Below are 105,159 nucleotides of genomic sequence, written 5' to 3'. Positions count from 1 at the left end.
GCCGCAATGAGAAGTTTGGACGGCATACAGCCTGTGGTCGCGCAAAGCGTACCGCGAAAGGCTTCGTCAATCAGCAGGGTGCGCGCGCCTTTGTCGCGCGCGCTGCGTTCTGCAGCGAGGCCGGCAGTGCCGGCCCCGATAATCGCGACATCTGTAACGTGACGGGTCAAGAGTTCGCCTCTTTATCCATCATGTAGATCGACTTGGCGTTGACGAACTCTTTCATGCCGAAACCGCCATGTTCGCGGCCGTAACCGGAGTTCTTCACTCCGCCGAAAGGCATATTCGGTATTGCGATGTTGAAACCGTTCAGCGAGATCATTCCGGTGTCGAACTCTTCTGATGCCAGCTTGCGCGCGCGGTCTTCGTCCTTGCAGAAAATGCCGCCGCCCAACCCGTACCGACTGTCATTGGCAATCCGCATGGCGTCCTTGTCATCTTCGGCTTTGATGATCGAAGCAACCGGACCAAATAGTTCATCGTCATACGCAGGCTGGCCGGGCTTTACGTCAACCAGAACGGTCGCGGGATAGTAAGCACCTTTGCGATCAGGCGTCTCGCCGCCAACCACAACCCGCGCGCCCTTTTCAACGCTTTCTTTAACCTGATCGGCCAGCTTGTCACGCAAATCATCCCGCGCCATGGGCCCTAGACCGGTTTTTTCATCCGTCGGATCACCCATTTCAATAGCGCCCATTTTCGCAGAATAACTTTCAACAAACGCGTCATAATTCTTTGCCGTAACAATGAACCGCTTGCCGTTCACGCAGGTCTGGCCGTTGTTGTAGATCCGCGCCGTGACGCATGCATTTACCGCAGCATCAATATCGGCGTCATCCAGAACGATATAGGCATCATTCGATCCCAGTTCGAGCACCGTCTTCTTGAGTTGTTCGGCCGCCTTCTTGGCCACAGTACGGCCCGCCTTATCACTGCCTGTCAGGGTTACGCCGCGGACCAGATCGTTCTCGATGATGAGGTCAGACTGGTCGTGATCAACCAACAAGACCGTAAACAGATTCTCTGGAAGTCCTGCACGCTCCATCAGATCCCGCAAAAACAGGCCCGAACCGGTGCAGTTCTCCGCATGCTTGAGAAGAACGCCGTTGCCGGCCATGAGGTTGGCAACCGCATAACGCACAACCTGGTAGCAAGGAAAATTCCATGGCTGGATGCCGTAGATCACCCCGATCGGCGCATAGTGGATGACACCCGTGCCGCCCGGAATGTCACGCTCTTCATCTGCCAGCGCATCAGGACCAGTATCTGCAGTAAATTTGCAGATTTGGGCGCACAAATCGATTTCCTGCCGACTGTCGCCAATCAGCTTGCCCACTTCGCGGGTCATAAGCTGGGCAAAGTCTTCCTTGCTGTTGGTGAGTTCCTCACCGATTGCACGAATAACCTCGGCCCGCTCTGCCGGTGAACGGCGCCGCCAGTCGAGAAACGCATCATGACAACCACGCACCGCATCCCGCGCCTCGTCATTACTCATCAGGGTATAGGTTTCCAGCTGCTCTTCTGTCGCAGGATTGATGGTGGTGATCTGACCGGTCATAAATTTCTCCAAAATTTGGTAAACTAATCTTGGAAACGCAACGTATCGCGTGATCAGAAGTTCCTTGTGTACGTCGATTTGCTTCTTGGGATTTGCGCACAACACGCGGTTATTGAATGCTCAATCGCACCCTAATGAACACTCGCAACCAAGCACGACAGTCAGGCGCAAAGTCGGTCTGTCAAGTTAAAGAAAAGCAAATTTGTCAGCCGAACAGACATATGAGCCGTGATTAAGCGGCGACACCATCTCCGGCGGTCAGCCTGTTCAAAACACCCTTGGCCCATCGGCTTGCGTCTTCACCAAAACAGTTATCAAGTGAATCTACCGCCACGACACTTCCGAGCGCCAAACGCCCTAAGAAACACAGCCCCGCTAGCGGATCGCCCTGTTTGGTCAACAAGCGACCGTCGGCGTCCGTCATCGCGCCGAGGCCTTCTGATACGGGGTGCACAAGACCCTGTGAAATCAAATCGCGCAGAAGCAGATCAACGATTTTAGATAGATCAGGGGATGGCTGGACTGAATCGATCATCACTGAAGCCGAAGCTGTTTCTCCCTCCTTCTTCAACAACCATCCAGTATCCGTCAGCCTGATTTCAGGGTCAGCAGCAAATGAAAGATCAAGAATGCCAGCGTTAATCAGTGCGAGCATCTCCCGTGCGGAAGATACTGGTGGGCCATAGGAATATCGCTTCAGCCCATCATCAAAGCCTACAATCGCTCCAGCTGTGCCCGCGTCCACCTCAGCAGGGTTGAACTTGGAACGAAACACATTTTGCCACTTTCGCCAGACCTGTCCGATCGAAAATCCAATCGTCGGAGCGCGTGACCCTTCGGCAAGCTCGATGCCTATACGCAAAGTTTCAACGGGCCCTTCCGTTTCGTAAGAATCGGGTGAGTCCCACTCTGTTTCTAACCATTGAGTAATATCTTTAGTGGCAACCGTTACCCCCAAACTTTGCATCAAACGGCCAACAACCGGTGCCAACACGGCGTTAATCAATTCGGCTGCGGTTTGCGGACCGGACTCAATCGCCTCGTCAAGGGCCTGCGAGAACGCTTCGGTCTCGCTTTGAAGCGGATCAAATAATGCGTCGATGCGCCCAGTTTCGGGTTTGGGAAACGGCGGCTTTCCAGTCAACGAAAAGGCCATGATCCGCTCGGGTTCGCGACCGGATGCGCTGTAGCCATGATCGTGGAAGCGTCCGCCTTGCGCGGTTGTAAGCGCGCGGATAACGTCGAATACCGACAAACCCAGACCACGAATAGCGACTGTATTTTCCGACCAGCCTTCTGCTTGTTCGACCAGATGTTTCGCGGGATAGGCATTCGTCAAACAGGCATCCACCCGCTCTGCATGATCCTGCCACTCGGCAAACTGTTCGTCAGGCTCGGTTTTCGGCTGCCCCAATGTCAGCAAGACCTCATGGTAAGGCCCCCGCCGGCATCCCTCTACGTCCAGTTGCCAGCCGCCAGCACAGGGCCTGATGCGGTCAACAGATCGAGAAAGGCGTTTTATACAGACAGTGTTTTGCGCAAGAACTTTTTCGTAGCGCGCTTGCAGATATCGCCCTAAATCGGCTCGGCTTGGAAAACTATCAGGGTCCGGCGAGGTGCCCAGCCAGCCGGCGAAACCATCACAGTTCGAAAATGAAGGTGCCCTGAATGCGATGTCACGGATCGGTATATTGAGCAGACACTGCGGACTTTCATCAGGGCTGAAGTTCGGCCCAGCGCCGGGAAAGGCATAAGGGTCGAACACGTCTACAGCGACAGAACACTCATAATCCTGACACTGCTCGACCAGCGCCTCAAGCGCGCCCAGTCCGCGCGGGCCCACGCCGACAACAGCTATTTTCGACAGGTTTCCGACTTCGCACATTCCTAATGCCCCGCTGTATGTTGAACCGCATATTACATAGCGGGAGTAATTTAATATAATCCGCAACCGGACGGCTGCAAGACCGGCGCGGAAGTCGCTGCAAACAGGGGTTTTTGCCGGGCGAATAATCGTCGCGCGCTCGAACCTTCGCACGCTTCCATTGTCATCAACCACCCAGGCGCCGGAACTTTTTACATGACGGTCGCGTTTGTCATCTCAGGGTTTTGGAGAAATGTATGAAAACGACGCTAACCATCAATGGGAACACCCACGCGCTCGATATTGATCCCAGGACCACGTTGCTCGATGCGCTGCGCAATCATCTTGATCTCACCGGATCCAAAAAAGGCTGCGATCATGGCCAGTGCGGTGCCTGCACCGTTATCGCCGACGGCCGGCGTATCAATTCCTGTCTGACCCTCGCTTGCATGATGGACGGGGTCGAGATTACCACAGTAGAGGGCTTGGGTAAGCCAGGGGATCTGTCACCGCTGCAGGATGCCTTCGTGCGCCACGACGGGTTTCAGTGTGGCTACTGCACCCCCGGCCAGATTTGTTCGGCGACCGCGATGCTTGAAGAGGCGCGCGCAGGCTGGCCCAGCGCCGTGACCGACAATTTGGAAGGTGAAACAGTGAGCCTCGGCAACGGGGAAATTTCCGAGCGAATGTCCGGTAATCTTTGTCGTTGTGCCGCCTACCCCAATATTGTCGATGCGATCCGCGAAGTCTCTGAGCGCAAGGAGGTTGCGGAATGACTCCATTCAACTACGAGCGCGCCAGCGACATCAGCGAGGCCGTTGGCAAACCGCAGTTCATCGCGGGCGGCACCAACTTACTCGATCTGATGAAGCTGGGGGTTGAGACACCCGACCGCATAACTGACATTACCCGGCTCGACATGAAAAACATCGAGGATCACGAGGGCGGTCTACGTATCGGTGCGCTGGTTTCCAATTCCGATCTTGCCGCCGACATGCGCGTACGGCAGACTTATCCGGTGCTATCGCGCGCCTTACTGTCTGGGGCCAGCGGCCAATTGCGGAACATGGCGACAACCGGTGGCAACCTGCTGCAGCGCACTCGATGCTATTACTTTCAGGATAAATCTTCCCCATGCAACAAGCGCGAACCCGGATCGGGGTGCAGCGCCATTGGCGGTGTTACACGGCTCCACGCGATCCTTGGCGCGAGCGAGCACTGCATCGCCACACATCCCAGCGACATGGCTGTGGCAATGCAGGCGCTGGATGCATTGGTCGAGGTTGAGGGCAAGGACGGATCTCGCCGGATCGCTCTGTCGGACTTCTACCGATTACCAGAAGACCGCCCGGATCGCGAGACGGTACTTGAATACGGCGAGTTGATCACCGCCGTTGTGCTGCCACCGGCACCTACGGGCAAGCAGACCTATCGTAAAGTTCGCGACCGCGCCTCTTATGCGTTCGCGTTGGTTTCTGTCGCGGGTATTGTATCGATGCAGGACGGCAAGATCGCCCAAGTGGCGCTGGCATTTGGCGGGGTCGCTCCTCGCCCATGGCGCGACCTCGAATTTGAAGCGGCGCTGGTGGGGCGAGCGCCCACGCGCGAGACTTTCGATGCGGCCACCGATATCCTGCTGCGCGACGCATCAGGACAGGGCGGGAACGACTTCAAAATCCCGCTGCTGCGGCGCACGCTGCGCGCAGTCTTGACTGAACTCTGCGAGGAATAACACCATGAACCTGCATCACAAAATGGACGAAGCCGACCGCCGCAACCGGCTTGACGACATGGCGCAGGGCGTATTGTCCACGCCTATGGATCGACCTGAAGGGCCGCTTAAGGTCTCTGGTACCGCGACCTATGCTCACGAGGCCCAACCCGAGGGCATGCTGCACGGAGTCTTCGTGCGCGCGCCCCGTCTTGGTCGCGTGGTTGAGAAGGACGATGCCGCCGCGCGGGAAATGGCCGGCGTCGAAGCAATTATTTCTGGCGACCGTTTGCTGCGCAATCCCGCACAGGGCACCGCGAACGAGGCCCCTATTCAGGGCGCGACGGAAGTACATTACGTCGGCCAGCCCGTGGCGCTTGTTGTGGCAGATACATTTGAAACTGCCCGCGCCGCCGCCCAGTCAATTTCCTTCGAAATCGCCGATGCTGACCGCGCACCCACCGATCCGCGCAACTATGACAGTCCCGAAGATGAACAATCCAGCATGGGCGACCTCGAAAAAGCGATGAAAGAAGCCGCAATAAGCATCGATCAGACCTACACGACGCCATCGCACAATTCCGCAGCGATGGAGCCGCATGCATCCATCGCGCATTGGGATGGGGAAAAACTCACCCTCCGCGGCAGCTACCAGATGCTGAAATACAATCGCAACGAATTGGCTGATGCACTGGGGGTCGATCCAGAAAACGTCAGGATCGTCGCGCCATATGTGGGCGGCGGCTTCGGTTCCAAGCTCGGCATCGCTCCCGAGGCCGTCGCGGCGGCGCTCGCTGCGAAAGAAACCGGTCGCCCCGTCGGCGTGGCGATGACCCGCCAGCAGGTGTTCGAGAGCACAATGCGCCGGTCCGAGACGAAGCAGCGCATTAGACTCGCCGCCGACGCCAATGGGCGTCTGAGTGGCATAGGGCACGATGCTTGGGTGTCGAACCTGCCTGACGAGGATTACTTCGAGCCGGTGACACAGGCCACGCCGTTCACCTATCGTGGCGAGAACCGTATGATCGGAACCCACGTCACCCGTGTCAGCCGCACCTGTGCCGGATCGGTTCGCGCGCCGGGCGAAGCGGTGGGCGTCACCTGTTTCGAGATCGCCATGGATGAGTTAGCGAACGCCGCAGGGATCGACCCCGTCGAGTTGCGCCGACGCAACATCGCCGAACAGGATCCCACCGGGGACCAGCCCTATTCCTCGAACAAGCTGGATGCGACGCTCACCTCGGGTGCTGCGGCATTCGGTTGGGATAACAGCTGTCCCGCGCCTTCCAGCCGCCGTGAGGGCGAATGGCTCATCGGGCAAGGCATGGCCTCGGCCGTGCGCGTAAATACCCTGATGGGATCGAAGGCGCGCGTGACGCTTGATCCTGATGGGACTGCGACGGTCGAAACCGACATGACCGACATCGGCACCGGCACCTATGCGATCCTCACGCAGCTTACCGCAGAGATGCTGGGCCTGAAACCTTCCGCCGTTGAGGTCAGGCTTGGCGATACCGATCATCCACCGGGGGCAGGATCGGGCGGGTCATGGGGCGCAGCCTCGGCCGGCTCGTCCGTATTTCTAGCCTGCCAAAGCTTGCGGGGGCACATCGCGAAGGCACTCGGAACCGACGAAAAAGACCTGACGCTCAAGGATGGACAGGCCATCGCCGACAACCGTTCGGTGCCGCTGTCAGAAATTCTGGATGCGCCCCTCGAGAGCATCGGTGAAATTGAACCCGGCGACACCGGCGACGATGTGCGTCAGGCCACTTGGGGCGCCTATTTCAGCGAAGTTGCCGTCAATGCGGTGACCGGCGAAACACGGGTGCGCCGCATGCACGGCACATTCGCCGCCGGTCGCATCCTGAACCCCAAAACCGCGCGCTCGCAATGCCTCGGAGGCATGACCTTCGGCATCGGAATGGCGCTGACAGAGGAGTTAATGCACGATCCGCGCGACGGGCGGATCGTCAACCGCGACTTTGCCGAATATCATTTACCGGTGAACGCCGATGTGCCGCAGTTGACGGTCGAGCTACTAGAAGAGCGCGACCCTTGGGCGAACCCGATGCAGGCAAAAGGGATAGGCGAGCTGGGCATCTGTGGCGCCGCTGCAGCCATTCTCAACGGTATCTACAACGCCACCGGCGTTCGGGTGCGCGATTTGCCCGCAACGCTGGACAAGGTGCTTGCAGGACTGGATGACTAATCACCGCAGTTTTTAGAAGACGCCCAAGTTAGCTGCAGTGCACGCCGCGTTTGTGAGCGCCTATCGTCGACACAATTTGATTCAAGTGCGCAGCTTTCCCCGCAGATATAAAGGATCTACGGCGACGGCTTACAGATCGTCTGAAACGCCAAAGGTGCGATCCGCAACGGAGAGTGCTATCCCCTGCCCGACGAAACCCGCATAATTAAATTTGATCCAGATCATTTCATCATCCATGGCACACCCTGATCGACACTGCCGCTGGACCCTGCGCCATGCGCTCCCTATGCTGCGTCCAAGCAGCGGAGAAACGCCATGAAACTTATCGTAGGTCTGGGCAATCCGGGCGCGAAATATGCCCGAAACCGCCACAACATCGGCTTTATGGCTGTGGAACAGATTGCCGTCGATCACGGGTTTTCACCGTGGAAAAGCAAACATCAGGGCAGCGTTGCCGAAGGGCGTTTCGGAAGCACGCGCGCGATTCTGTTGCGGCCGGAAACGTTTATGAACAAATCCGGTGACAGTGTTGCAGCCGCGATGCGGTTTCACAAAATCGAACCCGAGGATGTGATTGTACTGCACGACGAGCTGGACCTCGCCCCCGGAAAGGTAAAGTTCAAAATGGGCGGCGGGCATGCCGGGCACAATGGCCTGCGCTCCATCCACGGGCACATCGGGCCTGACTACGGGCGCGTCCGGCTGGGCATCGGCCATCCGGGCCACAAAGACCGCGTTGCGGGCTACGTTCTGCATGACTTTGCCAAGGGCGATGCGGACTGGATAGATGATGTGCTGCGCGGCATCAGCGATGGCGCCCCGTTTTTGGCCGAAGGGGATAACGCCAAATTTATGAACGCCGTCAGCCTGCGCACTACACCACAACGTCCCTCCACCGGAACCAAAGGCCCTGCCAAAACGGCTCCACAAGCGGCCCCTGCGCCAGCAGCCAAAGACGCGCCCGTATCGGACGAACGCTCGGCGTTGCAAAAACTGTTGCAGCGCTTCAAATGACGCTGGTTCAGGCATTTCGCAATCAAGCAACGTCTTGTGCCGCGCTCGACAGTCCGTTTATGGCGCAGTTGTTGAATGTACTGGCAGATCACTGGCCTGCCGACAGCGCGCTTGCCGCAAAATTTGACAGCTTCGAGGGAGATATCGGCCCCGCCGGGCACTCGCTTCCCCTGCGCGTGGCGGGCGGCTTGCATGCCTTGGTCCTTACCCGCCGTGACGAAGGGCTAATGGCAGCCTATCCGCCCAACACCCCCACGGATGCTGAATTGCGCGACGCGGTGCTGTCTGCATTGGCAATCCATGCCAAATTCTTGACCGACTGGGTGGATAGCCCACCGCAAACCAACGAAGTCCGCCGCTCTGCCGCGATGATTGCAAGCGCGCGGGTGGCGTGCAGTCATTTTGATCTACCCCTTCATCTTAGTGAGCTGGGGGCCAGCGGCGGGTTGAACCTGATGTGGGATCACTATGCGCTGGAACTGGGGGGAAAGCGGTTCGGGCCGGATATGCCTGTGCTGACGCTATCTCCTGAGTGGTCGGGGCCATTGCCACCCGCAATCACGCCGGAAATCGCATCGCGCGCAGGCGTCGACCTGAACCCGCTTGATCCCCAGCGCGGCGACCATTTGTTACGGCTTACGGCCTATCTGTGGCCGGACCAACCGCACCGGCTGGCGCTGACCCGATCTGCCGCATCGGTTATGACCGCCCAGATCGACACCGGTGATGCAATTACGTGGCTAGCCAACCGGTTACCCAACGCGCCGCAGGGGCATCTGCATCTGATCCAGCATTCTGTCGCATGGCAGTATTTTCCGCCAGCCACGCGCGCCCGTGGCACCGCGCTGATCGAGGCCGCAGGCGCACAGGCCACGCCAGACCGCCCGCTGGCATGGCTTTCGATGGAAAGTGACGGCGACACAACGGGCGGCAAAGGAGCCGCGATCACCCTGCGGCTGTGGCCCGGCGACATCACCCTCGCCCTCGGGCGCGCCGATTTTCATGGCCGCTGGATTGACTGGCACCATGCCGCACCTTGATCTTTGTCTCGGTTGCGCATCATCGTCATGTTTGAATAAAGCCGTTCTGGCAGGGAGCAATTATTAATGCGTACATTCGGTAAATGGCTGGGCCGTATTCTGCTGGTGCTGGTGCTTGCCGCAGTGGTTGTCGGCCTGTGGCAGCGTGAACAGATCACGCGCCTGCTGGCGGTTAACTCGCTGTTTTCGGCAGACAAGATCGTTCACAACTTTTCCCACATGGATGAGGCGTTTTTGCATACGCCCGTATCACGGGGCAACGGCCCGACAGCCGAGCTGCCCTACGGCGAAGATGCGGCCCTCCCGCCGGAGGTTTTTCCATGGATCGAAGAACGTGATGTGACAGCGTTGGTTGTGCTGAAAGACGGCGCGATCGTGCATGAAAGCTATCACAAAGGCACCGCGCCTGACGATTTGCGGATTTCATGGTCGGTCGCAAAAAGTTATCTGTCTGCATTGTTCGGTGTGCTGCTGGACGAAGGCGCAATCGCCTCGATTGATGATCCGGTGACCAAATACGCACCCGCACTGAAGGGCGGTGCCTATGACGGTGCAACCATCCGAAATGTACTGAACATGGCCAGCGGCGTCGTGTTTGACGAAGACTATCTGGACAAGAATTCAGACATCAACCGAATGGGCCGTGTGTTGGCTTTGGGGGGCAGCATGGATGATTTTGCCGCCCAGCTGAGCGAGACATTCATTGATGCAGGAACTGAATGGAAATATGTCTCCATCGACACGCACGTGCTTTCGATGGTTGTGCGGGGCGCCACCGGACGCCCGATCGCCGACCTGCTGAGCGAGAAGATCATTGCGCCAATGGGGCTGGAATACGCGCCCTATTATCTGACAGACGGTTTCGGCACCGCGTTTGTATTGGGCGGGCTGAACCTGACCACCCGTGATTATGCGCGGATGGGGCAGATGTTTTTGCAAAACGGCGCCTACAATGGAAAACAGATCGTGCCGTCATCATGGGTTGCAGAATCCACGGCACCGTCTGCCCCGACTGCACCGGATGCAATCCGTTATGGCTATCAGTGGTGGATCCCCCAAGGCGGCACGGATGATGATTTCATGGCGCGCGGCATTTACGGGCAATATGTTTATATAAACCGCACCCGCGGCGTGGTGATCGCCACAAACGCAGCTGACAAAAAATTCCGCGAGGCCGGTGTCGCTGACCAGAATGTCGCTATCTTTCGCAGTATCGCAAACAAAATTTAGGGAGACATCCATGGAACCCGATGACAGCATCAACGTAACGGGCGGCGCGCTTGCGCTGTGTGGCAGCGATCCGGTGACCGGATTTTTCCGCGACGGCCACTGCAACACCTGCGCCGCCGACCAAGGCAGCCACACCGTTTGCGCCATTATGACTGCGGAGTTTCTCGCATTTTCGAAATACGTCGGCAATGATCTGTCCACACCAAACCCCGCGTTCGGTTTTGCAGGGCTAAAGGCCGGTGATCCGTGGTGCCTGTGTGCGGGGCGTTTCCTGCAAGCTGCCGAAGAGGGTTGCGGCCCAAAGGTGCATCTGGCCGCCACCCATATCCGCGCGCTGGATATCGTACCGCTGGACGTACTGCGCGCCCATGCGCTGGATGCCGAGGCATGACCCGTTTTCTGGCAGCAGCAATCTTCGCGCTTGTCGCCAATGCTGCGGCAGCGCAAGAGATGAGACCACAAGAGCAGGCAAGGCTGGACAGGTACGAACGCACCGCTGGACGTGCGCTGCTGGAAGCCATGGCAAGCGGCGCGCCCGATGATATCGCTGCGCTTAGCGTGGCCTTGTCCGGCACCCCGCAAGTGGCATTCGATCCGTCCTTACAGGGCGAGTGGCGCTGCCGCACGATCAAACTGGGCGGACAGCCACAACTGGTTGTCTACACCAATTTCAAATGCCGGATGAGTCTGGACAACACAGGCGTCACTTTTGAAAAGCTGTCAGGCTCGCAACGCACATCCGGCCGGATCGAGATGCGCGGCGGGCAAGCAGTCTATCTGGGGGTGGGCTATGTTTCGTCCGAAACGCCGCAATCCTACGCAGATTTAGAACCGGATTTCGAAGGCAACGGCACCATTACGCCCGATGTCGCGGTGTTCGAGCGGGTTTCAGACACCCGCGCGCGGCTGCTGTTCCCCGCGCCGGTGAATGAAAGTGATTTTGATATTCTGGAACTGACCCGTTAGGGCCAGTTCTGTGGTATCAGGCGAAATCGCCCATCTCGAACCCCAGCGCGCGCGCCACGGTAAAGATATCCTTGTCACCACGGCCACACATGTTCATGCAGATGATGTGATCTTTCGGCAGATCGGGCGCAATCTTCATTACATGGGCCAGCGCGTGTGAAGGCTCAAGCGCGGGGATGATCCCTTCCAGTTGGCAACTCTTCTGGAATGCTGCCAAGGCTTCGACATCGGTGATCGACACATATTGCGCGCGGCCGATGTCATGCAGCCAGGCGTGTTCCGGCCCGATGCCGGGATAGTCAAGACCCGCAGAAATAGAGAACCCCTCAAGGATTTGGCCATCGTCATCCTGCAACAGATATGTGCGGTTTCCGTGCAGCACACCGGGGCGACCGCCAGTCAGAGATGCGCAATGCTCCATTTTGGCATTCACACCTTTGCCCCCTGCCTCCACGCCGATAATATTGACCTCTTTGTCGTCAAGAAATGGATAGAACAGGCCCATTGCATTGGACCCACCGCCAATGGCGGCGATCAGCGTATCAGGCAAACGCCCCTCGGCGCGATCCATCTGGGTGCGTACCTCTTTGCCGATGATGCTTTGGAAATCGCGGACCATGGCGGGGTACGGATGCGGACCCGCCACTGTGCCGATGCAATAAAAGGTGTCGCGCACGTTGGTCACCCAGTCCCGCAACGCATCGTTCATCGCGTCTTTCAAAGTGCCACGACCTGAAGTAACCGGAATAACCTCTGCCCCCAGCAGACGCATACGGAACACGTTGGGCGACTGCCGCTCGACATCATGCGCGCCCATGTAGACCACACATTGCAGACCAAACTTGGCGCAGACAGTTGCCGTCGCCACTCCATGCTGTCCTGCGCCTGTCTCTGCGATAATACGTTTTTTGCCCATGCGGCGGGCAAGGATAATCTGGCCCAGCACATTGTTGATCTTATGGGCGCCGGTGTGGTTCAACTCATCCCGCTTCATGTAAATCTTGGCACCACCAAGCTCTTCGGTAAGGCGTTCCGCAAAATAGAGCGGGCTGGGGCGGCCGACGTAATGCTCCCAAAGATCGTCCATCTCGGCCCAGAATGTATCGTCTGTTTTGGCCTTGTCGTATTCCGCCTGCAACTCAAGAATCAGAGGCATCAGCGTTTCAGAGACAAACCGCCCGCCGAATTCACCAAAACGGCCATTTTCATCAGGACCGGTCATAAAGCTGTTGAAAAGATCGTTTGCCATAGCGCATCTGCCTTTCGGAATATCTGTTGCGCACAGCAGTATCGCCCGCGCGTCAAATGGTAAAGAAGCCATCAGGTCACAGCGTCGGGAATGATACGCATTCAGGCGTTCACAGCTGCCTGCACCAACGCGCGGATCAGTTCCGCGTCCTTGACACCAGCCGAACGTTCAACACCGGAGGCAACATCGACTTGCAGCGCACCTGTGCGCCGGATCGCTTCGGCGACATTGTCAGGCGTCAAGCCGCCCGCCAGCATCCACGGCCCGCGCCAGACACGATTTGCCAACAACTGCCAATCAAACGCCAACCCATTCCCGCCGGGCAATACCGAATCCTTCGGCGGTTTGGCATCGATAAGAAGCTGGTCAGCCACGCCGGTGTAGATATCAATCTGCGCAAGATCGGATTGATCGGCAACGCCCAAGGCTTTCATCACGGGCAATCCGTATCGTGTCTTAACCTCGGCCACCCGTTCGGGGCTTTCGCTGCCGTGCAGTTGAAGCATGTCCAGAGGAACCGAATCCATCAACGCATCCAGCAACGCATCGTCAGCGTTTACAGTAAGCGCGACTTTGCAAATCCCCATGGGGACCAACGCCGCAAGACTGGAAGCTTCGGAAAAATCAACAAACCTCGGCGACTTCGGAAAGAAATTGAACCCGACATAGCGCGCGCCCGCCGCTTCGACTGCGCGCACATCTTCGGGCGTGCGCAGACCGCAAATCTTGACAGAAATATCCGCTGGCATGTCGGATTATCCGGTCTTGTCCAGCAGCGCGATCACTTCGTCTTTGCCCTGATGCTTTTCGGCCTTCAGCTTGTCCAGCTCCCGCTGGAGGCGGCGCATCTCACGTGCCTGCTTGGCCGCTTCTGCACGTTCGCCATACTCGCGTATCCACTCCCAGACAAAGCCGATCAAAAGCCCTGCCAACACACTGCCCAGAATGACAATGAACAGCGGCAGTTGCAGCGAAGGGTTCATCGCGAACAGGCCGGAAACCTCTGTCGGCAAAACCTGAAGCGAAACAAGCTCGCGGTTTGCCAAAGCAACAGAAATCAGAGCCACCGCAAAGATGGCGATACACAGATAGCGAACATAGCGCATTAGCTTTTCCCGTTTAACCGATCACGGAGGAGCTTCCCCGTTTTGAAGAACGGTACATGTTTTTCTTCCACATGAACAGTCTCACCGGTACGCGGATTGCGCCCTACACGCGCATCCCGTTTTTTGACAGAAAATGCGCCAAATCCGCGCAGCTCCACGCGATCTCCCTTGGCCATCGCACCGGTTATCTCGTCAAATATGGTGTTTACGATCCGCTCCACGTCCCGTTGATAAAGATGTGGATTATCGTCTGCGATCTTCTGGATCAATTCTGACCGGATCATTTATGTCTCCCCCTGCGCAATTTTTGCGTCTCTATGTCGTTAATATAGAAATATTTCCGCTCTCCCGATAGTGACGGAACCGACATTTTGGCACGATTTATGCTGAAAAACATGCCGGCAAGCGCAACTTTACACAACTAAAAGTTGATCACCAAGCAAAAACGATGATGCTTAACTAGCTAACAATATTGATGAAAACGGAATTCAGTCCCGATTCGCATGCAAATGGCCCCGCGCATTTCTGCACGGGGCCATCAATTTTAACGCAGCCGTGAGGCTGATAATCAGTCGTCGCTGGTTTTCAGCGCCGCACCGAGAATGTCACCAAGCGATGCACCGGAGTCGGAGGAACCGTACTGTTCCACGGCCTCTTTCTCTTCCGCGATTTCACGCGCTTTGATGGACACGCCGAGGCGGTGTGCCTTGGTATCGACGTTGGTAATGCGGACATCAACCTTGTCACCAACCGAGAAACGCTCGGGGCGCTGCTCTGCACGGTCACGTGACAGGTCGGAGCGGCGGATAAAGGCTTTCATGCCCTCGTATTCCACTTCGATGCCACCGTCTTCGATGGAGGTCACTGTCACAGTAACAACAGAACCGCGCTTAACGCCGCCCACTGCTTCTGCAAACTTGTCTCCGCCGACGCCTTTGATGGAGAGCGAAATGCGCTCTTTCTCAACGTCAACTTCGGACACGACGGCCTGAACCATGTCACCCTTCCGGTAGTCCTGAATGGCTTCCTCGCCACGCTGGTCCCATGACAGGTCCGACAGGTGAACCATGCCGTCAATGTCGCCCGGCAGGCCAACAAACAGACCGAATTCGGTGATGTTCTTGACTTCGCCTTCAACTTCGGTGCCCTCGGGGTGTGTTTCAGCGAACACTTCCCATGGGTTGCGCATAGTCTGCTTGAGGCCGAGGGACACGCGGCGCTTGGCACCGTCGATTTCCAGAACCATGACTTCGACTTCCTGAGAGGTCGACACGATCTTGCCGGGGTGTACGTTCTTCTTGGTCCAAGACATTTCGGAGACGTGAACCAGACCTTCAACACCTGGCTCCAGCTCAACAAAGGCGCCGTAATCGGTGATGTTGGTCACGCGGCCTGTGTGTGTGGACTCAAGCGGGTATTTCGCGGCAACCAGATCCCATGGATCTTCTTGCAACTGCTTCATACCAAGCGAGATACGGTGTGTCTCTTTGTTGATCTTGATGACTTGTACCTTGATCGTTTCGCCGATGGCGAGGATCTCGGACGGGTGGTTCACGCGGCGCCATGCCATGTCGGTCACGTGCAGCAGGCCGTCTACGCCGCCAAGGTCTACAAACGCACCGTATTCGGTGATGTTCTTGACCACGCCGTCAACTTCCTGACCTTCGGTCAGGTTGCCGATAACTTCGGCACGCTGTTCGGCACGTGATTCTTCAAGGATCGCACGACGCGACACAACGATGTTGCCACGACGACGGTCCATCTTGAGAACCTGAAACGGCTGCTTCAGACCCATCAGCGGGCCTGCATCGCGTACGGGGCGCACGTCAACCTGAGAGCCTGGCAGGAACGCAACAGCGCCACCAAGATCCACAGTAAAGCCACCTTTGACGCGGCCAAAGATTGCGCCTTCGACGCGCTCTTCTGCTGCGTAGGCTTTCTCCAGACGGTCCCATGCTTCTTCACGGCGCGCCATCTCGCGCGAGATAACAGCCTCGCCGCGTGAGTTCTCTACCTGACGCAGGAACACTTCGACTTCGTCGCCGACAGCAATTTTGGGAGATTCGCCGGGATCAGCAAATTCTTTAAGCTCGACGCGGCCTTCCATTTTGTAGCCTACGTCGATAATGGCCTGGCCCGCTTCAATCGCGATAACCTTGCCTTTGACAACAGAACCCTCTTCGGGCGTGTCCATTTCGAAGCTTTCGTTCAAGAGTGCTTCAAACTCGTCCATCATATTCGCCATGTAGCGTATCGTATCCTTTTGAGTGTGTATTCTGGCCGCGCGGTTGTCTCCGCCGGTCTTTACGTTGATGCCCACCTTTGGTGTGACGATGAATATATGCCGTCGGGTTGGAGGGCTGGCCGAGATAAAGAAAGAGGGCCGGAAGAATCCGACCCTGCCTGAGATATCGCGTCCGGTGCGTGTTTCCGCCCCTTAGACAATCGCGCGTATAGGGGAAATGCCGGCACGGTGCAAGTGCGGTAATGCCCTCACGGCCGGTGTCCGCCGCTGCCTTGTCACTATCACTTCGTGTATGGAATTTTGTGAAAAAAGTCAGATCAGTCCGACAGGATACGGCACAATTGCGCTAACAACCCACGACATGACCAAAATCAGCTTCCAAAATTGGACTAATTTTTCGCAAACAATTATCGAAAACCCAACGTGTTACCCTGCAATTGGTACACAAGCAGTTATAAACTGTAACAGAAAAATGGCCAATATCGGCTATTACTCTGTGAAAAAACGCCCAAGGCACTGCAGTCAGGTCGATGAAATCACAAAAAACGGTACTACCACGGCAAATGTGACCGTTGCCAAAGCTGCACAGTTTGGCAGTTTTGATACCCTTTAAATCGGAACCCCAGAAACGGCAATTTCGGCTCTGTTTTTATGACCAAACTCGCCGGTATCTCTGCTGCGGTGAATCCCGTAATGGATTTGGTCACTTCTGATCGCTGAGTTACCAACGCCCGAACCATCCTGCCCGGCGATAGTGGATGGATGAACACACTCCACAAACGCACTTTTGCAACTTCATAGCACGCATCAAACGCCGTGTCGAAATTCGCCTGCATCATGCGCCGCAAATCTTGCGCACCCAGCCCCTCCGCGCTTGCGATAGGTACCATCGCTCGCATCCCGTCAGCGGCAGCATATCCGCCACATTCATGATCGCAATTCCGTCAATCGTGAATTGAAGGGTAGGCCCCAGCGCGACGACATCCGGATCGAGCGCGCGCACAACGCCGGCCAGCGACTCCAGCGCCACCGCGCCCTGCTCTGTTGAGGCAATAGACGCATTGGGCAGCTGCCGCGCAGGCAAACCCAAAGGCCAGATCAACAATGCGAGAGAAAGAACACGGATCACCACGATAAACTCGTTGTGATCGCAATCATCCTAACAAAGGATCGCCAAAACGTAATTCACCCTTTGGTGGACAACAGTTTCAGCCGCTACCCCGCACAGCATCAACAGCCGCTATCGCAGCGCCAACAGCCTGATCAACCGTCAAATCCGAGGTGTCGATCACCGTTGCGTCAGCTGCAGGGCGAAGCGGCGCCTCCACCCGTTCCATATCACGTGCATCGCGCGCCCGAACATCCGCAAGAACCGCCTCGAAACTGCTGGCGATCCCCCTGCCGGACAACTCCGCAAACCGCCGTTTTGCACGCTCTTCGGCGCTAGCGGTCACAAACAGCTTCACCTGCGCCTGCGGACAGATCACAGTCCCGATGTCACGCCCGTCCAGCACAGCCCCCCCAGCGCGCGCTGCAAAACTGCGCTGGAAATCCAGCAATGCCGCACGCACCTGCGCGATGATGGCAACCTTGCTTGCCGCTTGTGCAACTTCGGGTGTGCGCAGGCTATCATCATCCAGATCATCGGGCACCAGCGTCTGTGCAGCGACAGCTGCATCCATCCCCAGCAATACCTTAGCACCAACAGCGCGGTACAATAGCCCCGTATCAAGATGCGCAAAACCGAAATGTGCGGCCACAGCCTTGGACACCGTCCCCTTGCCTGCTGCCGCCGGTCCGTCAATCGCCACTGTGAATCCGTTGCTCATACACCCTCCAGAGGCCGCGCCTCAACTGCGGCTCAGCTTTGCGCCCAATCCCGCCATCAACGGCTCGAAAATCGGGAACGAGGTCGCAATCGGCCCCCCGTCATCCACCCGTACCGGCGCGTTGGATGCCATGCCGAGTATCAGAAAAGACATCGCAATCCGGTGATCGAGGCGACTTTCGCACAGGCCGCCGCCGGCAACATTCCCGTGCCCCACGCCCTTGACTGCCCACCAATCCTCGCCCTCGTCTACGTCAATTCCGTTGGCGCGCAGGCCCTTTGCCATCGCATCAATCCGGTCACTTTCCTTCACGCGCAACTCGCGCACGCCACGCATTACAGTCTGACCTGTCGCAAATGCCGCAACAACGCTGAGAACCGGATATTCATCAATCATGCTTGCAGCCCGGGCTGGCGGGACATCAATGCCGCGCAAATCGGGCGAGAACCGCGCCCGCAGATCGGCAACAGGTTCCCCCCCCTCAATCCGCTCATTCTCATAAACCAGATCAGCGCCCATTTCGCGCAAGGTTGTAAACAGCCCCGCCCGCGTCGGGTTCAACCCGATCCCCGGCACCAATACATCAGACCCCGGTACAATCAGCGCTGCACACACAGGAAACGCCGCCGAACTCGGATCACGCGGCACTTCAATGTGCTGGGCGCGCAGCTCCGGCTGGCCCGTCAGCGTGATTTCACGCCCCTCATCAGTCTCTCTTACCGATATCTCGGCCCCGAACCCCTCCAGCATCCGCTCGGTATGATCCCGCGTTGCTTCACGTTCAATCACAACGGTCTGGCCAGGTGCGTTCAGTCCGGCAAACAATACTGCCGACTTCACTTGCGCAGAAGGAACAGGAACCACGTACCGAACAGGCACTGGCGCGCGCGCACCAACCAATGTCATCGGCAAACGTCCACCGGTGCGGCCAACAGCCTGACACCCGAACAATGCCAGCGGGTCTGTAACGCGTGCCATCGGCCGGCCGTTCAGGCTCGCATCACCGGTGAACGTAGCAGTAACCGGCTGCGTTGCCATAACCCCCATGATCAACCGGACGCCAGTACCGGAATTACCACAATCAATCACGCCTTCTGGCTCAGCAAATCCGCCCACGCCTACACCACGCAAAGACCACCGCCCACCGCCCTGATCTGTCACGTCAGCCCCGAACGCCCGCATGGCTGCTGCCGTATCGAGCACATCCTGCCCCTCCAGCAATCCCGCGATCGTCGTCTCTCCCACACACAACGCCCCGAGAATGAGCGCGCGATGCGAAATCGACTTGTCCCCTGGAACCTCGGCAGTGCCCCTTAACGGACCACAAGCCACCGACGTCATTGGAATTGGATCACCATGGCCCGACATTTCAGCGCCCCCTCAGTTGTGTTAAATGGTTCTAGCAAGCTGGCAAAACGCCGTCCATGGCGCGTTTATTTCTTTTGGCCGGAAATATCCTGGCGAGTTTGAGGGGCTAGCCCCTCTATCTGCAACCTGATCCAGTTACGGCACGGCAGTTACACTACTCGGCATCAGATGCGCCGGAACGTCAGATAATGCGGCACCCGCCCCTCGCGCAGGGCCTTTTGCTCATAACGGGTGGACAGCCAGTCATCCCATGACTCGCGCCAGTCCGAGGGACGTTCAGCCAACCACTCAAAACCGTAGCGCGGAACTTCCTCCAGCGTCTGGCGTACATAATCCTCGATGTCAGTCGCCACACGAAAAATCGCACCGGGTTTTAGAACGCGGTGCAGCGGCTCCAGATGTTCTTGGGTGACAAAGCGGCGGCGATGGTGGCGTGTTTTCGGCCACGGATCAGGATAAAGCAGAAAGGCCCGCGAAATACTCTGCGCGGGCAGCACGTCAAACATGTCACGCACATCACCGGGATGCACTTTGATATTCTCGACACCTGCGCGGCGGATTTTACCCAACAGCATGGCCACACCGTTGATATACGGCTCACAACCAATGATCCCTGTGTCAGGGTTGTTCGCAGCCTGATGCACCATATGCTCGCCGCCACCAAACCCGACCTCCAGCCAGACGGGTTTGTCACCGAACATTTCCACAGTGTCCAGCATTTCGCGGCGCGGATTGGCTTCCCAATCCACAGCGCCGGGGGACAGCGCGGCAAGGTCCTGATCAAGGTAATCCTTCTGGGACTGCTTGAGATTGTGGCCTTTGAGGCGTCCGTAAAAGTTGCGGCGGGGTCTGACAGGTGTGCTCATGCCCGCGCATGTAGCGGGGTTGGCGCGCCGCTGCAATGCTTATGCAGTTATACATCGTTAAGACATACAGGCCTACAGTGACCATATACTCAAAGCTAGAAGGCACCGTATGCACCATTACAGCCGGATCACCCCCTCCGCACCGCACCAAGCCGCAGTGGTGCCCGAGTTCGCAAGTATACTGGTTGTTGACGACCAGCGATTTGATCGCACTCGCCTCGGCAGACTCTGTAATGCTTTCGGCTTCACAACCCATGTCGTCGAAGCTGATTCACTTGCCGCGATGCGCGACAAGCTGAAGAAAGACCGCTTTGATCTGATCCTGCTCGATTACCATTTGCCCGATGGCACCGGTCTGGACGGGGTTGATGCCATCCGCGCGGACGGGGTGAACAAGGATGCCGCGATTGTCATGATCACGGGCACAGAGCAGACCGACATCGCGGTAAAGGCGCTAAAACTCGGGTTCAGCGATTACCTTACCAAAGACGAACTCTCGCAAGAGACGCTGACCCGCGCCGCAATCACGGCCTTGCAAAAATCCCGACTGGTATCAGGTTTTGCGAGTAAAGGCACACAACACAATTTCGTTCACGACACGCTGCAAAGTTTCTCACGTGAATGCGCCCATGATATCAAGCCGATTGTCACTCGAATGATGCGACAGATGCGTGAACTGCGCGAGATCGACACCCTGCCCCCGCAGGAGGCGCGCCAGCGGGTGGAACGTGTGGAAGGATCGCTGCGCAGATTATGGGCATTTCTGGATGATCTTGACAGGCTCAGCGCATCGCAGACAGACGACGGCCCGACTGTGCCTTCAAGACGCGCAGACCCCAGTGTCAGACGCTCCGGCATCAATATACGCGTTCCGTCAGAGCGGCCGGCGAGGCCAATCGCTAAAAAGCCGCCCTCGATTTTTCGCCGTCGCCCTGACTAGGCAGCGTGACACCCGCACCCTACAGGGCGGATTTCAACGCATCGCACAGATCGGTCCGTTCCCAGCTAAAGCCCCCGTCCGCGTCAGGGGCACGGCCGAAGTGACCGTAAGCCGCTGTTCGCTGGTAAATCGGCCTATTAAGTTGCAAATGGCTGCGGATGCCGCGCGGGGTCAGGTCCATTACCTGTCCGATCGCCTTTTCAATTGCTTCCGGATCGACCTCACCAGTGCCGAAAGTATCGCAATAGATCGACAGCGGCTTGCTGACGCCAATCGCATAGCTCAACTGAATTGTGCATTTTGACGCCAATCCGGCAGCTACGACATTTTTTGCCAGATACCGCGCGGCATAAGCCGCCGAGCGGTCAACTTTTGTCGGATCCTTGCCCGAAAACGCGCCGCCACCGTGTGGCGCTGCACCGCCGTAGGTGTCCACGATTATTTTGCGCCCAGTCAGGCCGGCATCCCCGTCAGGACCGCCAATGACAAAAGTTCCCGTCGGATTGACCCACCATTCGGTGTCCGCCGTAATCCAGCCATCAGGCAGCACTTCGCGAATATAGGGTTCTACGATATCGCGGATATCTGCGCTGGTCTGGCTTTCATGCGCATGCTGGGTACTCAGCACAATCGAAGTCACGCCAACCGGTTTCCCGTCCTCATAACGGATCGACAACTGGGATTTGGCGTCGGGGCGCAGGGTCGGTTCGGTGCCGTCTTTGCGCACCTCCGCCAGACGGCGCAATACGGCGTGCGCATAGTGGATCGGCGCGGGCATTAACTCGGCGGTTTCATCTGTGGCATAGCCAAACATGATCCCTTGATCACCTGCGCCTTCATCCTTGTCGGCGGCCGAGTCCACGCCCTTGGCGATATGGGCGGACTGTTCATGCAGCAGGTTGGTAATCTGCACGGTCTCGTGGTGGAACTTATCCTGTTCGTAGCCGATATCCTTGATACAGGCGCGGGCGATGTCTTCGATGCTGCCCATGTACTCTTTCAGCTTGCTCTGGTCCGAAAGCCCGACTTCGCCACCGATCAGAACACGGTTTGTGGTTGCAAATGTTTCGGCCGCAACCCGCGCCTCCGGCTCTTCGGCAAGAAAGGCGTCCAGTACGGCATCACTGATGCGGTCGCAGACTTTATCAGGGTGGCCCTCGGAAACGGATTCCGAAGTGAAAACATAGGATTTGCGGGACATGTTCGTGCTCCAGTATAATTCAAGCATCACGTCAGGAAGCCGTTGTGATGCGTTCGAACCCGATTAAGCTGCCCCGCCCATCGGGTCAATCGCTATTACGGCTTCCTGCGCTGTCTCGCCACGGTGCGCAGCGCGCCCAGCGCAACAAGAACCGCCATAATCACCGCCCAAGGCAGATCACCTGTACGGCTGTAAAGTGTGGGGGCGTGCGGTTGCGGCAGTGGCGCATCGATAAAATCCGCCTGCCCCAATCCGATCCTGTCCAGAACGCGCCCCCGTGGATCAATCATCGCCGTGATGCCGGTATTTGCAGCGCGCGCCACAGGCAGGCCCTGTTCGATTGCGCGCATACGGGTCTGGGCCAAATGCTGTTGCGGGCCGGCATAGGTGCCAAACCATGCATCGTTTGTGGCGTGGATTATAAATTCGGGCCGTTCGGGCGCGGCGTTTACATCATGGGCAAAAACCGCTTCGTAACAGATCAGCGGCAGCGCGCGGCCCAATGCGCCCAGATCCAGCAGCTGCGCACCAGCGCCACGGCTAAAGCCGGCGCCATGTTGCGGCGCCAAGCCGTAAAACCCGAAGCGCGCGGCAAAATCACCCAGCGGTACATATTCACCGAAGGGCACCAGATGGTGTTTGTCGTATCGCTGAACCACCTGCCCCTGGGCGCCGATCACCGCCAGCGTGTTATAGTGTCGCCCGTCCTCGGTACGCTGTGCCCCGATGATAACAGGGGTTCCGTCCGCTACAGCGCTGATTTCCTCAACAATCACCTGACTGCGGTTCAGGGCCCACGGGATCGCAGTTTCCGGCCAGACAACCAGTGCAGGGCGCTGTGTACCATGCGTCGGAGCCGCACCCGTAAACGATAATTGACGTTCGTAGAAGACGGGGATCATCAGGGGATCCCACTTTTGATGTTGCGGCGCATTGGGCTGCACAAGCCGGATAACATGGCCCGTCAACGCCGCCTGTGGCGCAATTACGGGAACCCACAGCGGCACTGTCAGGCCCAAAGCGATCACAGCCCCACCCGAGCGCCAGCGCAAAACCGAGTGCGCCATCGCAACAGCAATCGCCATCAGCGTGATGTTCACGCCATGCGGCCCCACCAGCGCCAGCGCCTGACCCAAAAGCGTATCAACAGTGCTTTGCGCGGGGGTGGCCCATGGAAAACCGGTAAATATATAGGCGCGCAGCATTTCCACGGCTGGTAAAGTCAGGATCAGCCAATAGGGCCGCGGGCCCAACCGTCGCCCGCCCCAGAATGCAAGCATCCAGAACACCGCACCACCAGCGGCCATAAGAACAACGGCAAAAGGTGCCATCCAGCCATGGCGCGCAGCGTCCACCAGGAAGGGCGAAACGATCCAGTGCAGCGACACCAGAAAGTAACCAAATCCAAAGGCAAAGCCGATACCAGCCGCCTGCCTCGGCGATGGGTTGCGTCGAAACACAAGAAGAAAAATCGCCGCGAAGCCTGCCAGCAACAGCGCAGGTACATCGACCGGCGCTTGCCCCAATGCAGCAACCGCACCCGCAACCACGGGAACCGCGTACCGCTTGAAACGGGGCATCATCCCGCGGGCGCGCCGTTCATCCGCACCCGCAACCGTTTGATCCGGCGGGGGTCGGCGTCCATAATCTCGAATTCGGGGCCGTTGGGATGTACCACAACTTCGCCCCGCGCCGGTACACGGCCCGACAGCATAAACACCAAGCCGCCCAGCGTGTCGATTTCTTCTTCGTCAACATCGTCATGGTCGGTCAGTGAAAGGCCGACTTCCTCTTCGAAATCGGACAGCGGGGTTTTGGCCAGCGCAAGGTACTGGCCCGGCTTTTCCTCGGACCAGTAGACGCCTTCGTCAACATCGTGTTCATCCTCAATCTGGCCGATGACCTGTTCGATCAGGTCTTCAATGGTGACCAGCCCGTCAACGCCGCCATATTCATCGATCACCAGCGCCATATGCCGCCGCTCGGCCTGCATCTTGCTCAGCAGGACACCGATCGTCATGGAAGGGGGCACAAACACCAGCGGCCTGACCATATCGGTTAGATCGAAATTCTTCGGCTTGCCGTTGAAACCGAACTGCAGCGCCAGATCCTTGAGATGCGCAAGCCCGACAGGCGTATCCAGAGTGCCGTCATAGACAGGCAAGCGCGTCATCCCGCTTTCCTTGAACACCGAGACAAGCTCGTCCATGGTGGCGGTCACGCTCACCGCGACGATATCGGCCTTGGGGATCATCACGTCATCGACCCGCATGCGTCGCAGATTGCCCATGCCGGTTGTCCCGCGCTCACCGCTCAGCGCCGTTGGCATCTTGTCCTCTTCGTTTTCCGAAGGGCTAAGCGCGCCTATGACGCGGCTGAAAAAGCCGCTTTTTCCCGTCTCGCCATCACTTTGGTGGCTGTTATCATCAGAGGGTATTTGATCCTGCGCGCTCTGCGCAGCGATAGAAGGTCCGTCAGTATCGCCCATTTAGTCCTGTCTTTGGAAGCAACGCCCACATCAGGCGTCTAAATCGTGTCGTTATGGATATATGGATTATCCAGCCCGAGATTACCAAGAATTTCAACCTCGATCCCCTCCATAAGCGCGGCATCGCCGTCGGTGAGGTGATCGTACCCCAATAAATGCAACACACCATGCACAATCAGGTGCGTCAGATGGTCCTCTACCGGCTTGCCTGATTCGGCGGCTTCGCGGGTGCATGTCTCATGGCCCAGTGCGATATCGCCCAACTCGATCATGCCGTCATAGCCGATTTGGGGAGGCGGTGGTGCCTGCCCCTCGGCAGGTGGGGCAAGCGGCTGGGCGGGCCAGCTGAGCACGTTTGTGGCAGCATCCTTGCCGCGAAATCCGGCGTTCAGGGCCGCGATGCGCACATCATCACAGGCCAGCACCGCGACCTCGCAGACATCAGGGTCCAGCGCCATGTGGCGCAGGGTTGCCACAACAGCCCGCTTCGCCAGTGGCGTCAGCAGCGCTTCGTCCCAGACGGGCGCTTCGATAAGGATATCAAGCGTGTCCACCGGCGTCAGACGTCCCGCCGCGCAGTGCGCCCTGCCTCGGCCTCATAGGCTTCGATGATGGCGGCGACCAGCGGATGGCGCACGACGTCCTTCGAGGTAAAGTAGTTAAAGCTGATCTTGGGAATGGATTTCAGCAGGCGTTCTGCATCTGCCAGCCCCGAGGCCGTGCCGCGCGGCAGGTCGATCTGGGTGCGGTCGCCCGTGATCACCATCCGCGAGCCTTCGCCAAGGCGCGTCAGGAACATCTTCATCTGCATCGCTGTGGCGTTCTGCGCCTCGTCAAGCACAACAAACGCATTCGACAATGTCCGCCCCCGCATGAATGCAAGCGGCGCGATCTCGATCGTCTTTTCCTCGCGCAGTTTGGCAAGCTGCTTACCCGGCAGAAAATCGTTCAGCGCATCGTAAAGCGGCTGCATGTAAGGGTCTACTTTTTCATCTTGCGTGCCGGGCAAAAATCCCAGCTTTTCACCGGCTTCAACCGCCGGGCGGCTGAGGATGATCTTGTCAACTTTTCCCGACAAAAACATGGATACACCAACAGCAACAGCCAGATAGGTCTTGCCCGTACCGGCAGGGCCGATCCCAAACGCCAGTTCGTTGTCAAACAGGGACTGGACGTATGCTTTCTGCGCCTTGGTACGCGGCTCCACCCGCTTTTTGCGGGTCTGGATTTCGATACTGTGTTTCATCGGCATTTCGATCTGGTCCCCCTCCAGCACGCCGGTTCCCGCCGCAGCGTTTCCCATACGCAGAACCATATCCACGTCGGCGGGGGTTACCGTACGCCCCCCCTCCAGACGCGCATACAGCGCATGCAGCGCGTGCGCAGCTGCTTCTGTCGCCAGCGGCTCCCCCAGCAGGGTCAGAAAATTACCACGGCGCACAATCTGGATGTCGAACGCTTTTTCGATGGCGGCCAGGTTCTGATCATACGGGCCACACAGATCAATCAGCAGTCGATTGTCTGGAAAATCCAGCACCGGACCGGGGGGGCCGGTTTCGGGTACAAGCGTTTCGGATGGAGACAAGGGCGGTTCCTTTCAATCGTCAGACTTGTTCAGATAGGGCCGCATGGCCCGCAATGCCAGTAGCGCTACAGAAAAAGGGCCGCAGTACGGAAGTACCACGGCCCGTTTGATATCTTCCCGGTGCAACAAAATCAGATCGGATCGCCGATGATACCTGTTGCGCCCTGTTTGAAGTCACCCACAGTCTGGGTCGGTGGTGCCACACCGGAGCAGACGGGCTTGCCGTATTTGTCCAGACGCGCGGAAAGGTATCCTTCGACGCCATCGTCGATGATCCAGTGGTCACAACCGTTCGGGTCAACCCAGATGCCCGCTTTCAACTGGCTCAGGTGCTTTTTGTCGATACCACGGTCAATGGACTTGTCCGGTCCCTGCTCGGTTATCTGGAAATCTTCACAGGCGGAGACAAGCGCCGCCAAACCAACAAGCGCGGTGATTTTAAAAATGTTCATGTGCTTGTGTCCTTAGCGAATACAAATAATTTCGACGCGGCGGTTCTTTGCCATGCCTGATGATGTGCGGTTGGAAGCAGCGGGCTGGCGTTCGCCGTACCCGCGGACATCGGCAATACGCGCACCGGTTGACTGCGCAACTTTTGCAACAGAATTCGCGCGATTCAGCGACAGGCGCATATTATACCCGTCAGAAGCACGGCTGTCTGTGTGCCCTGTAATGATATAGCTGGTTGCGTTCGTACTTCTGAAGAAATCCCGCAGGCGAGCCTGACCGTGCTTGGAAATGCGCGCACTGTCTGTGGCAAAGAACTGGTCGCTCTGCATAACGCCGCAGACATTACCCCGGCGGCAGACCGGAATACCCTGACGGTTGGTGTGCGGCGACATATAACCTTCTACGCCATCATCCATGACCCAGTGTTCACATCCGTCCGGATCAACCCAGATTGTTGGAATATACTGGCCTTTGTCCTTGCCGCGTTGTGATTTGGTCTGCGCGTCAACTGCGGCGCCCTGTAGTGCCAAAACCGCAACGAGCGCCGCGCCGGCCGTCAGCCGTACCGCTTTGAAAAGTGTGTCTGCCACAGCTTTTTTCCTCATTCTATTCCCCCTGAAGCCCCCAGACAGGCAAATAGCCCGCGACAGTAAACTTCACACGGTTACAGGTTAGGCAAAACTTCCGAGCGAGGAAAGGACTATGTGCCAGATATAGTATCTTAGCCCCCCAAAAAGCCCCAATTCCAGTGGATTATGTTACATCAAGTGCATGACGCAAAGGAATGCAGCCAGAAAATGTGGCTTTTTTGTGTCAGTTGGGCCGTCTCATCCGCGTGGTGTGCAGCCCTATATTTGTTGCGCTGTAAGCGAGTTGGTCATCGCCTTTGTTATCCGCACCGGCACAACATCACCGATCTGCGCGGTTGCGTCCTCGATGTGCACCGCATGCAGATACTCGGATTTGCCCAGCATCTGACCACCCTTGCGCCCTGCCTTTTCAACCAGAACAGACAGATCACGCCCGACCATGCCTTCCTGAATGGCGCGCTGCTGGCGCGTGATAAGCGCCTGAAGGCGCTGCAAACGCTCGTCCGCCTCCGCGGGATCGACCTGCGCGCGTGTCGCCGCTGGCGTTCCCGGACGGGTGGAATATTTAAAGCTGTAGGCGTAGCCGTAGTTCACTTCCTCGACTAAATCCATGGTGGCCTGAAAATCGGCTTCGGTTTCTTCGGGGAAACCCACTATGAAATCACCGGACATCATAATGTCGGGGCGCACCGCGCGAATACGTTCGATCAGGCGCAGATAGCTTTCGGCGGTGTGACTGCGGTTCATCCTTTTGAGGATTTTGTCGCTGCCTGATTGCACAGGAAGATGCAGGTACGGCATAAGCTTATCCGTATCCGCATGGGCTGCGATCAGATCATCGTCCATATCGTTGGGGTGGCTGGTGGTGTAGCGGATACGCTCAAGCCCGTCGACTTTTGCCAGTGCGCGGATCAATTGCGCTAGTGTCATGCCCCCGTGATAAGCGTTTACGTTCTGGCCCAGCAGCGTAACCTCGCGCACACCGCGCTCAACCAGTTCCTGCGCTTCACGCACAACACGTTCCGCAGGGCGCGACACCTCGGCACCCCGGGTGTAGGGCACAACGCAGAACGCGCAGAATTTGTCGCACCCCTCCTGCACTGTCAAAAACGCCGCAGGCGCGCGCTTTGCCTTGCCGCCGCGCCCTTTGAGGTGATTGAACTTGTCTTCTTCGGGGAAGTCCGTGTCCAGCGCGGTATGGCCCGCGCGCACACGCGCCTCCATCTGTGGCAAGCGGTGATAGGATTGCGGACCAACCACCAGATCGACAGCAGGCTGGCGCCGCATGATCTCTTCGCCTTCGGCCTGCGCAACACATCCGGTCACACCGATTTTCAGATCGGGGTTCAGCTCTTTCAGCGGCTTCATGCGGCCCAGTTCCGAATAAACCTTTTCCGCCGCTTTTTCGCGAATGTGGCAAGTATTAAGCAGGATCATATCCGCATCTTCTGCGGTATCGGTCTGCACATACCCTTCAAGGCTTTCTGCCATCCGCTCGCTGTCGTAAACGTTCATCTGACAGCCGTAAGTCTTGATAAACAGCTTTTTGGGCCCGATTGTTTTTGGATCGGTTTTGGTATCTGACATGGGGACCGCCTGCGGATAATCGTGTGGATGGGATAGCGCGCGGACTATCAGCGCGCGCTGCATCTTGCAATGCACGGCGATTTAACCGATTCTATGACAAAACCCAACAACGTCGATGCCGCGCTGAAAGTACCAGATGCACTACACCTCGCTTGACCAGTTTATAACGACACAGCGCGCCGCTCTTTCCAAAGGGCCGATCGCGGTTATTCTGGTCGAAGACGATGTCGAAGTCGACACAACACTGCGCCACCATCTGCAATCAGGTTTTTCCCATGTACTGGCCCTGATGCCCGCGCTGTTTGATCTGCCCCGCGATTTGCAGGAAACGGTCCACCGCATTGATTACAATGTGTCACTAGAAGGCGCCACCGAAGCCGCAATCAACACCATCATCGACGCGGCCCAAGGGCAGTGGATTTATTACTGTTACAATGCAGAATATCTGTTCTATCCATTTTGCGAAACACGCGCTGTCACGGAAATGTTGGCATTTCATGCGGAGGAACGCCGTTCCGCCATGCTTACCTATATCATCGACCTTTATGCCGATGACCTTGATGTTTACCCCGACGCCGTATCACTGGAGCGCGCGCATCTGGACCGCTCTGGCTATTATGCGCTGGCCCGCCATGATCCTGCAAACGACGGACATCCGAAAGAACGCCAGCTTGATTTCTTCGGCGGGCTTCGCTGGCGTTACGAAGAACACGTCCCCCCCGCCCGCCGCAAGATTGACCGCATCGCATTGTTTCGCGCCACCCCAGGATTGCGCCTGCGCGAGGATCACACGTTTTCAGACGAAGAGTACAACACCTACGCCTGCCCGTGGCATCACAACATCACCGCCACTGTCTGCTCTTTCCGCACAGCCAAAGCGCTCAAGCTTAATCCCGGAAGCCGGTACGAGATCAATACCTTCAAGTGGCATAACTCTGCCCCGTTTGAGTGGCATTCCCGTCAACTGCTGGACTTGGGCCTCATGGAACCCGGCCAATGGTTTTGAGCGCAGGTCGCTATGTTTAACGGAAGAGAGAGCTTTTCCTCAAAGGAAAATGTCCCAGCTTTTCTTAAACAGGCACCAGCGCTGAATTAGTCAGGTGTCCCCTATCCTTCCAGCCATCGCTCTCAGTCGGAACCCGCGCGATTGATTTTTACACGGCTTACCGGCATCTGTCCCACCCGCGGCGAGGCATTTTTCGCCGACGCATCGGACGGGCCGAACGTCTGGATCGCGTGCGCTTCACCACTGTCAGGCGCATATCCCAAACTGCGTATGGCCTCTGCCTGAACCTCGCCGGGATTCGCTGTCTGGCCGGTATCAGATGTCCCCATCACCGCCAGCGCCGCATTTTCGACCATCGCGCGCAACTGCGGGTCTGTGCGCAAAGCGACCACCAGACAGGCTGTGAGTCCAAAACCGATAACGCGGCCCAGAAAACGCGCGGTGCGCGCCCGTGAGCGACGTGTAATTTGCCGCTCTTCGCGGTATGTCTCTGAAAAAGTCATTTCGTCAGATTAGTTACCAATCACGGCCGAAATTTGACAATTTGAACAAAAACCACGTGCAGCGCCGCCGCGCAGCCACTAGACTCATGTACATGAGCAACACCCAACCCTTCGAGATATTTCTTGTCACCGTTCCCGGTCTGGAGCAGGTGCTGTGCGCCGAAGCGGTCGAGCGTGGCTTTTCCGGTGCGGTCGCTGTGCCCGGCGGCGTAACTGTTCTGGGTGGCTGGCCCGATGTCTGGCGTGCCAACCTTGAACTGCGCGGTGCAACCCGCGTGCTGGCGCGCATCGGCGGATTCATGGCCTTCCATCTGGCCCAACTGGACAAACGTTGCCGCAAGTTCCCCTTCGGTGAATTGTTGCGGACAGATGTGTCTTTGCGTGTTCAGGTAACGACAAAGGCTTCCAAAATTTACCACGCCCGCGCTGCCGCCCAGCGCGTCGAGACAGCGCTGACAGAAACCCACGGTCTTACCCTCGATCCCGATGCAGAACTTGTGCTGAAAGTACGTATCGATGACAATCAGGTGCTGTTCAGCCTCGATACATCCGGCGAAAGCCTGCACAAACGCGGCCACAAAGAAGCAGTCGGCAAAGCACCCATGCGCGAAACCCTTGCCGCTCTCATGCTGCGCCAGGCGGGCTACTCAGGCAACGAACCTGTCGTCGATCCAATGTGCGGGTCCGGGACCTTTGTGATAGAAGCCGCAGAAATCGCGGCAGGCTTACAATCCGGTCGCAGCCGCAGTTTTGCATTTCAACAGCTTGCAAATTATGATGCGGACGCGTTTGCAGGAATGAAAAATACCCCACCCCGCACATCTGCCGCGCATTTTTACGGATCGGACCGTGACGCAGGCGCGATCCGCATGGCAAGCGCGAACGCCGCACGGGCAGGCGTTGATCACCTCACACACTTCGCCAATCACGCCGCGGGCGAGCTGACACCGCCGGAAGGCCCCGCAGGTCTTATCATCGTAAATCCGCCCTACGGCGCGCGCATCGGCAACAAAAAACTGCTCTATCCGCTCTACGGCACCCTGGGGCAAACCCTGCTTACGCGCTTCAAGGGCTGGCGTGTGGCACTTGTGACCAGCGAACCCTCACTGGCAAAAGCAACGGCATTGCCTTGGAAACCCCAAGGGCCGGCAATTGCACATGGCGGCATGAAGGTCTGGCTCTGGCAGACACCACCGCTCAGATAACAAAGGATATCACCATGACGGACATCAAAGTTGCGAACCTGACAATCGGCAATGACCGCCCGATGACCCTAATCGGTGGCATGAATGTGCTGGAAAGCCGCGATCTGGCCATGCAAGTCGCCGAAACTTATGTGGAAATCACCCAAAAGCTGGGTATCCCTTATGTGTTCAAAGCCTCCTTCGACAAAGCAAATCGCTCTTCCATCCACAGCTACCGTGGTCCCGGCATGGATGAAGGCCTCAAAATCTTCGAGGAGATTAAATCGACTTTTAATGTCCCCGTCCTCACGGACATCCACACAGAAGCGCAATGCGCTCCCGTGGCCGAAGTCTGCGACATTCTGCAGGTGCCGGCATTCCTAGCGCGTCAAACCGATCTGATCGCAGCTGTCGCGGCCACAGGCGCGGTGATAAATGTCAAAAAACCGCAGTTCCTCAGCCCGCCTCAGATGACAAATATCGTGGAAAAATTGCGCGAATGCGGCAACGAAAAAATCATGCTCTGCGAACGCGGATCATGTTTCGGCTACGATAATCTAGTGGTGGATATGCTGGGCCTGCGCACCATGCGGGACGTGTCGGGTGATGCCCCCATCATATTCGATGTCACTCACGCCCTGCAAATGCGTGATCCCGGCGGCGCGGCTTCCGGTGGCCGACGCGCGCAGGTCGCCGAACTGGGCCGCGCCGGTCTGGGCGTCGGCCTCGCAGGCCTCTTCCTCGAAGCCCATCCAAACCCTGATCGGGCTCTCTGCGATGGCCCCAGCGCCCTACCCTTGGACAAACTCGAACCTTTCCTGACCCAGATGAAAGCCATAGACGATCTGGTCAAATCGCTCCCCCCGCTGAATATCACCTGACCTATTTTCTTTTGGCCATAATTATCCCGGGGAGTCTCCGGCCATAGGCCGGAGACGGGGCAGCGCCCCCGCGACGCGGCTACAAAGCGCATTTGTAAAATAACGCAAAAAAGCTCTGTGTATCGCTGTTAAAGGTTCTCGCCCTGCGGCATCCCCAAGACGTGGTATCCGCCATCCACATGGATGATCTCGCCGGTTGTACAAGCTCCGGCATCCGACGCCAGATAAACCGCCGTCCCCCCCACCGCTTCCAATGTCGCATTTGCGCGCATCGGCGCGTTCTGGTCAGTATGTTTGTAGGTTTTGCGCGCGCCACCAATAGCGGCACCCGCCAGCGTCTTCATCGGTCCGGGCGAAATTGCATTCACCCGAATACCCTCCGGCCCCAGATCATTCGCCAGATAGCGTGTCGCACTTTCAAGCGCGGCTTTCGCCACACCCATCACGTTATAGTTCGGCACGACCTTGTTGGAGCCTTGATAGGTCAATGTCAGCAAAGTGCCACCATTCTCCACCATCATCGGATGTGCCCGGCGCGCAACTTCGATAAAGCTATATGCCGAGATATCCATGGAATTCTTGAAATTCGCCCGCGACGTGTTCAAGAACCGCCCCGTCAACTCGGACTTGTCGGAAAACGCTATCGCATGAACCACAAAATCAATGGTCGGCCAGCGCCCGCCAAGTTGATCGAACGCGGCATCCAGTGATGCATCATCGGTCACATCCACATCAACCATGAAATCCGACCCGACACTTTCTGCCAGCGGCTTAAGTCGCGAACCGAACGCATCCCCCTGATAGGTAAATGCCAGTTCCGCTCCCGCTTGCGCCATCGCCTTTGCAATACCCCACGCGATGGAGCGTTCGTTCGCGACCCCCATGATCAGCCCGCGCTTGCCAGTTAACATCCCGTTCATATGTGCGATCCTTACCCTTGATACTTAGAAAGGATCATCGATCCGTTGGTGCCGCCAAATCCGAACGAATTCGTCATCACTGAATCCAGTCCGGCATTGTCCACACGCTCCATTGCAATCTCTGACGGATCAAGTCGTTCGTCCAAAGTTTGCACGTTGATCGATGGGGTGATGAAATCGTCTTCCAGCATCAGCAGACAGAAGATCGCCTCCAAAGCCCCCGCAGCCCCCTGCGCATGGCCGGTCATCGATTTGGTCGAACTCACGGGTGGCGTGCTGCCCTGCCCGAACACACGGCGGACGGCTTCAATCTCGCCCACATCGCCGACTGGCGTAGAGGTACCGTGGGCGTTTATATAGCTCACCTTGCGGCCCTCGGGCAGCGTGGACAGCGCCAAGCGCATCGCACGTTCGCCCCCCTCGCCGCTGGGCGCAACCATATCATGGCCATCCGAAGTCGCCGCATACCCTGTCACTTCGGCATAAATCTTTGCACCACGTGCAAGAGCATGCTCGAGGTCCTCAAGCACAACCATCCCGCCACCGCCGGAAATTACAAAGCCGTCACGGTCCTGATCAAACGCACGTGAGGCAAGCTCCGGCGTGTCGTTATACTTGCTGCTCATTGCACCCATCGCGTCAAACAGACATGACAGGGTCCAATCCAATTCCTCGCCGCCACCGGCAAACATCACATCCTGTTTGCCCAGCATAATCTGCTCTGCCGCATTGCCGATACAGTGCAGGGATGTGGAGCATGCGGAAGTGATGGAATAGTTAATGCCTTTGATCTTATACGCTGTCGAAAGGTTCGCGCTTACAGTCGAACTCATGCACTTCGGCACCGCAAATGGTCCGATGCGCTTGGTCGCACCAGTGTTTTTCACCACTTCATGCGCGGTCAGCATCGCCGATGTCGACGGCCCACCGGAGCCCGCGACCAGCCCGGTACGCGGGTTGGAGATGATTTCCTCGCCCAGTCCCGCATCTTCAATCGCCTGCCCCATTGCCAGATAAGCATAAGCCGCTCCCGGCCCCATGAAGCGATAGGTGCGCTTGTCGATATGTTCGGACGGGTCAATCTTCAGCGTACCGGCGATCCGGCTGCGAAACCCATGCTCGGCCATCTCATCAGACGCGACAATGCCACTCGTCCCCGCTTTGAGCGATGCTTTCACTTCGGTTGCATTGTTTCCGATGGATGAGACAATGCCCAACCCTGTGACGACGACGCGGCGCATGTGCAGCACTCCCTAAATTTGTCTATTCAATCCTAAAACAGGCCCGCACCATGGCGCAAGCAGCTAGACCCATCTCGTAGGTGCCGAAGCGGTAACGCTTTGGCTCTGAAACATCAACGCTTTGTAAACTTCGGCAAACCTCGAAAACAGCGCCAAGCCAAAACACTCCAGAAACGTTGATCACCCCGAAACGAAAGCGCGAACACTGTAATGCAACGCCACGACCGACGCCGGATCAGTCACTTCCTTAATTAATCGCGACATTTCTCGCCCGACCCGCAAACCGCTCTGATCCCAAGGGTCAGCTTTCGGACAACGCAACTTTCATATCCGTCACTTCATAAATCAGTTCGCCGTCCGCTTCGACAGTACCACTTGCCACACCCATAGTCAGACGGCGGGTCTGGATAGCTTTGGTAAAATCAATCTTGTAGGTCAGCATCTTTCGATCCGGCCGCACCATCCCTTTCAGCTTCACCTCACCTACGCCCAGCGCATAGCCACGCCCCAACCAGCCGCGCCAACCAAGGTTAAACCCCGTCAGCTGCCACAATCCATCCAGGCCCAGACAACCCGGCATGATCGGGTTTCCGGGAAAATGGCAGTCAAAAAACCAAAGATCCGGCGTGATATCAAACTCGGCGATGATATGGCCCTTACCGTGCGCGCCGCCATCGGCAGACACTTCGGTAATCCGGTCCATCATCAGCATCGGAGGGGCCGGCAATTGGGCATTTCCCTCACCAAACAATTCACCGCGCGCACATTTCAACAGGTCTTCCTTGTCAAAACTGGTGGGGTAATCTGCCATATTTTTCTCCTGCACGTCTTCAAGTTATCTTTCACCTAACACCGTGGATTGTGTCGCTGCAAGGGGGGCGCTCTGTAATGCGACCGGCAAACTGCACGACCAAATACGCCGCGTCTGTGGCGCTCACCGCGTCTTCTGTAGCATTTGCAATTGAAAACTGCCCGGTTCCCCCCTTATATTGGCCTAAGTTCTTACAGAGGCTAATTATGTCAGAGACCCAGCAGGAAACCGGAACCAAATGGCTTGTCAAAGCGGGTCTTCGTCCGACACGTCAGCGTGTGACACTCGCCACGCTGTTGGTTGGTGACGGCCAACACCGCCACGTCACCGCAGAAGGCCTCTTTGAGTCTGCAAAGGACGGGCCTGACAGCGTTTCACTGGCGACGGTGTACAACACGCTGCGCGCGTTCTGCGACGCCGGGTTGCTGCAAGAAGTTACCGTTGACGGGTCACGCAGCTATTTCGACACCAATACCCATGACCATCCCCACTTCTTTTGGGAGGACGAGGCACGTCTGACAGACGCCCCCTCCGACCAACTGGTGATCGCGCAACTTCCGGATGCCCCTGAGGGTGCGGAAATAGCATCTGTTGATGTGGTCATCCGCCTGCGCAAAAAATCCTGATCCCGCCATTTCAATAAAAAACGCCGCCCGATCATACGGACGGCGTCTATTTCTTTTGGCCTTAAATATCCATTCCGCCCTCCCGTCCGCAATCAGACAGCTCGGGCAAAAGCGTTCAGGCCGCGTCGATCTTTACCAGTTCGATATCGAATTGCAGGTCTTTGCCTGCCAACGGGTGGTTCGCGTCCAGCGTGACTGTCGCTTCGTCCACTTCAACCACTGTCACAGGCATGGCCTGTCCGTCCGGCGTTTGCATTTGCAATTGCGTTCCGATCTCCAGCGGTATTTCTGCCGGGATACCCTCACGTGGCACAGCCTGACGCATTTCCGGGTTCACTTGCCCATATGCATCATCAGCGCCGATTTTTACAGTTTTCTTGTCGCCCACAACCATTCCGGGGATCGCAACATCCAGACCCGGAATAATCTGGCCCGAACCTACTTCAAATTGCAAAGGGTCGCGCCCTTCCGAGCTGTCGAATGTCGTGCCGTCCAAAAGTGTACCGGTATAGTGCAAATGTACGGTGTCGCCTGCCTTAACTTCGGCCATAGGTCGTCTCCTGTCTTTTCTGGGAAAATTTGGGGTGAAGGCCGCGTATCTGCGCGGGTGCTTCAAAAGGTGGGGTTATGTATTCAACTCTGCTCCCCGACCACAACCCCCATTTCGCCCTTTTCCGCGCGCCTGCCTCATGCCACTGTACTCGCAACCCGGATATCAAACAGCGCGAGGCCGCAATGACCATCACGACCTGCATATTCGACGCCTACGGAACACTGTTTGATGTGAGCGCGGCAGCGCGGCAAGCAGCCCAAGAGGATGACCACGCCACAATCAGCGAAAGCTGGCCCCAACTGGCCGAACACTGGCGCCAAAAGCAACTGCAATACAGCTGGTTACGGGCAGTCACCGGCGCACATTGCGATTTTTGGCAGATAACCCAAGAGGGTCTTGACTGGGCGTTGGAAAAAACCGGCCATGCGGGCAATCCGGCATTACGTGAACGCCTGCTGCAACTCTATTGGGAATTGGAAGCCTATCGCGAAGTGCCTGACATGCTGAAATCCCTGAAAAGCTCGGGGCTGAACACCGCGATCCTGTCCAACGGCTCGCCCGCGATGCTGCGTGGCGCGGTGCAAAGCGCAGGCATCGGCGGGGCTCTTGATGCCCTGCTGTCAGTTGAAACCGTGGGCGTGTTCAAGCCCGACGCACGGGTTTACGATCTGGTCGCTGCGGAATTCAACTGTACCAAATCCGAAGTGCTTTTTGTCTCCTCCAACGGATGGGACGCCGCCGCCGCAAGCGGCTACGGATTTGAAACCGCATGGGTAAACCGCGCCGGCGATCCGGTGGACCGCTTACCGTGGACCCCCACACATATAGTTAATGATCTCACCGATATTCCAAAACTGGCAGGCATCTAATGGCACATTTCACCACATCCGACGGGCTAAATCTTTTCTACACCGACGAAGGGACCGGCCTGCCGATTCTCTGTCTGGCCGGATTGACCCGCACCACCGCAGATTTTGACTATGTCACGCCGCACTTGTCTGGTCATCGGCTGATCAAAATGGATTATCGTGGACGTGGCCGTTCGGATTTTGATCCCGATTGGTCAAATTACAGCCTGCCTGTTGAATGCCGCGATGTGATAGAACTGCTTGATCATTTGGGCATTGAAAAGGTTGCAATCATCGGCACCTCCCGCGGCGGACTGAACGCCATGGGTATGGCGATGGGCGCAAAAGAACGCCTGCTGGGCGTTGCCTTGAATGATGTTGGCCCCGTGATTGATCCAAAGGGCTTGGAATTTATAAAAGACTATATCGGTCGCAACCCCGCGGCCAAAACCCACGAAGACGCCGCGAGCGCGATGGCGCGCGCATTTCCCGAATTTGCCAACATGCCCGAAGGCCGCTGGCTGGAGGAATCGCGCAAGCACTACACGCAGGATGAAAACGGTCTGCACATCACCTATGACAAACACTTGCGCGACGCCGTACTGGCCGCTGGCGATCAAATGATGCCTGATCTGTGGCCCTACTTTGATGCGATGGACGATTTGCCGCTGGCGCTTGTCTGGGGTCTGAACTCGAACCTGCTGAGCGCGGATACCGTCGCCGAGATGCAAAAGCGCCGCCCCGACATGATCCTCGCGCGGGTGCCGGACCGTGGCCACATCCCCTTTCTTGACGAGCCAGAGGCGGTGAATGCGCTGTATGAATGGATCGGAAAGATGCAATGAACATTGATATGATCCGCGCGGCCGCTAAGCGGCTTGAGGGTCATGCCCTGCGGACACCACTGCTGAACTCTGGCTTTCTTGATGAGATTTCGGGGCGGCGTGTCTGGATCAAACCCGAATGTCTACAACATACAGGCAGCTTCAAGTTTCGCGGCGCCTATAGCGCGCTCAGCGCACTTGATCCTGAAACGCGCGCCAAAGGCGTGATCGCATTTTCATCCGGCAACCACGCGCAGGGCGTTGCCCTTGCCGCAAAAATGCACGGCACTTCCGCGGTTATTGTCATGCCATCGGATGCGCCTCAGCTCAAAATTCGCAATACGCAAGCGTATGGTGGTGAGGTGATCCTTTATGACCGCGATACGGAATCGCGCGATGAAATAGGCGAGAGATTGGGAGCGGAGCGTGGCCTGACCCTGATCAAACCTTTTGACGAACCGCAAGTGATAGCGGGGCAAGGCACTTGCGGATTGGAAATCGCAACCGATGCAAACGCCCTGGGGATCAGGGAAGCAGATGTAATTGTATGTTGCGGCGGTGGCGGCTTGACTGCCGGCATCGCACTGGCGCTGGAGGCCGACGCCCCGACCCTGCGCGCCCGCACTGCCGAGCCGCAGCACTTCGACGATGTTGCCAGATCGCTTCTTGCAGGTAAAATTCAACGTAACAGCGCCACATCGGGCAGCATTTGTGATGCAATCGTCACCCCACAACCCGGCGATCTGACATGGCCCGTCATCAACCGGCTGTGCGGCGCGGGGCTGGTTGTGTCCGATGATGAAGCGCTGGGCGCGATGGCGCAGGCATTTCTGCGGCTGAAACTGGTCGCCGAACCGGGGGGGGCGGTTGCGCTTGCTGCCGCGCTGTTCCGGCGCGATCAGATTCAGGGCGATGATGTGATCGTCGTTATATCGGGCGGAAACGTGGACCCCGCCATGTTTACCCGCGCAGTGGAGCGTGTATGAGTCGTTTCACGATCGCCAGTTTCAACGTCAAGAACCTGATCGGAGCGGACAAGGAATATTACCGGTTCCAGTCATACACCCCTGAAGAATACGCATGGAAACGCGACTGGCTGGCCGACCAGATGGTCACGCTGGATGCCGATATCGTCGGATTTCAGGAGGTATTCGACGAAGACAGCCTGCGCGATATAATTACTCTGGCTGACACATACGGTGACGCGCACAACGATTTTTCGCTGCCCGACAGCACCAAGCGCTACCGCAAACGCGCCATTTTCGACAAGCTCGGATATGGCAGTTACCGCGAGGCTGAAATTGCGTTTGCCCCCAACATGAACGACGGAGACGCGGGCAATCGCCGTCCCGGATTGGCGGTTCTGTCGCGCTTTGGATTTGTCGGCGAGCCGGAGATCATTCAGGATTTAGGGCAACCTCTGGATATTCCATTTTCCGACAATGGCGATGACGGCGGTTTTTTCCGCATCAGCCGCCTCAGCCGTCCGGTGCTGAAAGTGCGTGTGCCTGTCGGCGATCAGGTGATAAGCGTGTTCAACTGCCACCTGAAATCAAAGCTGGGTGAATTCATCCGCCCCGCTGATGGCAGCCCCGCCCCCGAAGCGGACCTGACACAGTATGATCCCGTTGGCCGCGCCCTTGGATCGGCCCGCGCCGCCATGCGGCGTATGGCCGAGGCATGGGTGCTGCGCGGGGCAATCGTGCAAGAGCTTTATGCCGGAAATCCGGTAATGGTCGTGGGTGATTTCAATGATGCCGGAAACGCCGTGAGTTCGGAAATCATTAGCGGTGAGATACCGTTCAGAAATTATCAATGGATGCTGCGCCATGATGCTGAACACCGCGGTGATCGCTACTCGCAGGCTGAGGCAGAGCAGATCACAAATGACATAGAAGCCGTGCGCCTGCACGCAGCGGAAAAGCTGTTCGCGCGCAAATCCCTGCGCGACATGGTGTTTACCGCTGCATTTGGCGGCGTATACGAAAGCATTGACCAGATTTACCTGTCGCGCGATTTTCTGCCTGAAAACAATGATGCCATCGGCGAGATGGAATATTTCAGCGTTTTCAACGATCATCTGACAGATGGCAGCCATGCTGAGGCGCCGTACAACAAGCTGGCCTCCGATCACGGGCAGATCATGGCACATATCAAACTGAAAGGCGGTACATGATGCAGATTTTCGATACAGGCGAGGTGCGGCTGCATTACCGCGTGGACGGGCCTGCGGATGGCCCTGTCGTGGTGTTTGCAAATTCGCTGGGCACTGATTTGCGCTTGTGGGATCCGGTCATGCCGCTGCTCCCCGAAGGGTTGCGCATCGTGCGCTGGGACAAGCGCGGTCACGGCCTTTCCAGCGTGCCGGGTGGTCCGTATTCCATGGGCGGGCTTATCAGCGATTGTGAACGCCTGCTTGACCACCTCGAGGTGCGCGATTGCGTGTTTGTCGGGCTCAGTATCGGCGGGATGATTGCGCAGGGGCTGGCAGTAAAGCGGCTGGACATGATACGCGGCATCGTTCTGAGCAATACAGCGGCCAAAATCGGCAATGCGGGCCTGTGGGACGAACGGATTGCGGCGGTCAAGACTGGCGGTATCGAAAGCCTTGCCGACGGGGTGATGGAACGCTGGTTTTCAAAAGAGTTCCGCGCCAGACCCGAGCTTGAATTGTGGCGCAACATGCTGGTGCAGCAGGCTGTTGAGGGCTACGCGGGATGCTCTGCGGCGATTTCGGGCACCGATTTTTACACCTCCACCAGCGGCTTGCGCTTGCCCTGCCTTGGTATCGTCGGCGATGAGGATGGCTCCACCCCGCCGGATCTGGTGCGCGAGACAACCGATCTGGTCCCTGCGTCCGACTTTCACCTGATCCGCCGCGCGGGCCATCTGCCCTGTGTGGAGCAACCCGAAGAATACGCGCGCGTTCTCACCGCGTTCCTGAAGCGGGTTGGCCATGTCTGACCATCGCTCTACAATCATGAAAAACCGCTTCCACATTTCGCGTCATTTTGACATCGGCTTGGTTTCCTTCGGAACGGAGCAACCAGCCTGATGGCCGCAAGCGTTTTTGACAGCCCGCTTTATGCGCACCTGTTCCCTACGGGTGAGGCCGGAAGGCTGTTCTCTGACACAGCCGCCCTGCGTGCGATGCTACTGGTTCTGGGCGCATTGGCGCGCAGCCAGGCGGCCCTTGGCGTCATCCCCGACCTCAGCGCGAAAGCCATCCAACGTGCTACGATGGAAATCCAGATCGATCCCGGTGCAATCGCGCGTGCTACAGGTGAAAACGGCGACTGTGTCGAAGGCCTCGTCGCGGCTTTCCGCGCCGAAATGAATGCGCCCGAGCATGCGCAATTTGTCCATTGGGGCGCGTCATCGCAAGATATTATGGACACCGCATTGATGCTGCGGCTGCGTCAGTTGCTGCTTCTTGCCGAGCAGGATTTGCGCACCATCATCGCAGCACTGGCACAGCAAGCGAGCGAACACGCGCAGACCCCAATGACAGGCCGTACCAACGGGCAGCGCCTCACGCCAACCAGTTGGGGCGCGGTTGTGGCCGACTGGGGACATGCCCTTTGTGATCTTGTAGAAGCTCTTACAGTTTTGCGCGCTTCGTCCCTGTATGCCTCGCTTTCCGGCAGCGCGGGAACCGGATCGCCACTTGGGCCGCAGGCGGCGCAGACCCGCGCAGGTCTGGCGACAGGTCTTGGTTTGAATGACCCAGCCCGCTGCTGGCATGTTGACCGTGGGCCAATCCAACGCATTGCAGACTGGCTGGGACAGGTTACAAACGTACTGTCCCGTATGGGTGTATCATTGATTGCATTGACCAGCCCGGAAATTGCAGAGGTGCGTATGCTGGCGTTTTCGCGACAACAAGGTCCCGTAGGGCCAGCGGCAATGCTGGCACTAGGTCATCAGATGAACGGCTTGCGCGCGGCTCTTTCTGCGGCCACACATCATGCGCATCAAGGTGACAATGCGGCATTCTTCACCGAATGGATGGTGCTTCCCCAAATTGCGCTTGGCACGGCATCCGCACTGCAACACGCGAAAATAGTCACACAGAATATGAAAGCGGACACAGATCGGATGGCGGCAACACTTGGCGATCGTCACGGTATTATTCATGGTGAGGCACTGACCTACGCACTGGCCCGCGAGATGCCCCGCCCCAAGGCGCAGGCAGAGACAGCACGCCTTTGCCATGCTGCGCAGGATCAAGGTGTGCCACTCGAGAAGATTGCGCGTGCCGCCTATCCCGTATTGACGCAAGACCTGTTCGATCCTGCGCGATCATTAGGTCAGGCGCCGGTCGATGCGCGCGCTTTTGCTGCCCGCGCAAAGGCGATCTGAATTAGTGCGCCTGCCCATCATCTTTATTCTGCTGACTGTAATGATCGATGGCATGGGCATTGGCCTGATTATCCCCGTCATGCCCGATCTTCTTTTGGAACTGGGCGGTGGGACATTGGCGCAAGCGGCTGTGTGGGGCGGGATACTGTCAACCACGTTTGCAGTGATGCAGTTCTTGTTCGGGCCGGTGATCGGCGGCTTGTCAGACCGTTTCGGGCGCAGGCCCGTCCTGTTGGTTGCGCTTGTGGTGATGGCGCTTGATTATGTCCTGATGGCGGTCGCGGGGGCGATCTGGCTATTGTTGATCGGCCGGATTATCGGCGGGATCACGGCGGCGACGCAATCGACCGCAAGCGCCTATATGGCCGACATTTCCGCCCCGCACGAGCGAGCGGCGCGCTTTGGTCTGGTCGGCGCCGCCTTTGGCGCGGGTTTTGTGCTGGGGCCCATTCTGGGCGGGCTGCTGGCCGAGTATGGGACACGTGCGCCATTCTGGCTTGCGGCGGGGCTGGCGGGATCAAACGCGCTGTTCGGTTGGATTGTGCTGAAGGAAACCGTGACAGTCGCGAACCGCCGCGCATTCAGCTGGCGACGAGCCAATGCACTGGGCGCGCTGCGATCTTTGGGGCGACTGCCGGGAGTTACGCAGCTACTGGTTGTGTATTTCATTTATTCTATAGGATTTGCAGTCTATCCCGCCGTCTGGCCTTATTTCGGGAAAGAGCGTTTTGACTGGAGCCCCACCACCATCGGATTGTCTCTGGCGGTATTCGGCGCAACGATGGCGCTTGTTCAGGGCGGCCTGATCCGGCCCATCCTGAAATCACTGGGCGAACGGGGGACTGTCATTGCCGGCCACCTTTTCAGCATCACCAGTCTGATGGCTCTCGCCTTTATTCCTTCGGGGTTCTGGGTTTTGGTACTGACTCCGCTTGCCGCCATGGGCGGGATCACACCCCCCGCGTTGCAGGGTATCATGTCCGCACGGGTGGAAAACGATTCCCAAGGCGAATTGCAGGGCGCACTAACGTCTGCTTCTGCCCTGGCGATGATCCTGTCGCCCTTGGTGATGACCTATACCTTTGCACGCTTCACCAATGCCGAAGCGCCCGTTTACTTGCCCGGAGCGCCGTTTTTGCTGTCGGCGGCCCTTGCCGTTCTGGGGTTGGTGGTGCTGCTGTGGGGCACACGACGAAGCAGCTGACGTAACGTTACATTTATTGGCTTGAAAAGGGGTTGTCGGTCCAGATGATCTGCGCAAACCTGTATCGAACAGGTGAAAGGATATCCCGTGAGAAAGATCAAAGCCGCTGTTTGCCATGAGTTCAATGCCCCCCTGAAAATTGAGGACATCACCTTGCGTGCGCCTGAAGCCGGCGAGGTCGAAGTGACGCTGGACGCCGTTGCAATCTGCCATTCGGATATATCATTTGCCGAAGGCGCATGGGGTGGATCACTGCCGGCGGTCTATGGACACGAGGCGGCAGGCACCGTAGCGGCCATCGGGTCTGGCGTGAACGGTATCGAGGTGGGCGACAGTGTTGTCGTTACCCTTATCCGCGCGTGTGGCACCTGCCCTTCCTGTGCTGGCGGCGTGCCGACGTTGTGCACCACCCCTTATGACGGAGATCACGGGCCGATTAAAACCGCCGACGGTGGCAGGTTGCATCAGGCCATGGCCTGCGGTGCCTTTGCCGAAGCGGTTGTTGTAGACCAGCGGCAGGTCGTGAAAATAGGCAAGGACATTCCCATGGAAAGCGCCGCATTGATTGCCTGCGGTGTCATTACCGGTGTGGGGGCTGTGGTCAATGCAGCAGGCCTGCGCGCAGGGCAGGATGTGGTGGTGATCGGCGCTGGCGGCGTTGGCCTGAACGCAATTCAGGGCGCGCGGATAGCTGGTGCGCGCCGCATTGTTGCCGTTGACATGAGCGCCGAGAAACTGGAAATCGCACGCGAATTCGGCGCCACCGATGGCGTTCTGGCCACCGAAGCCAAACCATGGGCACAAGCCAAGCGCGCCATGGGGCGCGGCGCTGACGCGGTGATTGTGACCGTCGGCGCGATTCCCGCCTATGATACCGCGCCCAGATACCTTGCCTACGGGGGGAAGGTGGTGATGGTGGGCATGCCCCATTCGGGTCAGACATCTACCTACGAACCGGTGGTGATGGCGGCGGTAGGGCAGAGCATGGTCGGCTCCAAGATGGGTGATGTGGTGATCCAGCGGGATATTCCGTGGATGGTCGATCTGTATACCCAAGGGCGGCTGAAACTGGATGAACTGATTTCGGGACGATGGACGCTGGAGCAGATCAACGATGCCATTGCGGATACAAAAACAGGTGCGGCACGCAGAAATGTGATTGTATTCGAAAGGTAAGCAGACATTTCCGGCGATTGCGCCCGTTCCCAGTGCCTGATTGAGTTTATTGAAAAAAGAAGAGGTTTGCTGACAGTTGAATACGCAAGCTTTGGGAGGGATACGATGCGGCTGAAGGATCTGGATGTTATCGTGACGGCGCCCCCTGCTCCCGGTTGGGGTGGGCGGTACTGGATACTGGTCAAAGTCACGACAGCATGCGGGATCACCGGCTGGGGCGAGTGCTATGCATCCTCTATCGGTCCTGAAGCGATGCGGACCGTGATTGAAGATGTATTTGCGCGCCATATGGCGGAGGAGAATCCGGAAAATATCGAGATGATGTTCCGGCGCGTCTATTCCGCAGGCTTTACGCAACGGCCCGACCTGACGGTCATGGGCGCGTTTTCGGGGCTGGAAATTGCCTGTTGGGATATACTGGGTAAGGCGCGTGAGCGGCCTGTTTATGCGCTGCTGGGCGGGGTGATGAATGCGCGGGTTCGGGCCTATACCTATCTTTACCCCCTGCCCCATCATGATCCGGCATTATTCTGGACATCGGCTGACATGGCAGCAGAAAGTGCGCTGGACGCTGTGAATCGCGGCTATACCGCAGTCAAGTTTGATCCTGCTGGCCCGTACACGCGGCGCGGGGGGCATATGCCTGCGATGACAGACATCGCGCAGTCTGTTGCCTTTTGCCGCGCCATTCGTGAAGCCGTAGGTACGCGCGCCGATCTGTTATTTGGCACACATGGGCAGTTCACGACCGCAGGCGCGATCCGGCTGGGTCAGGCGCTGGAGCCGTATAGCCCGCTTTGGTATGAAGAGCCTGTTCCGCCGGATAGCGTGAGCGAAATGGCAAAAGTTGCAAATGCCGTGCGCATCCCCATCGCCACGGGTGAGCGTTTGACCACCAAAGCAGAGTTCGCCCCCGTATTGCGCAGTGGCGCTGCCAGTATTTTGCAGCCTGCTTTGGGGCGCGCCGGTGGCATTTGGGAGATGAAAAAGGTTGCAGCAATGGCCGAGGTTTATAACGCGCAGATGGCACCGCACCTTTATGCGGGTCCCGTGGAATGGGCTGCAAATATCCATTTGGCCGTCAGCATACCGAACCTGTTGATGGCCGAAACAATTGAAACGCCATTCCACGACCGGTTGATCAAGGGAAGCATTCGCGTAGAGGGCGGTTTCATTCAGGCCCCTACTGCGCCCGGTTTGGGGATCGAAGTAGACGAAGCGCTGGCACGCGCACATCCCTATTCCGGCACAGGTTTGCATCTTGAGATGCAGGAAGCGCCTTGCGATTATGTCAACGGCAACAATTTCGAAGGGGGCGCTCCTGCTCCGAAAGAATAGCTACGTTGTTAGAATGTGATATGGATGCGGGCCGCGATCACTCACCGGCATTTTACAGCGCTGAAAGATGCTTTGTAAGGGTCGGTGCAAATACGAAGCGCGGCGAGGTTTGCAGCTATCCCAAAATAAAAACCCGCGCGAATGATGCGCGGGTTTTTGTGTTTTGAATGTAGCGAATGGTGCGTTTAGAAAAACGCCTGCAATCCTGTTTGCGCACGGCCAAGGATCAGGGCGTGTACGTCGTGAGTGCCCTCGTAAGTGTTGACGGTTTCAAGGTTCATCATGTGACGGATCACTTGGAATTCACCTGAGATGCCGTTGCCGCCATGCATGTCGCGGGCGTGACGTGCGATCTCCAGCGCTTTGCCGCAGTTGTTGCGCTTGACGATCGAGATCATCTCGGGCGCAGCGTTGGCGGCATCCATCAAACGACCTACCTGCAAGGACGCCTGCAAACCCAGTGTGATTTCGGTCATCATATCAGCCAGCTTTTTCTGGAACAGCTGGGTTTGCGCCAGCGGCTTGTTGAACTGGTGACGATCCAGCCCGTACTGGCGTGCCGCATGCCAGCAGAACTCTGCCGAGCCCATCACACCCCAGCTGATACCGTACCGCGCACGATTCAGACAGCCAAACGGACCCTTCAAGCCCTGCACATTCGGCAGCAACGCATCGTCGCCGACTTCGACGTTGTCCATCACGATTTCACCCGTGATCGAGGCGCGCAGCGACAGTTTGTTACCGACTTTCGGCGCGCTGAGGCCCTTCATCCCTTTTTCAAGCACAAAGCCGCGGATTTTGCCGCCATGCTCTTCCGATTTTGCCCAGACTACAAATACATCCGCGATCGGCGCGTTAGAAATCCACATCTTGGAACCGGTGATTTTGTAACCATTTGCGGTTTTCACAGCGCGGGTTTTCATACCGGCAGGATCAGACCCCGCGTCGGGCTCTGTCAGGCCGAAGCAGCCGATAAACTCACCGCTGGCCAGTTTTGGCAGGTACTTCTTGCGCTGCGCTTCCGAGCCGTAGGCGTAGATCGGATACATCACCAAGGATGACTGCACAGACATCATCGAGCGGTATCCGCTGTCCACACGCTCAACCTCGCGCGCGACCAGACCGTACGACACATAAGAGCCGCCCAGCCCGCCGTACTCTTCGGGCACTGTAACGCCCAACAGACCCATATCGCCCATTTCACGGAAGATGCTTTCGTCTGTTTCTTCGTTTTCGTAAGCTTTAATGATGCGCGGCTGAAGCTTTTCCTGCGCGTAGGATTTAGCACTTTCCATGATCATCCGCTCGTCCTCAAGCAGCTGGTCATTCAAACGCAGGGGATCGGACCATTCAAAGCTGCCCATATCGGGAGCGTCCTTGGCTTTGAGAATCGGAGCGTCGGCATTCATGGCGTATCCTTCCAAAGAGAATTGCAGTGTGGTTTGGCGCCTTATTGCATATCCCGCGCGAAAGTTCTAACGATGCTTATTCCTCAATACATGAGTTTTTGTAATAGATGATTGCACCGCGCCGCTATCTGCCGTCCATGTCGGCACTGCTTGCTTTCGAGGCCTGCGCGCGGCTGGGAAGCGCCACGCAAGCCGCAACAGAGCTGTCGTTGACGCAATCCGCGATCAGCCGTCAAATCAAGGCTCTTGAGGGGCAGTTGGGCGTGCAACTGATGTCACGCCAAGGCAGGCATTTGAAGCTGACGCAGGCGGGAACGGAATACGTGCGCGAAGTGCGCGACATTGTCGGCCGGCTGGCGCAGGCCTCGCTGAATGCCGCAACTGAATCGCAGACCGGTGTTTTGACGCTGGCGATCCTGCCTGCTTTCGGGATGCATTGGCTGGCGCCCCGTCTGTCTGAATTTGCAGCTGAACACCGTGAAATCACAGTTAACCTGTCGACGCGGCTGCAACCCTTCTCATTGGGAGCAAGCAGGTTTGATGCAGCGATCCATTTCGGCCACGAAGACTGGCCAGGTGTGCACTATCTGCCCCTGATGCCAGAGATTGTTGTGTCGGTCTGCACGCCCGATTTGCAAGGCGCCCCTTTTGATGATCCGCAAGCGCTGCGCGCCCACCCCCTGCTGCATCTGGAGACACGCCCGCGCGCATGGTCGCGATGGTTCGAAGCGGTGGGCGCGCCCTGCGATCCGCCACACGGGATGATGTTTGACCAGTTCACCACCATGGCACAGGCAGCCTTGCACGGGCTGGGCATTGCATTGCTGCCCACCTTTGTTGCAGACCCCTATCTGAAAGACGGCCAGCTGGTTCTTGCATCGGACAAAACGACCGAAAGCATCGGCAGCTACTACCTTGTCTGGCCGGATGACCGGCCTGCCCCGCCGCCGCTGGTGGCGTTTTGCGAATGGCTCGCGGGGCAAACTCAGGGCGCCTAAGATCGCGCTATCAGAGTTAACAACTGCCTGCTTCGCCTCACTTCGGCCACATTGTTGGCCTACACCCGACTTTCGTGAAGGTGGGGGCCGACATGAAGGAGCATAGCCATGCTTAGCAAATTTATTATGCGCGCTGCCATATCAGCCGCAGCGCTGTCCGGTACTGCAGGCTTTGCCTCTGCCGAACAATACCATGTTCTGATGATGGATTACGCATTTTTCCCTGAAATCAGTTATGTCGAGCCTGGCGATATCGTTGTTTTCGAGAATATCTCAGGCAATACCCGTACGATTGCCGCCGATGATGGCAGCTGGGTCGTGCAGGGCTTGGCAAACGGCGCAACCGCAACGCTGACCATCGAAGAAAACATGCCAAACCAGTACCTCAGTCTGGTTCCCGGAGGACCGGAAGACGAAGTTAACGAAGACGGCAATGTGCAAGTGGTTGGCACACTGAACTTCAGCGGCAATCCAGCTCTTAACGACAACTGAGAAACCGGAAGGCTGCCGGATTAACTGTCGTTGTCCGGCTCCCATGGCTCGATCAGTTCGGGGCCGGACGCGCGATTCGAATTCACTTTCCGGTCAACACGGTGCCACTGTAGTATGTCATCGCCCGCCGCTCGCATTAGCGCAGCGGCGCCTTTCCCCTGTTCGCCCAGCCACAGGCCGAAATCTGGTTGTTCGACAATCACGGGCATGCGGTGGTGAATGGCCTGCATCGGCGTGTTTGCCGCGATGGTCAGCGCGGCCACCGTGCGCAGCTCTTCTTCGTTCGCGGGATCTGTCCAGCTTTGCCACAGGCCCGCAAACGCAAGCGGCGCGCCATCGCGTCGTGTAATATACCACGGATCACGGCCACCCTCTGCATCCTTTGTCCATTCGTAAAAACCGCTCGCAACCACCAGCGCCCGCCGTGTGTGCACCGCAGAGCGGAAGGCCGGTTTGTCTAGCACCGTTTCTGCGCGCGCATTGATCAACAGCGGCCCATCGTTCGGCTTTTTGTACCAGTGCGGGATCAGGCCCCAACGCATTGCCTCCATCTGCCGCGGCCGGTTTTCGCCACCGGTAATCACCGCAATACGGTTTGTCGGGCAAATGTTGTAATTCGGCCCCTCCGGAAGCGAGTTCGCCGGCGCCGCCCCGAAAACCTGTGCCATAGCTTCTGGCGGCACGGTCATTGCCATTCGTCCACACATCAGCGCACCTCCGCATTCTTTCGGGAGTAACATAGGGTGGGTCGCGCAAAATTGGCAGGTTAGATTATTGCACTTGCGCTCAATCAGGCGCACTTGCCAGCGCTGATCGATTTTCGCGCGCTGAGCGGCCGGCAGATCAAATGGAATGGCGCGCCAGTCCAGGCGCGCCATTCAAAACCGTATTTACTTCGACGTTATGCGCCCGTCTGTGTAAGGTTTGTAAGGTGCATTTGCGGCAATAAACTCTGCCGTGACATCAGCCAGATCAGGCCCGAAATCATAGGGGTTAGCGGCAGTTTCGAACATGTCATAGCCATCCCCGCCATTGCGCACATAGTTGTTGGATACAACACCGTAGGTTTTGGCCATATCCACCGCAGCCCCTGCTACCATCACGTCAGACACACGGCTACCGGCCTCGGCGGCGGGATCAAATGAGAACGTCATGCCGGACACTTGCGGGAAACGCCCCGCGCCTTCCTCTATCTGGCTCACCCCGTTTTCAAGCGCGGCAACCAGCACTTCGCCGGTGACCTGAAACGTCGAGAGCGTGTTCTGGAACGGCAGCACGGTCAACACATCACCCATCGTAACCTGACCGGCGTTGATAGAGGCGCGGATACCACCGCTGTTCATAATGGCAACATCAATGCCCTGCTCGGCCACACGGGCCAACATTGCATCGGCAATCAGGTTACCCATCGTACATTCCTGCACACGGCACACAGCACGGTCACCGCCAATCGGTTCTGCTGTGTCGGCCACAACCTTGTTGCGTATCTCCTCCAGCGGCGCGGCCATTTCGGCAATCCGCGCAACGGTTTCGTCGTCCTCAGCCAGCGAGGCATCAATCAGGATCGGATCGCCCTTGGCTTCGGTCACGTTACCCGCATCATCAAAAGTGACGTTCAGCTCACCCAGATATTTGCCGTAGGCATAGGCCTGCACAATCGCGGTATTTCCCACCATCGTGGGGTATGGCCCCTCTGCCCGCTCGTCGGTGTTGCTGAGCAATGTATTCGAGTGACCACCGACGATGACGTCAACGCCGGTCGTCTCTGCCGCAACTTTCTGGTCGACAGCATAACTGGAGTGGCTGAGCACGATGATCTTGTTCACGCCGCGCGCAGTCAGCAGATCAACCTCTCCCTGCACAGCACCAACCGGATCAGTGAAAATAACGTTGTCACCGGGACTGGCCAGTTCGTCGGTGTCTTGCGGTGTCAGACCGATCAGGCCGATCTGTTCTCCGCCCCGTTCGATCACTACAGATTTCGCCAGTTTGTCGGCCAGCAGCGGCTCGCCGCTGACATCCGCGTTGGACATCAGGATCGGAAATTTCAGTTCCGACATAAACGCTGCCAGCACTTCGGGACCGTCATCAAATTCATGGTTGCCCACGGTCATCGCGTCATAGCCCAGCTTGTTCATCATCTCGGCGGCAAGTTTGCCTTTGTAGTAGGTGTAAAACAGCGTGCCCTGAAACTGGTCTCCGCCATCCACCAGAATCGCGTTATTGCTGCGCTCACGTGCTTGCTTGATTGCTGTGACCAAACGGGCGGTGCCGCCAAAACACTTGCCTTCAGTATTGTCCTCTGCGCCGCACGGTCCGTCATATTTGCTGATCGGTTCAAATCGCGCGTGAAAGTCATTCGTGTGCAGAATCGTTATCGTGTAATCCGCCGCAGCCATACCAGCCGTCAGGCCAAGCGCTGCAACACTTAATAGGAATCGTTTCATGGTTGTCCCCCGATGTTGAATGGTCTGCCCTTACCGTGACAAGCAGCACACGGTCTGTCAAAGCCGATGTTCGCGCGCGCGCTCTGCCGCTGGCGGTCTGCCGCCTGCAAAGATACCAGCGGGGTTTGCCATCGCATCGGGTCTTGACCCGATAGCCACACAAAGGCATCAACTGATCCATGCTTATATTCAAAATTTTCCGCACCGAAGAATGGCAAGCCTTGCGTGCGCGAGGTCAAACCACAGGTGCCCCGATAGACGTAGCAGACGGCTACATTCACTTTTCAACCGCCAACCAAGCTGCCGAAACGGCTTCGAAGCATTTCGCAGGCCAGGACGGGCTGTTTCTGATCGCGGCCGAAACGGACAATCTTGGCCCCGAACTGGAATGGGAAGTGTCGCGCGGGGATGCGCTGTTTCCGCATCTGTATCGCGAACTGACGATGGACGACGTCGTCTGGGCGCAACCGCTGCCGCTGGACAACGGCGTGCATCAGTTCCCCGCAGGTCTGGAGGATGCTGCATTATGACCGATCACCGCGATACCGAACGCGCCCAGTTTGATATCTTCAAATCACTGGACCGCAACACACCGATCAACATGCTGAACCTTGTGCAGTTTTTCGAAACAGCCGAATACCCCGATGGGCATGAACTGGCGGGCCAGAACCTAACCGGCGCGCAGGCGTACAAAAATTATGGCGTGGCCAGTGGCCCTGTTCTGAAACGTGTGGGTGGTGAAATCATCTGGCGCGGTGATTATGAGGTAGCGTTGATCGGGGACCCGTCCGAGCGATGGGATGCGATGTTCATCGCCCGTTACCCCACAGCAGGCGCGTTTTTGGCAATGGTTACTGATCCCGAATACCAAAAGGCGGTTGTTCACCGCCAAGCTGCGGTACGGAACTCGCGACTGATCCGCACCAAACCGCTGGACGTAACGGATATCTTCGCGTGAACGCCCTGATCGAGGCGATGGGCCTGAGCGTTCTGCGCCAGTTTGACCCCGAAGCAGCCCACGGTCTTGCCATTCGGGCCCTTCGCGCGGGTCTTGCCCCCCGCCCCGGCCCTGTCAGCACACCACGGCTGGCGGTCGATCTGGCGGGTCTGGCACTGCTGAACCCTGTCGGCCTTGCCGCTGGGTTTGACAAAAACGCCACTGCAATCGAACCGCTGAGTGTTGCCGGTTTCGGATTTATCGAAGTGGGTGCCGCCACGCCCTTGCCGCAATCAGGCAACGACAAACCGCGCCTGTTCCGCCTGAGCGAGGATCGTGCCGCGATCAACAGGTTCGGCTTTAACAATGACGGGGTGGATGCGATCTGTGCGCGCATTGCATCGGCAAAACGCACCGTCCCTGTCGGACTGAACCTTGGCGCAAACAAAACCAGCCCCGACCGCGCCGCGGATTTCGCGCGCGTAATGGAAGTGGCGAAAGATCACGTTGATTTTGCCACCGTAAACGTATCATCCCCGAACACTGAAAAACTGCGTGACCTTCAGGGCAAGGCCGCACTTGCCGGATTGCTGGAGGGTGTGATGCAGGTGCGTGGTGATACGCCTGTAATGCTGAAAATCGCGCCTGACCTGACGGACGCCGAAATTGCCGATGTCGCTCAGGTCGCGCAAGACGCAGGCGTTGCGGCGATCATTGCAACGAACACAACCTTGTCACGCGAAGGTCTGCGTTCAGCGCATAAGGACGAGGCGGGCGGGTTGTCCGGCGCGCCGTTGTTTGAAAAATCCACACGGGTGTTGGCGCGTCTGTCCACGCTCACTGATGTGCCAATCATCGGCGTCGGGGGGATCAGCGATGCGGATCAGGCCTATGCCAAGATTTGCGCAGGGGCCACAGCCGTACAACTATACACCGCATTGGTGTTCGGCGGGCTGTCGATGGTCGGCTCCATCGCGCGCGGCATTGACGAGCGGCTCGCCCGTGACGGGTTTGCTTCGGTGTCCGAAGCTATCGGATCCCGCCGCGACGATTGGCTCTGAGCGGCGGGTAGTTACCCCGCCGTTGCACGCTCCAGCGCGGGATACCGCGCCCCCAACGTCACAGCACGCGCAACAAACGATATCAGCATGGCCAGCCACAGCCCGTGGTTGCCCGCCAGCGGCACCAGCACCACAACGCTCACCAGATAGACGGCGAACGACAGCGCCATCATATTGCGCATGTCGCGGCTGCGGGTGGCGCCGATGAATATCCCGTCCAGCATGAATGCAGCGCAGGCGATTACCGGCATGCCGACAAGATAGGGCAGATACTCACGCGCTTGGGTGCGCACGTTCGGCGCTGTCGTCATCGCATCGACAATCATGCCCCCGGTAACTGCAAAGGCAACCGCCATAAGAGCGGCAACCGCAAACCCCCAGCCAGATGTCAAAAGCGCCGCACGGCGCAAGCGTAAAGCATCACGCGCGCCGGTCGCTTTGCCCACCAGCGCTTCGGCCGAGAAGGCAAAACCGTCCAATGCATAGCTTGCGATCATCAGGAATTGCAGCAGCACCTGATTGGCTGCCAAAGTCACATCGCCTTGTCCCGCGCCCACAAACATGAAGCTGACAAATATCGCCTGCAACAGAAGCGAGCGGATCAGGATATCGGTGTTGACCGACATCATCCGCCGCCACCGCATGCCATCAAAAACATTTGCCCATGCGCGCCATGCAGCGCCCGCAAACGCCACACGGCAAAACCAAAGGCCCAGCGCAAATCCACTCCATTCCGCCAGCACAGTGGCAAAGGCAACGCCCTGCACGCCCCAGCCCAGACCAATCACAAACCAGATATCAAGGCCGATGTTCAGCCCGTTCATCCATAGTTGCAGCACCAGCACCGCGCGCGTGCGCTCTTGGGCAATCAACCATCCTGTTATGCCGTAAAGCGCGATAGCGGCTGGCGCAGACCAGATGCGAAGGGCCATATATTGCCGCGCCAGTCCTTCAACCTCGGCACTGGCGGGCGAGACACGGAAAGCCGCCCAGAACAACGCCGATTGCAGCGCGATGATAACAATACCTGCACCCAGACCAATCATCAGCGCGCGGGTCAGCAGTGCCGCGACCTCGTCGCTGTCGCCCTGCCCTTCGGCCTGCGCGGCCAGTCCCACTGTGCCCATGCGCAAAAACCCGAATACCCAGTAAAAAGCTGACAGGATAATCGCGCCAATACCCACCGCGCCGATTGGTGCGGCAAGGCCCATCTGCCCCACAACGCCAGTATCGACCGCACCCAATATAGGAACAGTCGCGTTGGACAGGACCACCGGCACAGCGATGTTAAGAACACGCCTGTGGGTCAGCCTGCCGACCGCAGTATCAGCCACGCGGCGCTGGCATCACAAAATGCCCCATCGCCTGTGCGTACAGCCGTTCGCGATTATCCTGCCATGCCTCGACCTGAACCGAAGCGTACCGCCGCCCCGCGCGGGTGATGCGCGCGCGCGCATAGGCGTCACGCGGTAGACCTGTGCGCAAATAATCTACTGTAAAATCTACCGTCTTCGGCAGTCGCGGCAGATCCTCGGGGGCGCAACCTTCCAGATCAAGCTTGCCTGCCTCAAGATCGTCCCACAGATGCGCCCAGTTCAGCGTCATCACCGCTGTAATCTCAAGAAATGCGGCGGTTGTACCGCCGTGCAAAGCTGGCAACAGCGGGTTACCGATCAGCTCCTGCCTGAACGGCATAATGCCCGTCAATTCGTCACCGCGTCGCTCGAACTCGATCCCCAAAAAGCGGATATAGGGCACGGCCCCTGCCAGCGCATTCAGCGCGGCATCGCGGCGTTGTTTGACCACCTGTACGGGTTCAGGGCGTTTGCGCGGGCTCATTTACGGGCCTCCACTGTGAATGCACCGGTTGCGGTTGCAACGGGGTTTTCCTCGTCTTCGTCCAGCGCGACAGCACGCACAAATGCAACCGAGCGGGTGATGTGATAACAGGTCGCGCGTGCGGTGATTGTCTGGCCTGGGGTTGCGGCGCGCATATAATCAATACGCAGATCGATTGTGGCTGTGCCGCCCGCGTTATCGGGATGGGACATCACTGCCGCGCCGCAACAGGTATCCATCAGCGCCGAAACCGCGCCGCCATGGATCACGCCTGTCACCGGATCACCCACCAGATCGGCCTTGTATGGCATACTGATCGCTGCAACACCTTCACCCATTTCCTGCGGCTGCATCCCCAACATGACGGAATGCGGCAATGCCTGAATGAACTGTCGTGCAAACGCTATCTTGTCGGCCATAAGCCCTCCTTGCGGGTATGCGGAGCAATACCTTGTGGTGTACCCTTACAGCCCAAGGTCGCACAAAGGGCAAGAGTCCCCGTTGCACATCGCGTGCGGGGCTTCTAGCGTACAGGTCCGGAGGATGACAAACCCATGAGCGATGATACACGCCTGACGTTCAAAGAAATGTGCGCCAAGTTTGACGTAACACCGCGCACCTTGCGCTATTACGAATATATTGAATTGCTGTCACCCGAGCGGGAGGGCCGCACGCGGTTCTACACCGCCCGCGAACGCGCACGCATGGAGCTGATTCTACGGGGCCGCAGCTTTGGCTTTGCATTGGAAGATATCCGCCAATGGCTGCTGATATATGAAAACGAAGGGACCGAAGCGCAGATGCGCGCGTGGGTCGAAATGGCGAACCGACAGCTTGAAGAGCTCGCAGAAAAGCGAATTCAGCTTGCCGATGCGGTCAGTGAGCTGACCCGCCTGCGCGATGTCACCCTGAAAGCCTTGGGCGAAGACACCTGAAATTACAGCTTGATTCGCCCGGCTGCTGTCTCAATCCCTCTGGCCAGTTCCAACAGCTCTGCAACAGCTTCTGCAGAGACATGGTCCGCCATCTCAAAAGCAACTGTTTCGACAATTTTGGCAGCCGCTTTCAGGTAGTTGCCCAGATCTGTCAGCACGTCTGAACTATCATCCGAACGGTTCTGGACCAAAGAAGTCACTACAAACCTCCTGATTGGTAAAAATGGGCGATACCGTCTAGACCGTCGAAGCCCACCTGTCTTTCGGACGGGCGAGACACCATGTCGCGCATTTATCGTTATCCTGAACCCTTAAATCTCCTTGCGGCCTCTACTCCATCTGACAAGTGACGTTAAGTCACGTAACGCGACTGTAGAAATTGACGTTACGTATCACTACGTAAACTTCATCAAGCGATATATGCTTCAACAATCCACCAGACCGGCACCGTGCCGTAACCCTGTGAGAATTTTATGAGTAACGATAAACTTACAATCCGTGAAATGTGCGACACATTCGACGTCACGCCCCGCACACTGCGCTTTTACGAAGCTAAAGAGCTGCTTTTTCCCGAGCGCGTCGGGCAGAAGCGTCTCTTTACCAAACGCGACCGCGCGCGCCTCAAGCTAATCATCCGCGGCAAGCGCTTTGGCTTTTCGCTCGAAGAGATACGCCAGCTTCTTGACTTGTACTACAAAGGCGACGGCCAGTTGAGCCAGCTTGAGCAAAGCTATGATCTCGCCGGCAAACGTCTTGAGGACCTGATAAAGCAGCGTGACGACATTGACGGCGCGATTGATGACCTGCGTGAACAATTGAAATGGGTCGAGAAAATGCTCACGACCCTGCGCCAGCCGCGTAAGGCCGGATAAATCATTCAACCGAACAAACGATCTTGGGAGATACCAGATGCCAACCTACACCCCCCCGACAAAAGACCTGCAATTCGTTTTGCATGATGTCCTGAAAGTAACCGAGGCCGACACCCCCGGCTATGCCGATCTGGAGCCTGAATTTACCGGTGCTATTCTCGAGGAAGCCGGGAAACTGACATCCGAAGTTCTCGCGCCGCTGAACGTGACGGGCGACAAGGAAGGCTGTCGTTTGGAGAACGGTGTGGTTTACACGCCTGCAGGGTTCAAAGAGGCGTTTGAAAAGGTCAAAGAGGGCGGCTGGCCCGGACTGGACATGCCAGAGCAGTACGGTGGGCAGAACATGCCAGCGGTCATCGGTTCGGCTGTGGGTGAGATGTTCTCGGCCTCCAATATGGCGTTCACAATGTATCAGGGCCTGACGCACGGTGCCGCTTCTGCGATACTGGCGCACGGAACGGACGCGCAAAAAGACAAGTATCTGCCGAAAATGGTCAGCTGTGAATGGACCGGCACCATGAACCTGACAGAGCCGCATTGTGGTACTGATCTGGGCCTCATGCGTACAAAAGCAGTACCACAGGACGATGGCAGCTATAAAATTACCGGCCAGAAGATTTTCATCTCGTCGGGCGAGCATGACATGGCCGACAACATTATCCATCTGGTGCTGGCCAAGATCGAAGGCGGCCCTGAAGGCATCAAGGGTGTGTCCTTGTTTATCGTACCCAAGTTCAATGTTGAAGAAGACGGCGCGATAGGAAGCCGGAACAGCGTTGCTGTCGGTTCCATCGAAGACAAGATGGGCATCCACGGCAACTCCACTTGTGTGATGAACTATGACGAAGCCACAGGCTACCTGCTGGGTGAGGAGCATAAAGGCATGCGCGCCATGTTCACCATGATGAACGAAGCCCGTCTTGGCGTTGGCATGCAAGGCCTGGCTCAGGCCGAAGTCGCTTACCAAAACGCGCTGACCTATGCGCATGATCGCCTTCAAGGCCGCGCGGTGACCGGTGCTGAAGCACCCGACAAGCCCGCCGATCCGCTCATTGTGCACCCTGATATCCGCCGCTCGCTGATGGATCAGAAATCATTTGCCGAAGGTGCGCGCGCGTTTATTCTGTGGGGCGCAACCATGATCGACGCAGCCCATCGTTCAGGCGACAAAGACGCTGACGGCCTTGTGTCTCTGCTGACGCCTGTCATCAAGGGTTTCCTGACCGATGTCGGCTATGACATGACGGTTAAGGCACAGCAAATCTATGGCGGCCATGGCTATATCGAAGAATGGGGCATGTCGCAGTTCACCCGTGATGCGCGGATCGCAATGATCTACGAAGGGGCCAACGGCATTCAGGCCCTGGATCTGGTGGGTCGTAAGTTGGCCCAAGACGGCGGCAAACACGTGATGGCCTTCTTTGATCTGGTGAAATCCTTTGCCAAGGAAAACGCCGGTCAGGATGAAGCATTTGACAAGGAGTTCATCGAGCCGCTGAAAGCTGCTTCAAAAGATCTGCAAGCGGCGGGCATGTACTTCATGCAAAACGGCATGAAAAACCCGAACAATGCTCTGGCCGGATCAACCGACTTTATGCACCTGTTCGGTCACGTCTGCCTTGGCCTGATGTGGGCGAAAATGGGCCTTGCAGCGCGCGAAGCATTGGCAAACGACCCATCCGATGCCACATTCTATGAGACGAAGCTGGCAACCGGACGCTATTACATGGCACGCCAATTGCCTGCCACCGCACTGCATCTGACGCGCATCCAATCGGGTGCCGACACGGTTATGGCGCTTGATGCGGCAAACTTCTAGGTTGGTCTGGCGGGGGGCAGTCCCCCGCCAGCTATTTCGGAGAGATATGTGCCAAAACGCTTTCGCCTGACCCGCCGCTTTCCCGTCGCTATGACCGAAGACGGTTATCGACGTCTTAAGAAATTCAGCGCCGATGCCGGGCTGGACGAAGGAGAGGCGCTATCGTTCTTGTTCGAAAATTTCTCCTCCGTGATGAACGAAGAAAACCTGACAGCGCGACTCCGCTTGTTCAACTCGGAGCTGGAAGCCCGCAAAAAGTAACTCCGCATAGCCGACCAGACCCGCGGCACACCTTTCCGCACACTTTCCATGAGGAGACCCGATATGATCCGCACTATGTTGATTGCCGCAACGATGTTTATTGCGGCCTGCGCCGCACCTTACACACTGCCCGCAAACGACCGCGCGGATATCGCCGCGCGCATCGCCAGCTTTGAACGCGCATTTCTACGCGGCGACACAAACGAAATCATCAATGTCGTGCCTCCCCGTATGATCACTGCGATTGCGGCTGAGAGCGGCGTGTCGGAAAAGTTATTGCGCCGCGAGATGGCAAAAGTGACGCGCGAGGCGACCTCGAAGATCAAAGTTGTGTCTTTCGGCATGGCGCTGGATCAGGCAAAATTCCTCACCACACCCTCAGGTCGTCCCTATGGCCTGATCCCGACGCAGACCATCGTACAGTCACCGGACGGAACCAAGCTTCAATCCAATAACAACACCCTCACACTGGAAGATGGCGGCAAGTGGTATCTCATCCGGATTGATGATGCTCGCCAGATCGAACTTATGCGCAAGCTTTATCCGGATTTCAAAGACGTGACCCTCCCGAAGGGCACCGCAAAGGCGGTCGGGTAATATCCATGAACGCTATTTCCCAAGCAGCATCTCCATGGATGAAGGGCGAGCACCGTATGCTTGCCGAGACGACGGTGAACTTCATTAACAATGAATGCGCGCCGCACTCTGCCAGATGGCGCGAACAATTTCAGATGGATCGCAGCACGGCGCAAGAGGCGGATGCATTGGGTTTGCTCTGTCCTTCCATCCCCGTCGAGGGATCGAGTGGCGTCAGCCTTATGGTGGCTGAAACAGAAGATACCGAGGGATTTCAGCGGGGCCGCAACCTTGCCAAGATTGACAAGCAGACTGCCTACACTTCCGAGCTGTTCTTCGACAATGGAGAAATTCCGCCCGAGAACATCATCGGTGTGGAGGAAGGTAAGGGTTTCTACCAGATGACGAGGCAATTGCCGCAAGAGCGTTTGATTATCGCTTGCGAGGCGGTCGGCGCCGTTGAGAACGCGCTTTCACGAACGATCGAAGACGGCAAAACCCGCAGAGCCCTTGGCGGCCCGCTTACACAGCTTCAGAACACGCGTTTCAAACTGGCTGAATGCAAAACGAGAACCACTGCTGCACGCGCCTTTCCGGATCAGCGCGATGTTGAGCATGTGAGCGGTGAATTAACCGTAAATCGTGCGGCCATAGCTAATTACTGGCTCACCGATACCCAAGGCGAAGTGCTTGACGAATGTCTCCAACTTCACGGAGGTTACGGCTTTATGCAAGAGTACGCCATTGGCGTAATGTGGGCCGAAGCGGGGAGCAGCGCATTTATGGCGGCACCAGCGAAATCACGAAAGAACTGATAGCCCGCGATCTGTAACTCCCATCGCCTGGAAAAAACGAAGAAGGAACTAGAGGGTAAAATGATAAAAATTGAGGCTGATAAATTCAATTCCGTATCGGGCAAGCCTGGTTTTGTTTCTTCTCCGAATCCAGGCGGCCCCGTCCGCTTTCCGTCAGCAGTTACAGTAGCAACAGGAGCGATGATATGACGATAAAACTCTATTGTTTTGGCGAAAGCGGTAACGCGTACAAGGCCGCGCTGGCTCTCGAGCTATCCGGTTTGGCTTGGGAACCTGTCAAGGTAGACTTTTTTGGCGGCGAAACCCGCACTACCGACTACCGAAGCAAGATGAATGCGATGGGCGAAGTGCCCGTGATGGTGGACGGAGATGTCACGCTTACCCAATCCGGCGTCATTCAGGACTATATTTCTGAGAAATCGGGTAAGTTTGGCGGTAAGAACGCGTCCGAGCGGCGCGAAATCTTGCGCTGGGTTTTGTGGGACAATCACAAGCTCAGCTCCATGGCTGGCATGACGCGTTTTTTGATGAATTTTCTGCCGGCAGACAAACAACCAAAAGAGGTGATCGGGTTCAATCAGGGGCGACTGAAAGCAGCCTTTGATCTTCTGGACAGTCACCTTGAAGATCGCGAATGGATTGTCGGGGATAGCATCACCAATGCCGATCTCAGCTGTTGCGGCTATCTTTACTATCCCGAACCTTTCGGGTTCGAACGTAGTGCGTATCCCCACATTGACGCATGGCTTGACCGCTTGTCGCGCACCGAGGGATGGAAATCGCCTTATGATTTAATGCCGGGCTCCCCTGCGGATCGCGGATGACCCAATCCTGTGCTTGGTAGCGAAAAGCCAATGCACGCCAAGAAACAGATTTTGAATACCACCTACAGGAGGCCACACTATGACCGAAGCATATATCTATGACGCCCTGCGCACACCGCGCGGAAAGGGCCGCAAAGACGGCGCTCTTCACGAGTTGACGTCGCTGCGCCTGTCCGCGCTCACGCTCAACGCTGTGAAAGAGCGCAACAACCTTGATGGTCACGCTGTTGAAGATGTGATCTGGGGTAATGTTACCCAGGTAATGGAACAAGGTGGCTGTCTCGCACGCTCTGCCGTGCTGGCATCCGATCTGGACGAGCGTATCCCCGGCCTTGCGATCAACCGGTTTTGCGCTTCCGGCATGGAAGCTGTGAACCTTGCCGCCAATCAAATCCGTGGCGGCGCAGGGATGGCCTATATTGCTGGCGGTGTCGAAATGATGGGTCGCGTAGCCATGGGCAGCGATGGGGCAGCTATCGCCGTTGATCCGTCACTTGCGATGGACCAGTATTTTGTTCCCCAAGGTATCTCGGCCGATATCATAGCCACCGAGTACGGATTTACCCGTGATGAGGCAGATGCGCTTGCCATTGCTTCACAGCAGCGCGCCAAAAAGGCGTGGGACGAAGGGCGTTTCGATAAGTCGGTAATCACGGTCCGCGACCAAAACGGGCTCGAAATTCTAAGCCATGACGAATACATGCGCCCGCAGACCGATATGCAATCTCTTGGCGCGTTGAATCCTGCCTTCCAGCAGATGGGCGAAGTCATGCCCGGTTTCGATAAGGTTGCGCTGTTGAAGTATCCGCATCTGGAAAAGATTAACCATATCCACCACGCCGGCAACTCCTCGGGTATTGTTGATGGTGCGGCTGCGGTCCTGATCGGCAACAAGGAATTCGGTGAGAAATATGGCCTGAAGCCACGCGCACGCATCCGTGCCACTGCCAAGATCGGCACCGACCCGACCATCATGCTGACCGGTCCTGTACCCGTAACCGAAAAAATCCTTGCCGATAACGGTATGGATATCAAGGACATCGACCTGTTCGAAGTTAACGAAGCATTCGCCAGCGTTGTCATGCGGTTTATGCAGGCGTTTGATGTGGACCACGACAAGGTCAACGTAAACGGCGGCTCCATCGCCATGGGTCACCCGCTGGGTGCGACCGGTGCGATGATCATCGGCACCCTGCTGGATGAGCTTGAGCGCGCTGACAAAGAGGTCGGCCTTGCCACGCTTTGCATCGCTTCGGGCATGGGTGCCGCAACAATCATCGAACGGATGTAAGCAAATATCAGGTGCTGAATATGACGGATTGCAAACTTACCCAAGGATCGGCGCAGATGGGCGTTTCCCCGGCAGGTTTGCGATCTGTTCTACCGCTGCATCAACTTCTTTGTGACGCACACCGTCGCCCACCCGACAACGGATAGACAGACGCTGGACCTAACGGTTCGGCCGAAACTGAAAATACAAAATCAGGAACGCAAAATGACCGATTTTACAATGAACATAGATGCCGAAGGCATCGCCACAATCACTTGGGACGTGGCTAAGAAATCCATGAACGTGATGTCTGTGGAGGGTCTGGAGGAGCTTGACGCGCTGACAGACAAGGCACTGGCGGATGATGCGGTGAAAGGCATCATCATCACCTCTGGCAAGGAAGGATCGTTTGCCGGCGGTATGGACCTGAACCTACTGGCAAAGATGAAATCCGACGCAGGGGACGATCCGGCAAAAGGTCTGTTTGAAGGCACGATGCGGATGCACACCCTGCTGCGCAAGATCGAGCGCGCAGGAATGGATGCGAAGACCAACAAGGGTGGCAAGCCTGTCGCCGCCGTCCTGCCCGGCACCGCCGCTGGCATCGGGCTGGAGCTACCGCTTGCAACGCACCGCATCTTCGTTGCCAACAACCCCAAAGCCCGTATCGGTCTGCCCGAAATTCAGGTTGGCATCTTCCCCGGTGCCGGCGGGACAACCCGTCTGGTACGGATGCTGGGTGCGATGGCCGCATCCCCACTGTTGCTGGAAGGCAAGATGTTGGCCCCTGATGCTGCGAAAAAGGCGGGGATCATACACGAGGTCAGCGATGATCCGATGGCAGATGCGCGCGCTTGGGTGCTGTCCGCCAAGGACAGCGATATCGTGAAGCCGTGGGATGCCAAGGGATATAAAATGCCCGGCGGCACGCCCTACCACCCCGCAGGTTTCATGACGTTTGTGGGCGCCTCCGCCATGGTTAACGGCAAGACAAAGGGCGCGTTCCCCGCAGCCAAAGCATTGTTGTCAGCTGTTTATGAAGGCGCGCTTGTACCGTTTGACACCGCGCTGAAGGTTGAGGCACGCTGGTTCACCTCCATCCTGATGAACCCGACATCTGCCGCAATGATCCGCTCGCTTTTCCTGAACAAGGAAGCGCTAGAAAAAGGCGCTGTACGCCCCGAAGGTATCCCCGATCAGCGTGTGAAAAAGCTGGGCGTTTTGGGGGCCGGCATGATGGGGGCTGGCATCGCGCTGGTGTCTGCACAGGCTGGCATCGAAGTGGTTTTGATCGACCGTGACCAAGAAGCGGCAGACAAGGGCAAGGCATATTCGGCAAACTACATGGACAAAGGCATTGCCCGCAAAAAGGCTACCGAGGAAAAGAAGGAAGCGCTGCTGTCGCGCATCACGGCAACTCCTGATCTGGACGCACTGAAAGGCTGTGATCTAATCATCGAGGCGGTGTTCGAGGACCCGAAAGTGAAGGCGGAAATGACCAAAAAGGTAGAGGCGGTAATCCCCGAGGATTGCATTTTTGCCTCCAACACCTCTACCCTGCCGATCACCGAGCTGGCCAAAGCCAGCAGCCGTCAGGAGCAGTTCATCGGCATCCACTTCTTCAGCCCGGTAGAGCGGATGTTGCTGGTCGAGATCATCAAGGGCGCGAATACCGGTGATCGCGCGGTGGCAAAAGCGCTGGATTACGTGCGCCAGATCCGCAAGACGCCGATCGTGGTCAACGATGCGCGGTTCTTTTACGCCAACCGCTGCATCATCCCCTACGGTGGCGAGGCAAACCGCATGATCACCGAAGGCGTTGCGCCTTGGTACATCGACCAAGCCGCACAAATGCTGGGCTTTCCTGTGGGTCCTGTGCAGTTGGGCGATGAGACTTCTGTCGATCTGGCCACCAAAATCATGCGCGCGACCAAGGCCGCGATGGGCAACGCCTATCCCGCGTCCGAGGCGGATGATCTGATTGTCTGGCTGGAAGAAAAGGGCCGTCTGGGCCGTAAAACCAAAGCGGGCTATTTTGACTACGACGAAAAAGGCAAACGTCTGGGGTACTGGAAAGGCTTGCAGGATAAATATCCATTGGCGGAAGAGCAGCCCGAATTGCAAGACGTTCAGGATCGTCTGATGTTTGTTCAGGTGCTGGAAGCGGTGCGCGCGCTGGAAGAAGGCGTATTGATGGACATCCGCGAAGGCGATGTGGGCGCGATCCTTGGCTGGGGCTTTGCGCCGTGGTCCGGCGGGCCGTTCTCCTGGCTCGATATGATCGGCACACCCTACGCAGCCGAGCGATGCGACCAGCTGGAAGCACAATTCGGCGAGCGGTTCAAATGCCCTGATCTGCTGCGCGAAATGGCAGAAAAGAACCAGTCTTTCTACGGGCGCTTCGGTAAGGAAGCTGCTGCCAGCGAGGCCTGATCCAGAGCTCTATACGAAAGCTGAAAGGGGGCGCTCCGGCGCCCCTTATTCTTGCCGATACTCTCAGTATCGAAATGCCTGTACAAACTTGAACGCAATAAGGGGCCGCCGAGGCGACCCCTTTTACACCACGGGGATGGTTGATTAATGTCGGCGCATCGATACGCCGATTTGTTGCCGTCAGATGGCCGAGAATTGATCGGCAGCCGTTGCAGGCACCATCATCTGATCTTCGAAATACATCATGTCGACCAGTTCTTCGGCTTGCTCACCGCTCAGCACGCTATAGGAAGCTGTGCCCGCTTCGAGAAATTTGTCCAGTGTGGACATGTCGCGTGGACAATGGATCAGCGCGCCGCCTTCGGCATAGATCACTTCTTCGTCAGCAAAGTAGACTGCAATCAACTCGACCCGCTGCAAAGGTTGGCGGCGGCGGATGCCCCGCAGACCAACAAGGCTGTGTGCAGTGAGGATTGCAAATGGATCGCCGTGCATGTCCTGTGCCGCATCGCTCTCAACCATCACCCCCTGATCGGGTAGCAAAACCAGCTCTTCACGGTTACCCAGCGCGTCCACCGGAATGATCACCGGCCAAAAGGTTTCGGACGTGCCCGGCGCATCAAGCCACACGTGGGCGCGGCGGATTTCGGTGATCTCCTGCATGCCGTGATCGAATGTAAGCACCTTGTCACCCACGGCCAGCGCATCAATGGCGCGCCACCCCAAGTTGCTAGCAACCCGTGTGCCAACCATCAATCCATGGCTAAGCGTTGCAATACCACCGTCGTAAGCACCGGACATTTCAACAGCGCGGTGCGCAGGTGGTTTTGACTTGAATCCTATTCCAAACATCGTTTCCATTCCCCTAAGTGTGCACCCTCTTTTGTGGTGCATTTTGTTTTGATGTCCTCAATTGACGTGATTCTCAGGGCGATGAATGGTCACGATCGGGGCAGATTTAGGGCATTGTCACCATTCACCCCAATAATTCACCCGAAGCAGTAAAGATTTAGTTGATAACGTGGACAATCAGCAGCTGTTTCACAATTTTCGCGAGAAATTTTTGAAAATTCTACAATCAACAAGAATCATGAAACCGGCCTGCCAGTTCTAAGGCTCAAATCTGTACCCGAACCGCGCAATATCTTCTGCACACATCATTTCAACCTGTTCACGGCTCGTGTCGGTATACGCGGCGCGGTAATCTGCCGCCCTTGTACTTTGATTGACGTGCGGAACGTCCAGATCAAACCCCAAATGGGATTGCAGCGGATTTATATCCTCCGCAAGATGTTCAAGGCGGATAAATAAATTCGCACGTTCCCGCCCGCCGCTGTCGGTAACATATGACGCAGCGGGCGCGCGCGAAAAACTGTCGGCAATGGACGGTGCGGCCACAAACGCTGCAAACGTGCTCTGTTTGGCAAGTATTACAGCCGGATGATCAAAATGCTGCCCGCGCAGCCAGTGATAATAACTGACCATGCGGTCCCAAGGGTTGCGCACCATGGTAAAGACAAACAGATCATCAAGCTCATCAATGTTTACCAAACCCTCCAAATCGGCAAGTGTGGCGTGTTTCCAAAGCCGCCCTGTAGCAGTGACTCCTTTCAGCCGCTTGCGTCTTTTAATCGCTTTGGGGGTGTCACCCAGCATGATGTCGTCCTTCATCGCGCGGGCTTCCAGCGCCAGCGCCATGGATGTGCCCCCTGTTTTGGGCGCGTGAACAAACAGGTAACCTCTGCCCCGTGACAGTATCATTCCGCCTCCTGCGGTATTCTGACCGCGCGCACAGACATCGCGTCATCTGTACGCAGGGTAATCACGGCACCCGCACCGGCAATCAGTGCCATTCCAGCCAGTGCCAGTGGCCCGACAGTCTGCCCCCACAATATCCACGCCCAGAAACTGGCAAAAACAAGCAATGAGTATTCAAATACCGCTACATAGCCGGCCTCGCCCAACAGATACCCCCGGAAAATCAAACCGATGCCGATGATTGATCCAACGGCCTGAACCGTAATCCAGAACCACATTTCTGCGGTCAGCGGCACCCAGCCGCGCAGCACAAACCCCGAAAACCCCTCTGGCCCGCCTGCGGGAAGGACCAACAGGCCAACAGCGCCAAACAGTGCCAGCATTGCGAAAAATCCTGCCGACAGGGCGATTGTGCTTTCCTGTGCGCACCAAAGCCGTGTGACCACAGCACCGATTGCATAAAGCATCCCCGCAACAATAGGCAGAAAGCTGACCATATCCAGCGCACGCGGATCAGGCTGGATCACCAGCAATGCACCGATAAATCCCAGCAGCACCGCAGAAATTCGAACCAAGCCGACACGGGCGCCCTGAAACATGACTGAAATCAGCAGCACAAATAGCGGTGCCGTAAACAATCCTGCAACCACAACGCCGATGGGCAACACAGACAGACAGCCAAAATAGATCAGCATCGCGCTGGCAGGAAACAGACTGCGCGCCAGTACGGCTCGCAGATTAACGGGACGAATTACGCCGATTCCGGCCGCCGCGCCCAACGCCAGCAGCAAAACTGCCATAATGCCGCGCACCATATGAAATTGCCAAAGTGATCCGGTTTCCGAGACATAGGGTACGAAATTATCGGTGATCCCCAGCGCAAACATACCCCCGAGTATGGACAGCGCGGCCATTCCCGGCCTCAAGGCAGTGTCACTCATCAATCCTACTCCCACCCGTTTCAGCCATCTTCGCGATTGCATCTTCACGCATCCTGCATATCGTGCTTTGACGTATTCGCAATATTGATATGGGGGAAGTAGCGCGATGGGCTGGATGAGTGACGAGACAGGGCTGGAGAAATGTGCCGCCAATTACGTGCCGCTAACGCCTCTGTCCCACCTGCGCCGTGCCGCTGATGTTTTTGCCAACCGCACAGCGGTCGTTTACGGCGACCACCGCGTCACCTACGCACAATACTATGCCCGCTGCACGCGGCTGGCCTCGGCATTAGAGGGTGCAGGCGTTCAGTCGGGTCATGTCGTTGCCACCCTTTTGCCCAACACACCCGCGCAAGCCGAAGCGCATTTCGGTGTGCCTGCCTGCGGTGGCGTGCTGAACACGATCAATACCCGCCTTGATGTCGATACAGTGGCCTATATTTTTGACCACGGCGGGGCGGCTTTGGTGCTTGTTGATACGCAGTTTCTTGATCTGGCCGAAGCCGCTATCGCGCGGATGGAAAATACCGGGCCAAAAATTATCGAAGTCCCCGATGCCGCTGCCGGCTTCCCCCCAAGCGGGCGCCACACAACCTATGATGACTTTACTGCTGGCGGTGATGAAACGTACCGCTGGAAAATGCCGACAGACGAATGGGAAAGCCTTGCGCTGAATTATACCTCTGGCACAACAGGTCGCCCCAAGGGGGTGGTATACCATCACCGCGGCGCATATCTAATGACCATGGGCACCGTCATCAGCTGGCGCATGGTTCTGCATCCCGTATTCATGCAGATTGTGCCGCTGTTTCATTGCAACGGCTGGAACCATACGTGGTTAATGCCACTTATCGGCGGTACACTGGTTTGCGCACGGGACATCACCGCAAAGGCCATCTTCGATGCCATCGCGGATGAAGGTGTTACACATTTCGGCGGTGCCCCGATTGTGCTGAACATGATGGTGAACGCAACCGCACAGGAACAGCGGGACTTTTCGCATGTTGTCGAAGTCTTCACCGCCGGCGCCCCCCCTGCACCGGCCACACTGGGCAAGATTGAGGCACTCGGCTTCAATGTCACCCACGTTTACGGGCTAACGGAAACGTATGGCCACGTGACCGAATGTATCTGGCGCGAAGAAGACTGGGGGGCTTTGGATAAGGCAGCTTTGGCCACAGTGAAATCACGCCAAGGCGTTGCCATGCCGATGATGGAGGAGATCACGGTGATGGATAACACGATGACCCATATCGCCCGTGACGCCTCAACACAGGGCGAGATCATGATCCGCGGCAACTCGGTTATGAAAGGTTATTTCAAAAACCCGCAAGCAACTGCCGAGGCGTTCAAAGGGGGCTTTTTCCATTCTGGTGATCTGGCCGTCCAGCATGGCGACGGCTATATACAAATCGCTGACCGCGCCAAAGATATCATCATATCAGGGGGCGAAAACATTTCCTCGGTCGAGATTGAGGGGACACTGATGGGCCATGATGCTGTGATGTTGGCCGCGGTTGTCGCAAAACCGGATGAAAAATGGGGCGAAGTGCCCTGTGCGTTTGTCGAGCTAAAGCAGGGTGCCGATGTGGACGAAGCAACGCTGATCGCATTCACACGCGAAACCCTAGCAGGGTTCAAGGCACCGAAGAAAATCGTGTTTCAGGAACTGCCGAAAACTTCGACAGGCAAAATACAAAAGTTTGAACTGCGCAAACTGGCAGCGGCCCTTTGATCCAGCGGCAACTGGAATTTTCAAAAATTCCAGACTGGATTTTTACAAAATTCAGGGACGGCACCTTTGATTAAAGTTGCTTTTCAATCCGCCACTCCTGCACTTCAAAAGGCCCTATGGATGTCTCGACGGGGTAAGGTCCGTTGCTGGCGCGGGGCCAGCCTGATTTGCGATAGAACGCAGCCGCCCGTTCGTTTCCTGCAGCGCAAACCATCCATGCAAATTTCCCCGTTAGGGTCTTTGCAGCCGCAATCATAAGCTGTGCAGCGACACCGATGCATTTACAGACAAGGTTCAAACAAAACTGGTATATTTCGGTTTATACAAGCATGAAAAAGATGCTATTTCGTTCGTCATCAACTTAGCTTGGGTGTGATCCAGATGAGCACTGGTTCGTTTTTCAAATTCCCTTGCTGCGCGCTGCGGGACCAGATCGGCGCTCACCACTTTCGCGTGTTCTTGATGCCAACCCATGTGCCAGATATGGGCTATTGCCGCAACATCCCCAACGGTAGCTTTCCTGACTTGCAGATCACTCTTTGCGCCCATTGCCCTGCCCTGCCCAGATGTTAATGTACCTGAATAACAAACCCGAGCAGACCCGCCAATGACCGCGCTAAGTAAATATGACCGCCTTGAGGCTACAGGCCTGTGGCGGCCCGATCCTGACGGGCAGCGGCGCGAGGTGATCGTGTCTGTCGGTAATGCTACGTTGATAATTTCCGACATGAACGATCAGGCCATTGCGCATTGGTCACTGGCAGCTGTTGCGCGGGCCAACACCGGCAACCTACCTGCCATCTTTCACCCTGATGGCGACGATGGTGAAACGCTTGAGCTCCCCGCCCACGAGCGCGAGATGATTGATGCCATCGAAAGTTTACGCACCACAATCGCCAAAAGCCGCCCCCGTCCCGGACGGCTGCGCTGGCTTGGATTGACGTTATCGATCACCGCCGTCGCGGCATTGGTGCTGTTCTGGTTGCCCGGTGCCATGCGTGACAACACATTGCGCGTGGTGCCGCAGGTCAAACGCGAAGCGCTTGGTGTCGCATTGATAGACCGGATGCAGCGCGTCACCGGCCCCATGTGCAACGACAGCGCCGGACTGCGGGCACTGCGCCGCCTGGGTACACGGCTGGACACACCAAAACTTGCCGTGGTTCCCGCCCTTGGTCGCGCGGCCTTGCATTTGCCGGGCGGTGTGATTGTGCTGGACCGTTCGGTTTTTGAAGACTGGGAAGAGCCTGATGTCGCAGCGGGCTACATCCTCGCCGAACTGGCCCGACAGGTCGAGCGTGACCCGCTTGCGGCCCTGCTGGAGGTTGCGGGCCCTTGGGAAAACTTCCGGCTGCTAACAACCGGTGAAATATCGGACGCTGCACTGGACAGCTACGCCGAATATTTAATGACCGCACCCGCAGACGTACCCGACACAACCAATCTGCTGGCCCTGTTCGAAGCAACGGACGTGCGCGCAACACCATATGCGCGTGCGCGCGACATTACGGGTGAAAGTGTTCTGGACCTGATCGAAGGCGATCCGATGCAGGGCCGTGACACCGAACCGCTGTTGGCCGACAGCACATGGCTTCGTCTGCAAGGATTGTGCGGCGGATGATCTTCGACACTGTCGCCACGCTGGCTCTTTCGCCGCTATTGTTGTTTCAGGCTCTTCGCGTACGCAAACACGCCCTGCGCCTGCCCGAGGCGGAAGGGCCGCGCAGCGGCATCCTTGGCGATGGGCCCCCGCTTCATCTGCTGGTGATCGGCGACAGTTCTGCCGCCGGAGTGGGTGCGGATACGCAAGAGAATGCGCTGGCGGGCCGGATGGCGCACGCACTCGCAGTACAACATACCGTCCACTGGCGCCTGATTGCGCAAACCGGCGCGACAACTGCCACAACCCTGACCCGCCTGCAAAGCGAGGATTTACCCCGTGCAGACATTGTTCTGATCATCCTTGGCGTTAACGATGTCACCCGCGGCGGCCCGAGAGCAATCTGGCTGCGCAAACACACCGCCCTGCGCAATCTGTTGCGCACACGGACAGGTGCGAAAAAGCTGGTGATTTCCGAAGTTCCGCCACTGGGAGCGTTTCCGCTGTTACCGAATCCGCTGCGCTGGCTGCTGGGCCGGCGGGCCGCGCGCTTTGATATTGCGCTGCGCCGTGTTCTGGCTGACGAACCGGATTGCAGCTATGTCGCGTTTCCGAACACGCTGGACGTGAATGACATGGCCGAGGACGGCTACCACCCCGGCCCTGTGATTTATGCCGCTTGGGCAAACGAATTGGCCCGCCGGATACTCTCCGACGGGCCATAGTTCGTTTTTTACCAAAGTAGCGGCTTAGCGCGCGAAGGCGTTGTACCCCGCACCACGCAAACGGCTCACCGCGCGGTTCACATCACGCTCGCCACCGAATGGCCCTGCAATCACCAGACGCGTTGTCTGCCCGTTGCGTGTATAGCGACCCACTCGCACGGGCAGCCCCATACGTTGCACCTTTTGCGCCAGACGATGCGCCGCCGCTGTGTCGGCAAATTGGCCCACCTGTACAAATCCACGGCCAGCAACCTCGCCCTTGGGCTGAATACGCCGCGCAGTGGCCTTCGGAGCGACCTTGGGCGCAGAGCGGCTGGAGTATGTCGGCTGACGCTGTACCGTAGCCACCCGCGCCTGCCCCGGTTCTGGAGAGAATACGCCTGCAACATTGCGCACAATCCGCTTAAGAGTCTGGCCGTTGCGCTGCACAATGGTTACCTGCCCGAGTTCTTTCTGCTGGGCAACGTAATCGGTGTAGGGATAGACCAGCGGCACTGAGGCAGTCACGTCCTGCCCATCCGCCTGATTAATCAGGCGGCGCGGCACTGTTGATGTCCAAATCAGGCTCATCGCTTCGTGGCCCGCCAGCGTTTGCTCGGCACGTTTGGGGTTTAGGCGGCCATCTGTCCAAACCTGTTTGTAGCCGCGCGGCACCTTGACATTGGTTGTGTTAACGCGGTTCACAGCAACATGACGCGGCACAATGCGGCGATGCTTTGAAACCTGCACAGGTGCCGTTTCAATGACCATAGGTTGTGGTGCGACATAGGGTGTTACCGTGCGCGGCGCCGGTGCAGAAGATATCCGCGCGCCAACAATCGGGGTAGTCTGCGGACCGCAGCGCACGTCATACGCGCCGCGGCGCAAATATTGCTGGCTGATAGGAGATGCGCCTGCGCATGCGGATTGGCCTGCCTGCGCTACAGTAACCGCACGGCGCACCGGTGCGGGCTGAACAAGCACAGGCTGAACAGTTTTTTCCACAATTGGCGCAGGGCGCTTGGCCACTTGACGCACCACCTTCGGTTTGGGTTTCGGGGCCGCCTTGGCTACACGCGCCGGACGCGGTTTAACCTTTGGCTTGGGCGCTGCAACAGCAGGTTTGGCCTTTACCTCGGGGATGGTGATTTGAACAGCAGATGCGGTTTGCACCGGTTCCGGTTCCGTCACCTTGCCCGCGAACGTCGGTTTGAAACCGCAAACACCTGAGCGTTTGCGCGTCACACGTGGCACCCATGAAACGTTACCGTCGATCCCCGCACGAATAAACACACAACCTTTGCTGTCTACATATTGCTTACCTTTATAAGACGCAGGTGGAAATTCGGAGGGTTCGCTACCCGGACGGGTTTGCGCGCCTAAGCTGCCCGCACCCATTGCGCTGGTGATTAGTGCGATTGCGACAAGTCTAGTAAATTTCATTCGTGCCCCCACAGGATGTTGTGGGCAGAATGTCAAAAGGTCAAAGCCGAGTAAAGCGATAGCATCAACAATCGCCATACTTTCGCCACATTATCGTCGTTTCGCGGATAAATGTGCAAACGATTCGAAGCAAAATGGCAGACAGGAAGCAATAAAGAGCTTCCTGTCTGCCATATCTAATCACATTCGCTATTTGGTGCCGAACATTCGGTCGCCTGCATCGCCTAGTCCGGGGATGATGTATCCAACCTCGTTAAGCTTTTCATCCACCGAAGCCGTGACAATCGGAACATCCGGATGCGCCTCTTTCATGCGGGCGATACCCTCGGGGGCGGCCAGCAGACAAAGGAAGATGATGTTGTTCGCGCCTGCCTGCTTAAGCAGGTCAATCGCCGCGACCGAGGAATTGCCGGTTGCCAGCATCGGATCAACCGCAATCACCAACCGGTCGTTTAGGCCTTCGGGAACCTTGAAATAATACTGCACAGGTTTCAGCGTAACCTCGTCACGGTAAAGCCCGACAAACCCGACACGTGCAGCAGGGATAAGTTCAAGCACACCGTCAAGCAGGCCGTTTCCCGCGCGCAGGATGCTGATCAATGCCAGTTTCTTGCCATCCAGTGTGGGCGCATCCATTTCCTGCATCGGGGTTTCGATACGCTTGGTCGTCATTGCCAGATTGCGCGTGACCTCATAGGCCAGCAGTTGGCTGATTTCGCGCAGCAACTGGCGAAAAACGGCAGTGGGCGTGTTTTTATCCCGCATGATGGTCAGCTTGTGCTGTACCAGCGGATGATCCACTACGGTGAGATGTCGATCGCTCATGTCCGGCTCCTTGATTGATTTACGCAACATCTACGCCCAGATGCCGCGCAACAAAAGCCGCAACATCGGCAAAACCGATATGGCCCAATGTACCGGCCCCCGCACCTGCAACCAGAACGGGCACGCGTTCCCGCGTGTGGTCTGTGCCGGTCCACGTGGGATCATTGCCGTGATCCGCAGTCAGCACCATAATATCGCCCTCGCGCAGCTGCGCTATCAGCGATCCGATTTTCGCATCGAACCATTCCAGCGCGCTTGCATAGCCCGGCACGTCGCGACGATGACCGAAGAGACTATCGAATTCGACAAAATTCGCAAACGTAAGGCTCCCGTCGGGTGCATCGCGTACCAAATCCGCCAAATGCTCCATCAGTTGGGCGTCACTGCCTTTGCGCACCTCGTCAAACCCCTGCATAGAGAAGATATCACCGATCTTGCCAACTGCAAAAGTGGCGCGGCCTGCGTTCTGGACCCAGTTGCTCAGCACAGGTTCGGGCGGCATGATTGCAAAATCGCGCCGGTTTGGCGTGCGGGTAAACCCCTGTGCGGCATCACCGGTGAACGGGCGCGCGATCACGCGTCCCACGCGCATCTCGTGTAACGCCGGCGCGATATCGGCGCAGAGCCTTAGCAAGCGTTCAAGTCCAAAGGTTTCTTCGTGCGCGGCAATCTGGAAAACGCTATCCGCAGAAGTGTAACAGATCGGCAATCCGGTGCGCATATGCTCGGCACCCAGCTTTTCGATGATCGCCGTGCCCGGCGCGTGGCAATTGCCAAGGATACCGTCCGTCCCCGCTGCTGCGCTTACCAGCGCCACAAGGTTTTCGTCGAACGAGTCTTCGACCCTCTCGAAATAGTGCCATGCCCAAGGCACCGGCAAACCCGCCAGCTCCCAATGACCTGACGGGGTATCCTTACCACGCGACACCTCTGTTGCAGCACCCCATGTTCCTGTCAGCGGCACATCTAACGTGGAAATTTCCAGCCCGCTCGCCGCTTTGATCGCAGCGCCCAGCCCCAGACCCGCCAGAGCAGGCACATCCAGCGGACCTGTGCGCCCCTCTTCTGCCAGCCCTGCCGCGCAGGCCTGCGCGATGTGACCCACGGTATTCGCTCCCGTATCAGGCACATCCCCGTTGAAAAATGTTTCAGCGTCCGGCGCGCCGCCAATTCCAACGGAATCCATCACTACCAGAAATGCGCGTGCCATCATCCTATATGCTCCAAAATCAGATCCGGTGTATCCACCGCGCCATCCCCCAGCTTTATTGCTGTCCGCACCGCTGCAACGGCACGGTCTGCCTGCATGGGCCGGGACGTATGAACCACGCACAACGGCTGCCCCTTTTTGACGCGTGCGCCGATGCGAACGACATCCGACAAGCCAACAGCAGGATCGACCAAATCAGTTTCAATCTTGCGCCCCCCGCCCAGCTCGACAACAGCAAGGCCCAGAGCCTCCGCATCTATTGCCTGCACGACACCTGCCGATTGCGCAGTGACTTCGCGCATGACGGTTGCTTCGGGCAAGAAGCGCTGCCAATCTTCAACAAAGCGTACAGGCCCCCCCAAAGCCGCAATCATTGCGCCAAAACGCTCTGCTGCGCGGCCATTTGCAATAGAGTCGGCGATTTGCACAGCCCCCGCATCGGCATCTTTTGCCAGACCGGCACCCGCCAGCAGCACACCGCCCAGCGCTGCGCACAGATCAACAATCGGGCCGTGCGCATCCCCGCGCAGCACGCGCATGACCTCGGCCACCTCAAGTGCGTTGCCGAGACTGGGCACAAGCGGCTGGCTCATATCGCTGATGATTGCGCGTGTTGGGCATCCGGCGGCGTTTGCCGTGCCCACCAGTGCCTGCGCAAGCGCGCGCGCGGCCTCCATATCTTTCATGAATGCGCCCGAGCCTACTTTTACATCCAGCACCAACCCGTCCAGACCTGCAGCCAGCTTTTTGCTGAGGATCGAAGCGGTGATCAGATCAAGGCTGTCCACCGTGGCCGTCACATCACGCACCGCATAAAGCCGCTTGTCTGCTGGCGCGATATCACCCGTCGCGCCGACAATGGCACAGCCCACCTGACCGATCACAGTGCGCAACCGCGTTTCATCAAGCATCACGTTGACGCCGGGGATCGCCTCAAGCTTGTCAAGCGTTCCGCCCGTGTGGCCCAATCCGCGCCCCGATATCATCGGCACGTAAGCCCCGCACGCGGCCAGCGCGGGGGCCAGAACAAGACTAACGCAATCCCCCACCCCGCCGGTCGAGTGTTTGTCCAGCACCGGCTTGTCCATCTCCCAGCGCAGCACACGACCCGAAGCGCACATGGCTTGCGTTAGCGCCACGCGCCCCGCCTCATCCAGTCCGTTACGGCAAACGCCCATAGCGAATGCACCGGCCTGCGCGGCGCTCAAAGTTTGATCTGCCAGCGCACCGGCGATCCATGTCAGTTCGTCTGCGCTCAGCGCTTGGGCGTGGCGCAATTTTGCAAGAATGGTGCGTGCGTCCATTTAACCCCCCAGAAATGACGGATCGAACGCACCGGGCAGCAGATCGGCGATGCTCAATACCTGCTCGCTTCCCTCAACGGTCGCCATTGTAACGCGCACATCGCCCGCGCCGAATTCAGCCAGTTTTTGACGGCATCCGCCGCAAGGTGTCACGGGCAAAGGCGATCCCGCCACGACATAGGCTTCGGTAAACACGGTCTCCCCCGCCGCCACCATTGCGGCAATTGCACCTGCCTCGGCACAGGTCCCTTCGGGATAGGCTACGTTTTCAACATTACATCCGCGATAGATGGTACCTGATGCCCCCCGCAACGCGGCACCCACCTTGAAACCGGAATAAGGCGCATGTGCGTTTTCCCGCACTGCTATTGCTGCCTGCCGCAAATCTGTCACGTACTCATCCTCTTACTCTTATGGTTCACCACCCTAGCCGCACATGCGCAGGAATGAGAAGGGTTTCATTAGCGAAACTTTGCACCGGACCGCCGAATTTGTGCCCCGCACAAAAATCCCCGCTAGCCTTTTTCAGGCAATAGTTTAACACTAAACTAAATCTTAAAACGAGGTTCGTCTATGTCCGACAATGCCAACAATCGCCAAGCTGCACTTGATTACCACGCCTTTCCCAAGCCCGGAAAGCTGGAGGTGCGCGCCACCAAACCTTTGGCAAACGGTCGCGATCTGGCCCGTGCTTATAGTCCCGGTGTGGCGGAAGCCTGCATTGAAATACAAAACGATCCGGCAACCGCCGCGCTCTACACATCACGCGCGAATCTGGTTGCGGTTGTGACAAACGGAACAGCGGTTCTGGGCCTTGGCAACATTGGCGCGCTGGCCTCCAAGCCGGTGATGGAGGGAAAGGCGGTTCTGTTCAAAAAGTTCGCCAATATTGATTGCTTTGACATAGAGGTAAACCAGTCCGATCCTGAAAAACTGGCCGATATCGTTTGCGCGCTGGAGCCGTCCTTCGGCGCAATCAACCTTGAAGACATCAAGGCACCCGATTGCTTTACGGTCGAACGTATCTGCAACGAGCGGATGAACATTCCGGTTTTCCACGATGACCAGCACGGCACCGCTATTGTTGTCGGGGCCGCGGCGACCAACGCGCTCTATGTGGCCAAAAAGAAATTCGAAGACATCAAGATTGTCTCGACCGGTGGCGGCGCTGCGGGCATCGCCTGCCTCAACATGCTGCTGAAACTGGGCGTGAAACGTGAAAACGTCTGGCTTTGTGATATTCACGGGCTTGTCTATGAAGGTCGCGAAGTCGACATGAACCCCATCAAGTCCGAATTCGCGCAGAGGACCGACCTGCGTACGCTGGATGATGTGATCTCAGGTGCCGATATGTTTCTTGGCCTGTCAGGCCCGAATGTGCTGACATCCGAAATGGTTGCAAAAATGACAAATGCGCCGATCATTTTCGCGCTTGCAAACCCCAACCCCGAAATCATGCCAGACGCCGCGCGCGCGGTTTCGCCGGATGCCATTATAGCAACGGGGCGGTCCGATTTCCCCAATCAGGTGAATAACGTTCTGTGTTTCCCTTTCATCTTTCGCGGTGCGCTGGATGTCGGGGCGACCACCATCAACGACGAGATGAAGATCGCCTGTATTGAAGGCATCGCCGCACTTGCGCGTGAAACAACCTCGGCCGAGGCCGCCGCCGCTTACCAGGGAGAGCAACTGACCTTCGGGCCGGATTATCTGATCCCGAAACCGTTCGATCCGCGTCTGGTCGGCATTGTGTCCTCTGCCGTGGCCAAGGCTGCGATGGACACAGGCGTAGCCACCCGCCCGATTGACGATCTGGAAGCTTACAAGATCAAGCTCGACAGCTCGGTTTTCAAATCCGCGCTCTTGATGCGCCCCGTCTTCCAAGCGGCGCGAAGCGTCTCCCGCCGAATTGTATTTGCAGAGGGCGAGGACGAGCGTGTGCTGCGCGCGGCTCAAGCCATGCTGGAAGAAACAACCGAGCGCCCGATCCTGATCGGCCGTCCCGATGTGATCAAACGGCGGATGGAAAAGACGGGGCTGACATTGAAATTGGGCGATGAAGTAGATGTTGTGAACCCCGAAAAAGATCCACGCTATCGGGATTACTGGGAGACATATCACGGCCTGCTGGCCCGGCGCGGCGTTTCCCCCGATATCGCCCGTGCAATCATGCGCACCAACACAACGGCCATTGGCGCCGTTATGGTCCACCGTGGCGAAGCGGATAGTCTGATCTGTGGCACCTTTGGCGAAACCCAATGGCACCTGAACTATATCGAGCAGGTTCTGGGCCGTGACGGTCTGCGCGCGCATGGTTCTCTTTCGATGATGATTTTGGAAGACGGGCCGCTGTTTATTGCCGACACGCAGGTGCATCGCCATCCCACGCCCGAACAACTGGCAGAAATCGCAATCGGCGCGGCGCGTCACGTCCGCCGGTTTGGCATTACCCCGAATGTTGCCATGTGTTCGCAATCGCAATTCGGCAATCAGGGCGAAGGTTCGGGCAGCCGTTTACGCCGCGCCATTCGCATACTGGACGCAGAAAACCACGATTTCTGCTATGAAGGCGAGATGAACATCGATACAGCGCTTGATCCGGAATTGCGCAAGCGCCTGTTCCCGCAAAACCGCATGGAAGGGCCTGCCAACGTGCTGGTCTTCGCCCACGCCGATGCTGCTTCCGGTGTGCGCAACATCCTGAAAATGAAAGGCGGCGGGCTTGAAGTTGGGCCGATCCTGATGGGCATGGGCAACCGTGCGCATGTTGTCTCCCCCTCCATCACCGCGCGCGGATTGCTGAACATGGCCGCAATTGCGGGAACGCCGGTGGCCGAATACGGCTGAAAAACCTAAAAAGCCGCGCCTGTAGCAGGTGCGGCTTTTTTCTGTTCCGTGGTTTTGCTTCGCTTTACAGTGGACGGATACGGCCCGTCAGCGCGCGCTGTGGCGCATACGAGCGCTTGGGCGCGTAAATTGTGATCAAATCGCCATTGATCGCAACCACGCCGCAGTTGTCATATTTCTCACGCTTGCGGATTTTCTTGCCCTGCTTGCGGCGGCGCTCTTCGTAAAAGCGGCGGTTCGGATCTTCGAGGCACAGCCGGTTGCCGCGCACTTCCCAATGGGTCAATGTTTCACGCGAGTATTTCCCATTGCTTTCCCAAGTGGATTCGCCCGATGGCAGCATCTTTACGATAAATTGCGTTGCTGCGCCTTTCGGTGGCTTTTTGTCGCCGACAGGACACGGAAACAGCTTTGTGCTTGTCAGACGCTCAGTCAATGCGGCACCTGCCAACACGTTTTCCGGATAGACCGTCTGCATACAGGCAGACCGGCAGCCGCTAGCAAAGCACCGGTTTTCTTCACACCAGTTCCCCCGAGGAATTTCTTCATTTCAACGCCCTGACAGGGGCTAATGTAAAATATACTTCTAAGCTTCGGAGCTTATCAGCAACCCTGATGACCCGCGTTAGCGCTCTCAAAAAACAAGTAAATTATTTTACACAAAGGTAGTACGCTTGGCGTATTACGCTTGCTGAAATGGCGGCGCGCCGCCAGAAACAGTACCAACCACGAGGGAGGAAGCCGCCATGGGATACGCAGAGGTTTATAAAGCCGCACAAACTGATCCGGAAGCATTCTGGCTGGAGCAGGCGCGCGCGATTGACTGGGTCAAGGCTCCGGACCGTGCACTTTTTGACAAGGGTGATGGCCTGTTCGAGTGGTATGCAGATGCGCAAGTGAACGGGTGTTACAATGCCGTGGACCGTCACGTGGTGAACGGGCGCGGCGATCAGGCGGCAATTATTCACGACAGCCCGATCACAGGCACCAAGCAAACTATCACCTTCGCCCAATTGCAAACCCGCGTTTCAGCGCTGGCCGGTGCGCTGGTTGCGCGCGGCGTGACCAAAGGCGACCGCGTGATCATCTATATGCCTATGGTCCCCGAAGCGGTAGAGGCTATGCTGGCCTGCGCGCGCATCGGCGCAATCCATTCTGTTGTATTCGGCGGGTTTGCCTCCAACGAATTGGCCGTGCGTATCGACGACTGCACGCCCAAGGCGATTATCGCCGCATCCTGCGGGCTGGAGCCGAACCGCGTAGTGCATTACAAGCCGCTGCTGGACGGCGCCATTGAGATGGCCGCGCACAAGCCCGATACATGCATCATTTTGCAACGTGAACAAGAGATTTGCGATCTGATCGAGGGCCGCGATCTGGAATGGCACGCGGCGATCGCCGCAGGCACACCAGCGGATTGCGTGCCCGTCTCAGGAAACCACCCCGCCTATATCCTCTATACCTCAGGCACCACAGGCGCGCCGAAGGGTGTGGTGCGCCATACGGCGGGGCATCTGGTTGCGCTGAACTGGACCATGAAGAACATCTATAACGTCGATCCGGGAGAAGTGTTTTGGGCCGCGTCCGATGTGGGCTGGGTCGTCGGCCACAGCTATATTGCGTATGGTCCGCTGATCCACGGCAACACCACCGTGGTGTTTGAGGGAAAGCCCGTGGGCACACCGGATGCCGGCACGTTCTGGCGCGTGATCGAAGAACATAACGTACGCAGCTTTTTCACGGCCCCCACAGCCATTCGTGCCGTCAAACGCGAAGATCCGGACGGGCTGGAGATTGGCAAGTATGATCTTAGCTGCCTGCGCGCGCTGTATCTGGCAGGGGAACGTGCCGATCCCGATACGATCATCTGGGCGCAGGAAAAGCTGGGCAAGCCGGTCTATGACCACTGGTGGCAAACCGAAACCGGCTTTACCATCGCAGGCAACCCTGCGGGATTGGAAGCACTACCGGTCAAAATCGGGTCACCAACCGTACCGATGCCCGGCTATGATGTGCAGATTCTGGACGAGGCAGGCCATCCCGTTGCCGCCGACACTCTCGGCTCGATAGCGATCAAGCTGCCCCTGCCACCGGGCACATTGCCAACCCTCTGGAACGCTGAAGACCGTTTCCGCAAAAGCTACCTCTCCCACTTTCCGGGATATTACGAAACCGGTGATGCGGGGATGATCGACAAAGACGGATATCTTTATATCATGGCGCGCACCGACGATGTGATCAACGTAGCGGGACATCGTCTATCTACCGGCGCGATGGAGGAAGTTTTGGCTAACCATCCCGACGTTGCGGAATGTGCTGTGATCGGGGCAAGTGATCCTTTGAAAGGTCAGGCACCAGTCGGGTTTGTCTGCCTCACTAAAGGTGTCGAGCGTTCCCATGATGACATCACCGCCGAATGTGTCAAAATGGTCCGCGACCGGATCGGTCCGGTGGCCGCATTTAAACTGGCGGTTGTGGTGGACCGCTTGCCAAAGACACGGTCAGGCAAAATTCTGCGGGCGACAATGGTCAAAATTGCTGACTGCGAATCTTTCAAATTGCCGGCGACGATTGACGATCCCGCCGTTCTGGATGAGATAAAGACCGCGCTGCAAACCATTGGCTACGCCCGAGCCTGAAAAACTATGTTATGATCCCGCATGTGGTGAATTCCGTCGAACTGCCATAATCTGACCTGCGCTTTCTGCATAGGTTGTCGGAAGAAAGAGGTGCTAGAGAGCAGTCCCTACAGTCATCAACTTACGCTATGGCCGGCTATACCGCAGCCTACATGCTCCTGCACCCGCAAGCATTGATAGACGGCAGCCTTGCCGGGCCCGGTTTCAGTCAAGCGGGTAATGCGTTTTTTCAAAAGCATCACAAGTTGACCCATCCAGTGTTCGCAGCATTATGAGTGCAACGGTTTCATTTTTTTTCTTACTTCTACGCGATATTCACAGCTACTGGCGATAGCCACGCAAAAGGGCGGCCAGTCTGGCCGCCCTGGTCTATTTGTCTACAAAACCGTGTGTAGGCTGCTGTCTTAGTGCTTGGCAGCGAACTCGTCGACCTGCTTTTCGGCCTCTTCTTTCGCGATGCCATATTTGGCCTGAATCTTGCCTACCAATTGCTCGCGGTCACCTTCGGCTTCTTGGATTTCATCATCCGTCAATTCGCCCCATTGCTCTTTGACTTTGCCGGTCATCTGCTTCCAGTTGCCTTTTACTGTATCCCAGTTCATCTGAATTCTCCTTCTATTACAATCTGGAGGAGCGTGTCGCGAAGGACTTTTCCTCCACTGCGCCTTCTCATTGAACGAACACGCCAGCACCAAAAAAGTTCCCGAAATCTCAGGTCGACTACAAGATCAGTTGAACTGTTCAGAGATCAGGCGCTCTTCCAGCCCGTGTCCGGGATCAAACAGAATTGTATGAACGATACTCGGCTCTGAACGTATCTGGACAGATGCGACATCACGGTAGCTGGTGCCATCAGCATCCGCCATCACGGGGCGCTTTTCCGGCTCTCCCACGTCAAAGCGTACCACGGCGGTTTTGGGCAACAGCGCCCCCCGCCAGCGGCGGGGCCGGAACGCTGCCATTGCAGTAAGAGCCAGAACATCCGCACCAATCGGCAGAATCGGGCCGTGTGCCGAATAGTTGTAGGCGGTTGATCCCGCAGGGGTTGCCACCAATGCGCCATCACAGACCAGTTCCTGCATCCGCAACCGCCCGTCGACCGTGATCTGGAGCTTGGCTGCCTGTGGTCCCTGCCGCAACAGCGCCACTTCGTTCAGCGCCAGTGCGCGCGATTCCCGCCCGTCGACATGCGTGGCCTTCATCGACAGCGGGTTGATCTCGGCCACTTCAGCCGCAGCAAGACGCGCGCGCAAATCACCCTCGACGTAATTGTTCATCAAAAACCCGATGGTGCCACGGTTCATCCCATACACTGGCGCCCGCAATTTTTGGGTGGCATGCAGCGTATGAAGCATGAAGCCATCACCGCCCAGCGCAACAATTACGTCAGCCTCCTCTGGCGCGACATCGCCATACCGCCCGATCAAGGCCGCACGTGCTGTTTGTGCCACCGGCGTGCGACTGGCCAAAAAGGATATCTTTTGAGGCATGTTGTTTCCGATCTGCGCCGCTTTCCACCCAGACAATCACAATATCCCCATGCGCACCAGCACCCCACCCTCAAAACTATGAAGCAGTGAAAATTGCGGATGCATATTGTTTACGGCGCATCTATCTCTTGCGCAGTCGTTTTCACATCTTCACCACGGCGTGCGTTTCCGATACGAAACACCACATCAGGACCTCACGCTCAAGGAGCCCCCATGTCAGATTTCTTCACCCGCTCGCTTGCCGATGCCGATCCCGCCATCGCGGACGCCACTAACAAAGAACTTGCGCGCCAGCGCAACGAGATCGAACTGATCGCATCAGAGAACATCGTTTCTGCCGCCGTCATGGAAGCGCAGGGCAGCGTGATGACCAACAAATACGCCGAGGGCTATCCGGGACGTCGCTATTACGGCGGCTGCCAGTTTGTGGATATCGCCGAGCAACTGGCGATTGACCGCGCGTGTGAGCTGTTTGATTGCGGCTTTGCCAACGTGCAGCCAAACTCCGGCTCGCAGGCCAACCAAGGTGTGTTTCAGGCGCTGCTGACCCCTGGCGATACGATTCTTGGCATGTCTCTTGATGCCGGCGGCCACCTGACCCACGGCGCAAAGCCGAACCAGTCAGGCAAATGGTTCAACGCAATCCAGTACGGTGTGCGCAAACAGGACAATCTGCTGGATTACGATCAGGTGCAGGCCCTCGCGACCGAGCATAAGCCGAAGATGATCATCGCAGGTGGTTCCGCCATTCCGCGCCAGATTGATTTCGCCCGCATGCGCGAGATCGCCGACAGCGTTGGCGCCTATCTGCATGTCGATATGGCGCACTTCGCAGGCCTTGTAGCGGCTGGCGAACATCCCTCTCCCTTCCCTCATGCGCATGTCGCCACCACCACCACGCACAAAACCCTGCGCGGCCCGCGCGGCGGCATGATCCTGACCAATGACGAAGCACTGGCGAAAAAGTTCAACTCTGCCATCTTCCCGGGTATTCAGGGTGGACCGCTGATGCACGTTATCGCAGCCAAGGCTGTGGCATTCGGCGAAGCGCTTCAGCCGGAATTCAAAACCTACATCAAGCAGGTTATCACCAACGCACAGGCATTGTCGGATCAGTTGATCAAGGGTGGCCTTGATACTGTGACCCACGGCACCGACACACATGTTGTGCTGGTTGATCTGCGCCCCAAAGGCGTGACAGGCAACATCGTGGACAAAGCGCTTGGCCGTGCGCATATTACCTGCAACAAAAACGGCGTACCGTTCGACCCCGAAAAGCCGACTGTTACGTCCGGCATTCGCCTTGGTTCTCCCGCAGGCACAACGCGCGGGTTCGGGGAGGCAGAGTTCCGCCAGATCGCCGACTGGATCGTCGAAGTTGTAGACGGGCTTGCCGCGAACGGTGACGATGGCAACAGCGAAGTCGAAGAAAGGGTAAAGGCAGAAGTCGAAGCGATGTGCGCCCGCTTCCCGATCTACCCCAACCTGTAATCCAATCGCGCGCCCTGATAGCGGGGCGCGCAAAAAAACCAAGGAAATAGCAATGATCATCCATCCCGCAGGCTCGCGCCCTTCCGGTAAAGGACCGGCCGACTATTTTACCGGCACGGTGCGGATGGACCCGCTGATCAGCGCGCCCGCCCCTGCCCGTCTGCAAGGGATTACTGTAACGTTTGAGGCCGGGGCGCGTACTGCATGGCATACTCATCCCCTGGGCCAGACCCTGATCGTGACCGCAGGTTCGGGCTTGGCACAACGCGAGGGCGGCCCGATTGAAACCATCCGCCCCGGCGACACCATCTATTTCGAGCCGAATGAAAAACACTGGCACGGCGCGGCGCCTGATGTCGCGATGACCCATATCGCATTGCAAGAAGAACTCGACGGCTCAACTGTAACATGGATGGAACACGTCACAGACGAGGAATACGGAGCTTGATCCGTCAGACGTAGCCGCGCCACCACAGCCAGACTATAAACAGCACTGCGACCAAAATCAGGTTAGCAGCCACCGCACCGGCCATGCTGAGGAACCGTGCCTTGCGCATTTCGTTCTCGTCAAGCGATTCTAGATATTTGCGCATCTGCTCATAAGCCGCCTCAACCTGCGCGGCATCCACCTGACGCGCGGTTTTGGGGTTTTGCGCCAGCATTTCAGCACGCATCAACTCCGCGCCGCGCTTGCGCACCGCACGGGGCAAGCGCCGACCCGCGCGGCGCAAGGATTGGCGCAAATCGCGCCCCCGCACATTCAGTTTTTGCTGCATCAACCCGCGCAGCTTGCGCGACTTGGCCGCCATATCCTTGTCGGTGATCATACCCCTTGTCTAAGCCGCTGGCCTTACCGCTGCAATGGCGCTACGTCTTGGGACATGCTGAGCTTTACCGAATTCGGGGATGCATCCCCTGACACACCGCCCCTGATCATCGCGCATGGCCTGTTCGGGTCCGGTCGCAACTGGGGCGTTATCGCCAAACGCCTGTCCGATACCCGCCGCGTGATCACACCCGATATGCGCAACCACGGCCACAGCCCGCGTGCAGACACACAGACCTATGACGATATGGCAGATGATCTGGCTGAATTGATCCGCAATATCGGCGCGCCAGTCGATTTATGCGGTCATTCCATGGGCGGAAAGGCTGCGATGGTCGCGGCGCTAAAGCATCCCGACCTGATCCGCCGCCTGATTGTAGCAGACATTGCACCCGTCCCCTACAGCCACAGCCAGTCCCACCATATCGCCGCAATGCGCAGCGTCGATCTGAACAATCTCACCCGCCGCTCGGAAGCGGCCGAGCAGTTGGGTGCGCAAGGCGTCGATCCCGCGCTGCAAAGCTTTTTCACCCAATCGCTGGACGTCGCTGCAAAACGCTGGCGACTGAATCTTGATACGCTTGAAGCCGAGATGGAAAACATTATCGGCTTTCCCGAGGTATCGGGAGAATTCACAAACCCCACCTTGTTTCTAACAGGGGGCGACAGTGAATATGTGCTGCCCGCACACCGCGCGCATATCAAATCGCTGTTTCCTGCGGCGCGCTTTGCCAAACTCCCCGATGCGGGTCACTGGCTGCACGCGGATCGTCCCCGCGCATTTGAAGCGGCTGTTCGAACATATCTGGACGCCTGAACCGATCCCTTTATGGTCTGCGGATTTCTTTCCCTGCGATGCATAGGGGCCTTATACGCTAGTCGTAAAACACACCTGATTGCAGTATTTCGAATCCCTTGATCTCGAATTCATACATGCCCGATTGGTCCGCCTTTTCAGCCCGCGCAATCAGCTTTCCTGCATCGTTTCTGAACACGGCATGCGCCGTATGGATGGCACGGTAGCAATGGCTTCCATCAGGATAAACGTATTTGATCACGGGAAAGGCCCTTTCGCTCTCGTTGGATGGTGATGCAAGACGTACCATGGGCCAACGCGCCGACCCAGATAAATCAGGGCAGGACATCCGTATTCATATCTCGCCCGATTCCGCCTTGCACCCTGCGTCCCAATGCCTATAACCGCGAAAGTTTGCCAATTTTTCAGGGGGCCGGAGCCATGCCAAAGAGAACCGACATAAAGTCGATCATGATCATTGGTGCGGGGCCTATTGTGATCGGGCAGGCCTGCGAATTCGACTACTCCGGCGCGCAGGCGTGTAAGGCTCTGAAAGAAGAAGGCTATCGCGTTATCCTCGTCAACTCCAACCCAGCGACCATCATGACGGACCCAGGATTGGCCGATGCCACGTATATCGAACCGATCACACCGGAAATCGTGGCCAAGATCATCGAAAAAGAGCGCCCCGATGCGCTGCTGCCCACAATGGGCGGGCAAACCGGCCTGAACACCTCGCTCGCGCTTGAGGAAATGGGCGTTCTTGCGAAATACAACGTCGAGATGATCGGCGCCAAGCGTGAGGCCATCGAAATGGCCGAAGACCGCCAGTTGTTCCGCGAAGCGATGGACAGGCTCGGCATCGAAAACCCCAAAGCCACGATCTGTACTGCGCCAAAAGACGCAAACGGCAAGAAAGACCTCGCCGCAGGTGTGGCGCTGGCACTGGAAGCTCTGGAGGAAGTCGGCCTGCCGGCCATCATCCGCCCCGCCTTCACCATGGGCGGCACCGGCGGCGGCATCGCCTACAACCGTGAGGATTATGAATTCTACTGCCGCTCGGGTATGGATGCATCACCAATGGGGCAAATCCTGATTGATGAATCGCTGCTGGGCTGGAAAGAATTCGAAATGGAAGTCGTGCGCGACACCGCCGACAACGCCATCATCGTTTGCGCGATTGAGAACGTGGATCCGATGGGCGTGCATACAGGGGATTCGATCACAGTTGCCCCCGCGCTGACGCTGACGGACAAAGAATACCAGATCATGCGCAACCACTCGATTGCGGTCCTGCGCGAGATTGGTGTGGAAACAGGCGGCAGCAACGTACAATGGGCTGTAAACCCCGCCGATGGCCGGATGGTTGTGATTGAAATGAACCCGCGCGTGTCGCGCAGTTCTGCCCTTGCGTCCAAGGCCACTGGTTTTCCGATTGCAAAAATCGCGGCCAAGCTCGCCGTTGGGTTCACGCTGGACGAGTTGGATAATGACATCACCGGCGTGACCCCAGCCTCGTTCGAGCCAACGATTGACTATGTCGTTACCAAAATCCCCAAGTTTGCGTTTGAAAAATTCCCCGGCTCCGAACCCTACCTGACCACAGCGATGAAATCCGTGGGCGAGGCGATGTCAATTGGTCGGACCATCCACGAAAGCCTGCAAAAGGCGCTTGCTTCAATGGAATCCGGCCTAACGGGGTTTGACGAAATCGACATTCCCGGTGCGCCGGACAAAGCGGCGATCACCAAGGCGATTTCGAAAACCACGCCCGACCGGATGCGCACCATCGCTCAAGCCATGCGCCATGGCCTGTCCGACGACGACATTCACGCCACCACAATGTTCGACCCGTGGTTCCTTGCCCGCATCCGCGAGATCATCGAAGCTGAGGAAAAAGTGCGCGCCGACGGCATGCCAACCGATGAAAATGGTCTGCGCACGCTCAAAATGATGGGCTTTACCGATGCCCGTCTGGCACGGCTGACCGGACAAACCGAAAAGACCGTGCGCAAAGCGCGCCTGTCGCTGGGTGTGAAAGCCGTATTCAAACGGATTGATACCTGTGCTGCCGAGTTCGAGGCGCAAACACCTTACATGTACTCCACCTACGAGACGCCGATGATGGGTGACGCCGAGTGCGAAGCGCGCCCAAGTGATCGCCAGAAAGTTGTGATTCTCGGCGGCGGCCCCAACCGGATTGGCCAGGGCATCGAATTTGATTACTGCTGCTGCCACGCGTGTTACGCGCTGACAGATGCGGGTTACGAAACCATTATGGTTAACTGCAACCCCGAAACAGTCAGCACCGATTACGACACCTCCGACCGTTTGTATTTCGAACCACTCACCTTCGAACATGTGATGGAAATTCTGCGTGTTGAGCAGGAAAACGGCACGCTGCACGGCGTAATCGTGCAGTTCGGCGGCCAGACCCCGCTGAAGATTGCGCAGGCACTGCATGACGAAGGCATCCCGATCCTCGGCACTACGCCCGATATGATCGACCTCGCCGAAGATCGCGAGCGGTTCGCCGATCTGGTGCAAAACCTTGGACTGAAACAGCCGCACAATGGCATTGCCCATACCGATGCAGAAGCCTTCGAAATCGCCAAAGAGATTGGCTTTCCGCTGGTGATCCGCCCCTCTTATGTTCTGGGTGGCCGCGCGATGGAAATCGTGCGCGATCAGACCCAGCTGGAGCGGTATATCTCCGAAGCGGTTGTCGTCTCGGGTGACAGCCCCGTGTTGCTGGACAGCTACCTGTCCGGTGCCGTTGAACTGGACGTTGATGCGCTGTCGGATGGGACGGACGTACACGTTGCCGGTATCATGCAGCACATCGAAGAGGCAGGTGTGCACTCCGGCGACAGCGCCTGTTCACTTCCACCCTATTCCCTCGGCGACGACATCATCGCGCAGGTGGAAGTTCAGACAAAGGCACTAGCCAAGGCGCTGAACGTGGTCGGCCTGATGAACATCCAGTTTGCCATCAAACCCAATGCCGAAGGCACCGATGAAATCTTCCTGATCGAGGTCAACCCGCGGGCCTCGCGCACGGTGCCTTTCGTTGCCAAAGCAACCGACAGCGCGATCGCCAGCATTGCCGCCCGTATCATGGCCGGAGAGCCGCTCTCCAACTTCCCGCTGCGCCCGCCATACGATGCAAACGCCGCCTACAACGATGTTTTACCGCTGGGTGACCCGATGACATTGGCCGACCCGAACATGCCGTGGTTTTCCGTGAAGGAGGCTGTTCTGCCATTCGCCCGCTTCCCCGGCGTTGATACCATCCTCGGCCCCGAAATGCGCTCCACCGGTGAAGTGATGGGGTGGGACCGCGACTTCCCCCGTGCCTTCCTGAAGGCGCAGATGGGTGCCGGAAATATGCTGCCCCGCACTGGCAACGCATTTCTGTCTATCAAAGACGCAGACAAAACATCCGACGTTTTGAAAGCCGCGCAAATTCTGATTGATCAGTCCTTTACCATTGTCGCGACCCGTGGAACGGCCTCGTGGTTAACAGAACACAACATCCCCTGCGAAACGGTTAACAAAGTGTACGAAGGCCGCCCAGACATCACCGATATGATGAAAGACGGCCAGATCCACCTTGTGATGAACACAACCGAGGGCGCCCAAGCGGTGGAAGACAGCAAATCTATCCGGTCCATCGCGCTGTACGACAAAATTCCATACTACACGACAGCAGCGGGCTCCTATGCGGCGGTACTAGCGATAAAAGCGCAGGCGGAAGATGAGATTGGCGTGAAAGCGTTGCAGGGATAAGACCGGCCCGTGAAAAATGCTTTCACAGATTAGCGAAGGACACTTTCGACGAAAGAAAGCTGTCTTTCGCCTTGCTGTGCGGAAGTCGAAAATCGCGTTTTACATCCCGCGCCAGAATAATCCCTCTTTGGCAATTGTACGATTGACCTTGGTAAATTTCCCCATAGGCACTGTGTTAAAATCCCGTTAATCTGCGAACCATGGAACCGCAGTCACCGTCAGTGTTATGAGCCGCCAGCAGTAGTCTGGCAGTTTATCCACATGCGCTGGGTCGGCCAAGCCGCAGTCAGTAAAGAGGAAAATGAGATGTACACAGCAGCGATCACAGGCACAGGCGTCTTCACCCCCGATCAGGTGATCACAAACGCTGAACTGGTAAAGAGCTTTAACGCCTATGTGGACATCTATAATGCAGAAAACGAAGACAAAATCGCTGAAGGCAGCATGCCTGCAAAAGAACATTCCTCGGAGGAATTCATTTACAAAGCATCAGGGATTAACCAACGCTACGTAATTGATAAAACAGGAATTCTTGACCCTTTGGTTATGCACCCGCTGCTTCGCCAGCGAACTGATAATGAACCCTCCCTTATGGCTGAAATGGCGCTGGATGCAGCACACAAAGCTTTGGAGAGCGCGGGTAAAACGGCCGCTGACGTTGATGCGGTGATTTGTGCCGCGTCAAACCTGGAGCGCGCCTACCCCGCCGTTGCTATAGAAATTCAGGATCTGTTGCAGATCAACGGTTTTGCCTTCGATATGAATGTGGCTTGCTCTTCTGCCACCTTTGGTATCCAGGCCGCTGCAGATATGGTCCGCTCAGGCTCTATCCGTAGTGCGCTGGTAGTCAATCCGGAAATTTGCTCTGCCCATCTGGAATGGCGCGACCGCGACTGTCATTTCATCTTTGGCGATGTGGCGACTGCAACCCTGATTGAACGCGCGGAAAACGCCACTGGCCCCTACTTTGAAATAAGATCAACCCGTTGCGCTACAGATTTCTCCAACAATATTCGTAATAACAACGGCTTCCTACGCCGCTCGCGCCCCGACGGGGTGGCAGACCGTCGCGATATGCAATTCATGCAGAACGGACGCAAAGTGTTCAAGGAAGTGCTGCCCATGGTATCCGAGCACATTGGCAATCATATGGCGAACGAAGGGGTAGAGGCCGCTGATCTGAAACGTCTCTGGCTTCATCAAGCCAACAAATCCATGAATGATTTCATCGGCAAGAAAGTATTGGGACGCCTGCCGGAAGCGGGTGAGCAGCCAAACATCCTTCAGGATTATGCCAACACATCCTCCGCCGGTTCCATCATCGCCTTTTCAAAGTATTCAGACGATCTGCAGGATGGTGACACGGGGCTGATCTGCTCATTCGGTGCGGGTTACTCTGTCGGCTCGGTGATTGTACAAAAGCACGGTTAGGTTCCTGGTAAGCAATTCGGAAACCTTGCGCGGGTGCCTGTGATCGAAGTTAGACGCTCTCATCTTCCAGATGCAGCTTCATATCAACCAGCACCTGTTGCAGCATCGTCGTCTCTTTAAGCAGCCGCTTCGCCTCGTTCACGGTAATTTTTCCATCTGCGATAGATTGCTGATATTCGCCCATCAACATCGCAAAACGCTGGCTCAGGGCGATCACATCGGCATTTACACCGCCTTTGGAAGTATCGTTGGGCCGCCGTTCGTCATAATCCAGATGCGCGCCCGACAATTCCGCCAGCGCTTGGGTCACGTGAGGATAGCCCGCCGCGATTTCCAACGCAACGACGGCATCAATCGGCATAAACCGGTCCGCGTGTTCGTCATGGTCGGAGTAATAACGTCCCAAAGTTGCTTTCGACTTTCCGGTGACGTCACAGGCGGCCTCGATGCCCACAGCTTTAACCAAAGCTTCCGTGTGCTTTTTCAAATAGTTGCCCGCTGCATCCATTTTAAGTATCCTCAATCGGTGTGTGCTCTGAACAACATATCGTTCATACTGGCCAAGTCCTAGTGCAATTACCCCGCCGGATTGTAAATTGCCAACGATCATCCCGAACGAGACACTTTAAGGCGGAAAATACGCACATGGCCAAGTTATATTTCAACTATTCCACGATGAATGCCGGAAAATCTACGGTCCTGTTGCAGGCTGCGCATAACTACCGCGAACGCGGGATGGTCCCTTATCTAATTACCGCGCAGCTTGATAATCGTGCCGGAGAAGGCAAGATCGCGTCCCGCATCGGCATTTCACAGGACGCAGATACATATCACAGCGACGAAGACCTGTTTGCCAAGATCTCATCGCGTCTGAATGAGGGGCCTTGCGCCTGCATTTTTGTCGATGAGGCGCATTTTTTAAGCGACGCGCAGGTTTGGGATCTGGCGCGGGCAGTTGATGATCTGGGTGTTCCCATCATGTGCTATGGCCTGCGTGTCGATTTCAGAGGCCAGCTTTTCCCGGGATCTGCCGCGTTGTTGGCGCTTTCCGATGAAATGCGCGAAATTCGTACAATCTGTCATTGCGGCAAGAAGGCGACGATGGTTGTGCGGCAGGACGCCGAAGGGCGCGCCTTGCGCGAGGGGGCACAGGTGCAGATCGGCGGCAACGAAAGCTATGTTTCTTTGTGCCGCCGCCACTGGCGCATCGCAATCGCGGCAGGCTAGACCGGATTTGGCGGCGCATCACCGCGCAGTACGGCTTGTAAATTCTCAACCATCATTAGCCCCATATCCACACGAACCTCCCTCGTAGAAGTACCTAAATGCGGCAATAGCACCACATTATCCAGATCACGCAACGCCTGCGGCACGTCAGGCTCGAACTCGTACACATCAAGACCGGCACCACCGATTGATTGATTTTCCAATGCCGTGATCAGCGCCGCCTGTTCCACCACTTCACCGCGCGAGATATTGATAATCCGCGCATGGGGCTTCATCGCAGCCAAAACATGGGAACTGACCATATGGCGGGTTTCGGCCCCGCCGGGGACGGCCATTACCAAAACATCAACATCGGATGCCAGTCGGGTCAGATCGTCATAATACTGCGCTTCGAAATCCAGCTCTTTCCGGCTGCGGCCATGATAGCGTATCTGCATGCCAAAACCGAAGTGACACCGCCGCGCGATGGCCTGCCCGATACGTCCCATCCCGACGATACCCACAGCTTTGCCGCTCAGGTGCAGGCCCAACATCTGCGTCGGGTGCCATCCCTCCCATTCCCCGGACCGAACCAGCCGCTCGCCTTCTGCTGCGCGCCTCGCGCTCATCAGCATCAGGGTCATGGCGATATCTGCGGTGGCATCTGTTACAGCGCCGGGTGTGTTGGTCACCGTGATGCCGGAAGCTTTGGCCGCCTCCACATTTATGTGATTATAGCCAACGCCAAAATTGGCCAGCACCTTGCAGCGCGGTGTTGGCACGTCGGCAAAAACCTGTGCTGAAAACTGATCGCCCAACGTACACATCACGCCGTCAAACTCGCGCAGGGCGCGGCGCATTTCATCACCGTCCATCGGTGCGGTTTCGTCACGCCGCACCACACTCAGCCCTTCAAGTGACGCATAAACCTCATCCGGCAACAGCCTGCTTATCAATACGTTTTTCAATGCATCCGACCTCCGCTCGGGGTTTCTTGATCCGGCACAACCAAAACGACCGCACCATTTTCATCCGGCACACCCAGTAATAACACCTCTGACATGAACGGCCCGATCTGGCGTGGGGGGAAATTTACAACCGCCATGACCTGCCGTCCGGTCAGCGTATCGGGCGTGTAGTGTTCGGTAATCTGGGCGGAGGTTTTGCGCACGCCAATTTCCTCGCCAAAATCGATCCAGACCTTCAGCGAAGGATTGCGCGCTTCGGGGAACGGCTCTGCCTTGATCACGCGGCCTGTGCGGATATCGACTTTCATGAAATCATCAAACGAAATCTCAGCCACGAGCAAGCTCCCTTGAACGGTTTGCAGCAGCAGCAACAGCGCGCCGCATCAAGGCAGGAAAACCGTCGCTCTCGTTCATCAACACTTCCAAGGCGGCTTGGGTGGTGCCGTTGGGGCTGGTCACGTTCACGCGCAACTGCGCCGGACTGTCATCAGACGCTTGCGCCAGCGCGCCTGCCCCCGCCACGGTCGCGCGGGCCAGTTGCAAAGCCATGTCGGCTGGCAACCCCTCTGCCTCTCCTGCGGCGGCGAGGGTTTCGATCATGTGAAACACATAGGCGGGGCCGGAACCGCTGACGCCAGTGACAGCATCAATCTGCGCTTCCTCGCTTAGGCGTACAACCTCACCCACGGCAGACAGCAGCACCTCTGCTTCGTCCAGACCTTGAGCACCCGCATGGGCGTTGCCGACGATGGCGGTTATGCCCTGCGAAATCGCAGCCGGTGTGTTTGGCATGGCACGCACAACGGGCGTCTGTTCGCCCAATGTCTGTTCGAAAAAGCTGATCGGTGTTCCGGCAGCGACGCTGATAAACAGGGTTTTCGCATTGCCCATATCACGCAGGCTTGGCAGCGCATCCGCCATCATCTGCGGCTTGACCGCCACCAGCACGATCGCAGGCATGGACGGCAAATCTTTGTTGATGTGAACACCGGTATTTTGCAGCCACTCCGACGGGGCGGGATCAATCACCCAGACAGAAGCCGCAGGCAAACCGCGCGCCAGCCACCCTTCCAGCATGGCAGAGCCCATCTTGCCGCAGCCCAGAAGCACCAGACCATCCGTTGCAATACGTGAATTTTTCATACGTCCCCCTGTCATCTACGGGGGAAAGAGTTACGCGCGACCGTAAGCCTCTGCAATGGCGACTTGCAGCGCGTCTTTTGCGCTCCGCTCTCCCCAGACCACAAGCTGCACTGCCGGATAGTACCGCTCGGCACTGTTTACGGCGGCGGCAATCATGGTGTCTATCTGTTCAGGGCTCGCCACCTGGCCACCTGCAAGCACCAGACCATAGCGATAGACCATCAGCTGCTCTTCCGCCCAGTAGGTGAACGCGCCCGCCCAACAGCGATCATTCACATCGTTCAGCAGACCGTACAGTGCGGGCACTTTATCCTCGGGCGGGTCCATTTCGAATGTGCAGATCAGGCGCAGCGTTTCATCAAAGGCTGACCATGCCAGCGTCACCGAATAAGTGCGCCACTGCCCTTCGACAGACATCGAAATCTGTTCATCAGAAATACGGTCGAAAACCCATTCGTGATGGGCCGCCAACGTCTCCACGATGTCGATAGGGTGAATATCGTCTTCCAAATACTGCTCGGACAGGGCCATTTTGCCACCTTTTATGTTATCTCCAAAGCGGTAGAGCCTGTGTCCGGCCCCTTCACCTTGGGTGCTTTCGCAACAGAACGCGCGTTTGCCTGTGCGTCCTACAACATATGGTGGCGATGCCGATAGGGTCTGGCAACCTTTTTTCTGGGGATAACACCAATCTACAGTGGATAACCGCAAAATATCGCGGTTTCGCGTTAATCTTTGCCCAGATATCGCATCAAACAAAAACGCCTCCGGCCAAAACCGAAGGCGTTACTCAAAAAAAGCGGCACTCAAAATGCTGCGTTCACGTTTCGGCCGGATTACTTGCGTTCCAAGGTATCAAGGCGCGCTTTCAGCGCTTCGTTTTCTTCGCGTGCTTTTTGCGCCATGGCACGCACGGCATCAAATTCTTCGCGGGTCACAAAATCGCGATCGGCAAGCCAGCGATCCATCATGCTCTTCAAGGCATTTTCTGCCTCGTCTTTCGCCCCTTGCGCCACGCCCATCGCGTTGGTCATGATCTGGCTCAGGTCGTCAAAAATCTTGTTGCGGGTCTGCATCTGGTCTCTCCACTGGCTACACCGCCTATATGGGGCCGCTTGTGCCCTCGTGCAAGGTTGACTTCCCCGCGCGGGCTTGCTCAATCAGCATATGCTTGCACTTATCCCCTTCCCCGATATTTCGCCCGAGATTTTCTCGATCTCGCTTTTTGGCATGACCTTTGCACTGCGCTGGTATGCATTGGCTTATATTGTGGGCATTTTGCTGGGCTGGCGGTTGGTGCTGCGAGCGGCAAACACGCCAAGGCTGTGGCGCGACGAAAAACCTGTAATGACAGGTGCCCAGATAGAAGATTTACTGACTTGGGTAATTCTTGGCGTCATTCTGGGCGGCAGACTGGGGTATGTGCTGTTCTACCAGCCTGCCTTCTACCTCTCCAACCCCGCGCAAATCCTGCGGGTTTGGGAAGGCGGCATGTCATTTCATGGCGGCGCTTTGGGGGTGATAATTGCGGCTTTTCTCTACACCGGCCGCCACCGGATTGCGCGGATCAGTGCCGGTGATCTGGTCGCGCTTGGTATTTTTCCGGGTCTTTTGCTGGGACGGATCGCCAATTTCATCAACGCCGAGCTTTGGGGACGCCCGACCGATCTGCCGTGGGGTGTGGCCTTTCCCACCGAGGCTGCGCAATATTGTCCTGAAGTCATCGGCATCTGTGCGCGCCATCCTTCACAACTATACGAAGCGGCGCTTGAAGGGCTGATTCTGGGCGCCTTGCTTGTCTGGCTGGTGTGGCGACGCGGTGCGTTCAAGAAACCGGGCCTTGTGATGGGGACGTTTCTGGCGGGTTACGGCGTCGCACGCTTTATCGTCGAGTTTTTCCGGCAGCCTGATGCCCAATTTGTCACTGATGGCAATACGCTGGGTCTTGCATGGCACATCGGGGGGTATGGCCTGACCATGGGGCAGATCCTGTGCATCCCTATGATTGCTGTGGGCCTCTACTTTATCCTGCGGGCGCGGCGCGCAGGATGAGCTTACGCGAGGTACTGACAGCGCAGATCAACGCACAAGGGCCGATGCGGCTGGACGAATATATCTCGGCCTGTCTGCTGCACCCGAAGTACGGATATTACACCACCCGCACGCCATTTGGTTCCGGGGGTGATTTCATCACCGCGCCCGAAATCAGCCAGATGTTTGGCGAACTGGTTGGCCTGTCACTGGCGCAAGCGTGGATGGATCAAGGCGCGCCAGCCCCGTTCACACTGGCAGAGCTTGGCCCCGGTCGTGGCACTTTGATGGCAGATGCCCTGCGGGCCTGCGCGCGCGTCCCCGGTTTTGTCGATGCCGCGCGGATTGTCCTGCTTGAGGCCTCACCCGCCCTGCGCAAAGTGCAGGCAGAAACGCTTTCAAGGCATACGCCGCACTGGATAGACACGCCGGATGAGTTGCCTCAACAAGCCACATTTCTGATCGCGAATGAATTTTTCGATGCATTGCCTATCCGCCAGTTTATCCGCGCGGATGATCTTTGGCGCGAACGTCAGGTCGGGGTTACGGACGGCGCTCTTGTCTTCGGGCTGGGCCCGGCGCAACATCAACCCGCGCTTGCCCACAGGCTTGAGGACACGCAAGACGGTGATCTGGTAGAAGACTGTGCAGCCGCCGCGCCTGTGCTTTCAACGATATGTGATCGCGTTGCCGCGCATGGCGGTGCCGCGCTTGTATTTGATTATGGCGACTGGCGCACCTTGGGGGATACACTGCAAGCGGTCCAAAACCACGCGCCAGCCGATCCGCTGACAAGCCCCGGCTCTGCCGACTTGACAGCGCACGTCGATTTCGAAGCCCTGCTGGGTGCCTGTGACAGCTGCACCACCAGCCGCATCACCCCCCAAGGTGTGTTTCTGGAGCGACTCGGCATTACCGCACGCGCCCAGGCGTTGGCGAAAACCCTTAGCGGGGATGCGCTGGAGAACCATATCGCCGCACATCGCCGCTTGACGCACCCGCAGGAAATGGGAAACCTGTTCAAGACTTTCGGCATCGTGCCAAAGTCTGCTCCCATGCTGCACGGACTGGAAATATGACACTGGAAATTCTGACCTCTGACGCCCTGCCCGTAAACCACGGCTTTTTCACACGGCGCGGCGGAGCTTCGTCCGGCGTGTTTTCTGGGCTGAATTGCGGGCAGGGTTCCACAGATCAGGCCGAGATCGTTGCGATCAACCGCGCGCGCGTTGCCGATGCCATGGGTGTTGCCCCTGATCACTTGCTTGGCGTGCATCAAATCCATTCCACCACAGTAATTTCTATCGACGGGCCGATGGCCGAAAAAACCCGCGCAGACGCGCTGGTTACCGCTACGCCGGGTTTGGCGTTGTCGGTTTTAACAGCAGATTGCCAGCCGGTTCTATTTGCGGATGCAGAGGCCGGTGTGATTGGCGCGGCACATGCTGGCTGGCGTGGCGCGCTAGATGGCGTGCTAGATGCGACACTGGAAGCGATGGAATCTCTCGGTGCGACGCGTGAAAATACCACTGCCATCATTGGTCCCACCATCAGTCAGCGCGCCTATGAAGTCGGGCCAGAATTTCTGGAATCCTTTTTAGACATAGATCCCGAATTCGCACGCTATTTCATCAACGGTGAGGGCGACCGGTATCTGTTTGATTTGCCCGGATTTGGCCTGAACCGTTTGCGCGCTGCGGGTGCCGGGCACGCTGAATGGACACGTCACTGTACGTTCTCCGATCCCGAGCGATTCTACTCCTATCGCCGCACAACACACGCAAAAGAAGCGGACTATGGCCGCCTGATCGCCGCCATCACGCTGTAATCTGGGCGCAAATAGGGCAACGCTGGCCATGGTCGCGCCCTATTCCGGCGAATACCAGCGCGAAACAATTGGCCAGATTGTTTCTCCACCACACACAATCAGCGCTATTCCCTATATTTCAAAAGGTTTCCCCAAGAATATGGCCTTGCCGTCACAATTCAAACGTCCGAACCTCGAAAGTCTCTGAATTTTTTATTCAAATGCCCAAAACCAGCCAGATTGCTCCGTCATATTCATTCTCAAGCAAGGACAGCGCCCGCTAACAAACCGAACCGAGGACCAGAGCAATGAAAACCAACGCACGTTTCATCAAGTCGATTACAAAAACTGCCGCAGAGAATGACACCGTCATGCCATGGGCACGCGGCAGCCGCCGTGCCGCGTTTATCGCGAAACGTAACGCTGACAAAACGCCCCGGCGCAAAAGCGCCTGAGAGCAATCAAGACATTACCGGTCGCAGGCTGCCTCATCCCCCTCGTCAGTCTGTGACAATGCCAAGCCCCCGATCTGCGCCGAATCGCAGACCGGGGGCTTTGTAGTTCTGGGGCAGAATGTGGCAGCGATGTCAGAAATTGCAGAAACAAAACCGGATAAATTATTGCTATTGACGCTCAAGCCTCCTCAAATGTTCTTCAAACTTTGACAATGCGGCATAAACATGGCGAATTAGGTCTTACTAAAGACACGAGATGACCCATACGTTATTTCCGTCGTTGTCGGTGGGGGCCGACGAAGGATGTGACCAGCCACGATAGGTTACGCACATGACACTGACTGCCAATCCAGCTGCGGCACGTTCCGCGGCACGTAAAACAGGGTACGGAATGACCACATCTTCCATGCCGAATTCAAACAGCCAGATGCTGGCCGCACAAACTCCGAAACGCACCTATGAGGTCGCCGCGTTGCGCGAAGACGACTCGTTGTTCATCGGTCAAAGTACGGCCCCCGCAATTGCGCTGTTCGAAGATGCGTTTTCGGCGTTTACACATGGCAGCCTGATCCAGACCACACTGGGCCTTGTCGCAGTAGAAGATCTCCAGCCCGGTGATATGGTGCAGACCGCAACAGGCGAAGCTGCCGAGTTAGTTTGGGTCGGTACGTCCACATTCACTCCGGCAGACGCAGGAAAGCGGACACCGCTCATTCGTATCATGCCTGACAGTCTGGGCCAATCGCGCCCCGAACGCTCGCTCACTGTTGGTCCGGGCGCACGGATTTTGCACACGCCTGCCTACCTGCGCGGTCTGGCGGACGGCAAGCAACTCCTGACTCCGGCATCGAAATTTGTTGATGGTGTAAATGTAATCGAGGTCACGCCGCCAACGCCGATACGTCTTTTCCACATCTGCCTGTCACGCCATGCGGTGATCAATGTGGACGGGATCGAAATGGAAACATTTCACCCCGGCGCCGCCGCACCGCGCGAAGTCAGCCATGCATTGCGGGACCGCTTCATCTCATTATTCCCCCGGATCAGCCACTTGTCGGATTTCGGCCCGCTGGCCCACCCGCGCGCGCCCGAAATCGACGCACACTAATCTCTCTCGCGCGTTCGGGGTCCCGTATCAGGCCTCGACGCGCAAACGTTCCTCCAAAACGTCAAACGGAACGCCGGGATCATCCTTGGCGTTCCGTATCACCAGCGAAGTTTTGACGCTGGCGACATTCGCCGCCTTCAGCAAATGCTCTGTCAAAAAGCTCTGAAAACTGGACAGGTCAGGCGCGACACACTTAAGCATAAAATCGACTTCGCCATTCAACATATGGCATTCACGCACAAGCGACCATTCGCGGCAGCGGTCCTCGAACGCAGACAGATCCGATTCTGCCTGACTGTTCAGACCGACCATCGCGAATACCTGCACCTCAAAACCCAACTCACGCGCATCGACATCCGCATGATAGCCAAGGATGAAGCCTTGCTCTTCCAGCGTGCGGACCCGGCGCAGACAGGGGGGCGCGGAAATGCCCACACGTTTGGCCAGTTCGACGTTGGTCATCCGCCCATCGGCCTGCAATTCGGCCAGAATTTTCCGGTCAATAGGATCCAGTCTTGCTCCGGCCATACATCCCCCTACAAGTTTTCGATTGTTATACATACCACGCAGCCACGCGCAACATTGTTTCACATGGGCGCAATATTCGTAAAGTTCAATGCCTAAGTTTATCTCCCTGATCAGAAACGCTGCCGGTATCGATGCGGGGAGATTCGAAACCGTCGCAGCGGTCCGCTGGTTCACGCCCCCTGTGCGTCACGTGTTACGGTACCCTTGGGGGTTTAAGACTGACAACAGGCTGTATATATCGTCGGAAACACATATTCCTCCCCATAAAGGTGACACCATGGCCGAAACACGCAAGACCAAGCTTTTGATTATCGGCTCCGGCCCTGCGGGTTACACCGCCGGTGTTTACGCCAGCCGCGCCATGCTGGAGCCCATTCTTGTGCAAGGGATTGAGCCGGGTGGTCAGCTGACCACCACAACCGAGGTCGAAAACTGGCCCGGAGATACCGAGGTACAAGGCCCCGACCTGATGATCCGGATGGAAGCGCACGCCAAGGCAGTGGGCACCGAGATCATCGGCGATATCATTACCGATCTTGATCTATCAAAGCGCCCCTTCACCGCCACAGGCGATAGCGGCACAAAGTACGTTGCCGATGCGGTGATCCTCGCCACCGGCGCGCGTGCTAAATGGCTCGGGCTGGACAGCGAGGAGAAATTCAAAGGGTTCGGCGTATCGGCCTGTGCCACCTGTGACGGTTTTTTCTATCGCGGTCAGGAGATCGTGGTGATCGGCGGCGGCAACACGGCTGTGGAAGAAGCGCTGTTTCTTACAAATTTTGCATCGAAGGTGACGTTAATCCATCGCCGCGACGAACTGCGCGCGGAGAAAATATTGATCAACCGCCTGATGAAAAACCCCAAGATCGAACCGCTCTGGTTTCACGAGCTTGAAGAGGTATATGGCGCTGACAGCCCGCTGGGTGTTGAGGGTATCAAGGTTAAACATACAAAAACCGGTGAGATCACCGATATCCCCTGCAAAGGTGTTTTTGTCGCGATCGGCCACGCTCCAGCAAACGAGTTGATTAAGGATACGCTGGAAACCCATATGGGTGGCTATGTCGTGACCAAACCGGACAGCACCGAAACGTCGATACCCGGTGTATTTGCCGCTGGTGACCTGACAGATCATAAGTATCGCCAGGCCGTGACCAGTGCTGGCATGGGCTGCATGGCCGCGCTGGAGGCAGAGCGTTTTCTTGCAGAAGTGGGCGATGATCACGGCAAGGATACCTCGCTCCCCTTGGGGTACGGTGCCGAGGTCGGCTGATCAGAACACCATTAGCGGAATCAGACTGGCCTGCGGAATTCGCTCGCGGGCCATTTCTTTGTCAAAAAGGCAACAATCACGCTGATTAGCACTGATTTGTTTCCACAGTGCTGGAATTTTGCCACATTCACCGTCTAGGTAGCGCCTGAACGGGCCAAAAACGGCCCCACGACGAGGCCCAGATACATGACAATGCTACAAAATCTGGCTCCTATTCCGGAGCTCTACGTTTCCTACGATTCGGCCCAGAAGCTGAAAGCCGAAGCTGGCGAATTGGTCAGCCACGACCTGACACCACGCCAGATTTGTGATCTGGAACTTCTGATGAATGGTGGATTTAACCCGCTTAAAGGGTTTCTGTCGCAAGCCGACTACGACAGCGTTGTCGAAAAAATGCGGCTTGCTGACGGCACACTGTGGCCCATGCCCATCACCCTCGACGTGAGCGAAGAATTCGCAGCCAAGCTGGAAAACGGGCAGGATATCGCTCTGCGCGATCAGGAAGGTGTGATCCTTGCGACGATGACTGTCACTGACAACTGGGTGCCTAACAAGGCGCTTGAGGCTGAAAAGGTGTTTGGCGCTGATGATGATGCGCATCCTGCGGTGAACTATCTGCACAATCAGGCGGGCAAAGTGTACCTCGGCGGTCCTGTGACCGGTATTCAGCAGCCGGTACACTATGATTTCAAATCACGCCGCGACACACCGAACGAATTGCGGGCGTATTTCCGCAAGATGGGCTGGCGCAAGGTTGTCGCCTTCCAGACGCGCAACCCGCTACACCGCGCACATCAGGAATTGACGTTCCGCGCCGCGCGCGAGGCACAGGCCAACCTGCTGATCCATCCCGTTGTCGGCCTGACCAAGCCTGGCGATGTAGATCACTTTACCCGCGTGCGCTGTTACGAGGCTGTGCTGGACCAGTACCCCCAAGCCACAACATCCATGTCCCTGTTGAACCTCGCCATGCGTATGGCTGGCCCGCGTGAGGCCGTCTGGCACGGTCTGATCCGCAAAAACCACGGCTGCACCCATTTCATCGTAGGCCGTGATCACGCGGGCCCCGGCAAAAACTCTGCCGGTGACGATTTCTATGGCCCCTATGATGCGCAGGACCTGTTCCGCCAGCATCAGGAGGAAATGGGCATCGAAATGGTTGATTTCAAACACATGGTTTACGTGCAGGAGCGCGCCCAATACGAGGCCATGGACGAAATCAAGGACAAGGATAGCGTCACGATCCTGAACATCTCGGGCACCGAATTGCGTCGCCGTTTGCAGGAAGGTCTGGAAATCCCCGAGTGGTTCTCCTTCCCTGAAGTGGTGCAGGAATTGCGCCGCACCAAGCCACCGCGTGCGCAGCAAGGTTTTACCGTGTTCTTCACAGGTTTATCCGGCTCGGGAAAATCCACCATCGCCAACGCGCTGATGGTCAAGCTGATGGAGCAAGGCGGACGTCCCGTAACCCTGCTCGACGGGGATATTGTGCGCAAGAATCTCTCGTCCGAATTGGGGTTCAGCAAGGAACACCGTGACCTGAACATCCGTCGCATCGGTTATGTCGCGTCCGAAATCACGAAAAACGGCGGCATCGCCATCTGTGCGCCCATCGCACCCTACGCCACAACCCGCCGTGCCGTGCGTGAGGACGTCGAACAGTTCGGCGCGTTCGTCGAAGTGCATGTTGCCACCTCGATCGAAGAATGCGAACGCCGCGACCGCAAAGGGCTCTATAAGCTGGCGCGGGAAGGCAAAATCAAGGAATTCACCGGCATTTCAGACCCCTACGATGTGCCGCAAAATCCCGAACTCTCGGTTGAGACTGAAAATGTCGATGTCGACAACTGCGCGCATCAGGTTTTACTGAAACTTGAAAGCATGGGTTTGATCAAAGGCTGATCACCCCTCCGGAACCACCGCAAAAGCGCCGACCCCTACGGGTCGGCGCTTTTTGTTTAGGCCGCTGCGAAAGTTTTCTTGCTTTTTGAATCAGAAATCGACTAATCGAAACCATAGCATTTGACGATGGCGTCGTCTGGGGGCATCACCCTCGCTTGTTTCACTTCCTGAACGCCGGGACTTTCAATCGGGAGATTGGAGGTTCGCCTCTGACCTCCCCTGTTTCTTGGAGGTCACGATGACTGTACTATCCACATCCGAACGTCCCGAATTCTTTTCGTTTCATAATGGCGAAAAAGCTGTCCTGCCCTTCAGCCGCAGTGAATATGACGGCCGTCTAGCCGG

At 57.2% G+C, this 105,159-nt stretch carries 110 protein-coding genes and 1 riboswitch (1 of these 111 running past the window's edge); of the genes, 57 read left to right on the top strand and 53 right to left on the bottom strand.

The annotated features are described in order from the left end of the window. From OS189_RS12170 to OS189_RS12160, 3 genes are all read right to left on the bottom strand, one after another. The coding region (locus tag OS189_RS12170; protein ID WP_267167596.1) for an FAD-dependent oxidoreductase at positions 1-170 on the bottom strand (170 nt) is incomplete at its 3' end. Next, entirely contained in the window at positions 167-1,558 is a 1,392-nt protein-coding gene (locus OS189_RS12165; RefSeq protein ID WP_267167579.1) for an NAD-dependent succinate-semialdehyde dehydrogenase, read from the bottom strand. The genes OS189_RS12165 and OS189_RS12170, both read right to left, overlap by 4 nt. Before the next feature lie 232 nt (positions 1,559-1,790). Continuing rightward, complete coding sequence (locus OS189_RS12160; RefSeq protein WP_267167578.1) at positions 1,791-3,443, bottom strand: FAD/NAD(P)-binding protein; 1,653 nt, start codon at positions 3,441-3,443, stop codon at positions 1,791-1,793. 236 nt (positions 3,444-3,679) lie between these two features. On the opposite strand from OS189_RS12160, the gene OS189_RS12155 reads away from it, so the two are divergent. The 8 genes from OS189_RS12155 to OS189_RS12120 all read left to right on the top strand — a co-directional run bounded on the left by OS189_RS12155 (position 3,680) and on the right by OS189_RS12120 (position 11,595). Then, entirely contained in the window at positions 3,680-4,198 is a 519-nt protein-coding gene (locus OS189_RS12155; RefSeq protein ID WP_267167577.1) for a 2Fe-2S iron-sulfur cluster-binding protein, read from the top strand. Beyond that, positions 4,195-5,154 carry an FAD binding domain-containing protein gene (locus tag OS189_RS12150; RefSeq protein ID WP_267167576.1) on the top strand — a complete coding sequence of 320 codons (960 nt, stop codon included), beginning with the start codon at positions 4,195-4,197 and terminating at the stop codon, positions 5,152-5,154. Before OS189_RS12155 ends, OS189_RS12150 begins: the two co-directional genes overlap by 4 nt. 4 nt (positions 5,155-5,158) lie before the next feature. Beyond that, positions 5,159-7,345: a xanthine dehydrogenase family protein molybdopterin-binding subunit gene (locus tag OS189_RS12145; RefSeq protein WP_267167575.1), complete on the top strand. Its 2,187-nt coding sequence runs from the start codon at positions 5,159-5,161 to the stop codon at positions 7,343-7,345. Positions 7,346-7,660: 315 nt separating this feature from the next. Further along, positions 7,661-8,359 carry an aminoacyl-tRNA hydrolase gene (pth, locus tag OS189_RS12140; RefSeq protein ID WP_267167574.1) on the top strand — a complete coding sequence of 233 codons (699 nt, stop codon included), beginning with the start codon at positions 7,661-7,663 and terminating at the stop codon, positions 8,357-8,359. Continuing rightward, on the top strand, positions 8,356-9,399 hold the full coding sequence (locus OS189_RS12135) for a DUF2332 domain-containing protein (protein WP_267167573.1): 1,044 nt from the start codon (positions 8,356-8,358) through the stop codon (positions 9,397-9,399). Before pth ends, OS189_RS12135 begins: the two co-directional genes overlap by 4 nt. Positions 9,400-9,465: 66 nt before the next feature. Continuing rightward, on the top strand, positions 9,466-10,629 hold the full coding sequence (locus OS189_RS12130; protein ID WP_267167572.1) for a serine hydrolase domain-containing protein: 1,164 nt from the start codon (positions 9,466-9,468) through the stop codon (positions 10,627-10,629). Between the two features lie 10 nt (positions 10,630-10,639). Continuing rightward, the gene (locus tag OS189_RS12125) at positions 10,640-11,020 is read left to right on the top strand and encodes a DUF2237 family protein (RefSeq protein WP_267167571.1); all 381 of its coding nucleotides are present in this window, start codon (positions 10,640-10,642) and stop codon (positions 11,018-11,020) included. Further along, a complete protein-coding gene (locus tag OS189_RS12120) occupies positions 11,017-11,595 on the top strand; it encodes a DUF4893 domain-containing protein (RefSeq protein WP_267167570.1) in 579 nt (192 codons plus the stop codon). Before OS189_RS12125 ends, OS189_RS12120 begins: the two co-directional genes overlap by 4 nt. Positions 11,596-11,611: 16 nt before the next feature. Here OS189_RS12120 and trpB read toward each other — a convergent pair whose 3' ends face one another. From trpB to rpsA, 5 genes are all read right to left on the bottom strand, one after another. Further along, complete coding sequence (trpB, locus tag OS189_RS12115) at positions 11,612-12,844, bottom strand: tryptophan synthase subunit beta (protein ID WP_267167569.1); 1,233 nt, start codon at positions 12,842-12,844, stop codon at positions 11,612-11,614. A 101-nt stretch (positions 12,845-12,945) separates the two neighbouring features. Further along, positions 12,946-13,593: a phosphoribosylanthranilate isomerase gene (locus OS189_RS12110; RefSeq protein ID WP_267167568.1), complete on the bottom strand. Its 648-nt coding sequence runs from the start codon at positions 13,591-13,593 to the stop codon at positions 12,946-12,948. Positions 13,594-13,599: 6 nt separating this feature from the next. Further along, positions 13,600-13,950, bottom strand: coding sequence for a lipopolysaccharide assembly protein LapA domain-containing protein (locus OS189_RS12105; RefSeq protein WP_267167567.1), 351 nt, complete (start codon positions 13,948-13,950; stop codon positions 13,600-13,602). Further along, on the bottom strand, positions 13,950-14,234 hold the full coding sequence (gene ihfB / locus OS189_RS12100) for an integration host factor subunit beta (RefSeq protein ID WP_267167566.1): 285 nt from the start codon (positions 14,232-14,234) through the stop codon (positions 13,950-13,952). The genes OS189_RS12105 and ihfB overlap by 1 nt, the downstream gene beginning before the upstream one ends. 284 nt (positions 14,235-14,518) lie before the next feature. Next, positions 14,519-16,195 carry a 30S ribosomal protein S1 gene (gene rpsA, locus OS189_RS12095; protein ID WP_267167565.1) on the bottom strand — a complete coding sequence of 559 codons (1,677 nt, stop codon included), beginning with the start codon at positions 16,193-16,195 and terminating at the stop codon, positions 14,519-14,521. 361 nt (positions 16,196-16,556) lie between these two features. Between rpsA and OS189_RS12090 the strand changes: the two genes are divergently transcribed. After that, on the top strand, positions 16,557-16,808 hold the full coding sequence (locus tag OS189_RS12090; protein ID WP_267167564.1) for a hypothetical protein: 252 nt from the start codon (positions 16,557-16,559) through the stop codon (positions 16,806-16,808). Between the two features lie 222 nt (positions 16,809-17,030). Here the strand turns inward: OS189_RS12090 and OS189_RS12085 are convergent, their stop codons facing one another. The 4 genes from OS189_RS12085 to trmB form a co-directional block, all read right to left on the bottom strand. Further along, entirely contained in the window at positions 17,031-17,324 is a 294-nt protein-coding gene (locus tag OS189_RS12085; protein ID WP_267167563.1) for a hypothetical protein, read from the bottom strand. Between the two features lie 79 nt (positions 17,325-17,403). Then, a complete protein-coding gene (locus OS189_RS12080; RefSeq protein ID WP_267167562.1) occupies positions 17,404-18,024 on the bottom strand; it encodes a (d)CMP kinase in 621 nt (206 codons plus the stop codon). A 21-nt stretch (positions 18,025-18,045) separates the two neighbouring features. After that, on the bottom strand, positions 18,046-19,392 hold the full coding sequence (aroA, locus tag OS189_RS12075) for a 3-phosphoshikimate 1-carboxyvinyltransferase (protein WP_267167561.1): 1,347 nt from the start codon (positions 19,390-19,392) through the stop codon (positions 18,046-18,048). A gap of 164 nt (positions 19,393-19,556) precedes the next feature. Continuing rightward, a complete protein-coding gene (gene trmB, locus OS189_RS12070) occupies positions 19,557-20,258 on the bottom strand; it encodes a tRNA (guanosine(46)-N7)-methyltransferase TrmB (protein ID WP_267167560.1) in 702 nt (233 codons plus the stop codon). A 109-nt stretch (positions 20,259-20,367) separates the two neighbouring features. Between trmB and OS189_RS12065 the strand changes: the two genes are divergently transcribed. Beyond that, complete coding sequence (locus OS189_RS12065) at positions 20,368-21,198, top strand: response regulator (protein WP_267167559.1); 831 nt, start codon at positions 20,368-20,370, stop codon at positions 21,196-21,198. Between the two features lie 19 nt (positions 21,199-21,217). On the opposite strand, the gene metK is transcribed toward OS189_RS12065, so the two are convergent. From metK to miaB, 8 genes are all read right to left on the bottom strand, one after another. After that, a complete protein-coding gene (gene metK / locus OS189_RS12060) occupies positions 21,218-22,399 on the bottom strand; it encodes a methionine adenosyltransferase (RefSeq protein WP_267167558.1) in 1,182 nt (393 codons plus the stop codon). Between the two features lie 5 nt (positions 22,400-22,404). After that, a riboswitch (SAM-SAH riboswitch) is annotated at positions 22,405-22,453 on the bottom strand. A 41-nt stretch (positions 22,454-22,494) separates the two neighbouring features. After that, the gene (gene lnt, locus OS189_RS12055) at positions 22,495-23,979 is read right to left on the bottom strand and encodes an apolipoprotein N-acyltransferase (protein WP_267167557.1); all 1,485 of its coding nucleotides are present in this window, start codon (positions 23,977-23,979) and stop codon (positions 22,495-22,497) included. Next, positions 23,979-24,887 (bottom strand): hemolysin family protein, encoded by a 909-nt coding sequence (locus OS189_RS12050; protein ID WP_267167556.1) that lies wholly within the window; start codon positions 24,885-24,887, stop codon positions 23,979-23,981. Before OS189_RS12050 ends, lnt begins: the two co-directional genes overlap by 1 nt. Before the next feature lie 38 nt (positions 24,888-24,925). Further along, entirely contained in the window at positions 24,926-25,441 is a 516-nt protein-coding gene (gene ybeY / locus OS189_RS12045) for an rRNA maturation RNase YbeY (protein WP_267167555.1), read from the bottom strand. A gap of 5 nt (positions 25,442-25,446) precedes the next feature. Then, entirely contained in the window at positions 25,447-26,472 is a 1,026-nt protein-coding gene (locus OS189_RS12040; RefSeq protein ID WP_267167554.1) for a PhoH family protein, read from the bottom strand. Positions 26,473-26,603: 131 nt separating this feature from the next. Continuing rightward, positions 26,604-26,924 carry a hypothetical protein gene (locus OS189_RS12035; protein ID WP_267167553.1) on the bottom strand — a complete coding sequence of 107 codons (321 nt, stop codon included), beginning with the start codon at positions 26,922-26,924 and terminating at the stop codon, positions 26,604-26,606. 12 nt (positions 26,925-26,936) lie between these two features. Continuing rightward, entirely contained in the window at positions 26,937-27,527 is a 591-nt protein-coding gene (locus tag OS189_RS12030) for an OmpA family protein (protein WP_416237476.1), read from the bottom strand. Between the two features lie 243 nt (positions 27,528-27,770). Continuing rightward, positions 27,771-29,099 carry a tRNA (N6-isopentenyl adenosine(37)-C2)-methylthiotransferase MiaB gene (gene miaB, locus OS189_RS12025; protein WP_267167551.1) on the bottom strand — a complete coding sequence of 443 codons (1,329 nt, stop codon included), beginning with the start codon at positions 29,097-29,099 and terminating at the stop codon, positions 27,771-27,773. A 136-nt stretch (positions 29,100-29,235) separates the two neighbouring features. Here miaB and OS189_RS12020 point away from each other — a divergent pair, with 136 nt between their 5' ends. Continuing rightward, entirely contained in the window at positions 29,236-30,105 is an 870-nt protein-coding gene (locus OS189_RS12020) for a hypothetical protein (protein ID WP_267167550.1), read from the top strand. A gap of 122 nt (positions 30,106-30,227) precedes the next feature. Here OS189_RS12020 and OS189_RS12015 read toward each other — a convergent pair whose 3' ends face one another. Further along, a complete protein-coding gene (locus OS189_RS12015) occupies positions 30,228-30,608 on the bottom strand; it encodes a hypothetical protein (RefSeq protein ID WP_267167549.1) in 381 nt (126 codons plus the stop codon). Between the two features lie 92 nt (positions 30,609-30,700). Between OS189_RS12015 and OS189_RS12010 the strand changes: the two genes are divergently transcribed. Together OS189_RS12010 and kdsA are read left to right on the top strand one after the other, a co-directional pair. Then, a complete protein-coding gene (locus OS189_RS12010; protein ID WP_267167548.1) occupies positions 30,701-31,813 on the top strand; it encodes a THUMP domain-containing class I SAM-dependent RNA methyltransferase in 1,113 nt (370 codons plus the stop codon). A 14-nt stretch (positions 31,814-31,827) separates the two neighbouring features. Further along, on the top strand, positions 31,828-32,673 hold the full coding sequence (gene kdsA, locus OS189_RS12005; protein ID WP_267167547.1) for a 3-deoxy-8-phosphooctulonate synthase: 846 nt from the start codon (positions 31,828-31,830) through the stop codon (positions 32,671-32,673). A 128-nt stretch (positions 32,674-32,801) separates the two neighbouring features. On the opposite strand, the gene OS189_RS12000 is transcribed toward kdsA, so the two are convergent. The 3 genes from OS189_RS12000 to fabA all read right to left on the bottom strand — a co-directional run bounded on the left by OS189_RS12000 (position 32,802) and on the right by fabA (position 35,645). Further along, on the bottom strand, positions 32,802-33,593 hold the full coding sequence (locus OS189_RS12000) for an enoyl-ACP reductase FabI (RefSeq protein ID WP_267167546.1): 792 nt from the start codon (positions 33,591-33,593) through the stop codon (positions 32,802-32,804). 11 nt (positions 33,594-33,604) lie between these two features. Continuing rightward, entirely contained in the window at positions 33,605-34,834 is a 1,230-nt protein-coding gene (fabB, locus tag OS189_RS11995; RefSeq protein ID WP_267167545.1) for a beta-ketoacyl-ACP synthase I, read from the bottom strand. A 301-nt stretch (positions 34,835-35,135) separates the two neighbouring features. After that, a complete protein-coding gene (fabA, locus tag OS189_RS11990; protein ID WP_267167544.1) occupies positions 35,136-35,645 on the bottom strand; it encodes a bifunctional 3-hydroxydecanoyl-ACP dehydratase/trans-2-decenoyl-ACP isomerase in 510 nt (169 codons plus the stop codon). A 206-nt stretch (positions 35,646-35,851) separates the two neighbouring features. On the opposite strand from fabA, the gene irrA reads away from it, so the two are divergent. After that, on the top strand, positions 35,852-36,271 hold the full coding sequence (gene irrA / locus OS189_RS11985) for an iron response transcriptional regulator IrrA (protein WP_267167543.1): 420 nt from the start codon (positions 35,852-35,854) through the stop codon (positions 36,269-36,271). Between the two features lie 115 nt (positions 36,272-36,386). Here irrA and OS189_RS11980 read toward each other — a convergent pair whose 3' ends face one another. Then, positions 36,387-36,821, bottom strand: coding sequence for an FKBP-type peptidyl-prolyl cis-trans isomerase (locus OS189_RS11980; RefSeq protein WP_267167542.1), 435 nt, complete (start codon positions 36,819-36,821; stop codon positions 36,387-36,389). A gap of 185 nt (positions 36,822-37,006) precedes the next feature. On the opposite strand from OS189_RS11980, the gene OS189_RS11975 reads away from it, so the two are divergent. The 9 genes from OS189_RS11975 to OS189_RS11935 all read left to right on the top strand — a co-directional run bounded on the left by OS189_RS11975 (position 37,007) and on the right by OS189_RS11935 (position 46,576). Continuing rightward, on the top strand, positions 37,007-37,693 hold the full coding sequence (locus tag OS189_RS11975) for a haloacid dehalogenase type II (RefSeq protein ID WP_267167541.1): 687 nt from the start codon (positions 37,007-37,009) through the stop codon (positions 37,691-37,693). Continuing rightward, complete coding sequence (locus OS189_RS11970) at positions 37,693-38,517, top strand: alpha/beta fold hydrolase (RefSeq protein ID WP_267167540.1); 825 nt, start codon at positions 37,693-37,695, stop codon at positions 38,515-38,517. The genes OS189_RS11975 and OS189_RS11970 overlap by 1 nt, the downstream gene beginning before the upstream one ends. After that, complete coding sequence (locus OS189_RS11965) at positions 38,514-39,482, top strand: threonine ammonia-lyase (RefSeq protein ID WP_267167539.1); 969 nt, start codon at positions 38,514-38,516, stop codon at positions 39,480-39,482. Before OS189_RS11970 ends, OS189_RS11965 begins: the two co-directional genes overlap by 4 nt. Then, complete coding sequence (locus OS189_RS11960) at positions 39,479-40,672, top strand: endonuclease/exonuclease/phosphatase family protein (RefSeq protein ID WP_267167538.1); 1,194 nt, start codon at positions 39,479-39,481, stop codon at positions 40,670-40,672. The genes OS189_RS11965 and OS189_RS11960 overlap by 4 nt, the downstream gene beginning before the upstream one ends. Next, a complete protein-coding gene (gene pcaD / locus OS189_RS11955; RefSeq protein ID WP_267167537.1) occupies positions 40,672-41,460 on the top strand; it encodes a 3-oxoadipate enol-lactonase in 789 nt (262 codons plus the stop codon). Before OS189_RS11960 ends, pcaD begins: the two co-directional genes overlap by 1 nt. Positions 41,461-41,550: 90 nt before the next feature. Further along, complete coding sequence (locus OS189_RS11950) at positions 41,551-42,858, top strand: lyase family protein (protein ID WP_267167536.1); 1,308 nt, start codon at positions 41,551-41,553, stop codon at positions 42,856-42,858. A gap of 4 nt (positions 42,859-42,862) precedes the next feature. Continuing rightward, entirely contained in the window at positions 42,863-44,062 is a 1,200-nt protein-coding gene (locus tag OS189_RS11945; RefSeq protein WP_267167595.1) for a TCR/Tet family MFS transporter, read from the top strand. Between the two features lie 87 nt (positions 44,063-44,149). After that, the gene (locus OS189_RS11940) at positions 44,150-45,238 is read left to right on the top strand and encodes a Zn-dependent alcohol dehydrogenase (RefSeq protein WP_267167535.1); all 1,089 of its coding nucleotides are present in this window, start codon (positions 44,150-44,152) and stop codon (positions 45,236-45,238) included. A 105-nt stretch (positions 45,239-45,343) separates the two neighbouring features. Beyond that, positions 45,344-46,576 carry a mandelate racemase/muconate lactonizing enzyme family protein gene (locus OS189_RS11935; RefSeq protein ID WP_267167534.1) on the top strand — a complete coding sequence of 411 codons (1,233 nt, stop codon included), beginning with the start codon at positions 45,344-45,346 and terminating at the stop codon, positions 46,574-46,576. 185 nt (positions 46,577-46,761) lie between these two features. On the opposite strand, the gene OS189_RS11930 is transcribed toward OS189_RS11935, so the two are convergent. After that, positions 46,762-47,985 carry an acyl-CoA dehydrogenase gene (locus OS189_RS11930; RefSeq protein WP_267167533.1) on the bottom strand — a complete coding sequence of 408 codons (1,224 nt, stop codon included), beginning with the start codon at positions 47,983-47,985 and terminating at the stop codon, positions 46,762-46,764. A gap of 107 nt (positions 47,986-48,092) precedes the next feature. Between OS189_RS11930 and OS189_RS11925 the strand changes: the two genes are divergently transcribed. After that, a complete protein-coding gene (locus OS189_RS11925) occupies positions 48,093-48,983 on the top strand; it encodes a LysR substrate-binding domain-containing protein (protein WP_267167532.1) in 891 nt (296 codons plus the stop codon). Between the two features lie 108 nt (positions 48,984-49,091). Continuing rightward, positions 49,092-49,475 carry a cupredoxin domain-containing protein gene (locus OS189_RS11920; protein WP_267167531.1) on the top strand — a complete coding sequence of 128 codons (384 nt, stop codon included), beginning with the start codon at positions 49,092-49,094 and terminating at the stop codon, positions 49,473-49,475. A 20-nt stretch (positions 49,476-49,495) separates the two neighbouring features. Here OS189_RS11920 and OS189_RS11915 read toward each other — a convergent pair whose 3' ends face one another. Both OS189_RS11915 and OS189_RS11910 read right to left on the bottom strand, forming a co-directional pair. Next, the gene (locus OS189_RS11915) at positions 49,496-50,182 is read right to left on the bottom strand and encodes an SOS response-associated peptidase (RefSeq protein WP_267167530.1); all 687 of its coding nucleotides are present in this window, start codon (positions 50,180-50,182) and stop codon (positions 49,496-49,498) included. Between the two features lie 183 nt (positions 50,183-50,365). Then, complete coding sequence (locus tag OS189_RS11910; RefSeq protein WP_267167529.1) at positions 50,366-51,922, bottom strand: bifunctional metallophosphatase/5'-nucleotidase; 1,557 nt, start codon at positions 51,920-51,922, stop codon at positions 50,366-50,368. A 179-nt stretch (positions 51,923-52,101) separates the two neighbouring features. Between OS189_RS11910 and OS189_RS11905 the strand changes: the two genes are divergently transcribed. Genes OS189_RS11905 through OS189_RS11895 form a run of 3 tightly spaced genes read left to right on the top strand, consistent with a single transcriptional unit; the run spans position 52,102 to position 53,920 of the window. Next, positions 52,102-52,452 carry a DUF952 domain-containing protein gene (locus tag OS189_RS11905; protein WP_267167528.1) on the top strand — a complete coding sequence of 117 codons (351 nt, stop codon included), beginning with the start codon at positions 52,102-52,104 and terminating at the stop codon, positions 52,450-52,452. Continuing rightward, positions 52,449-52,880, top strand: coding sequence for a DUF1330 domain-containing protein (locus OS189_RS11900; protein ID WP_267167527.1), 432 nt, complete (start codon positions 52,449-52,451; stop codon positions 52,878-52,880). Before OS189_RS11905 ends, OS189_RS11900 begins: the two co-directional genes overlap by 4 nt. A gap of 17 nt (positions 52,881-52,897) precedes the next feature. Continuing rightward, positions 52,898-53,920 (top strand): quinone-dependent dihydroorotate dehydrogenase, encoded by a 1,023-nt coding sequence (locus OS189_RS11895; protein WP_267167594.1) that lies wholly within the window; start codon positions 52,898-52,900, stop codon positions 53,918-53,920. Between the two features lie 11 nt (positions 53,921-53,931). Here the strand turns inward: OS189_RS11895 and OS189_RS11890 are convergent, their stop codons facing one another. From OS189_RS11890 to OS189_RS11880, 3 genes are read right to left on the bottom strand one after another with little or no spacing between them, the layout of a single operon-like run. Then, positions 53,932-55,254, bottom strand: a complete 1,323-nt coding sequence (locus OS189_RS11890) for an MATE family efflux transporter (RefSeq protein WP_267167526.1) — start codon at positions 55,252-55,254, stop codon at positions 53,932-53,934. Beyond that, positions 55,247-55,759, bottom strand: coding sequence for a PaaI family thioesterase (locus tag OS189_RS11885; protein WP_267167525.1), 513 nt, complete (start codon positions 55,757-55,759; stop codon positions 55,247-55,249). Before OS189_RS11885 ends, OS189_RS11890 begins: the two co-directional genes overlap by 8 nt. Further along, a complete protein-coding gene (locus tag OS189_RS11880; RefSeq protein ID WP_267167524.1) occupies positions 55,756-56,178 on the bottom strand; it encodes a PaaI family thioesterase in 423 nt (140 codons plus the stop codon). Before OS189_RS11880 ends, OS189_RS11885 begins: the two co-directional genes overlap by 4 nt. 135 nt (positions 56,179-56,313) lie before the next feature. On the opposite strand from OS189_RS11880, the gene OS189_RS11875 reads away from it, so the two are divergent. Then, positions 56,314-56,694 carry a MerR family transcriptional regulator gene (locus tag OS189_RS11875; RefSeq protein ID WP_267167523.1) on the top strand — a complete coding sequence of 127 codons (381 nt, stop codon included), beginning with the start codon at positions 56,314-56,316 and terminating at the stop codon, positions 56,692-56,694. Between the two features lie 2 nt (positions 56,695-56,696). Here the strand turns inward: OS189_RS11875 and OS189_RS11870 are convergent, their stop codons facing one another. Continuing rightward, a complete protein-coding gene (locus OS189_RS11870) occupies positions 56,697-56,894 on the bottom strand; it encodes a hypothetical protein (protein ID WP_267167522.1) in 198 nt (65 codons plus the stop codon). Positions 56,895-57,167: 273 nt separating this feature from the next. On the opposite strand from OS189_RS11870, the gene OS189_RS11865 reads away from it, so the two are divergent. From OS189_RS11865 to OS189_RS11830, 8 genes are all read left to right on the top strand, one after another. Further along, positions 57,168-57,566: a MerR family transcriptional regulator gene (locus OS189_RS11865; RefSeq protein ID WP_267167521.1), complete on the top strand. Its 399-nt coding sequence runs from the start codon at positions 57,168-57,170 to the stop codon at positions 57,564-57,566. A gap of 37 nt (positions 57,567-57,603) precedes the next feature. Continuing rightward, a complete protein-coding gene (locus tag OS189_RS11860) occupies positions 57,604-59,385 on the top strand; it encodes an acyl-CoA dehydrogenase C-terminal domain-containing protein (RefSeq protein ID WP_267167520.1) in 1,782 nt (593 codons plus the stop codon). A gap of 48 nt (positions 59,386-59,433) precedes the next feature. Then, the gene (locus tag OS189_RS11855) at positions 59,434-59,646 is read left to right on the top strand and encodes a hypothetical protein (protein WP_267167519.1); all 213 of its coding nucleotides are present in this window, start codon (positions 59,434-59,436) and stop codon (positions 59,644-59,646) included. A gap of 63 nt (positions 59,647-59,709) precedes the next feature. Then, positions 59,710-60,243, top strand: coding sequence for a hypothetical protein (locus OS189_RS11850; RefSeq protein ID WP_267167518.1), 534 nt, complete (start codon positions 59,710-59,712; stop codon positions 60,241-60,243). 5 nt (positions 60,244-60,248) lie between these two features. After that, a complete protein-coding gene (locus OS189_RS11845) occupies positions 60,249-61,037 on the top strand; it encodes an acyl-CoA dehydrogenase family protein (RefSeq protein ID WP_502226663.1) in 789 nt (262 codons plus the stop codon). Between the two features lie 185 nt (positions 61,038-61,222). After that, positions 61,223-61,861, top strand: coding sequence for a glutathione S-transferase family protein (locus tag OS189_RS11840; protein ID WP_267167517.1), 639 nt, complete (start codon positions 61,223-61,225; stop codon positions 61,859-61,861). A gap of 79 nt (positions 61,862-61,940) precedes the next feature. Beyond that, entirely contained in the window at positions 61,941-63,152 is a 1,212-nt protein-coding gene (locus OS189_RS11835; RefSeq protein WP_267167516.1) for an acetyl-CoA C-acetyltransferase, read from the top strand. A gap of 204 nt (positions 63,153-63,356) precedes the next feature. Then, positions 63,357-65,564, top strand: coding sequence for a 3-hydroxyacyl-CoA dehydrogenase NAD-binding domain-containing protein (locus tag OS189_RS11830; RefSeq protein ID WP_267167515.1), 2,208 nt, complete (start codon positions 63,357-63,359; stop codon positions 65,562-65,564). Positions 65,565-65,744: 180 nt separating this feature from the next. Here the strand turns inward: OS189_RS11830 and OS189_RS11825 are convergent, their stop codons facing one another. The 3 genes from OS189_RS11825 to OS189_RS11815 form a co-directional block, all read right to left on the bottom strand. Further along, positions 65,745-66,416, bottom strand: a complete 672-nt coding sequence (locus OS189_RS11825) for a Hint domain-containing protein (RefSeq protein ID WP_267167514.1) — start codon at positions 66,414-66,416, stop codon at positions 65,745-65,747. 258 nt (positions 66,417-66,674) lie between these two features. Next, positions 66,675-67,325, bottom strand: a complete 651-nt coding sequence (locus OS189_RS11820) for a sulfotransferase family protein (RefSeq protein WP_267167513.1) — start codon at positions 67,323-67,325, stop codon at positions 66,675-66,677. Further along, a complete protein-coding gene (locus OS189_RS11815; RefSeq protein ID WP_267167512.1) occupies positions 67,322-68,263 on the bottom strand; it encodes a DMT family transporter in 942 nt (313 codons plus the stop codon). The genes OS189_RS11820 and OS189_RS11815 overlap by 4 nt, the downstream gene beginning before the upstream one ends. Before the next feature lie 106 nt (positions 68,264-68,369). Between OS189_RS11815 and OS189_RS11810 the strand changes: the two genes are divergently transcribed. Next, the gene (locus OS189_RS11810; RefSeq protein ID WP_267167511.1) at positions 68,370-69,998 is read left to right on the top strand and encodes an AMP-binding protein; all 1,629 of its coding nucleotides are present in this window, start codon (positions 68,370-68,372) and stop codon (positions 69,996-69,998) included. Between the two features lie 294 nt (positions 69,999-70,292). Here the strand turns inward: OS189_RS11810 and OS189_RS11805 are convergent, their stop codons facing one another. After that, the gene (locus OS189_RS11805) at positions 70,293-70,547 is read right to left on the bottom strand and encodes a hypothetical protein (RefSeq protein ID WP_267167510.1); all 255 of its coding nucleotides are present in this window, start codon (positions 70,545-70,547) and stop codon (positions 70,293-70,295) included. 58 nt (positions 70,548-70,605) lie between these two features. On the opposite strand from OS189_RS11805, the gene OS189_RS11800 reads away from it, so the two are divergent. Together OS189_RS11800 and OS189_RS11795 are read left to right on the top strand one after the other, a co-directional pair. Further along, positions 70,606-71,619 carry a hypothetical protein gene (locus tag OS189_RS11800; protein WP_267167509.1) on the top strand — a complete coding sequence of 338 codons (1,014 nt, stop codon included), beginning with the start codon at positions 70,606-70,608 and terminating at the stop codon, positions 71,617-71,619. Then, positions 71,616-72,323: an SGNH/GDSL hydrolase family protein gene (locus OS189_RS11795; protein WP_267167508.1), complete on the top strand. Its 708-nt coding sequence runs from the start codon at positions 71,616-71,618 to the stop codon at positions 72,321-72,323. The genes OS189_RS11800 and OS189_RS11795 overlap by 4 nt, the downstream gene beginning before the upstream one ends. A gap of 24 nt (positions 72,324-72,347) precedes the next feature. Here the strand turns inward: OS189_RS11795 and OS189_RS11790 are convergent, their stop codons facing one another. The 5 genes from OS189_RS11790 to OS189_RS11770 form a co-directional block, all read right to left on the bottom strand. Beyond that, on the bottom strand, positions 72,348-73,745 hold the full coding sequence (locus OS189_RS11790; protein ID WP_267167507.1) for an SPOR domain-containing protein: 1,398 nt from the start codon (positions 73,743-73,745) through the stop codon (positions 72,348-72,350). A 189-nt stretch (positions 73,746-73,934) separates the two neighbouring features. Next, positions 73,935-74,570 carry a uracil phosphoribosyltransferase gene (gene upp / locus OS189_RS11785; RefSeq protein WP_267167506.1) on the bottom strand — a complete coding sequence of 212 codons (636 nt, stop codon included), beginning with the start codon at positions 74,568-74,570 and terminating at the stop codon, positions 73,935-73,937. A 19-nt stretch (positions 74,571-74,589) separates the two neighbouring features. After that, the gene (locus tag OS189_RS11780) at positions 74,590-75,780 is read right to left on the bottom strand and encodes a phosphopentomutase (RefSeq protein ID WP_267167505.1); all 1,191 of its coding nucleotides are present in this window, start codon (positions 75,778-75,780) and stop codon (positions 74,590-74,592) included. Continuing rightward, positions 75,780-77,084 (bottom strand): thymidine phosphorylase, encoded by a 1,305-nt coding sequence (locus tag OS189_RS11775; RefSeq protein WP_267167504.1) that lies wholly within the window; start codon positions 77,082-77,084, stop codon positions 75,780-75,782. The genes OS189_RS11780 and OS189_RS11775 overlap by 1 nt, the downstream gene beginning before the upstream one ends. Further along, positions 77,085-77,477 carry a cytidine deaminase gene (locus OS189_RS11770; protein WP_267167503.1) on the bottom strand — a complete coding sequence of 131 codons (393 nt, stop codon included), beginning with the start codon at positions 77,475-77,477 and terminating at the stop codon, positions 77,085-77,087. Between the two features lie 180 nt (positions 77,478-77,657). On the opposite strand from OS189_RS11770, the gene OS189_RS11765 reads away from it, so the two are divergent. After that, positions 77,658-79,931: an NADP-dependent malic enzyme gene (locus OS189_RS11765; RefSeq protein ID WP_267167502.1), complete on the top strand. Its 2,274-nt coding sequence runs from the start codon at positions 77,658-77,660 to the stop codon at positions 79,929-79,931. Between the two features lie 64 nt (positions 79,932-79,995). Here the strand turns inward: OS189_RS11765 and OS189_RS11760 are convergent, their stop codons facing one another. Next, positions 79,996-80,409 carry a hypothetical protein gene (locus tag OS189_RS11760; protein WP_267167501.1) on the bottom strand — a complete coding sequence of 138 codons (414 nt, stop codon included), beginning with the start codon at positions 80,407-80,409 and terminating at the stop codon, positions 79,996-79,998. A gap of 268 nt (positions 80,410-80,677) precedes the next feature. Between OS189_RS11760 and OS189_RS11755 the strand changes: the two genes are divergently transcribed. Both OS189_RS11755 and OS189_RS11750 read left to right on the top strand, forming a co-directional pair. Further along, positions 80,678-82,570 (top strand): propionyl-CoA synthetase, encoded by a 1,893-nt coding sequence (locus OS189_RS11755; RefSeq protein WP_267167500.1) that lies wholly within the window; start codon positions 80,678-80,680, stop codon positions 82,568-82,570. A 128-nt stretch (positions 82,571-82,698) separates the two neighbouring features. After that, complete coding sequence (locus OS189_RS11750) at positions 82,699-82,845, top strand: hypothetical protein (protein ID WP_267167499.1); 147 nt, start codon at positions 82,699-82,701, stop codon at positions 82,843-82,845. A gap of 129 nt (positions 82,846-82,974) precedes the next feature. Here the strand turns inward: OS189_RS11750 and OS189_RS11745 are convergent, their stop codons facing one another. Both OS189_RS11745 and OS189_RS11740 read right to left on the bottom strand, forming a co-directional pair. Beyond that, positions 82,975-83,172 carry a CsbD family protein gene (locus tag OS189_RS11745; protein ID WP_267167498.1) on the bottom strand — a complete coding sequence of 66 codons (198 nt, stop codon included), beginning with the start codon at positions 83,170-83,172 and terminating at the stop codon, positions 82,975-82,977. A gap of 126 nt (positions 83,173-83,298) precedes the next feature. Beyond that, a complete protein-coding gene (locus tag OS189_RS11740) occupies positions 83,299-84,060 on the bottom strand; it encodes an NAD kinase (protein ID WP_267167497.1) in 762 nt (253 codons plus the stop codon). 213 nt (positions 84,061-84,273) lie between these two features. Here OS189_RS11740 and glyA point away from each other — a divergent pair, with 213 nt between their 5' ends. Then, on the top strand, positions 84,274-85,551 hold the full coding sequence (gene glyA, locus OS189_RS11735) for a serine hydroxymethyltransferase (protein WP_267167496.1): 1,278 nt from the start codon (positions 84,274-84,276) through the stop codon (positions 85,549-85,551). Between the two features lie 52 nt (positions 85,552-85,603). Then, positions 85,604-85,999 (top strand): (R)-mandelonitrile lyase, encoded by a 396-nt coding sequence (locus OS189_RS11730; RefSeq protein WP_267167495.1) that lies wholly within the window; start codon positions 85,604-85,606, stop codon positions 85,997-85,999. 4 nt (positions 86,000-86,003) lie between these two features. On the opposite strand, the gene OS189_RS11725 is transcribed toward OS189_RS11730, so the two are convergent. After that, on the bottom strand, positions 86,004-86,378 hold the full coding sequence (locus OS189_RS11725) for a hypothetical protein (RefSeq protein ID WP_267167494.1): 375 nt from the start codon (positions 86,376-86,378) through the stop codon (positions 86,004-86,006). A 54-nt stretch (positions 86,379-86,432) separates the two neighbouring features. Here OS189_RS11725 and OS189_RS11720 point away from each other — a divergent pair, with 54 nt between their 5' ends. Continuing rightward, positions 86,433-87,194, top strand: a complete 762-nt coding sequence (locus tag OS189_RS11720) for an alpha/beta fold hydrolase (protein ID WP_267167493.1) — start codon at positions 86,433-86,435, stop codon at positions 87,192-87,194. A gap of 58 nt (positions 87,195-87,252) precedes the next feature. Here OS189_RS11720 and OS189_RS11715 read toward each other — a convergent pair whose 3' ends face one another. Next, positions 87,253-87,483: a hypothetical protein gene (locus tag OS189_RS11715; protein ID WP_267167492.1), complete on the bottom strand. Its 231-nt coding sequence runs from the start codon at positions 87,481-87,483 to the stop codon at positions 87,253-87,255. A gap of 131 nt (positions 87,484-87,614) precedes the next feature. On the opposite strand from OS189_RS11715, the gene carB reads away from it, so the two are divergent. Both carB and OS189_RS11705 read left to right on the top strand, forming a co-directional pair. Further along, positions 87,615-90,962 (top strand): carbamoyl-phosphate synthase large subunit, encoded by a 3,348-nt coding sequence (gene carB / locus OS189_RS11710; protein ID WP_267167491.1) that lies wholly within the window; start codon positions 87,615-87,617, stop codon positions 90,960-90,962. A 306-nt stretch (positions 90,963-91,268) separates the two neighbouring features. Beyond that, positions 91,269-92,393 (top strand): beta-ketoacyl-ACP synthase III, encoded by a 1,125-nt coding sequence (locus tag OS189_RS11705; RefSeq protein ID WP_267167490.1) that lies wholly within the window; start codon positions 91,269-91,271, stop codon positions 92,391-92,393. Between the two features lie 49 nt (positions 92,394-92,442). Here the strand turns inward: OS189_RS11705 and OS189_RS11700 are convergent, their stop codons facing one another. Then, positions 92,443-92,901 carry a hypothetical protein gene (locus OS189_RS11700; protein WP_267167489.1) on the bottom strand — a complete coding sequence of 153 codons (459 nt, stop codon included), beginning with the start codon at positions 92,899-92,901 and terminating at the stop codon, positions 92,443-92,445. A 137-nt stretch (positions 92,902-93,038) separates the two neighbouring features. Between OS189_RS11700 and OS189_RS11695 the strand changes: the two genes are divergently transcribed. After that, positions 93,039-93,620 (top strand): thymidine kinase, encoded by a 582-nt coding sequence (locus OS189_RS11695; RefSeq protein ID WP_267167488.1) that lies wholly within the window; start codon positions 93,039-93,041, stop codon positions 93,618-93,620. On the opposite strand, the gene OS189_RS11690 is transcribed toward OS189_RS11695, so the two are convergent. From OS189_RS11690 to OS189_RS11670, 5 genes are all read right to left on the bottom strand, one after another. Further along, positions 93,617-94,567, bottom strand: a complete 951-nt coding sequence (locus OS189_RS11690) for a 2-hydroxyacid dehydrogenase (protein WP_416237475.1) — start codon at positions 94,565-94,567, stop codon at positions 93,617-93,619. The two genes, OS189_RS11695 and OS189_RS11690, sit on opposite strands and share 4 nt — an antisense overlap. Continuing rightward, positions 94,564-94,902 (bottom strand): tRNA-binding protein, encoded by a 339-nt coding sequence (locus OS189_RS11685; RefSeq protein ID WP_267167487.1) that lies wholly within the window; start codon positions 94,900-94,902, stop codon positions 94,564-94,566. Before OS189_RS11685 ends, OS189_RS11690 begins: the two co-directional genes overlap by 4 nt. After that, positions 94,895-95,710, bottom strand: a complete 816-nt coding sequence (gene proC / locus OS189_RS11680; protein ID WP_267167486.1) for a pyrroline-5-carboxylate reductase — start codon at positions 95,708-95,710, stop codon at positions 94,895-94,897. Before proC ends, OS189_RS11685 begins: the two co-directional genes overlap by 8 nt. A gap of 30 nt (positions 95,711-95,740) precedes the next feature. After that, complete coding sequence (locus OS189_RS11675) at positions 95,741-96,241, bottom strand: type III secretion system chaperone family protein (RefSeq protein WP_267167485.1); 501 nt, start codon at positions 96,239-96,241, stop codon at positions 95,741-95,743. A gap of 305 nt (positions 96,242-96,546) precedes the next feature. After that, positions 96,547-96,786, bottom strand: a complete 240-nt coding sequence (locus tag OS189_RS11670; protein ID WP_267167484.1) for an accessory factor UbiK family protein — start codon at positions 96,784-96,786, stop codon at positions 96,547-96,549. 91 nt (positions 96,787-96,877) lie between these two features. Between OS189_RS11670 and lgt the strand changes: the two genes are divergently transcribed. The 5 genes from lgt (at position 96,878) to OS189_RS11645 (ending at position 101,111) form a co-directional block, all read left to right on the top strand. Then, entirely contained in the window at positions 96,878-97,762 is an 885-nt protein-coding gene (gene lgt / locus OS189_RS11665) for a prolipoprotein diacylglyceryl transferase (RefSeq protein WP_267167483.1), read from the top strand. Then, positions 97,759-98,820, top strand: a complete 1,062-nt coding sequence (locus OS189_RS11660) for a class I SAM-dependent methyltransferase (protein WP_267167482.1) — start codon at positions 97,759-97,761, stop codon at positions 98,818-98,820. Before lgt ends, OS189_RS11660 begins: the two co-directional genes overlap by 4 nt. Beyond that, complete coding sequence (pgeF, locus tag OS189_RS11655) at positions 98,817-99,569, top strand: peptidoglycan editing factor PgeF (RefSeq protein ID WP_267167481.1); 753 nt, start codon at positions 98,817-98,819, stop codon at positions 99,567-99,569. Before OS189_RS11660 ends, pgeF begins: the two co-directional genes overlap by 4 nt. A 287-nt stretch (positions 99,570-99,856) precedes the next feature. Next, a complete protein-coding gene (locus tag OS189_RS11650; protein ID WP_267167480.1) occupies positions 99,857-100,003 on the top strand; it encodes a hypothetical protein in 147 nt (48 codons plus the stop codon). A 331-nt stretch (positions 100,004-100,334) separates the two neighbouring features. Then, positions 100,335-101,111, top strand: coding sequence for a Hint domain-containing protein (locus OS189_RS11645; RefSeq protein WP_267167479.1), 777 nt, complete (start codon positions 100,335-100,337; stop codon positions 101,109-101,111). 27 nt (positions 101,112-101,138) lie between these two features. Here the strand turns inward: OS189_RS11645 and OS189_RS11640 are convergent, their stop codons facing one another. Further along, positions 101,139-101,639 carry an Lrp/AsnC family transcriptional regulator gene (locus OS189_RS11640; RefSeq protein ID WP_267167478.1) on the bottom strand — a complete coding sequence of 167 codons (501 nt, stop codon included), beginning with the start codon at positions 101,637-101,639 and terminating at the stop codon, positions 101,139-101,141. Between the two features lie 277 nt (positions 101,640-101,916). On the opposite strand from OS189_RS11640, the gene trxB reads away from it, so the two are divergent. The 3 genes from trxB to OS189_RS11625 all read left to right on the top strand — a co-directional run. Beyond that, positions 101,917-102,912: a thioredoxin-disulfide reductase gene (gene trxB / locus OS189_RS11635; RefSeq protein WP_267167477.1), complete on the top strand. Its 996-nt coding sequence runs from the start codon at positions 101,917-101,919 to the stop codon at positions 102,910-102,912. A gap of 186 nt (positions 102,913-103,098) precedes the next feature. Continuing rightward, positions 103,099-104,814 carry a bifunctional sulfate adenylyltransferase/adenylylsulfate kinase gene (locus OS189_RS11630; RefSeq protein ID WP_267167476.1) on the top strand — a complete coding sequence of 572 codons (1,716 nt, stop codon included), beginning with the start codon at positions 103,099-103,101 and terminating at the stop codon, positions 104,812-104,814. Positions 104,815-105,052: 238 nt separating this feature from the next. Continuing rightward, positions 105,053-105,159, top strand: the 5' end (the start) of a protein-coding gene (locus tag OS189_RS11625) for an aminopeptidase P family protein (protein WP_267167475.1). The gene runs 1,117 nt beyond the window's last position; the window shows 107 of its 1,224 coding nt (coding positions 1-107); the start codon lies at positions 105,053-105,055; the stop codon falls past the right edge of the window.

This window comes from Sulfitobacter sp. F26169L (genome assembly GCF_026410285.1).
Taxonomy (GTDB): Bacteria; Pseudomonadota; Alphaproteobacteria; order Rhodobacterales; family Rhodobacteraceae; genus Sulfitobacter.
This window is presented reverse-complemented; position numbering and strand designations above follow the sequence as displayed.

What these genes read in the sequence shown, in the direction of transcription:
- OS189_RS12165 (WP_267167579.1), bottom strand. Translation starts at nt 1,558, where the DNA reads ATGACCGGTCAGATCACCACCATCAATCCTGCGACAGAAGAGCAGCTG.
- OS189_RS12160 (WP_267167578.1), bottom strand. Translation starts at nt 3,443, where the DNA reads ATGTGCGAAGTCGGAAACCTGTCGAAAATAGCTGTTGTCGGCGTGGGC.
- OS189_RS12155 (WP_267167577.1), top strand. Translation starts at nt 3,680, where the DNA reads ATGAAAACGACGCTAACCATCAATGGGAACACCCACGCGCTCGATATT.
- OS189_RS12150 (WP_267167576.1), top strand. Translation starts at nt 4,195, where the DNA reads ATGACTCCATTCAACTACGAGCGCGCCAGCGACATCAGCGAGGCCGTT.
- OS189_RS12145 (WP_267167575.1), top strand. Translation starts at nt 5,159, where the DNA reads ATGAACCTGCATCACAAAATGGACGAAGCCGACCGCCGCAACCGGCTT.
- pth (WP_267167574.1), top strand. Translation starts at nt 7,661, where the DNA reads ATGAAACTTATCGTAGGTCTGGGCAATCCGGGCGCGAAATATGCCCGA.
- OS189_RS12135 (WP_267167573.1), top strand. Translation starts at nt 8,356, where the DNA reads ATGACGCTGGTTCAGGCATTTCGCAATCAAGCAACGTCTTGTGCCGCG.
- OS189_RS12130 (WP_267167572.1), top strand. Translation starts at nt 9,466, where the DNA reads ATGCGTACATTCGGTAAATGGCTGGGCCGTATTCTGCTGGTGCTGGTG.
- OS189_RS12125 (WP_267167571.1), top strand. Translation starts at nt 10,640, where the DNA reads ATGGAACCCGATGACAGCATCAACGTAACGGGCGGCGCGCTTGCGCTG.
- OS189_RS12120 (WP_267167570.1), top strand. Translation starts at nt 11,017, where the DNA reads ATGACCCGTTTTCTGGCAGCAGCAATCTTCGCGCTTGTCGCCAATGCT.
- trpB (WP_267167569.1), bottom strand. Translation starts at nt 12,844, where the DNA reads ATGGCAAACGATCTTTTCAACAGCTTTATGACCGGTCCTGATGAAAAT.
- OS189_RS12110 (WP_267167568.1), bottom strand. Translation starts at nt 13,593, where the DNA reads ATGCCAGCGGATATTTCTGTCAAGATTTGCGGTCTGCGCACGCCCGAA.
- OS189_RS12105 (WP_267167567.1), bottom strand. Translation starts at nt 13,950, where the DNA reads ATGCGCTATGTTCGCTATCTGTGTATCGCCATCTTTGCGGTGGCTCTG.
- ihfB (WP_267167566.1), bottom strand. Translation starts at nt 14,234, where the DNA reads ATGATCCGGTCAGAATTGATCCAGAAGATCGCAGACGATAATCCACAT.
- rpsA (WP_267167565.1), bottom strand. Translation starts at nt 16,195, where the DNA reads ATGGCGAATATGATGGACGAGTTTGAAGCACTCTTGAACGAAAGCTTC.
- OS189_RS12090 (WP_267167564.1), top strand. Translation starts at nt 16,557, where the DNA reads ATGACCAAAATCAGCTTCCAAAATTGGACTAATTTTTCGCAAACAATT.
- OS189_RS12080 (WP_267167562.1), bottom strand. Translation starts at nt 18,024, where the DNA reads ATGAGCAACGGATTCACAGTGGCGATTGACGGACCGGCGGCAGCAGGC.
- aroA (WP_267167561.1), bottom strand. Translation starts at nt 19,392, where the DNA reads ATGTCGGGCCATGGTGATCCAATTCCAATGACGTCGGTGGCTTGTGGT.
- trmB (WP_267167560.1), bottom strand. Translation starts at nt 20,258, where the DNA reads ATGAGCACACCTGTCAGACCCCGCCGCAACTTTTACGGACGCCTCAAA.
- OS189_RS12065 (WP_267167559.1), top strand. Translation starts at nt 20,368, where the DNA reads ATGCACCATTACAGCCGGATCACCCCCTCCGCACCGCACCAAGCCGCA.
- metK (WP_267167558.1), bottom strand. Translation starts at nt 22,399, where the DNA reads ATGTCCCGCAAATCCTATGTTTTCACTTCGGAATCCGTTTCCGAGGGC.
- lnt (WP_267167557.1), bottom strand. Translation starts at nt 23,979, where the DNA reads ATGCCCCGTTTCAAGCGGTACGCGGTTCCCGTGGTTGCGGGTGCGGTT.
- OS189_RS12050 (WP_267167556.1), bottom strand. Translation starts at nt 24,887, where the DNA reads ATGGGCGATACTGACGGACCTTCTATCGCTGCGCAGAGCGCGCAGGAT.
- OS189_RS12035 (WP_267167553.1), bottom strand. Translation starts at nt 26,924, where the DNA reads ATGAACATTTTTAAAATCACCGCGCTTGTTGGTTTGGCGGCGCTTGTC.
- OS189_RS12030 (WP_416237476.1), bottom strand. Translation starts at nt 27,527, where the DNA reads ATGAGGAAAAAAGCTGTGGCAGACACACTTTTCAAAGCGGTACGGCTG.
- miaB (WP_267167551.1), bottom strand. Translation starts at nt 29,099, where the DNA reads ATGTCAGATACCAAAACCGATCCAAAAACAATCGGGCCCAAAAAGCTG.
- OS189_RS12020 (WP_267167550.1), top strand. Translation starts at nt 29,236, where the DNA reads ATGCACTACACCTCGCTTGACCAGTTTATAACGACACAGCGCGCCGCT.
- OS189_RS12015 (WP_267167549.1), bottom strand. Translation starts at nt 30,608, where the DNA reads ATGACTTTTTCAGAGACATACCGCGAAGAGCGGCAAATTACACGTCGC.
- OS189_RS12010 (WP_267167548.1), top strand. Translation starts at nt 30,701, where the DNA reads ATGAGCAACACCCAACCCTTCGAGATATTTCTTGTCACCGTTCCCGGT.
- kdsA (WP_267167547.1), top strand. Translation starts at nt 31,828, where the DNA reads ATGACGGACATCAAAGTTGCGAACCTGACAATCGGCAATGACCGCCCG.
- OS189_RS12000 (WP_267167546.1), bottom strand. Translation starts at nt 33,593, where the DNA reads ATGAACGGGATGTTAACTGGCAAGCGCGGGCTGATCATGGGGGTCGCG.
- fabB (WP_267167545.1), bottom strand. Translation starts at nt 34,834, where the DNA reads ATGCGCCGCGTCGTCGTCACAGGGTTGGGCATTGTCTCATCCATCGGA.
- fabA (WP_267167544.1), bottom strand. Translation starts at nt 35,645, where the DNA reads ATGGCAGATTACCCCACCAGTTTTGACAAGGAAGACCTGTTGAAATGT.
- irrA (WP_267167543.1), top strand. Translation starts at nt 35,852, where the DNA reads ATGTCAGAGACCCAGCAGGAAACCGGAACCAAATGGCTTGTCAAAGCG.
- OS189_RS11980 (WP_267167542.1), bottom strand. Translation starts at nt 36,821, where the DNA reads ATGGCCGAAGTTAAGGCAGGCGACACCGTACATTTGCACTATACCGGT.
- OS189_RS11975 (WP_267167541.1), top strand. Translation starts at nt 37,007, where the DNA reads ATGACCATCACGACCTGCATATTCGACGCCTACGGAACACTGTTTGAT.
- OS189_RS11970 (WP_267167540.1), top strand. Translation starts at nt 37,693, where the DNA reads ATGGCACATTTCACCACATCCGACGGGCTAAATCTTTTCTACACCGAC.
- OS189_RS11965 (WP_267167539.1), top strand. Translation starts at nt 38,514, where the DNA reads ATGAACATTGATATGATCCGCGCGGCCGCTAAGCGGCTTGAGGGTCAT.
- OS189_RS11960 (WP_267167538.1), top strand. Translation starts at nt 39,479, where the DNA reads ATGAGTCGTTTCACGATCGCCAGTTTCAACGTCAAGAACCTGATCGGA.
- pcaD (WP_267167537.1), top strand. Translation starts at nt 40,672, where the DNA reads ATGCAGATTTTCGATACAGGCGAGGTGCGGCTGCATTACCGCGTGGAC.
- OS189_RS11950 (WP_267167536.1), top strand. Translation starts at nt 41,551, where the DNA reads ATGGCCGCAAGCGTTTTTGACAGCCCGCTTTATGCGCACCTGTTCCCT.
- OS189_RS11935 (WP_267167534.1), top strand. Translation starts at nt 45,344, where the DNA reads ATGCGGCTGAAGGATCTGGATGTTATCGTGACGGCGCCCCCTGCTCCC.
- OS189_RS11930 (WP_267167533.1), bottom strand. Translation starts at nt 47,985, where the DNA reads ATGAATGCCGACGCTCCGATTCTCAAAGCCAAGGACGCTCCCGATATG.
- OS189_RS11925 (WP_267167532.1), top strand. Translation starts at nt 48,093, where the DNA reads ATGATTGCACCGCGCCGCTATCTGCCGTCCATGTCGGCACTGCTTGCT.
- OS189_RS11920 (WP_267167531.1), top strand. Translation starts at nt 49,092, where the DNA reads ATGCTTAGCAAATTTATTATGCGCGCTGCCATATCAGCCGCAGCGCTG.
- OS189_RS11915 (WP_267167530.1), bottom strand. Translation starts at nt 50,182, where the DNA reads ATGTGTGGACGAATGGCAATGACCGTGCCGCCAGAAGCTATGGCACAG.
- OS189_RS11910 (WP_267167529.1), bottom strand. Translation starts at nt 51,922, where the DNA reads ATGAAACGATTCCTATTAAGTGTTGCAGCGCTTGGCCTGACGGCTGGT.
- OS189_RS11905 (WP_267167528.1), top strand. Translation starts at nt 52,102, where the DNA reads ATGCTTATATTCAAAATTTTCCGCACCGAAGAATGGCAAGCCTTGCGT.
- OS189_RS11900 (WP_267167527.1), top strand. Translation starts at nt 52,449, where the DNA reads ATGACCGATCACCGCGATACCGAACGCGCCCAGTTTGATATCTTCAAA.
- OS189_RS11895 (WP_267167594.1), top strand. Translation starts at nt 52,898, where the DNA reads ATGGGCCTGAGCGTTCTGCGCCAGTTTGACCCCGAAGCAGCCCACGGT.
- OS189_RS11885 (WP_267167525.1), bottom strand. Translation starts at nt 55,759, where the DNA reads ATGAGCCCGCGCAAACGCCCTGAACCCGTACAGGTGGTCAAACAACGC.
- OS189_RS11880 (WP_267167524.1), bottom strand. Translation starts at nt 56,178, where the DNA reads ATGGCCGACAAGATAGCGTTTGCACGACAGTTCATTCAGGCATTGCCG.
- OS189_RS11875 (WP_267167523.1), top strand. Translation starts at nt 56,314, where the DNA reads ATGAGCGATGATACACGCCTGACGTTCAAAGAAATGTGCGCCAAGTTT.
- OS189_RS11865 (WP_267167521.1), top strand. Translation starts at nt 57,168, where the DNA reads ATGAGTAACGATAAACTTACAATCCGTGAAATGTGCGACACATTCGAC.
- OS189_RS11860 (WP_267167520.1), top strand. Translation starts at nt 57,604, where the DNA reads ATGCCAACCTACACCCCCCCGACAAAAGACCTGCAATTCGTTTTGCAT.
- OS189_RS11850 (WP_267167518.1), top strand. Translation starts at nt 59,710, where the DNA reads ATGATCCGCACTATGTTGATTGCCGCAACGATGTTTATTGCGGCCTGC.
- OS189_RS11845 (WP_502226663.1), top strand. Translation starts at nt 60,249, where the DNA reads ATGAACGCTATTTCCCAAGCAGCATCTCCATGGATGAAGGGCGAGCAC.
- OS189_RS11840 (WP_267167517.1), top strand. Translation starts at nt 61,223, where the DNA reads ATGACGATAAAACTCTATTGTTTTGGCGAAAGCGGTAACGCGTACAAG.
- OS189_RS11835 (WP_267167516.1), top strand. Translation starts at nt 61,941, where the DNA reads ATGACCGAAGCATATATCTATGACGCCCTGCGCACACCGCGCGGAAAG.
- OS189_RS11830 (WP_267167515.1), top strand. Translation starts at nt 63,357, where the DNA reads ATGACCGATTTTACAATGAACATAGATGCCGAAGGCATCGCCACAATC.
- OS189_RS11825 (WP_267167514.1), bottom strand. Translation starts at nt 66,416, where the DNA reads ATGTTTGGAATAGGATTCAAGTCAAAACCACCTGCGCACCGCGCTGTT.
- OS189_RS11820 (WP_267167513.1), bottom strand. Translation starts at nt 67,325, where the DNA reads ATGATACTGTCACGGGGCAGAGGTTACCTGTTTGTTCACGCGCCCAAA.
- OS189_RS11815 (WP_267167512.1), bottom strand. Translation starts at nt 68,263, where the DNA reads ATGAGTGACACTGCCTTGAGGCCGGGAATGGCCGCGCTGTCCATACTC.
- OS189_RS11810 (WP_267167511.1), top strand. Translation starts at nt 68,370, where the DNA reads ATGGGCTGGATGAGTGACGAGACAGGGCTGGAGAAATGTGCCGCCAAT.
- OS189_RS11805 (WP_267167510.1), bottom strand. Translation starts at nt 70,547, where the DNA reads ATGGGCGCAAAGAGTGATCTGCAAGTCAGGAAAGCTACCGTTGGGGAT.
- OS189_RS11800 (WP_267167509.1), top strand. Translation starts at nt 70,606, where the DNA reads ATGACCGCGCTAAGTAAATATGACCGCCTTGAGGCTACAGGCCTGTGG.
- OS189_RS11795 (WP_267167508.1), top strand. Translation starts at nt 71,616, where the DNA reads ATGATCTTCGACACTGTCGCCACGCTGGCTCTTTCGCCGCTATTGTTG.
- OS189_RS11790 (WP_267167507.1), bottom strand. Translation starts at nt 73,745, where the DNA reads ATGAAATTTACTAGACTTGTCGCAATCGCACTAATCACCAGCGCAATG.
- upp (WP_267167506.1), bottom strand. Translation starts at nt 74,570, where the DNA reads ATGAGCGATCGACATCTCACCGTAGTGGATCATCCGCTGGTACAGCAC.
- OS189_RS11780 (WP_267167505.1), bottom strand. Translation starts at nt 75,780, where the DNA reads ATGGCACGCGCATTTCTGGTAGTGATGGATTCCGTTGGAATTGGCGGC.
- OS189_RS11775 (WP_267167504.1), bottom strand. Translation starts at nt 77,084, where the DNA reads ATGGACGCACGCACCATTCTTGCAAAATTGCGCCACGCCCAAGCGCTG.
- OS189_RS11765 (WP_267167502.1), top strand. Translation starts at nt 77,658, where the DNA reads ATGTCCGACAATGCCAACAATCGCCAAGCTGCACTTGATTACCACGCC.
- OS189_RS11760 (WP_267167501.1), bottom strand. Translation starts at nt 80,409, where the DNA reads ATGCAGACGGTCTATCCGGAAAACGTGTTGGCAGGTGCCGCATTGACT.
- OS189_RS11755 (WP_267167500.1), top strand. Translation starts at nt 80,678, where the DNA reads ATGGGATACGCAGAGGTTTATAAAGCCGCACAAACTGATCCGGAAGCA.
- OS189_RS11750 (WP_267167499.1), top strand. Translation starts at nt 82,699, where the DNA reads ATGGCCGGCTATACCGCAGCCTACATGCTCCTGCACCCGCAAGCATTG.
- OS189_RS11745 (WP_267167498.1), bottom strand. Translation starts at nt 83,172, where the DNA reads ATGAACTGGGATACAGTAAAAGGCAACTGGAAGCAGATGACCGGCAAA.
- OS189_RS11740 (WP_267167497.1), bottom strand. Translation starts at nt 84,060, where the DNA reads ATGCCTCAAAAGATATCCTTTTTGGCCAGTCGCACGCCGGTGGCACAA.
- glyA (WP_267167496.1), top strand. Translation starts at nt 84,274, where the DNA reads ATGTCAGATTTCTTCACCCGCTCGCTTGCCGATGCCGATCCCGCCATC.
- OS189_RS11730 (WP_267167495.1), top strand. Translation starts at nt 85,604, where the DNA reads ATGATCATCCATCCCGCAGGCTCGCGCCCTTCCGGTAAAGGACCGGCC.
- OS189_RS11725 (WP_267167494.1), bottom strand. Translation starts at nt 86,378, where the DNA reads ATGATCACCGACAAGGATATGGCGGCCAAGTCGCGCAAGCTGCGCGGG.
- OS189_RS11720 (WP_267167493.1), top strand. Translation starts at nt 86,433, where the DNA reads ATGCTGAGCTTTACCGAATTCGGGGATGCATCCCCTGACACACCGCCC.
- OS189_RS11715 (WP_267167492.1), bottom strand. Translation starts at nt 87,483, where the DNA reads ATGGTACGTCTTGCATCACCATCCAACGAGAGCGAAAGGGCCTTTCCC.
- carB (WP_267167491.1), top strand. Translation starts at nt 87,615, where the DNA reads ATGCCAAAGAGAACCGACATAAAGTCGATCATGATCATTGGTGCGGGG.
- OS189_RS11705 (WP_267167490.1), top strand. Translation starts at nt 91,269, where the DNA reads ATGTACACAGCAGCGATCACAGGCACAGGCGTCTTCACCCCCGATCAG.
- OS189_RS11700 (WP_267167489.1), bottom strand. Translation starts at nt 92,901, where the DNA reads ATGGATGCAGCGGGCAACTATTTGAAAAAGCACACGGAAGCTTTGGTT.
- OS189_RS11695 (WP_267167488.1), top strand. Translation starts at nt 93,039, where the DNA reads ATGGCCAAGTTATATTTCAACTATTCCACGATGAATGCCGGAAAATCT.
- proC (WP_267167486.1), bottom strand. Translation starts at nt 95,710, where the DNA reads ATGAAAAATTCACGTATTGCAACGGATGGTCTGGTGCTTCTGGGCTGC.
- OS189_RS11675 (WP_267167485.1), bottom strand. Translation starts at nt 96,241, where the DNA reads ATGGCCCTGTCCGAGCAGTATTTGGAAGACGATATTCACCCTATCGAC.
- OS189_RS11670 (WP_267167484.1), bottom strand. Translation starts at nt 96,786, where the DNA reads ATGCAGACCCGCAACAAGATTTTTGACGACCTGAGCCAGATCATGACC.
- lgt (WP_267167483.1), top strand. Translation starts at nt 96,878, where the DNA reads ATGCTTGCACTTATCCCCTTCCCCGATATTTCGCCCGAGATTTTCTCG.
- OS189_RS11660 (WP_267167482.1), top strand. Translation starts at nt 97,759, where the DNA reads ATGAGCTTACGCGAGGTACTGACAGCGCAGATCAACGCACAAGGGCCG.
- pgeF (WP_267167481.1), top strand. Translation starts at nt 98,817, where the DNA reads ATGACACTGGAAATTCTGACCTCTGACGCCCTGCCCGTAAACCACGGC.
- OS189_RS11650 (WP_267167480.1), top strand. Translation starts at nt 99,857, where the DNA reads ATGAAAACCAACGCACGTTTCATCAAGTCGATTACAAAAACTGCCGCA.
- OS189_RS11645 (WP_267167479.1), top strand. Translation starts at nt 100,335, where the DNA reads ATGACACTGACTGCCAATCCAGCTGCGGCACGTTCCGCGGCACGTAAA.
- OS189_RS11640 (WP_267167478.1), bottom strand. Translation starts at nt 101,639, where the DNA reads ATGGCCGGAGCAAGACTGGATCCTATTGACCGGAAAATTCTGGCCGAA.
- trxB (WP_267167477.1), top strand. Translation starts at nt 101,917, where the DNA reads ATGGCCGAAACACGCAAGACCAAGCTTTTGATTATCGGCTCCGGCCCT.
- OS189_RS11630 (WP_267167476.1), top strand. Translation starts at nt 103,099, where the DNA reads ATGACAATGCTACAAAATCTGGCTCCTATTCCGGAGCTCTACGTTTCC.